This window comes from Mesorhizobium sp. WSM4821, from assembly GCF_055901555.1.
On the sequence record NZ_CM148371.1, the window covers coordinates 3920194 to 4032410 of the forward strand.

Below are 112217 nucleotides of genomic sequence, written 5' to 3' on the forward strand. Positions count from 1 at the left end.
GATCCTCTACAAAATCGACGTGCTGCGGCTGATCGCGACGCGGCTGGAACCGACTCTTGCGCTCGTGCTATCGAGCGTGGTGCTGTCGATCCTGATTGCCGTGCCGCTGGCGGCGCTCGCGGCGCGGCACCGGACACGCCTCCCCGATCACGCCGTCCGCATCGTCTCCACGCTCGGCATCGGCTTTCCGCCGTTCTGGCTGGCGTTGATGTTGATCATCCTGTTCAGCGTCAGGCTCGGCATCTTTCCCGTGTCTGGTTACAGCGGCAACCTCACCGACAAACTCTACCATCTCGCTTTGCCGAGCCTAACGGTCGCCTTGTCGCTCTCTGCAGTCCTGACCCGCAGCCTTCGCGCGGCGATGGTACAGGCGCTCGAATCCGACGTCGCCACCGCGGCGCGAGCGCGCGGCATGCCGGAGAGTATCGTGTTCTGGCGTCATGTCCTGCCCAACTCGCTGGTGCCGACGGTCAATCTTCTCGCCGTCAACATCGGCTGGCTGATCGGCGGAACGGTGGTGGTCGAGAGTGTCTTCGCGCTGCCAGGCTTGGGGCAATTGCTTGTGCGCGCGATATTCTCGCGCGATTACATGGTCGTGCAGGGCGTCGCCATGGTGTTCGCCTGCGCGACGGTGCTGGTGAACTTCCTGGCCGACATCATCACCGTCGCCGTCGATCCGCGGGTGAAGCTGTGATCCGGCAATCGGCGCTCTCGTTTCCGTTGTCATGGCGCCGGCTGTTCGGCGGACGAGGCACGCTCGCCGCCGGAATGGCCGTGCTCGGCCTGTTCCTCGTGCTGGCGGTGTTTGCACCTTTCATCGCGCCGTACGACCCGATCTTCCAGGATGCCGCAGCGCGGCTGCATGCTCCCTCGCCAGCACACCCGCTGGGCACCGACAATTTCGGCCGCGACATTCTTTCCCGCGTCATCTGGGGTGCGCGCATCGACCTGCAAATCGCGGTGATCGGCGTGGTGTTCCCTTTCATCATAGGCACCACTTTGGGAACCATCGCCGGCTTCTTCGGCGGCATTGTCGATGTCATCTTCATGAGAGTGGTCGACGTCGTACTTGCCTTCCCGTTCCTCGTCCTGATGTTGTCGATCATCGCCATTCTGGGACCGGGCCTCGGCAGTTTCTATATCGCCATGGCGCTGGTGGGCTGGGTATCCTATGCGCGGCTCGTCCGCGCGCAGATCCTTGTGCTGAAGAACAGCGACTACGCCGTCGCCGCTATCAGCCTCGGCTTCAGCCGCAGCCGCGTCATGTTCCGCCATTTGCTGCCCAATGCGGCGGCAGGCTCGCTCGTCTTTGTCATGTCTGACGCGGTGCTGGTGCTGCTCAACGGCGCTGCAATCAGCTATCTCGGGCTTGGTGTGCAGCCGCCCGTCGCCGAATGGGGCGTCATGGTCGCTGACGGGCAATCATTCATCTCCACGGCCTGGTGGATCACTTTGTTCCCGGGCCTTTCCATCGTGCTGTTGGCATTCGGCTTCAGCCTGCTGGGCGACGCGTTGGCTGACCTGATGGGCGTGCACGAATGAGTGCGCCGCTGCTCTGCGTCCGCGACCTCAGCGTCGCCGTGCAGGATGGCGCAGGGCCTCGCGTTCTGCTCGACCGGATTTCGCTCGAGCTCGGCGCTGGCGACGTGTTGGGCCTGGTTGGCGAGAGCGGTTCGGGCAAGAGCCTGTTGTGCCGTGCTTTGGTACGGCTGCTGCCGTCGCCGAAGCTCCAAATCACCGGCGGCGCCGTCTTTCTCGAAGGCCGCGATCTTGTCACTGCCGACGAGCGCGAAATGCTGAAAGTACGCGGCGGCGAGATCGGCATGATCTTCCAGAACCCGACCAGCCATCTCGATCCGGTTATGCGTGTCGGCGACCAGATCGCAGAAGGCATCCGCTACCACCAGGGCCTTAGCCAGCGCGCCGCCCGCGCTGCCGCCGTCGAGATCCTGGCGCAGGTCGGCTTTGCTGACCCAAATCGCCAGTACAATGGCTATCCGCACGAATTCTCCGGCGGCATGCGCCAGCGCGCGATGATCGGCGTCGCATTGTCCAGCAATCCGAAGATTCTGATCGCCGACGAACCGACCACCGCCCTCGACGTCACGATTCAGGCACAGATCCTGCGGCTGCTGCTCGACATTCGCGACCGGCGCGGCCTGACGGTCATCCTGATCAGCCACGACCTCGGCGTCGTGGCGCAAACCTGCGATCGCATCGCCGTGATGCGGAATGGCGAACTGGTGGAACAGGGCGACAAGCGCTCGCTGCTGGCTGCGCCGCAGCATCCCTACACCAAGGCGTTGATCGAAAGCCATCCATCCATGCCCGGCGAAGGTGTGGCGACCGCAGCGATCGCGCAGCCCGCACCGGCGCTCAGGCCATTGCTGGAGATCGACGACCTGCATGTCCGCTTCCCCAGCGGCGCCGGCCTGTTCGCTCCCGGCCCGAAGACGATTTCGGCCGTCAAGGGCGTCAGCCTGCGCATCATGCCCGGAGAGACAGTCGGCATTGTCGGCGAATCCGGCAGCGGCAAGAGCACGCTTGCCCGCGCGATTCTCGGCCTGGCGCCGCTATCGTCCGGCCACATCAGTTTCGATGGGGCCGATCTCGGCCAAAACCGTGCCAAGGCGCTGCAAAAACTGCGGAGCGAAGCCGCAATGGTGTTCCAGGATCCGTTCAACGCACTGAACCCGCGGCTGACCATAGGCGAAACGGTGGCCGAGGTGCTGCGCGTCCACGGCAAGGCAGTAGCGGACATACCGGCGCGCATAGGCGACTTGCTCGACCTGGTCGGGTTGGAACGAGAATTCGCCGACCGCAAGCCGCGCAGCATGAGCGGCGGCCAGTGCCAGCGTGCCGGCATTGCGCGGGCGCTCGCAGTCGAGCCGCGCATGATCATCGCCGACGAATGCGTGGCCGCTCTCGACGTTACCATCCAGGCTCAGATCATCGACCTGTTTCGTGCGCTGACGACCAGGATGTCGCTGACGCTGCTGTTCATCGCGCACGATCTCGCGATCGTTCGCAATCTGTGCGAGCGGGTCATGGTCATGTATCGCGGCGAGATCGTCGAGGAAGGGCGCTGCGCCGATGTCTTTGCGCGACCCCATCATGCCTACACCGCTTCCTTGATCCGAGCGATCCCCGATATCGATCCGGACAAGCCCCTGCGCGCGGATCTCCTTTCGCCAAGTGTCGCGGAGCCCGGATCGGGTCGCATGTCCGATCAACCATCAGCAGCATTCAACTGGCAGTAAAAAAGAAGGGAACACACATGTTGAAGAAATGGATGAAAATCGGCCTGGTCACCGTCATAACCAGCCTGTCCATCGGCGCCGGCCTCGCCGAAGCGGCGGGCGTGCTTACCATCGGCCGGCGTGAGGACTCGACCACCTTCGACCCGATCAAGACGGCGCAGAACATCGACTTCTGGGTCTTCTCGAACGTCTATGACGTGCTTGTCCGCGTCGATAAGAGCGGCTCCAAGCTGGAGCCCGGCCTCGCCGAAAGCTGGACCGTGTCGGAGGACGGGCTAACCTACACGCTGAAGCTGCGCGAGGCGAAGTTTTCCGACGGATCGCTGCTCACGGCAGGCGATGCCGCTTTCAGCCTGCTGCGCATCCGCGACGACGAGGGCTCGCTGTGGAGCGATTCCTACAAGGTCATCGACACTGCCGTGGCGAGCGACAATCGCACTCTGGTCATCAAGCTGAAGACACCGTCGGCGCCTTTCCTGTCGACGCTGGCAATGCCTGGTGCATCCATCATCTCGCAGAAGGGTATGGAGACGCTCGGACCTGATACCTATGCCGAAAGTCCCATCGCCTCCGGCGCGTTCACGGTCAAGGAATGGCGGCGCGGCGACCGCGTCATACTAGAAAAGAACCCGAACTTTTGGGAAGCCGACCGTGTCAAGCTCGATGGCGTCGAGTGGATCTCTGTGCCGGATGACAACACCCGCATGCTCAACGTGCAAGCCGGCCAGCTCGATGCCGCGATCTTCGTGCCGTTCTCGCGCGTCGCGGAGTTGAAGAAGGATTCGAACCTCGTCGTCCACATGGATCCGTCGACGCGCGAGGACCATCTGCTCATCAATCATGAAAAGGGCGCGCTGGCAAAGAAGGAAGTCCGCCAGGCGCTGGATATGGCAATCGACAAGCAGGCAATTGTCGACACCGTCACCTTCGGCTTGGGGGAGGTCGCCAATTCCTTCATCCCGAAGGGCGCACTGTATCACTACGCCGAAAACCTGCAGCGTCCATTTGATCCTGAAAAGGCCAAGCAGATGCTGGCCGACGCAGGCGCCTCCGACCTCGTGCTGAACTATGTGGTGCGTGCCGGCGACGAGATCGTCGAACAGACCGCCGTCCTTTTGCAGCAGCAGTTGGCCAAGGCAGGCATCACCGTCAACATCCAGAAAGTCGACCCCAGCCAGGAATGGGACATGCTGGTCGCTGGCGACTACGACGTTGGCGTTAATTACTGGACGAACGACATTCTCGATCCGGATCAGAAGACCACCTTCGTCGTGGGGCACGACACCAACATGAACTACATGACGCGCTACAAGAACGACAAGGTGAAGGACCTCGTCACGGCAGCCCGCATCGAGATGGATCCGGCGAAGCGCGAGGCGATGTATATCGACATCCAGAAGATGGCCAAGGACGACGTCCACTGGATCGACCTCTACTACAGCCCCTACATCAATGTTTCGCGCAGCAACATCGAGAACTTCGACCAGAACCCACTTGGCCGCTTCTTCCTCGAAGACACAGTCAAGAACTGACCCGAGCTGGCGTCGCTCACAACGGCGCCAGCAACGCATAGAATGTCGGGGGGCGGGCCATGGACGAAGCCGCTCGCGCGGCACTGGCGCCCGTGACGAGGTGCAGGAATGATCTGAACGCCATTTGTAGGTTTGCGGTCCTGACTGACGATTGGAGTCTTCTCAATCATCAGACAGGAGGTTCCCATGACGAAGGAGACGCGGCGCCGGTTTGCGCCCAATGGCCGACAGCCACCGGGTTGCGCATTTCGCGACGTTCACGGCGCCTCTCAAAAGCTGCCCTTCGCGCAACGGCTCGCATCGATCATGGCGGACCTTAGAGCGGAACTGCCGGGATCAGACTCTCCCCTTCGATCCCGCCCGTTGCGCGCGGGATTTCCTATTCCGAATCGCTATGTTCGTCCCAGCCGGGCGGCCGCACGCAGGCATCAAGCTCCTCGACCGAAGGCGTGTTGGCGAACGCGAGGTTAAGCACCGGTCTGCCGCCGTTCCAGATTTGCAGCGACTTCGCCCCGCCGATCAGCTTGCGCAGGTCCGCGTCCATATAGAAGCCGATCGATCCCGGCGCCTGGCCGCCGGCGTTGCCGGCCCAGGCGGTTGCGGGGACTCTGCGCGCCGGATCTCCGGCGGAAACTTCGATCGCGTGCTCTTCGCTGTCGCTCCACGAATCGAAGGCGGTGTCGACCAAGCTAATGACCGGGTCTTCATCGCCCCGACCGATCGAGCCGCGGATCCATCTTTCCCTGGGGTCGTGCATCATCCAGTCGCAATCGACATCGCCGTGCTTGACGAAAGGAACCGCCGGCCGAGCCGGCGGCGGCCCCGGCTCGGCGACCGCGCCTCCGGTCAGGAGCATTGCAAGGGCGGACAGATATGCCGGCAGGTCCATCAAGCGCCTCCGACCCAGTACGGCGATTCCGGTCGAGGCGGCGGCTACCATTTCTGTTCCCTCCGGCGGCGGCCGCCTGGCCGCAGCCTAGCCCGAATCCAAGCCGGATGGAATTCGCCCACACTCGTATGCGCCTGCAAACGGGTATCGCGTGCCGCAGGACTCTGACGAACTGACACACTCCGCTGGCCCGCCTCGTCGCTCCTCGGCGCGATACGGGGGGAAGCATTCAGCATCGTGCTCTGCTGGCTACTTTCACCGTCGTTGTCAACAAACCCCAGCGGCGCTAAGCTCCACGCTAGGATCAGGCAATGGAAGTACCGATGTCGGAGCAGATGCACGCCAGGTTTCCCTATCAGCTTGTCGCCCTGTTCTTCATCCTTCTTCTCGCCGCGCATCCCGCCAGCGCCCAGAACCGCCCCGCTCCGACCCCGCTGTTCGACACTCCGGGCCTTGCCGCCGAGGCGTTGAACGCCATCGCCGAGCGCATCGGGCACGAGCTGCGGGTCGCGCTGGTCGACATCCGGGGCTCCGAGATGACCGTGCATGTGCAGGGCGCGCGCCCCCACCATCTCGACCAGTGGACCTGGATACGCGGCCGCGGCTTGATCATGGGCATGACGACGCAGATCCGCGGCCCAGTGGTCGCCCAGCCTCTCGTCTCCACGCTCGACCCGACGACCGTCTTCTTTCCACTCGACGGCCTGCCGCTCGACGACCTGCCCGCACTGATCGAGCGGATCTCGCCCCACGCCATGCTCGAAGAGCCAGCACTTCCGCAGTCCATTCGGATCGAGCGGCAACTCCTGCTCGTGGGCGGCACCCGCGTGGGTGACGCGCGGATCATGGTCCACTGGAACACTGGGCGGGAAAGCTCCTACGTGTACCTGAACATGGACGGCAGCATCCACACGGCCGATGTCTCGGGCACCTTTCGCGCCCGCGGCCTCGACATGGCGCGGGACGACTGGCATCTGCCGATGGCGGCGCAGGATCTCGCCTTTCTTGGCTCCCTCCGCAGCATCGTTCGAGTCGAGATCGAGCCGCGAGACATCGACGTGAGCTACATGGACCCGCAGAGCCCCAGCCAGGCCACGGGCATGCGCTGGACGCTGAACGGCCTGAGCGTCAACGCGCCGCTCATGGAGATGCCCGCCACGATGCGGCCGCCGACGGAGGATGTGTTCGCCTTCACTGATATCGACTTCGCCATGCTGCCCGCGCTCAAGGCGGCGGTGCTGGAGAAGGTGAACGAGCCCGGCACGCAGGTGCTGAAGATCGTGGCAAACCGTCCGATCACCGGCATCGGCGCGCCGCGGCTTGTCTGGACCCTTACCGTCGGCGACCCGGCGAAGCAGGGAAACTGGATCACCCGGACCGAAGGCGAGGCATGGCAGGTCGTAGCAAGCCCTGCCGGCAAGATTCTGCGGGTAATCCTTCCTCCCGGCCGCCGCCCGGCAGTGGACTGGTGGACGCCCGCCAACCTGCGCAACGTGATCGACCGGCTTGTTTCCACCTTTCCGGTCCGCCATCCCTTCCGCGAGATCGTGCTCGATCCCCAAGGCGGTAGGGCCCATGCCGTCGACGGGGGCGACCCGACGCAGTCGCGGGAATTCAGTATCACCGCGCACGAAATCTCCGTATCGTCCATTGGAGGCGGGCGCCATGGCGGGGTGGACGGGACTTGGTTCGCCCTGGATGCGCTCGATGGCTACAGCGCGGAAGTGATTTTCGACCTCGTCTCGCGCACGTTTGAGGCGGTGGGCCTGCCCGATGGCTATATATCCAGGTTGACGTTTTCGCGCGGGAACCCCTGGGTTCGGCCGCCGGAGGGGCAGGTGATGCTGGAGATACGGGTGGAGCACGGAATGCGTGGCGGCCGGCTCACCTGGCTCGCCGACGGGACGGAATTGGACCGTGTGGTGCCATGAGCTGCGGTCAGTGACCGTTCGGCCCACATCAGCACGAGGCAGTATGCCCGGCTGGTCGATGAATGGGTCGGAGCGATCGATCTGCGTCCCGAGGAATACGGCACGCATTCTCGCTTCGTCGAACCAAGGCCTCAATCATCTACAAAGCGACGGGCAATCTCCGAGCGGTGCTGATACTCCTTGGTCACACCAAGATCGAAAACACCGTAAGATATCTCGGAGTGGATATGGAAGACGCGCTCGCTCTCGCAGAGGGAACGAGATCTGACCGCAGGGCGACGGCCTCCTAGCTCACCTACTGGGCCGCCTTGGCCAGCGCCCGCGCAACGCTGGCGCGCTAACGTGACGTCTTTCAACGGCTGGCATGCGGGCTGCCTTGCCGGTCGACAGAATTGGGCGTGAGCGGCAAGGCGACCTTGGGGTGGCAAGTTGCTGCCGAGACTGCCAGCGGCGCTGAAGTGCAGGGGCTTGGTATCGTTTCGGGGGAGAACCGACCTTATGGTGCTGCACTCGTGGAAGAGAACACTATGCAGTTGACTCGGCGCACCCTTGTCTTCCTCCTGCTGCCCGATTTTTCTTTGCGGACGCTATCGTCTGCACTGGAGGCGCTGAAGCTGGCGACGAGATCGCCGGATCTCAGATCTATAGCTGGCGCATGATCTCCGCCGATGGCCAAGCCGTATCCTCCAATTGTGGCATACCTTTTACCGTCGACGCGGCACTTCATGTCGAGCGAGTACGCCCATTCGAACGCGTGTCGCTGCTGCAGAGCAGAACAGGCGGCAGCGAGGAGCGGGTTCCCATGTGGTTGGTTGCGGACTCAATGCTAAAGGGCGAGGCGAGAAGACACTTGCGGCCACTTGCGGGCCGATACCTGTTGGCAACTGAAGGTCCGCTTTAGCGCGGAATGCAAACTCGGCGCCATTGAGAGTTAGCCCCTCCTCCTCGCAAGCATTGAGAGCGAGCGCTTCGCTCGTGGTGCTGTCTCCACCCTGCACCTAGCTTACGCCAAATTCACCCATCCCACACCCAATCGGCAGGCAGCCAGCGATAGGCTGTTCCATCTTTGACAACATGACCAAGTCCCGGGAACGGGTAGTGATATCCGATTACAAGGAGTTTCTCATTTGCCGCCCTGTCGAGCAGTGTAGCGCGAGTCTTGGCGCCGAGTTCGCGATCATGGTCCCAGATGATTTGCCATTCGGGATGATCAAAGGCCACATGCACGCTTGCGATTGCATCGCCCGTCACCAGCATTGCGTCACTTCCGGAATTGATAAGCAACGACATATGACCCGGAGTATGGCCGGGGGTTGCCAAGGCGCTCACTCCTGGCGCTATGTCAGCTCCGTCTTTGACCCGCCGTATCCGATCGCCAAGTGCCGCAAATGTTTTCTGTAACCCAGGCACTCCCGCAGCTGCCCATTCGGGGACTTTCGAGGCCGCGTCGGCTGAATTCCACAGATCAAACTCGGTCTCCGAAATAACGACCTCTGCCTTTGCAAACCCTTCCGCCGCCGCTGCCTGCAATCCCCCGACGTGATCGACATGGCAGTGGGTGAGCACAATTATGTCGATGTCGGACGGTTCGACGCCGGCATTGTGCAAAGACTTGACTAGACGGCCCGCCTTTGGAGCCCAATCCGAGCCGGGCGCAATTCCAGTATCGACCAGGATCAGCTTGTCGCCCGCGTTGATCAATAGCGGCGTAGCTTGCAACTGCAAGGCGTCGCCTGCCATGTGGCGCGACTGGAAATAGGTCTTTCGTTCATTAGCATCGGCGTTGACTGCTATACTGTCCATCGGCAAATGGAAAACGCCATCACATACAGGTGCGATCCGGAAATCGCCAAAAGTGAAGCTGTACAAGCCCGCGGCTTCAGAGGGCGGGTCCAAACCGCCAATTGCGGCAGCAAATCCCCCCGAGCAGACGGAGGCTACCGTTCCTAGTGCAGTGGACGTCAAGAAACTGCGTCTGTCGAATACCAGCATCGGGTCCTCCTTTGGTGGTGTTAACCCCCCCGGAATCCCACTCTAGATATTTGCCTTCATAGCATGAGTGAGCCTCGGCTACGATTACAATCGATTACGGGATCTTCGCCGATCTGCTGTTCGAATTGTCGGCAGAGTGTTTGGTCACAACGATCCGATGTTGACCTGAATGTCCGCAATTGCGAGCGGAAGCTGCGTTCCGTTTTCGGCCCCCAAGCCGGTCATCCGGCAAGGCGTATCGGCGCGCGACAGCGCAAACCGTATCGCCGCCTCGCAACTCTCAGCTACGATCCGTGCGTTCTCCTCTCGCGGCCATTCTCGTCGGCGCCCGGGGCCCGGTGAATACCTCGAACCGGCGCACCGGCTCCTCGTAAGAAGGGCGCCACTTGCCTAGCGGCTAAGGTCCGCCGCGTGCGATACAGGCTGAGATACAAACTGTGATACAAATCGCTGCGGCGCCTTGGAAAAAACGCTGTAAAATCAATGCCGCAAGCCGTGCGGCGTTGCTTCTCATGAGACTCGTGTTCGACTGTAATAGACTGATATTATTCAGTCATTATTTTGCGGGTGCGGAACATCTCTCAAGGCCCATGGATATACTGGTTCGAGTTCTGCGTGTTGCGGCTTCTCTTACCGCCACGCGGTTTTTCCGAGACCGTTTGCCGGATGGCGAATGAGATTGGTATCATCGGGGTAGGAGGGGCCGCACTACTCCTTGAATTCACCAGCGTTGCGGCGGTAGCCAGCGGCGCTGGGTTAATACCTCGTCCTCGCTCCAGAGCGGCAGGAGAGGGGCACTCCATGCTGCTTGTAGATGTCATGGGTTGACCCTACCTAGTCGGACGTTCGGATCTCCAGACTGAAAGCCGGAATGCGCCCGAGCCGGACTATCATCCTGGTTGCCGGTTCGGACAATCCCGTCGCCGCGGCCTCCCTTCCGGATACATGTTATGTGTCTCAGATCTTCAGGTGCTGAAGAACTCGGGCCGCTGTGCCCTCCGACACATCTCCGACATCGTCGATCCGGCCGAGCTTCAGCACCGCCCAGCTGTCCGCGATGCCGAGTGCGAAGGGCAGGTTTTGCTCAACGATCAGGATTGTCGTGCCGTTCGTCCTGCGCTCCTCCCTGAGTGCCGCGGCGATGCGTTCGACGACTGAGGGCTGCAGGCCCTCGGAAATCTCGTCGATCAGCAACAGCTTCGGCTGCAGCATCAGCGCGCGGCCGAGAATGAGCATCTTCTGCTCGCCGCCGGACAGCGTTCCGGCCCGTTGCGACAGACGTTCCCTGAGGAACGGAAAATGCCCGTAAACCCGTTCCACGGCTTGCGCAAAACCGCGATCCGAGCGCAAGGCGAGGCGCAGATTGTCGCGCACGCTGAGATCCTGGAACAGCGCCTGCTCCTGCGGCGCATAGCCGACGCCGGATGCAATCAGCGAGGCTTGGGAAACGCCTGATATTGAGGCGCCGTCGAGGCGGATGTCGCCAGAACGCAGCGCCACGAAGCCGAGGATGGTTTTCAGCACGGTGGTCTTACCCATGCCGTTCTTGCCCATCAGCGCAAAGATCTGTCCGGGCGCGATAGCCAGCGACAGCGCCTCGATGATGGCTACCTCCCCGTAGCCGCTCGACACGTTCGACAGCGACAGTTTCGGCATGGTGCTTCCGGCCTCTGCCTGTCTCGTCTCAAGCATGGGCGCCTCCCGAATAGATCGTCCTGACCACTTCGGAATTGACGACCTGGTCGACGCTGCCGTCGAGCACCAGCTTGCCCTGGTGGAGAACGACAATCCTGGTCGAGATGTCGCGCACAAAGTCGAGATCGTGCTCGACCAGTATGGCAGCAAAGCCAAGCTCGCCGGTCAGCTTCTGCAGCGTCGCGCCAATGGTGGTGCGCTCGACCTTGGTCAACCCGGCCGTTGGCTCGTCGAGCAGGATGAGCTTTGGCTCAAGCGCAACCACCATGGCGAGCTCGAGGCTCTGCTTCTGGCCATGCGACAGCAGCGACACCGGGCGGCCGAGCATGCGGTCGAGGCCGGTGGAGTGTAGGATGTCGGCCGCCGCCACCGGCAGTCCAAGCCTGGTGGAGCGGCGCAGCGGGCTTGGCGCCTTGCGCGAGGCGCGCGCCATGCGCAGGCAGTCGGCGACGGTCAGGCTGTCGAAGACGCTCGCCACCTGGAATTTTCGACCCACGCCGAGCGCGACGATCTCATCCGGCGTCATGCCGCTGATGTCCCTGCCGGCGATGCTAACGCGTCCGGTCGTGGCCTCGGTGCCGTCACTCAGGCAGCGCATCAGAGTCGTCTTGCCGGCGCCATTGGGGCCGACGAGGCTGACCAGTTCGCCAGGGCGAACGTCGAGGTCGATGCCTTGCAGCACTTGCAGGCTGCCGAAGGATTTGCCGAGGCCGCTGACGGCAAGCACGCGATTGCCGTTCTCCGCACCGTTGCCGGCCGCCTCGGCGGCGAGGACAGGGCTGCCGGCCTGGCTGGCCTGTTCTCCATGGCGGCGCGGCAGGACCATTCTGGCGAGTTGGGCCAGCCCGTTCGGCAACAGGATGATCATGACTACGAACAGCGCGCCGACCACCAAGTTCCACAGGAAGGGCAGGTCACCGGAAAGCTGAGCGCTGAGATAGTCGATGCCAATCGCGCCCATCACGGGCCCGATAATCGTGCCGCGGCCGCCAAGTGCCGTCCAGATGACGATCTCGGTGCCGAAGACGAAGCCGGCATTTTCCGGCGCCACCACGCCAGACGCGTTGGCATAGAGGAAGCCGGCAATGCCGGCGACGCCGGCGAGGATCGTCGTCAGCGCGATCTTCAGCCGTTGCGGGTCGAGGCCGAGATAGGCGCAGCGCAGTTCATTGTCGCGAATGGCGACGAGCAGCTTGCCGGCATCGGAACGGGTGAAGACCAGCGCGACGACAGTCGTGATGATGAGGCAGATGCCAGTCAGGCGGAAAAAACCCTGCAGGCCGAGCGGTAGGCCGGAGTATCCGACCAGTCCGCTGCTCGATCCGGTCCACACCCCGCCCGAAAACACCATCTGCGTCACCACGATCGGCACCACCAGCGAGATCACCGTCGCATAGAGCGGCGTCGAGCCATGGCCGAACGACAGCCAGCCGACCAGGGCTCCGAGCAGCACCGGCACGAGGATCGCCAGCGCGAGCGCCAGTGCCAACAGCGCCGGGGTTGCGCCGAGATGACTGAGCACCATGGCGCTGGCATAGGCGCCGGTGCCGAAGAAGGCCGCTTGGCCGAATGTCAGAATGCCGGTGTAGCCCCACAGAATGTCGACGGTCACCGCCAGCATGGCGTAGATCATTGAGCGGGTCAGCACGTTGAGCGTGAACCGGTCGAACAGCGCTGGACCGATGATGACGACGACCGTCACCGCAAGCGCGAGGGCCGCAAGCAGCCAGACCCTCGGCGGAATGGAACGGCTCTCAGGCACGGGCAAATCCCTTCGGGCTGATGCGCAGCACCAGGGCGCAGAGGACCGCCACCGTGATGCCGCCGAAAATGGGGCTGACGAAAGTGCTGACCAGAACCTGCGCGCCGCCGAAGACGAGGCAGGCGATGGCTAAAGTCGAGAAGGACGAGCCGGCGACCATGACCAGCATGAACGAGCCTATCAGCCAGGCCACACCCATGTTCGGGTCGACGCTGGTCAGCGGCGTGAGCAGTACGCCGGCAAGTGCCGCCAGCCCGGTGCCGACCATGAAGGTGGCTAGCCGCACGCGCGCGGTGTCGATGCCGAGCGCGCGCGCGAGCGTCTCGTTCATGATCACCGCCTGGGCCGACAGGCCGAGCCGCGTGCCTTCGAGAAGAAAGGTGAAGGCAATCCCGATGACCAGCGCGGCAGCGACCGCGAAAAGCCGGTAGAGCGAATAGCCGACTCCGAACACATCGACAGTGCCCGACAACAAATTGGGGGTGAACTGCACGTCACGCCCGAACCACAGCGTGATCAGCTGGCCGATGACGATGGCGAGCCCCCAGGTCGCCAGTATGGCGTCGAGCGGCCGGCGATAGAGCGGCCGTACGATGACCAGCTCGGTGATACCGCCAAGGATCGCTCCCACGGCAAAGGCGATCGGCAGCGCCGCCCATGGATTGAGCCCGAGGCCGGCGGTTGCCACCGCGCAATAGGCGCCGATCGTCAGCCAGGCGCCATGGGCGAAATTGATGATCTTCAGCACGCCGAAGATCGCCAGCAGGCCGGCGGCGGCGATGAACAGGATTGCCGCCGTCGTCACCATGTCCAGGAGAAGCGTCATGGCAGGTTCCCGATAGTGTGGAAAGGGGCGGCGCAGGGCGGCCGCCCCGTTGCGATGACAAGCGCGGTTACAGCTTCGGGCACTGTTCGCCGGGGTCGACGCCTTCGAATGTGTCGACCACGCTGACTGAACCGTCCGCCTTCACCTGGCCGAGATACATGGTCAGCGGAGCGTGGTGCTGCTTGCTCATCGAGACCGTGCCGCGTGGGCCGGTGAAGGATACCTCGGCGAGTGCCGCAAGCACAGCGGCGGTGTCGGTCGTCCCGGCTTTCTCGACCGCGGCCTTATAGAGATAGATGCCTTCATATTCCGGCACCGAGAGGTCGTTCGGGGTGCGCAGTTCGGGGCCGAACTTCTTCTCGATCGCGGCAAGGAAATTCTTGTTGGCGTCGCTGCCGATGCTGGTCACATAGGAAGCGGAAATGAAGATCCCCGCCGCGTCCGCGCCCATGCTCTTGGCGGTTCCCTCGTCAACGGCGAGGTTGCCATAGGGGATGGTGACACCGGCGCCGCGCAGCTGCTTGGTCAGCGTGACGTTTGGCGCGCCGCCGGCCGTCGAGGTGATCACCGCATCGGCGCCGGAGCTTTTCAGATTGGAGATGATCGCCGTCCAGTCGCTGCCTTCCATCGGCAAATACTCTTCGCCGACGACGCTGGCGCCCGACTTCTCGATATAGGCCTTGGCGAACTCCAGCATGCCGCGGCCAAAGGCGTAGTCGGAGCCGATCAGGAAGAACTTCTTGGCACCTTGCGTCTTGATGAAATTGTCGACGATCGGCGGCACCTGTTGCTCGGGCACCCAGGCGTTGACAAACAGATTGGCGTTGCAGGATTTGCCCTCGTAGAATGAGGTATAGATGTAGGGGATATCGCCCTTGGTGATGATCGGCAGGCCGGCATTGCGCGCAGCACTAGTCTCCATGGTGATGACGGCGTTGACCTCCTTCTGGAAAACCAGCGAATCAAAGGCCTTCTGCGCGCCTGCGGCACCAGAGGAATCGTCGGCGATCTCCAGCGCGAGCTGGCGTCCGAGCACGCCGCCGGCGGCGTTGATCTCGGCGACCGCGAGTTCCGCCGACTGTACGACCGAGGGCGCGACGACACTGTTTGCGCCGGAAAGGCCGACCGGGATGCCGATCTTGATCGGACCGTCCGCGGCGAAGGCGGAAGTGGCCAAGGCGGCGCTGGCGAATGCAAGGATCAGTGCTTTATTCTTCATGGTATTCCCCTTTCTTTGCGTTGATCGTACCGGGTGGCGCCGGCTTCTTCTTGGTTATCCGTAGACGTCGCTGCGGCGGTCGCCGATGGCGTCGTTGCGCTCGCTCAGCGCCCGGGCCTTGGCGACGTCGCTGAGTTCGATCGTGGCGATGAGGATCTCCTCGTCGGCTTCGCTGGCAGGGCCAGCGATCGGCCAGCCGGTCGGGCCGACGATCAGGCTCCTGCCGACAAAGGGCTGGCCACGCTCGGTGCCGACGCGGTCGGCGCAAGCGATGTAGATGCCGTTGCTGTGCGCGGCGGCCTTGTGCAGGATGTTGGCCATCGGCTCTGGGTGGTGGCCCTGGGCCGGCATCGGCACCCAGTTGGTTGGCACGCAGACCAGCTCCGCGCCCTTCAGCGCCAGCTGCCTATAGGTCTCGGGGAACCAGCCGTCATAGCAGATCGCCACGCCGATCCTGCCGATCGCGGTATCGAACACCGGCAGGCCGAGATTGCCCGGCTGGAAATAGAGCTTTTCGCGGTTCCATAGATGCAGCTTGCGGTAAGTGCCGATAGGACCGGATGGTCCGCACAGCATGGCGGCGTTGAAGAACTGGTCGCCGTCGCGCTCGGCAAGGCCGCTGACGATGTGCAGGTTGAGTTCGTTCGCCAGGCTGCACAGCAGCACGCCACTGCGGCCATCCGGGATGGGTGCGGCGAGCGCGGCAAGCTCGTCCTGGCTGTCGAAGACATAGCCGCTGTCGGCAAGTTCCGGCAGCACCACCACCGATGCGCCAAGGCCGGCGGCCTCGCGGACCAGCCGCTCCATCGCCTGGAGATTATCGTCCAGCCGGCCGATCGCCGGCTGGAACTGGATGCAGGCCAGACGCAGGTCCGCCGTCGCTTTCGCATGTGTCGTCAAAGCCTGTCTCCAAACGCAAAAAACCCCTGGGCGCGGAAGTCATCCGCGAACCAAGGGCTACATAGCCATCAATGTGAAACGGCATTCCTGCCGATGAGCAAACCTGCTCGTGCCTTTAGAAGTTGCACGGCTGGAAGATCGCGTCAAGGGCAAAGATTCTGACGGAATGCGACGATGAAAAAGCTAAAATTATGTAAATAAACCAGACTGTTACGAGATCTTCTTGCTAAAATCTGCTGCCAACGCCTTACCGGTCGTTCGGCCGCTTCTGGCTTGCTTGCGCGGAAATGCCGAAGCCAAAAGTCCGCATCGCTTCCTGCGCGGCGAGAATGCTGTCGGCCACCGAAACCAGCGCGACGCGCTTCGATGTCGCCTGGTCGCGGATGAGCTTGTAGGCGGTCTCTTCGTCGACACCATTCATCTCGACCAGCACCTTGACCGCCTTCTCGATCGTGCGGCGACCTTTCAGCGTATCCTCAAGCTTGCGCACCTTGTTGGCGAGTCGCCCTTCATAGCCGTAGCGGTAACGGGCCAGCGCGAACTGCGTCAGCACGCCGAGCTGCCTGAGCGGCTTGGTGATGACGCCGTGCGCATTGAGGTCGATGATCGCCTTGATCGAGGTCGGGCTTTCATAGGTGACAATGGCGACCACAGCAGCATTGGCGCCTTCGATCAGCGACACCATGGCGTCGGTCGGCGCTTCGCCCACCTGCACGAAGACCGTGTCGATGTCGCCGGGGATCGTCGCCGGCGGCGGCCACGCCGCGCGGACTTCGCAGCCTAGGCGCCGGAGGTGATCGACCAGCGCGGCGCCATCCTCATCCTTCGGATGGATGACGAGGATCTTCGCCTGCCGCAGATCGTTGAGGATGCGTTTGAGCGTCGCAGTCATCAGTCATCTTCTTGTTTGAGCATGATCTTGCCCAAAAAACCGGGGCCTACTTTTTGGGATCGTGCTCTACAGCCACGGCTCTTCGAAACGGGAGGAAGCGAGATAGGGATCCGGCCGGATCGGCGCCTGCGACTGCCAGGCGATGTCGAACTGCCCGGTGGCGTTGGCAATGCCGATGCGCGGCGTCGACCAGACGTGGCGGTTTTCTTGGTCGAACATCATGCGTCCCTCCGGCGACGCATAGTCGACTTCAAGCGCCGCCTGGCCGAGGCGGAAGGTGTCGAGGGTTCCGGCCTTTTCCAGCGCGCGGGCGAACAGGTGGACCTGCGTATAGGCCGTCTGCGACCACATGGTCGCGGTCGTGCGGTCGCCGAACCGGCGGGCGAGTTCGCCGACGAAGCGCTGGTTCTCGCCGCCGTCGACCGTCGCCAGGTAGGGGGCCGCCAGCACATGGCCGGTGCAGAGCTCGGCGCCGATCACGCGGATTTCACCTTCGGCAAGGGTCAGGCTGGCGATCGGCCGCCTTGTCCGGTCGATGCCTGCCTCGGCATAGAGCCTGTAGAGGATTTGCGCGCTGAGCCCGATGACCGTCGAGAACACCGCGTCCGGCGCAGCCTTCTCGATGTCGGCCATCAGCCGGCGCATTCGGCGTTCGTCGGCGTCGAGCGGCACATACTGTTCCTCGACGATCGTGCCGCCCTTGCATTCCAGGAGGTCGCGCATCACCCGGTTGGATTCGTGCGGATAGATGTAGTCGGACCCGGCCATGAACACACGAGGTCCGTAGCGCTGCAGGATGAAGTCGGCCAGTGCGAAGGTGTTCTGGTTGAGCGTGGCGCCGGTATAGAGGACGTTCTCCGAATATTCGAAGCCTTCGTAGATCGACGGATACCAGAGCAGGCCGTTGTAGCGCTCGACGATCGGAAGCACGGCCTTGCGGCTGCCCGACATCGAGCAGCCGAAGATGACGTTGACGTCGTCTTCGGTCAGAAGCTTGCGGGCCAGCGACCGAAACGCCTCGGGGTCGCTGCCCGGATCGTAGGCGATCGGCTCGATCTGCCGCCCGAGCACGCCGCCGCCAGCATTGATCTCCTCGATGGCTAGAGCTGTTCCGTAAAAATGCTCGCTTTCGGTTACCGAAGTGATGCCGCTGCGCGAAAAGAGGATACCGACGCGCCATGTCCCGGCTGTTCCTGTCACGGCAATCCTCCCTGCGCTTTTCCCGCAAAGGCCTATTGCACGCGGGGCGTCATGGCAATCGCCATTGAATAGCCTGCTGTACTTGCGTTCAGGTGACGTACCGTCTTGGTCAGAATTGATCCAAATCGCCGCGCGCTTCTCTTTGACTGACTGTCATGAATGCCCAAGCAGCCGACACTGTAGCGGCCGTTCTGAACGACCGAAGTTGGCACATCCTTCCTGTTCGCAAACCGTAAAGATGACCCTTACGGCCACATCGATCAGATCAAGCTCAAGACGCGGGGTTTCAGGTAGGGTGGAGAACCTTCCGCGGCACTCCCGCTTCCTCGTCGCAATAGCGCCTTGCCAGCTTCACACAACTTTACATTCGCCCGCAACGGCCGAAACATTGCGCTCCTAGTCTGGCCCAGTCGCGGCAGAGATGCCGCATTAGCGAAAGGACCAGCATCATGGAAACGAACCATCAGGAACCGGCCGGCCACTCCGGCACCCCGCAGAAGAAGAGCTGGGGCAAGCGCATCGCCATAGGCGGCATTGCGATCGCGGCGCTTGCCGGTGTCGGCGTCGCCGGCGCGCTCAGCCAGGACTACGGGCGCATGCAGCGCTTCGGCATGGGCGGGGACGACGGCGGACCCGGCATGCACATGCAGGCCAATTTCCGCCACGGCATGGGGTTCGGCGGTCCGGGTTTCGGCGGGCATCACCTTGAGCGCATGCTCGAGGAGGTCGACGCAACACCCGAGCAGGAAGACAAGCTGGAGGCGATCATGGACAAGCTCCACGACGATGTCCACCCGATCATGCGCGGCTTCCGTGACACACGAGACGATGTCGCTAAGCTGCTCGGCGCCGCAACGATCGACCGCGAGGCGGTGGAGAAGCTGCGCGCCGAGCGCGTCACAGCGGTCGACGAGGCCTCGCGCAAGCTGACGACAGCGCTGCTCGACGCCGCCGAGGTGCTGACGGCCGAGCAGCGGGCGGAGCTGGCCGAACATTTCGAGGATCGCGGCTGGCACCGCTGGTAAGCTCTGTACACGCACAGTTTCGAATCGGAGCAAATAAACGAGCATGGCGGACCAGGTTCTCATCGTCGACGACGACAGGCGCCTGTCCGCCATGCTCGCAGAATATCTGACGGGCAACGGCTTTCGTGTGCGAGCGGCGGAGACGGCGGGCGCAGGCATTGCCGAGATCGCGCGGCTGTCGCCCGATGCCGTGGTTCTCGACGTCATGCTGCCCGACATGGACGGCTTCGAGGCGCTCAAGCGCATCCGCGCGAACTCCGATGTGCCGGTTCTGATGCTGACGGCGCGAGGCGACGAGACCGACCGCATCGTTGGGCTGGAAATAGGCGCCGACGATTATCTGCCGAAGCCGTTCAATCCGCGCGAGTTGCTGGCGCGGCTGAAGGCAATCCTGCGCCGCCGCAACGCCGGCGCGAACGCCTCCCCGCGCATCCTGCGCTTCGGACGGCTGGAGATCGACCCTTCGTCGCGCTGGGCCCGCGTCGACGGGCGCGACTGCCCGATGACCAGCTACCAGTTCGACCTGCTGGTGGCGCTCGCCGAAAATGCCGGGCGCACGCTGTCGCGCGAGCAGCTCATGGACATGGTCAAGGGCGAAGAACTGGAAGCGTTCGACCGGTCGATCGACGTGCATGTCTCGCGCATACGCGCCGCGATCGAGACAGATCCGAAACATCCTCGCCGCATCATTACGGTACGCGGCGCGGGCTATGTCTTTGCCCGTTTTCAGGACGGTGACAGATAAGCCATGCGCAGCAGCCTTTTCGTCAAGATCTATCTCACCGTGCTCGTCAGCCTCGCAGTAGTAGCGATCGCCAGTGCGATCTTCGTACACATGGGCCAGGAACGCGAACATGCCGGCTGGAGTGGCCGGCGCGACGCTTTCATCGAGGCGATGCTGTCGGCGGACTCCGACCCCGCCTTGCTGCAGGCGACGGCCGAGCGGCTTTCGGCGACCTTCGATGCCGACATCTCCGTCTACGGTCCGCAGGGGCGGCTGCTTGCCGCGGCCGGCCGGCCGATCCCTCCGCAAGAGATCGGATCCCGGCGCAGGATGTATCCCGGCGGGCAACACCTGCTGATCAGTCGGCAGCCGGACGGAAGGGTGATCGCGGCGCGGCTGAGAATGCCGTTCGGCCCGGCCGGCCGCAGCCCGCTTGCCTTTCTCGCGCTGATCGCCGCGGCGATAGGGCTTGCCGCCTTTCCGGTCGTGCGTCATCTGACACGCCGCCTTGAAGCATTGCGCCAGGGCGTGGATCGCTGGGGCGCAGGCGCTCTCGACACGCGCGTCGCCGTGCGCGGCAGCGACGAGGTGGCGGCGGTGGCGGCGAGCTTCAACCGCGCCGCCGAGCAGATCGAGCGGCTGCTTGCCGCGCACCGCTCGCTGCTTGCCAACGCCAGCCACGAATTGCGCTCGCCGCTTGCGCGCCTGCGCATGGCGATCGACCTCGACGCCAACGGACAAAGCGGCCCGGTGCGCGACGAGATCGTACGCGACCTTGCCGAACTCGATGCGTTAGTGGAGGAAATCCTGCTTGCCAGCCGGCTCGACCATATCGAGAAGCTGGAACGGGTGGAGCAGGTGGATTTGTTGGCGCTCACTGCCGAGGAAGGTGCGCGCTCCGGCGTCGACGTCTCAGGCGAACCCGGCGTCGTGTCGGGCGACCCGACACTGCTCACGCGGCTGGTTCGCAATCTCATGCAGAACGCGCAAAGACATGGCAGTCCGCCGGTCAGCGCGCATGTGGGAACCGAAGGCGGCTCTGTGGTGCTCAAGGTGCGCGATCACGGACCGGGCCTGCCGGAAGGTACCGGCGAGCGCGTCTTCGAGCCGTTCTTCCGACCACAGGGCCGCAGCGAGACGGCCGGCGGCTGGGGCCTCGGCCTGTCGCTGGTGCGCCAGATCGCCTTGCATCACGGCGCAACCGTGCACCATAAATCGCCGTCCGGCGGCGGCGCCTGCTTCATCGTCACGTTTCCGGCAATATCTTGATACGGCGGGCGCATACCCTTGTGAACGCGCCCCCAAGCGGGGCGGAAAATATACGCATCCAGCACCTTTGCCGAATACCGCTCTGGTTTTGCGTGCCGAGAACTGATCGCTGCCAGGTCCGCTTCCTGCGATACAGGCTGAGATACAAACTGTGATACAAATCGCTGCGGCGCCTTGGAAAAAACGCGGTAAAATCAATGCCGAAAGCCGCGCTGGGTTGCTTCTCGACCGCACCATAAGTATCGAACAATTTCAGTTCCTTACCTCTATAGCTTAAGCCAGGCCGTGGAGGGCTGCGATGTATCTCGTGATACAAGCTGTGATACTGGACGGTCAGGTGCGGAACGCATCGTCCAACCGGCAATTCAGGTCCTCGCAGGTGGCCGATTAGAAAGCCGGTGATCTGTTACTGAAGCCGGCTGGAGTACTGAGCGGTCGCGCCATCCCGCAGCCGTCTAATATCCGACTTCCAATCAACCAGCGCTCATGACCGAGCTGCCCTTCATCAGCCGGTTTCGCTTCCGTTGGAGCAGAATTCCAAAACGTCTCTAACAAGAGAAGGGATGGGAATCATTTTCCGCTCCTATTTGGTCAGCACGACATGGGTGGCGTTTTGCGTGGGAACGTGCTCGGTGCAGCGATAGCCGAGGCTGGTGGTATCAATATCGGCGAAGAGGTGTTCGCCTGAGCCGAGGAGTATCGGCGATATCGCAAGGTGCATCTCGTCGATAAGCCCGGCGCGCAGATATTGCCGGACAGTCGCCACTCCTCCGCCGACCAGCACATCCTTGCCGTTGGCGGCCTGGACCGCACGCTCCAGCGCCGCTTCGATGCCGTCGGTTACGAAGCGGAAGACTGTGCCGCCCTCCATGGTCACCGGTGCGCGTTCATGGTGCGTCAGCACGAAGACGGGGCAGTGGAAGGGCGGATTGTCTCCCCACCAGCCCTTCCAATTTTCGTCGGGCCACGATCCGCGAATCGGCCCGAACATGTTTCGGCCCATGATCCACGCTCCGACATTCCTGTGGACACGCGCCGCGAACTCGTCGTCGACACCGGCCGTGCCATCGTCTTTTCCGTGCACACGCTGAAATGTGCGGGTCGGGATAAACCAATCGTGCAGGGCCTCGCCGCCGACGCCCAGCGGATTTTCAGGGCTCTGGTCGGGGCCGGCACCGTAGCCATCGAGTGACAGGCTGAAATTGCCGACGCGAAGTTTGGTCATGGTAGAACTCCTCCTTCGTGACTGATTGCGAAATGCAATCGGTTACGCTTTTTCGCATAACTGATCCTGTATTGCAACCGGTTTTTCGAAGTGCACATATTGGATGTCGGGCGACGGTCGGCAGCCCTCGCGGGCCGCCTTTCGCATCGTTCTCGACCGCTGCCGACTCCGGCTCACTTGAGGCGCCGCCTTCGTCACACGTTTGTGAAGGCGGATGTCGAAATCTGAACGGGCCGCGCGTTGAGAGGCCGCTTTCACCCCGCTAAGCATAGGCCATGACAACCATGACCCAGGACATCGTCCGGCCGCTCGCGCTGACGGCCCGCCTTCTCGCCCACTACTGGCCACAACTCCTTCTCGTCGGCGCCATCGGGTACATCGCGCGCGACCTTCTGCTGGAGGCGGCGGTGACGGTGGGGCTTCAACACCCGCTGGGCGGGATGCTCATGCTGTCGCTTGTGGTGCTGGCGAAACTGCTGGTCGTGGTGACGATGTTCGCTGTGTTGCGGTCGGGTCTGCCTGCGCTGGCCGCGTTGCGGCGGGCGCCGGCCGGCGCGGCGAAGGGCGCGGGCTGGCTACGGGGCGGGGACCATCTGCTGGCTGTCACGGCGGCGGTGATCCTGCCGTTCTTCGCCTATTACGCGGCGTGGGGCTTTCTCGGCGACACGGTGCGCGAGTATTCGCGGCTGGCGCTCGACCGCGTGGCATTCGGCGAGAAGCTCCAGATCTTCCAGCTCTTGCAGTCGCGCGGCCTGATCGCCTCGGTTGTCGCCTGCTGGGCGATCCGCTGGGCCGCCAAGCGTATGAACGACCGCTCGCAAGCGCCCTGGTGGCGTCTCGTGATCGTGGCGGCGGACGCAAGCTGGATATTCATCGGCCTCTACGCACTCGACATCTGGAAGGACGACTTCATCAGGTGGCTTGGGGCGGGCTCGCTGCTGGAGGAACTGAGCATGGGCCTGACGTCCTTGTCGATGGCGGCTCACGCGGCAGAAGGCTTCACCCCGGTCGAGTTCCGACAGCCGAGTGCCTTCGAGCAGGCGCAGAACCTCTTCTTCTACGCACTCCTGCCGATGATCTGGCTGGTCATGGCGGCGATCATCAACGGCTACGATCTGTCGCCCGCAACCGCCGCGCCCGCACGCGCTGCCACCTCACGTGCTGGGACTTGGCGGAAATGGCTGCACGATTTCGTCGCCCATTTCCTTGGCGGTTACCGCGCGCGCTACCGGCCGGTCTGGACCTGCCTGACGCTGACGCTCAGCGCCGGGCTTGCGACGCTCGTCACCTTCATCGTCGCCTATCGTGCGCTCAACTGGCTCGGCGCCTGGCTCTGGTACGGGGCGACGCGCGCCCTCGGCCCCTACGATCTCTCCACCTGGCAGGTTGTTGTCGGCGTTATGAGCGTGTTCATCGGCAGTCCGAGCGATCTCGACGGTGGCATCCTGCTCGACGCCGCGCGCATCGCCCTGCTGGCGGCGGTGCTCGAGCACGCGGTGGCGACGCGGACGCGGCCGGTTGCTACCTGAAGTGCAGATAGGCGGGCAGGGCCCCGGAGAGGGATACGGAAAGCGCGAGGCTCTCCGCGTCTTCCGGGACGACGAAGCTCTCGGCCATCATGACCGTATCGCCCGGGCTGAGCTCCGCGAACAGGCCGCAATGCGGTTTGTCCGCGGCTGCCGGCTTCGCCTTGCGCACCGCGCTCCCGGGCAGGAAGGCCGGCTCCCAGCGGCGGCCCCGATCGTCCGTCAGGGCCACTTGGCACCGATTTTCCACAAGCTGCTTCGGATCGTCGACGGTCGCCTCGAATTCGGCGAGGACGATGATCGTGTCGGGGAGGTTTCCGGGCAGGCGGGCAAGCCCGGTCAGCCGCCAGTCCGCCCCGGCATAGCGCTGCAAGGTCCCGCTTTCGACGGCGATGGGATTGCGCATGTCGCGCAGCCACTCCCGAATCGTATCCCCTGTGTGCACCAGGATCGCGGCCGGCAGGACGACCGCCAGCGCCGCGATGCTGAACCAGTAGCGGCGGCGTTCGCCGGTATTCGCGGCGGTCGCCGTCATTCGGCCTCCAGCGTCCAGGGCTGGCTCCGGTTGCCCCGGCCGAGCGTGACGGCTGGCCGGATGTCTTGCGCCCGCACGTCCGTCATCTCGATCCACGCTTCCTCGGCGAGTGGCGTCACGGCGGAGCGGGCGATCAGCAGGGTGGCGCCGGAGAGCTGGCTTTCCGGGACCTCGAACGCCATCAGCATCGGCCTCGGGATGCCCGGCTCCAGCCGCTCCGATCCGAGCATGCCCGGCATGGCCGAGAAGCGCTGGCTGAGCGCGTGGCGCACGCCGTTCGGGCCGAGCCATTTGGCGGATGTCAGGGAAAGGCTTTCCTGCTTGGCGGCGGCTGCGGCTTCGATGATCACCCAGACGCCGGAGGTGGTATAGGTGCGGGTGCGGCCGAAGCTCGACGCCTTGACCACCCGTGCCAGATGGACGTCGGCGACGCCGATGGCGAAGGCGCCGGTGTCCACCCTTTCGCCCTGTCTGCCGGCCACGGGAACGGGCGAGATGATGTCGCTGTAAAGGGGCGTCGTGCGCTGCATCCCGTAGAGCATTGCCGCGGCCAGCAGCACCCCCGCCAGCCCCTTGACGGCGCCGATCATTGCGCCGGCTCCGCTGCGGCCGGCGAAACGGACAGTTCGATGGCGGCGACCGGGTCGCGATCGAACCACCCGGAAGCGCCGTAGAGATTATCGCGGCGCTTGTAGATCTGACTGCCGATCAGAAGCCGCAGCGTGCGCGGTGGGGGCAGGGCGGGCGGCCATTCCCAGGCCGCGATCATCCGTTCCGGGATTCCGGGATTGACGCCGCCAGCGACCCAGTCGTCCCGCGCCAGATAGACGACCGGGTCGGGCAGGGCCGGGACCGGCGGATCGATGGCGAGCAATCTCGTGAGAACGTTGCTGGTTTCCGCCGAACGGTTGTCGGCGTCGAATTCGACCATCACGAAGGTCTTCGGCTCCAGCGGCTCGATGCCTGTTGGCGGCTTCGGACCGGCCCGCGCCTCGCGGACCGTGACGATCCAACGGCCGGTGTCCACCGGCTCGCCGGCGGCAACCAGGGCAACGCTCTCCGGGTTGGCCGCCTCGTAGACCGCCATCGCAAACGAGGCGGCCGCCGCCGCGGTGCCGCCAATGCCAGTGATGAGAATAGCCAACAGACGCTGCCGTACTGTCATCGCCTCTCGATCGCCATGATTCCTCCACATGCACGATATGTCAGAAGATACCGCGAATTAAATTCCAGGAATTGGCATCTCGGTCAAATTCCGTCACGTCGCCAAACACAGGCCCAAACACAGACTTTGCGCCATCGGCCCGCTCAACCGGAGCTCGTTCATGCAGTGGATGCAGGCCCTGGGGCGCGGAATCCGGGGAATGGCTTTGCTAAAGTGAGAATCCGGCTTTAACCTCCTGCAACGTATTTCCAGGTCGAAAACCCGGTTTGACCTGTCCAGGAGCGCCACACGGAACGGAGCCATTTTCATGAGTGACAGCCAGGTAAGGACTGCGGGACGGGACACCATTCGAAGCCTGCATGCCGACCTGCCAGTCAACGCCACGTTCCATATCTGGCTCAAGGCGACCAAGCCGGGCATCCAGGGCTCGCTGTCTTTTTCCAATGTCCGTGGCAAGTTCGGCGAGGTGAGCGTCGCGAACGCCGAAGAGTATGAATTCAGAATTTTTCATGTCTTCGGTGGTGGCAGTGTCGACCTGGATTACGACACTGATCAAACCTCGGTGTCGGTTGCCTACTGGTTCGCATTGGCCGACGTGCTGGAGACAGGCATTACGGTTCTTCACACCAATCCGGGAAATGCGCCGCCGAAAATCCCCGACAGCTATCATTTTCGTCCTCCGTTCGGCTGGATGAACGATCCAAACGGATTTGGCCGGTTTGGGGGGCGCCCGCATCTCTTTTATCAGCATTATTCGCATGGGCTTCGGTGGAACACGATGCATTGGGGGCACGCCGTATCTTCCGATTATCTGCGGTGGCGTCACATGCCTATCTTCCTTTTCCCGTCGGAAGATCTTACTGCAAGGCCCGACAAACGGGGCGGCGCGTATTCCGGCTCAGCCATCCCGCTTGCCGATGGCCCGGGCATTCGCGTGTTTTTTACCGAGCAGGTACAGGACCGTATCCCGGAACAGCAAATTCAACTCACGGCCACCTCCAGCGACCTCATCATGGCGGGGAATGCGGACGTCATCCTGCCATACCGCCCACTCGACCAGGGATTGACGGCTGATTTTCGCGACCCGTACGTCTTCAGGGGACCGGATGGCCTTTGGAAAATGCTGCTAGGCAGCCAGAGCGACGAAGGCGGCGTTGTCCTGCTTTACGAAACCCATGACCATACGGCCGCCACCGGCTGGACATATATCGGCAAGCTTCTGGTCGAGAAACACTATCGGACGACGGCGATCGAGTGTCCCTGTTTGCTGCCGCTCGACGGGCCAGCGACCGATCCCGCGACGCGCTGGGTTCTCATTCTCGGGCTGATGAACAGCGAGGACCGACCCACACGGCGCAAGAACCTGACAATGGCCATCGTCGGATGGTTCGACGGCCGGACCTTTGCCAAGGAATTCGAACAGGAACTGGACTTCGGCACGGACAACTACGCCTTCCAGGCCTTCGTCGACGGTGACACCATTGTCGGCATAGGGTGGCTTGCCAACTGGGCCGACACCGGACCGGCGATCGATTTCCCCACAGCCATGACTTTGCCTCGCAACATCCACCTGTCCGCGGGCGAGTTGCATACTCCGCCCATCGGCGCCGCGGAGAGCCTGCGGAGCCACATTCTGGACCGAACACGCCTTGCGGCCGGGGAGCAGGTGACTTTTGTCAACGGCGCCGTCGAAATCCTGTTCGAACTCGAAAGGCCGGGCCTCCATTTCGACCTGAAACTCCATCATCCAACCGTCAGCCTCGGCGTCATCGTCGACGACGAGGGACTTGCCATTTGTCATGGAGACGACGGCGCAGCGGAATCTCCTCACTACATCGCCAAGGGAGCCCGTCCAAAACGGCTGCGGATATTTCTGGATTACGGGTCGATCGAGGTCTTCGCGGATCGCGGCCGTTGGGCCGGCACGAAGCGGATCAGCGGTTTTGAGCCGGTACAATCGGCACGTCTCATTGCTGAAACAGGCGGCGTTCTACATGCGACGGTATGGGCGCTCAAACCTTGACAAAGAGATCAGTACTTCCAGGTCAGGATTGGGCATCCTCAAACACCGACCAATGGACGAGCCCTTCGACGACGCCAAGGGCAAACTGTTCCCTCGCGCTGTAAATCAACGGGTTGTGGCGAGCCATGTCACGCAGTTCGGGCAGGGCATTGGCCACGACAATCCCACGCGCGCCCGGCAGGTCGAACATGCTGCGATCGTTGTTGGTATCGCCGGCGACGACCACCTCGTCCAGGCCTATGCCGAGTTCATTGCAGAGCCAGGCGAGCGCCTGGCCCTTGTCTGCCGAACGAGGCAGGACGTCGAGATCGCGTCCGCTCGAATAGATCATCGTCACCGAGAGGCCGGCCTCGTCCAGCGCGCGCTCGATGCCGGCAAGGACGTCCGGACTTGCGTCGTGCAGGTACCAACTCGATTTGAAGGCGTGCTGATAGATGTCGGGCTGCCGGGCGGTATCCTTGAGCGATGCGAGTACCGCATCGACCTTTTCAAGAGACCAGCCTTCCGAGAGCCTTTCATTGAAGTGCCCGAGGCGCGAGCTGTGTCGCGGACCGGCCAGCATCGTGCCGACCCCGCCGATCACGTAGTCCGGCGCCGGCAGGCCGACTTCCTCGACGAAGTTCAAGATGTCATCGGCCAGACGACCGCTGTTGTAGACCAGAACCGGCCGATGCTCGGGGTCGAGCGCTTCCCATTTGGAACGGAATCGTAACGTCGCTGGCGGATGACCTGCCAAGGTCCCGTCGAGATCGCTCGATAGAAGCGCGATCGGTTTCAATCGCCGTCGTTCCACGGCTCGTCCCAATCATGGTCGTCGACCGCCTTCAACACGGGACGTCCTTCGACGAGGCTGACCAGTTGCTGCGCGATACCTGTCCAGGTAAACAGGCTGCGCGCCTTGTGTGCACCCATGCGGCCCAGTCGGCCATAGAGGCGAGGGTGCTTCATAGGCTTGACGATCGTGATGCCGAGGTCTTCCTTGTCGAAGGGATCGCCAAAAAGCGCGTGCCGGCCATAGCTGATCCCGCGATAGAGACCGCCATGGATAGTAACCACGGTGGGCGTTCCGCAGGCCATGGCCTCGATTGCGGTCATGCCGAACGGCTCGTAGCGGCTCGACAGGACGAACATGTCCGCGGCCCTGTAGGTGTCGGCCAGATCCTCGTCGGCAACATAGCCTGAGAAGACGACGCGATCCTGCAAGCCTAGCTGCTCAACCTGTTCCTTGAGTTGGTTCAGGATCTTCTGTTCCTGCTCGTCCATGTTCTCGCCGCCGACGGCGAGCCTCAGCACCGCATCCGGCACACGCGGCGCCACCACGGAAAACGCATCGATCAGCAGGTCGTAGCCCTTGTTGGTGGCGAGCCGGCCGAGCGCCAGGATCGTTCGCCCCTCGAAGCCGAGCCGATGGCGGATCATTCGGCGAGAAGCCTCGCTGACGGGGAAGAACCGGTTGTCGTCGTAACCGGGCGGGATCATGTGCACGCGGTCGCGCTCGAGGCTGTAGTCCTCGACCAGCATGTCCACCTGCGGCGGCGTTGTTGCAATCACCATGGCGCAGCTTCGATAGATGATCGTCTCGTGCTTTATGCGCTCGGTGAAGTTGAACTCGGCCTCGAATGTATCAGCCTTGTCCGGGTAGTCTGTCTTCATCTGGCGCTGCTTCCATATGCCGAGAGAATGCGGCGTATGGATATGCGGGACAGTGAGCGCTTCCGACAGCCGCTGCCCCGCCACGCCCGCATCCCAGTAGTGACTGTTGATGAAGTCGTAGGAGAGGTTCTCCCTGCGAATCAGGCGCAGCGCGTTTTCACACCATTCGAGAAGGTGGCGGTGGAGATATTCCTTCGGAATGAAATCGGGTCCGCCACAGGCGACTCGCAGGACACGAACTCCGTTCGCCACGTCATCGACAGCAGGCTGGTCTTCAAATCGCCGCGTCCAGATATCGACAGCGTAACCCAATTGGGCCAGCTTTTTGGCAAGCTCCAGGACATAGACCACTTGTCCGCCCGTATCGGCCGCACCCAGTGGCGGGTTTGCTGCAACGTAGCCATGGGTTGAAATGAGTGCAATTCTAGGTATCGCCGCATCCGAGTTGTCGTCCGGCATCTGTATCCTTCTCTACGATTTTGCACACTCGCAGTCGAAAGCGTGCGCCAATTTACAACTATAAGGATCCCGACCCCCATCCGCAAATACTGAGCGCGCGCTCGGGTCAACGCAATTGACATCATGGTGGGGAAAACTGGTTCTGCCGCATATTCCCGTTGCCGAGTTGCCTGCAATCAACCTTGGACGGTTCTTCGAGGATTTATGATGCCCAAAGGTTGCCATTCGATCAGTCTGTCACCTGCCTTGCGTTCGCTGATATCTGGCAGCGGGGCTGAGCCTGCGCGTGCCTGCGGAGATGGCCGAGTGCGGCATCAACGTTTGTCCCGCGATCCGGTTGCACCAGCATTTCCGTGCGGCGGGGAGGGCGCATTTCGTTTGATTTTTCCGCTCGTTGCGCCATGGAGCGCTGGATTCTCAAATCGAATCGGGGCCGCCGCGCGCAAAGGACGCTGTAGCAATTTGTCTTTGCGCATGGTCCTTTCTGAAAATCGATTCCGATTTTTCAGGGTCATGCGCTAGACCTGACAGGCACCTTTTCCGGAATTCTGATAGCGGGAGGCGCTGATGGAAGGCCAGGACAAACAGACGACCGGCGCCAGGGCCGCTGACGACAGCCATGCCGATATTTATGGCGAGGACGGCGCCATTCTGTCGTCGTTCCTTGCCCAGATCGGCGCGGCGATCGCTGATCGCGACACGCTGACGCTGAAGCGTGAAGTCGACGACCTGCACCAATCGGAACTTGGCGACCTGCTCGAGGCGCTTCATCCCGAGCAGCGCCGCGCGCTGGTCGAACTTTTGGGCGCCGACTTCGACTTTTCCGCGCTGACCGAGGTCGACGAGGCGATCCGCCGCGACATCGTCGACAATCTGCCCAACGAGCAGATCGCGCAGGGGGTGCAGGACCTCGATTCCGACGACGCGGTCTACATTCTCGAGGATCTCGAAAAGGAAGACCAGGACGAGATCCTGTCGCAACTGCCGTTCACCGAGCGGATCAGGCTGCGCCGCTCGCTCGACTATCCCGAAGAGACCGCCGGCCGCCGTATGCAGACGGAGTTCGTCGCGGTGCCGCCGTTCTGGACGATCGGCCAGACCATCGACTACATGCGCGAGGACCAGAACCTACCCGACCGCTTCAGCCAGATCTTCGTCATCGATCCGAGCTTCAAGCTGCTCGGCGCCATCGACCTCGACCAGATCCTGCGCACCAAGCGTTCGGTCAAGGTCGAAGAGGTCATGCATGAGACCAGGCACGCCATTCCAGCCACGATGGACCAGGAAGAGGCGGCGCGCGAATTCGAGCAATACGACCTTCTCTCCGCCGCCGTCGTTGACGAGAACGAGCGGCTGGTCGGCGTGCTGACCATCGACGACGTGGTTGACGTCATCCAGCAGGAGGCCGAGGAGGATCTGCTGCGCATGGGCGGCGTCGGCGACGAAGAACTGTCGGACAGCATTTTCTCGACCTCGCGCTCGCGCGTTCCGTGGCTGCTGGTCAATCTCGGGACGGCCTTCATCTCGGCCTCGGTGATCAGCATGTTCGGTGCGACGATCGAGGAAATGGTCGCGCTTGCCGCACTGATGCCGATCGTTGCCTCGCTGGGCGGCAATGCCGGCACGCAGACGATGACAGTGACCGTGCGCGCGCTCGCCACACGCGACCTCGATATCTACAATGCCGGTCGCGTCATTCGCCGCGAGGTTGTGGTCGGCCTGCTGAACGGCATGGTCGTTGCGACGATCCTCGGGTTGGTCGCCGGCTTGTGGTTTCACAATCCCGATCTCGGTTTCGTCATTGCCGCGGCGATGATCCTCAACATGCTGGCCGCGGCACTCGGCGGCATTCTGATTCCGCTGTTCCTCGACAAGCTGGGCGCCGATCCGGCGATTTCGTCATCAATCTTCACGACGATGATTACCGACGTTATCGGTTTTCTCGCCTTCCTCAGCCTTGCCACCTGGTGGCTGCATCTGGGCGCGGGAGCCTGACAAGGCGTTCAATTGACTTTTACGTAAGTTGCGTGCGAAGTTTCGACGGAGAGCTACCGGTCGATTCCGGCACGGGATGAGCCCCTTTGGGAATGAAGGGCATTGCCGCATGTTGGGCGATCGCGCCGTTTTCCGGGCATTTGGAGTGACGATGCGGGAATATTACTCGATCACCGAACTGACCCGCGAATTCGATGTTTCGACGCGGACGCTGCGCTTCTACGAGGACGAGGGGCTGGTGCAGCCGATACGGCGCGGCCGCACGCGGCTGTTTCGCCCGTCGGACCGCCATCTCATCCGCCAGATCATGCGCGGCAAGAGGCTTGGCTTTTCGATCAACGAAATCCGCGAAATCATCCAGATGTACAAGGAGCCGCCCGGGGAGGTCGGTCAACTCAATCTGATGATCAAGCGTATCGAGGAAAAGCGCGAGGATCTGCGCCAGAAGCGCCGGGACCTCGAGGAGACCCTGGCGGAGCTCGACCAGGCCGAGGAATCCTGCGTCGAGCGGCTGGTGGAGCTCGGCGTAAACACCTGACCGATCCCGATGTCTATTCGCCAGGCACTCTCTAACCGGCGATCAATCAAATCATGTTCATCATTCTCGCTTGGCTGTTCGCCGCCGTGGTCGCCATCCACAATCTGGAGGAGGCCGCTTTTCTACCTGCCTGGTCCGGGCAAGCAGGGCGTTGGCATCGTCGCGTTGGAGCCAGTGAATTCCGGTTCGCGGTGTTCGTACTCACGGTTCTCGCCGGCGTTGCCGCCTTGATCGCCACCGTGCAGGGACGGGAGAGTTTCGGCGCCTATGTCCTGACCGGTTATGCGCTGGCGATGCTGCTCAATGTGGCCTTTCCGCATCTCCTCGCCACATTGGCCATGGGCCGCTATATGCCGGGCACCGCGACCGCTCTCGTTCTGAATCTGCCGGTCAGCGCCGCCCTGCTGCACCGGGCGTTTCGCGAGGGCTATGTCTCGCCATCGCGTTTCGCCCTGGTGGGACCGGCCGTCGTCCTTGGTATCGTGCTGTTGATCTCGGCGCTGTTCTATGTCGGCCGGAAACTGTTGCCGGACACGGGACGCGCGTCGGGCAAGGCTTCGGGCTGATTTCGCCGCCATCAGATCCAGCGCCGCACCCTTTTCGCGTAATCGCGGTACTTCTTGCCGAATTTCGCCGCCAGCACCTTTTCCTCGCCCTCGATCGCCAACTTCTGCGTTGCGAAGGCCGCGATGATTGCCAGCGGCAGGAACCATGCGATCCCCGAGACAAGGGCCACGCCGATCAGCAGCAGCGTGTTGGCCAGATATATCGGGTTGCGGCTGACGGCGAAGGGGCCGGATGTGACCAGATGGTCCGGCACGGCGTTTGGGTGGAGCGTCGTCTTTGCCCGGAACATGGTGCGGATCGCCGTGAACCAGAGTGAGACCACGCCGAGTAAGGCCACCCAGCCGGCCGCGAACAGGATGTCGCCGAGAAGGCCGCCGATCCATGGCAGCGGGTAAAGCAGGCCAAGCGCGATGCTGATGGCGATGGCCGCAAGATAGATCAGCGGCGGCCATGGTATGAGCCCCGGTTTCGGCTGCCCGGATTTCGGCTGCCCCAGTTTCGGCCGCTCGTCGGTCATTGTGCTCCTCCCTCCATCAAAGTGCTGTCGGCTTTGGCGGTGCAGGCGCCGGCGAGTTCGCCGAGATGTGCCTGCCATTCCGCAGCCTGGTCGTTGCGGTAGAGCCGATCAAGCGTGGCCTCGCGTTCGAGCGTATCGAGCATGCACACACAATAGCTGGAGCAGAACTCCGTGTCGCGCGATTGCTCGCATGATGCCTGGCACTCTTTCAGGAAGGTGACCTGCCTGGTTTCGACCTGTGCCGGCATGATCTGCGAAAACAGCCAGATCGAGCCGATCAGCACCGGCTGGTGGATCAGATAGAAGGCGAGGCTGTGACGGCCGATAAAGACCAGCGGATTTGTCCAGCGACCGGACGTCAGCCCCGCCAGCCGCGTCAGCACGCCGGAGGCGGAGGCGAGTTTTGCCGCCGAGATGCCCGCAAGCACGGCGCCGAACCACGGCAACAGCGGGACATAGTCGTTGGAGCGCGGATTGGTTGCCGACAGGCCGACCCACCACAGGGCCGGATGGTCGAAGATCTCGGACCTGAGGTAGAGCGGTGCGGCGATGACGAAAGCCGCGACAACAAGCGTCAGCAGCGCCGGCAGCCGCAGGAACGCCAGGCCGAGCAGGCTGGCCAGTGCGATCTCGTGCAGGATGCCGAAGAAGATGAAGCTGTCCGGCGTGGCAAGCCTTGTGGCGGCCGATATCGCGAACGCCGCCCCGGCGACCATGGCGAAACGTTTCCAGAAGCCGTTCCAGCGGATTTTTTTGCCGTGAGCGAGGAACAGGCTGACGCCGACCAGGAACAGGAAGGTCGAGGCGATGCAGCGCGCGTAGAATTTCCACCAGCCGAAGGCGGTCAGGCCAGGGTCGGCGTAGCCGAAGAATTCGAGATCCCAGGTGAAGTGGTAGCTCGCCATGGCAAGTAAAGCGATGCCGCGGGCCACGTCGATGGCGACGATTCGCTTCAGCTTCGGCGGATCCTGAACGGAGGCGGTCAGCGTAGGAATGCTCATGGTCTCGCAATCTGATTCAGCACTGCAAGACGACTATCATGGTTGCCCCGGACAAAAGAAGGCGGGCCAAATCCCCTTGATCTTCACGGCTTGGATGAAAGCGTCGCACGCTGCTCGCGCACCCAGTTATGGAAGCGGTGCAGGTCATATTCCTCGGGCATCAGCACGCCGGCCTCGTGGCGCCTCGAGCGCAGGCCGTTCTGGTTGACCTCGCAGATATCAGCGTCTTCCTCGAGCACCTGCCTGCCGAAGGCGACGATGTTGTCGAGATCCGCCGTTGGATCGGCGAGCGCTTCGGGCGAAAAAAGCCATTCGGCGGTGAGTTCGGTCTGCTCGGGTCCAAGCGGCACCAGCCGTACGGTCCTGACATAGTCGACATGGCCGACGATGAACATCGACGGCAGGTTGGTCGCGTAGGTCTGCCCGGCGGCGCGCTCGGCGGGCGTCAGGTCGGAAAAGACCGGACCGTGTACGTGACCGTCGCGCGACCAGGTCTCGGCCCCGGCCCGCAGGCCACCGGAAAATTCCGGCGCGTCATTGTCGGCGTGACGGGCCCATTCCGGGTCGTCATGCCGTCCCATCAGGCCGCGGCCAAAGATCGGCACCAACCGCGACAGGTCCTTGTGAACGCCCGGGCAATGCAGGCACTCGTTGAAGTTCTCCCAGAAGATTTTCCAGTTGCAGTTCATCACCTTGCGCAGCACGTGACCGGTCACCAGCGTTTCCAGCGGCCAGTTGGCGAGATTGCCGGATGTGGGATCGAAGGATGCTTCAGCCGAGCCGGCGGCGTCTTCCTCCAGATTGACGAAGACAAAACCGCGCCACACCGACAGCGCCACGCGGTAGAGCGGGTGATCGGCCTTGTCGAAGCCTTCGGGCAGCGATTTCGACGGCACCCGCACGAGATCGCCGCGCAGCGAATAAGACCACGCATGATAGGGGCAGGTGATGAGCCGCGCCTTCAGCCGTCCTTGGCTTTCCCGGCAAAGCTGCGAGCCGCGATGCCGGCAAGTGTTGTGGAAGGCCCGAAGGGTGCCGGTCTCGTCGCGCAGCACGACAATCTCCTGCGTGCCGACACGGAATGTCTTGAACGCCAGCGGCTGGGCAAGGTCGGCCTCGCGGCAGACGAGCAGCCAGTTTCGATACCAGATGGCGTCGAGATCGCGCTGATAGGCGTTCAGCTCCCAGTAGTCCGACGCCGGCAGCGTCGGCTCGGCCCGGGTCAGACCGTTATAGGGGTCATGCTCGCTGTGGCTGGGCTGCATGGCAGGTTTCCAGTGATGTGCCAGCCGACACCCAGCCGCGAAAATTGTCAATCGCGGTGACGGCATTGCGAGTCTCGAGCAGGACGCATAATCATGCGGCAAGAAAAGGGATCTGGAACGTGGCCACACGACAGATGGCGCTTACGCCGGAGCTGGTTGCGCGTTGTTGGCGCGAGGTCCAGGATGCTGGACCTGACCCGGATGCCATGCATCTGGATGATGGCGACTATGACGCGATGCTGGACGCGTTGCAGGCAGAACTCCCTGCCGCCGAACCGTTGTGGCTGTTCGGCTACGGTTCGCTGATCTGGAAACCCGAAATCGACCATGTCGAGGAACGTGTCGCCGTGGTGCGTGGCTGGCACCGGTCTTTTTGCATGAACATGACGCGCTGGCGCGGCACCAAGGATCGCCCCGGCCTGATGATGGCTCTGGACCGTGGAGGGCAGTGCAAGGGCATCGCTTTTCGGCTGACCGATGGCGATCGGCGGCAGCAATTGGGCAGGCTTTTCCGACGCGAAATGACGCTGAAGCCGACAAGCTATATGCCTCGTATTCTCAGACTCGCGAGCGATGGCGGTCCGTTGAGGGCGCTGGCTTTCGTCATCAATCGCAGCGGCATCACCTATGCTGGTTCGCTCGATGAGCACGAGGTGGTCGAAAGACTGACCACGTCCTGCGGACACTGGGGATCAGGCGTCGACTACCTCTACAACACGGTGAAAAACCTGGAAGAGCGCGGCATTCACGACCGCCATCTTTGGCAGCTGCAGCAACTGGTCGCCAATCGGATCGTCTCATTGGGAGGCTGAAGCCAAGTGACGCATTCCAGCTGACCGCTGACGGAATTTGGTTTGCCGGGCGCGGAGATTCTGCCTATAGTCGCACCCGTCGTCGGTTCCTTTGGAACCAAGAGGGAATGCGGTGAGGGCGAAATTTGCCCAATGCCGTGGCTGCCCCCGCAACTGTGTGCGGTAGTCCTCTCCATATGCCACTGAAGGTTTTCTTCGGGAAGGTGGGGAAGGGCGCTGATCCGCGAGCCAGGAGACCTGCCGGCGACAGGAAAACTGACTTCTATGCCCTCGGGTGGAGGGCGAAAGGACAAGACATGAATACCCCTTCCGTGTCCCTCGGCGCTTCCGTCTCCTCGCAGTCGCGCTTCATGCAACTGGCGCTTGCTGCGTTTCTCGGCATTTTCGTCATGGGCTTCGTCGGCTTCTCGCAAATCGATGCGGTGCATAACGCCGCCCACGACTATCGCCACTCGATGGCATTTCCCTGCCACTGACGAGGGGCTGACATCATGACACTGTTTCGCAACGTCGTGTTCATCGCGGCGATCGCAGGGATTGTGGCCGGCGCCGTCCTCGCCTGCATGCAGGCCTACGCCACCGTGCCGCTCATTCTCAAGGCTGAAGCCTACGAACAGGCCGGCGGCGGCCACACGCATGACCATGCCGCGGCGCCCGTCGCGAACGCCACCGATACCGATGCCATGACCAGAGCGGCGACGGCCGAAGCTGCCGCTCCGGAAGACGAAGGCTGGGCGCCGGCCGACGGTTCCGAGCGATTCGCCTTCAACGTCGTTGCCAACGTCGTCACCGGCATCGGCTTCGCGCTGATCCTGGTCGCCGCTTCGGAGTTCGCCGGCGGCATCGGCAATTGGCGCCATGGCCTGTTCTGGGGCCTTGCCGGCTTTGCCGTGTTCACGCTGGCTCCGAACCTTGGCCTGCCGCCCGAACTGCCGGCGATGCCGGCGGCCGATCTCGCCCAGCGCCAGATCTGGTGGTGGGCAACCGTGGCGGCGACGGCGGCCGGTCTCGGCCTGCTTGCCTTCCGCAAGTCGCTGCCGCTGGCGCTCCTTGCCGTGGCGCTGATCGTGGCGCCGCATATCGTCGGTGCTCCGCAGCCCGACAGTTTCGAGTCGCCGATCCCGGAAGGCCTGCACCACCAGTTCGTGGTGGCGGTAACGCTGACCAATCTGGTGTTCTGGCTGGTGCTCGGCGTCGTCGTCGGCGTGGTGCGTGGCCGTTTCACCGGCACGGCGACCAGCCTGCGCGACAGCTTTGCCTGATCGCGTTACTCCCGGCGGGAACTTGATCCTGGTCATCGGCGGTGCGCGTTCCGGCAAAAGCGCGCACGCCGAAGGACTGGTAACGGCCTGTCCGGCGCCGTGGACCTATATCGCCACCGCCGAGGCTTACGACGGCGAAATGCGCGAGCGCATCGCGCTGCACCGGTCGCGGCGCGGCGAGGGCTGGACGACTGTCGATGCACCGCTCGATCTCGTCGGCGCGATCGAGGCTTTGCCCGACGGCCGGCCTGTCCTGATCGACTGCCTTACGCTGTGGCTGTCCAACCATATGCTGGCCGAACGCGACATCGAGGCCGAATGCCAGGGGTTGGCGGATGTGCTGTCGCGGCCGCGCGGGCCATGGTTCGTGGTCTCCAACGAGGTCGGCCAGGGCATCGTGCCCGACAATACGCTCGCCCGCCGGTTTCGCGATACCGCCGGCCGGCTCAACCAGCAGGTCGCGGCAGTGTCCGATACGGTGCTGCTGATGGTGGCGGGGCTGCCGCTCAAGGTGAAATGACATGGCTGATACCAAGCACATCGAAGACAAATCACATATCGAAGACGGGCCGATTAACGACAGGGATGAGGAACGCCACCGCGCCAAGATGGCCAAGCGCAAGGCGGTGCAGGACGCCGAGGTCGCGGCGAAGACGGTCGAGAAGGGGCTGCTGATCGTCAACACCGGGCCCGGCAAGGGCAAGACAACTGCCGCCTTCGGGTTGGCGCTGAGGATGCTCGGCTACGGCAGGCGCGTTGGCGTCGTCCAGTTCATCAAGGGCAAATGGCACACCGGCGAGAAGGACGCTTTTGCCGCTTTCGGCGACCGGGTCGTCTGGCACACGATGGGCGAGGGTTTTACCTGGGAGACGCAGGACCTGAAGCGCGACATCGCCGCCGCCGAAGCCGCCTGGGCCAAGGCGCTCGAGTTGATGGCCGATTCGTCAATCAGCCTTCTGGTGCTCGACGAGTTGAACATCGCGCTGCGCTACGACTATCTCGATCTCGGCAAGGTGGTGGCGGCGCTGAAGGGGCGGCGCGAGGGCCTGCATGTCGTCGTCACCGGCCGCAACGCCAAGGCAGCACTGGTCGAGGCGGCGGACCTGGTCACCGAGATGGGCGTGATCAAGCATCATTTTTCGGCGGGCGTGAAGGCGCAGCAGGGGATTGAGTTTTGAGAGGTTTTGCCCGCGCGCTTTGGGGCAGGGCAATTGCTGGTAGGCGGATGAGGGGCGGCGCCGACATGGCATGTTTGTTCTTGCTTTGTGCCGGCAGTTATGCTAGTAATTTCGATATGGCGCCGATTCGCGCCAACACCCGCCGCCGAGGCGGGTTTTTTATTTCAGCCGATCTCGACCGGCAGCGTTGCGGGTCCGGATTTAACGCCGTCAGAGGACGATAACGATCGCCGACAGCAACCCAAACAGGCCAATCAGCAGAAAGTCGGCGACCCGGTAGAGCTTCAGCGCCCGCCTGATATCGGCGCTTTCCGCTTCGCGGCGGCCGCCTTCGCCCATGAAAGCATCATCGACGATGACGCCGTCATAGGAGCGCGGGCCGGCGAGCGTCAGGCCGAGCGCGCCGGCCATCGCAGCCTCGGGCCAGCCGGCGTTGGGCGAGCGGTGCTTCTTCGCGTCGCGCCGCATGATGTGCCAGGCGTTCCCGGCATCGGCGTCGTTGACGAGGAAGGCGGCCATCACGATGAGCAGCGCGGTCAGCCGCGACGCCGGCAGGTTGATCAGATCGTCGAAGCGCGCTGCCGCCTGGCCGAAGGCCTCGTGGCGCGGGGTGCGGTGGCCGATCATCGAATCGGCCGTGTTGGCGGCCTTGTAGGCGACGCCGCCGGCCAGTCCGCCGACACCGATCCAGAAGACCGGCGCGACGACGCCGTCGGAAAAATTCTCGGCCAGGCTTTCGATCGCCGCACGGCAGACGCCGGCTCTGTCGAGCTTCTTTGAATCGCGGCCGACGATCCGTGAGACGGCAACACGACCGATGCTGAGTCCACCATTGTCGAGTCCGTCGGCCACCGCCTCGACATGCTCGGCCAGGCTCTTCTGCGACAGCAGCGATGTCGCCAGAATTGCTGTGAGGACCAATCCGGCGGGAATGCCCGAAAGCATGGTGTCCACCGCGAAAGCGATGGCGGCCGGCACCAGCACGATGATCAGCAGGGCATCAACGCCGCGCCGGCGACGGACAGCGTCGGAATCAGTGGCGCGGTTGAGCCTGCGGTCGAGAAAGGATATCAGCCTGCCGATCCAGGTGACGGGATGGCCGATAGCGCCAAACAGCCAGGCTGGGTAGCCGACAGCGAATTCAACAACCAGTGACAGGAAAGCGATCAGGATCGACATGAAGCTTCTTGATGGCGCGGCGGCAGTGGTGGATCATGGAGGAAGCCTTGGCCGGGCGAGGGGGCTTTTCCCCCATGCGCCACAACCCTTTGTCGACCTCTCGACCGGTATCAATCCGCACTCCTACCCTTTTTTCGAGCTGCCCGCCACCGCTCTGTCAAGACTGCCGGAGGCCGCGCGGGTCCGCGATCTGGCTGAAGTCGCGGCGAGCGCCTATGGCGCGCCTTCGGCGGCGAATGTGGCGGCGGCGCCCGGCACGCAGATCCTGTTGCCGCGCGTCGCCTCGCAGTCGAGCCCTGGCAAGGCGTTGGTGCTCGGGCCGACCTATGCCGAACACAGCCGAGCCGCGGCGATCGCCGGCCATGCCGTGACGGAGGTCGACGATTTCGAGGTCTTGGCAGGAGCCGACCTCGCCGTCGTCGTCAACCCCAACAATCCGGACGGGCGCATCGTCGAGCGTCAGAGGCTGCTTGAGCTTGCCGGAAAATTGCACGCCAGAGGCGGGTTGCTGGTCATCGACGAGGCTTTCATGGATGTCGGCCCGCCTGGCGAAAGCCTGGCGGGCGATGTCGACCAGGGCGGCATCGTCGTGCTGCGTTCCTTCGGCAAGTTCTTCGGGCTGGCCGGCCTGCGGCTTGGCTTTGCAATAGCCGACGTGCTGACGGTCGAACGGCTTCAGGCGCAATTCGGGCCGTGGGCGGTCGCCGGACCGGCGCTCGAATACGGTATCCGCGCGCTTGCCGACAGCGGTTGGCAGGTCGAGATGCGACGCCGTCTGGCCGGGGATGCGGCGCGGCTCGATGCGCTGTTCGGTCGCTTCGGTGTGCCTGTCGCCGGCGGCACCACGCTGTTCCGCTATATCAGGCTGGCGGACGCCGCCGGTCTGTTTTCGGCGCTTGGCGAGCGCGGCATCCTGCTTCGTCATTTTTCCGGCCGGCCGGATGTGCTGCGCGCCGGGTTGCCGGGCGAGGGCGAGGAATGGCAACGGCTCGAAACGGCTCTTGCCGACTGGGCGCAGCGGCGCGACGATTAGATCGAGGAGATCAAGCAATGATCCATGTCTGTTCGCTGTCGAAGGTCGAGGAAACGGTCGCGAAGACCGGCGCCGAGCGGCTGCTTTCCCTGCTGGCCGCCGGAACCGAGATGACGCGCCCAGCCTCGATAGTGCGGGAAAACCATCTGCATCTGGTCATGCACGACATTGCCGTGGCGCAGGAGGGCATGACCATGCCGGGCGAGACGCATGTCCGCAACCTGCTCGATTTCGCGCGCCGATGGGATCGTGCGAGGCCGCTGGTCGTGCATTGCTATGCCGGCATTAGCCGTTCGACGGCCTCGGCCTACATCATCGCGGCCGCTCTGGCGCCGAAGCGTGACGAGGTCGAGTTGGCCGAGACGCTGCGCGCGCTGTCGCCGACGGCTACTCCCAATCCGCGACTGATTGCGGTCGCCGATACGCTGCTTGACCGCAACGGCCGCATGACCCGCGCGATCCAGGCGATCGGGCGCGGAGCGGACGCCTTCGAGGGCACGCCCTTCGCGCTGAAGATCGACGACCGATAAGAGTCTAAGCCAGCCAGTCGGCCAGCTTCGCCTTGCGCACATCCTTCAATAGGCTGATGAAACCGTCGGCTTGATGGCTGGCGGTCAGCCTGCCCTTTTCGGCCGTTGCATTGCTGGCGTCGCCGACCACGCCGTTCGGGTTGAGGTCGGTGGCGATCCAGGCGAAGGCGTGCGTCCCGGTGTGGCGCAGCAGCGAAAACTCGTTTTCGGCGCGGGCGACATTGGACACGAAATTGTCGGCCTTTGCCATATCGACCAGATCCGGCCGGAAATGCAGCATCAGCGAGGTCTCGACATCGCCGCCATGGATGCCCTGGCGGTCTTCAAGCTCGGTATACATGCCGGCCGGCCGGCCAAAGCGCTGCCAGCTCGTCTTCACCGCCAGCATCCTTGCGCGCCCCCGCAATTCGCGTGTGACAATGCCCATGATCTCCTCATTGCCGCCATGCGAGTTGACGACGATCAGTTTCCTCAACCCGGCCCGCGCGATCGACAGGCCAAGCTCGGTCCAGGCCTCGATCAGGGTCGCCGCCGGCAGAGTGAGGGTTCCCGGCGCATGCAGGTGCTCGTTCGACTTGCCCACCGCCTGTACCGGCAGGATGCGGATGTCGAGATCGTGGGGCAGGCGGGCGATCACCGTCTCAAGCATGCCGTTCATGATTGAGGTGTCGGTCGAAACCGGCAGATGCGGGCCGTGCTGTTCGATCGCCGCCACCGGCAGCACGGCGATCGTCGCTTCCGGATCGATGGTAGCGTATTCGGTGGTCCGGTAGTCGCCCCACCATACGCGTTTGGTTGTTCCGGCCATTTTGGACCTCGAAGAGACTGGATGCGCGTTCGCGCTGCCCCTCACCCCCGGCCCTCTCCCCGTAAAGGACGGGGAGAGGGTAGATCGCCAGCGTTGCGGCAGTGTCCCTTCTCCCCGTCTCTTTACGGGGAGAAGGTGCCGGCGGTCGGATGAGGGGCAGCGCTAACCCTTGGTTTCGTTTAACTGGAGATCAACGGCCTGTCGATTCCAAGCCGCCGGCCAGCGCTCCTCATCCTGCCGCGATGACCTCGATCTCGACCTTGAATTCCGGCCGCGCGAAACCGGACACGATCATCAGTGTCGAGGCTGGCGCGGGGCTGGTGAACAGGCGGTCGCGAACGTTCATGTAAGGCCGCAGGAAGGCGCGGTCGGTGACATAGGCGTTGATGCGGACGATGTCGGAGAACCCAAGTCCGGCCTCGCCGAGAATCGCGGCGATATTCGTGAAGCAGAGTTCGGCCTGCGCGCCGGCATCCTCCGGGATCTGATCGTCCGCTGTGATGGCAACCTGGCCCGAACACAGCACCAGCCTCTTGCCGGGCGGGATCTCGACGCCATGGCTATAGCGGGCGAAAGGCGGCTTGATCAACTTCGGCGTGAGGAATTTGAACATGAAAATCTCCAGTCTGCCGTCAGCGTAAGGCTGGATTAGGCAAGCCTTCAAGATGCAGTGCATGTTATCAGGGCGATTATGGACAGGCGTTCAAAAAATAGGCACGATGCCGCCGGCACGGCAACATGACCCGCCCGGCCTTGCGCACGTCTGTTGCGTTAGCGGGCGGCCGCGGCGGTGGCATGCGTCTTGCTTCTTGATTCGATGGCGTTGAATCGATGGTCTCGGGCCCGGCGCGCGGCGCCGCAGCAAACCAAAGGGTGGTGTGGATGGACGGAAAACTTAAGATCTCGGCTGGCGCGATCGTGCTGCTTGCCGCAACTACGCTGAGCGCGACAGCGAACGAGAAAGTCACCTTCGGCACCAACTGGCTCGCCCAGGCCGAGCATGGCGGCTACTATCAGGCCGTGGCGGACGGCACCTATGCGGCGTGCGGTATCGACGTGACGATCATGCAGGGCGGCCCGCAGGTCAGCGGCCGGCCACTGCTGCTCGCCGGCAAGATCGACTTCTACATGGGCGGCAACATGCTGCAGGCCTTCGACGCCGTCCAGCAGGGCATTCCGCTGCGCGTGGTCGCCGCCTCGTTCCAGAAAGAGCCTCAGGTGATCATGGCCCATCCAGGTCAAGGGCTCGACAAATGGGAGGATTTGAAGAACGCGGACCAGTACATCATCGCTGACGAAGGGGCACAGAGCTACTTCCAGTGGATGATCACCGAGTTCGGCTTCGATGCGGCCAAGCGCGTGCCCTACACGTTCAACCCCGCACCTTTCATCGCCAATCCGAAGTCGATCCAGCAAGGCTACGTGACGTCGGAGCCCTATGCCGTCGCCAAGGAGGGCGGCTTCCAGCCTAATTTGTTCCTGCTCGCCGACTATGGCTTCGATACCTATGCGACGACGATCGAGACCATGCAGACGACGATCGACAAGCGGCCGGAGGTGGTCCAGTGCTTCGTCGATGGTTCGGCCAAGGGTTGGTACAATTATCTCTACGGAGACAACGCCGCCGCCAATGCGGCGATCAAGAAGGACAACCCCGACATCAGCGACGAGCAGATCGCGTTTTCGATCGAGCAGATGAAGAAATTCGGCATCGTCGACTCCGGCGACACGGAAAAACTCGGCATCGGCGCGATGACCGACGCGCGCATTCAGAGCTTCTACGACAAGATGGTCAAGGCCAAGGTCGTGCCGGCTGACGTCGACATCAAGAAGTCCTACACGCTGGCCTTCGTCAACAAGGGCGTCGGGATCGACCTGAAGAAATAGCACCCGGGCATGATTCAGGAGAACGTGTCGCAAGCGCCGGCAAGCGCATCGGGCAAAGGTCCGATGCTGTTGGCGCTGCGCGGGGTTGGCAAGCTCTTTTCCAATGGCGTGACAGCGCTCAGCGATGTCGACCTGACGATCAGGGAAGGCGATTTTCTCAGCCTTCTCGGCCCGTCCGGCTGCGGCAAGTCGACGGCCTTGCGCCTCATCGCCGGTCTTGCGACGCCGACCTCCGGCCTGCTCGACTGGCGCGGCAGCAACGCCTTCGATCGGCCTGACATCGGCTTCGTCTTCCAGGAGCCGACGCTGCTGCCCTGGGCCGATGTCTTCGATAATGTCTGGCTGCCGCTGCGCCTGAAGGGCGTGTCGCGGGCCAAGGCTGAGCCGGCGGTGATGGACATGCTGGCGCGGGTTCACCTGACCGGCTTCGAGAATGCCGTGCCGCGCGAGCTGTCCGGCGGCATGAAGATGCGCGTCTCGATCGCCCGCGCCATGGTGACCAAGCCGCGCGTTCTGCTGATGGACGAGCCGTTCGCGGCGCTCGACGAGATCACCCGCTTCAAGCTCAACAACGATCTTCTGGAACTATGGCAGGACGAGCGCTTTACCGTCGTCTTCGTTACCCACAGCGTCTTCGAAAGCGTTTTCCTCTCCAACCGCGTCGTTGTCATGGCAGCGCGACCGGGCCGGGTGTTCAGGGAACTTACCGTCGATGCGCCCTATCCGCGCAACGAGACCTTCCGCACCTCGCCCGATTATGCCGCGCTCTGCCGCCAGGCGTCCGATGTGCTGATCGGCGCCATCAACTCAACCGCCGGACCCCATCATGACGGCCATTGAAGAACACGCACTGACGCTCGACCCCGAAGAGGCGCGTCGTGTACGTCAGGAGCGGCTCGAACGGCTCGGCCGGTGGGTACTGCCGCTGGCGATCATGATCCTGGCCATCTGGCTGTGGGATCGCATCTGCGTCTGGAACGACATCCCGAAATATATCCTGCCGCGCCCCGGCGTGGTGCTGCAGACGCTCTTCGACGATGCCGGGCTGCTGTTCTCCTCGCTGCTGGTGACGCTCAAGATCACCTTCCTCAGCCTGCTTCTCGCGGTCATCGGCGGGGTCGGGCTGGCGGTGCTGTTCGCGCAATCGAAATGGGTGGAGATGTCGTTCTTCCCGTTTGCCATCGTCCTGCAGGTGACGCCGATCGTGGCGATCTTCCCGCTGATCAACATCTATGTCGACAACCAGACGACGAAGCTTCTGCTGTGCGCCTGGATCGTCGCCTTCTTCCCGATCCTCTCCAACACCACACTCGGTCTCAATTCCGTCGACCGCAATCTGCGCGACATGTTCAAGCTCAACGGCGCGACCCGCTGGCAGCAATTGCGTTATCTCAGGCTGCCGGCGGCGATGCCCTATTTCCTCGGCGGGCTGAAGATCGCCGGCGGCCTGTCGCTGATCGGTGCGGTGGTGGCGGAGTTCGTCGCCGGCGCCACCGGCCAGTCGTCCGGCCTTGCCTCGCGCATCATCGAGGCCGGCTACCGCCTCAACGCACCGCGGCTCTTCGCGGCGCTGATCCTGATCTCGTTCACCGGCATCCTGATCTTCCTGGTGCTGTCGCTGATCTCGCATCTGATCCTGCGGCGCTGGCACGAGAGTGCTTTGAAACAGGAGCGGTGATGATGTTGGAGGACTCGATACCGGCCTCCGGTTCTTATCATCTTGCCAACGTCCGTGTTCATCGGTCGCTGACGCCCGGCCTGGTCGCGGCCTTCGATGCCGATGGCTTTGCACTCGCCGACATTGCTGTCGCCGACGGCAGGATTTCCACTATTACCGCGCATCGCCAGTCCAATTTGCCGACGGGCGCCCCCGACCTTGCCGGCCGCATCGTCATGCCGTGCTTCGTCGACTGCCACACGCATATCGACAAGGGCCATATCTGGCCTCGAAAACCCAATCCGGACGGCACGTTCATGGGCGCGTTGAACGCAACCGGCGCCGACCGGGCTGCGCGCTGGAGCGCCGACGACGTCGCCCGCCGCATGGATTTTTCGCTGCGCTGCGCCTACGCGCACGGTACCAGGGCTTTGCGCACCCATCTCGACAGCGTCGCGCCGCAGGAAGAGATCTCCTGGCCGGTGTTCGAGACCATGCGGGAGAAATGGCGTGGCCGCGTCGAACTGCAGGCCGCCTGCCTGCTCGGCGTCGAAGGCGTGCGTGACAGGAAATGGTTCGAGAGGCTGGCCAAACGCGTGGCCGCGGCCAGGGGCGTGCTCGGCGTCGTCACCTACATGGTGCCGGACCTGGAAGAGCTTCTAGACGAGGTTTTCGCGCAGGCGATCAGGCACGGCCTCGACCTCGATTTCCATGCCGACGAAACCGATGCCGTTTCGGCGATATCGCTGAAGAAGATAGCCGAGGCGGCCCTTTGGAACGGTTTTGAGGGAAACATCCTCGTCGGCCATTGCTGCTCGCTGGCGCGCCAGCCCGATCTCGAGGTGCTCGACACGCTGGACAAGGTGGCGAAGGCGGGGCTTGCCGTGGTGTCGCTGCCGATGTGCAATCTCTATCTGCAGGACCGTCGCGGCGACGGCACAACGCCGCGCTGGCGCGGCGTGACGCTGCTGCATGAGATGAAGGCGCGCGGCATCCCGGTGGCCGTCGCCTCCGACAACACCCGCGATCCGTTCTACGCCTATGGCGACCTCGACATGCTGGAGGTGTACCGCTTGGCGACGCGCATCCTGCATTTCGATCACCCGGTCGGCGACTGGCCGCAAGCGGTGACCGCGACGCCGGCCAGGGTGATGCGGCTCGACGATTTTGGCATGCTTGCCGCCGGCGGTGCTGCCGATTTCGTCGTCTTCAGGGGACGGAGTTGGACGGAATTGCTGTCACGGCCCGAATCGGATCGCATCGTCGTGCGCGAGGGTCGCGCCATCGAGCGCCTATTGCCCGACTATGCCGAACTCGACGAGCTGATGGTGAAGTAATGGATATTGCGGCGCTCAAGCGCGACCTCGACGGTTTGAAGATCGACGACCATCCGGCGATCGTCCAGCAGAAGAGCCGCGACTTCTACTGGTACAGCCCGGTGCTGAAGCAACAGCTCGACCATGTGACCGGCGACCTGATCGTCACGCCGAAGACGGAAGACGAGGTGATCCGCGTGCTTGCCGCCTGCCACCGGCATAGCATTCCGCTGACGCCGCGCGGCAGTGGCACCGGCAATTACGGGCAGGCGATGCCTTTGTCCGGCGGCGTCGTGCTCAACCTTGCCGAGATGAACGCGGTCAAGTCGATCGCGCCCGGCCGCGTCGTGACTGGACCGGGTGCCGTTCTCGCCGACATCGACGGAGCGACGCGCGCGCATTCCGGCCAGGAGTTGCGGATGTCGCCATCGACCTACAACACCGCGTCGATCGCCGGCTTTGTCGCCGGCGGTTCGGGCGGCGTCGGCTCGATCCGCTGGGGCGGGCTGCGCGATCTCGGCAACGTCATCCGGCTCAGGACCGTGACGATGGAGGCGGAACCCCGCATCATGGAGCTCACCGGCGAGGAGGTGCTGAAGGTGATGCATGCCTACGGCACCAACGGCATCGTCACCGAAGTCGAGATGCCGCTGACCGCTGCTTACGACTGGATCGATGTCATCGTCGGCTTCGACGATTTCATGGATGCAGCCGGCTTCGGTAACGATCTCGCCATCCAAGACGGGATCCTGGCGAAACTGATCACGCCGATCGCAGCACCGATTCCCTACGACTATTTCAAGCGCCACCAGAGATTCTTCAGGCGCGAGCAGAGCATTGTCGTCTGCATGATCGCGCCGCATGCGATGGACGCCTTTGTCGCCCTTACGGCGCGCAGCAAGGGCGAGATCGTCTTTCGCGCCGACAAGGAGGCCGATCTCAAGGGCCTGCCGCCGGCCTATGAGCTGACCTGGAACCACACCACGCTGCGCGCCATCAGGGTCGATCCCACGATCACTTATCTGCAGACCCGCTATCCCCCGCCCGATCATCTCGCTCACGTCAAGGCGATGATCGACCGTTTTGGCGACGAGGTGCCGGTGCATCTCGAATTCATCCGCTTCGACGGAGCCATAGGCGTCGCCGGACTGCCGCTGGTCCGCTTCACCACGGCGGAGCGGCTCGACGAGATCATCCGCATCCACGAGGACAATGGCTGCTGGGTCTTCAATCCGCACCGCTACACGCTGGAAGAGGGTGGCATGAAGCAGACGGACGAGGTGCAACTCGCCTTCAAGCGCGAGACCGATCCGCAAGGGCTGCTCAACCCCGGCAAGATGATCGCCTGGGAAAACCCGGATTACGACTATCGCTCGGGCAAGTCGTTCCTGTTCAAGGGTTTGCAGAAGGCGGGGTGATGAACGTCCTCGTCCTCTACGCCCATCCGGTGGAGACCAGCTTCAATGCCGGTCTGCACCGGATGATCGTCGAGCGGCTGACAGCCGCCGGCCATGCCGTCGACGACTGCGATCTTTATGCCGAGGATTTCGATCCGCGGCTGACGCGGGCCGAGCGGCTCGGCTATCACGATGAGCGCGGCGCGGGTGATGCGGCAGCACCTTATGTCGCAAGATTGAAAAAGGCCGAGGCGCTGGTGCTGTCGTTTCCAGTGTGGAACTTCGGCTATCCTGCTATCCTGAAAGGCTTTTTCGACCGCGTCTTCCTGCCCGGCGTGTCCTTCAAGCTGGTCGACGGCAAGGTGCGGCCGTCGCTGTACAACATCAGGAAAGTGGCGGCGGTCGCCACCTATGGCGGCAGCCGGTTCCGTGCCATGCTGATGGGCGACCCGCCGCGCAAGCTGGTCAAGCGTGTGTTGCGCGCCACCATCAAGCCTGGCGCCTCCGTGTCCTACCTCGCGCATTATTCGATGAACCTGTCGACCGATAAAACGCGGGAGAGATTCATGGCGAAGGTCGCCGCCAGCATGGATACATTCTGATGCGGGTCCTGGTGGTTTACTGCCATCCGGTCCCCGAAAGCTTTTGCGCCTCGATCCGGGATAGTGCCATCGAGGTGCTGAAGACGAGGGGTTGGGAGGTGCGGCTGCTCGACCTCTATGCGGAAAATTTCGATCCCGTCATGCGCTGCGAAGAGCGGCGCAGCTACAATGAACGTGCCCCGCTGGACCCGGCGCTCAAGCCTCACATCGACCACCTCAACTGGGCCCAGGCAATCCTCTTCATCTATCCGACCTGGTGGTATGGACTACCGGCGATGCTCAAGGGCTGGCTCGACCGGGTCTGGGCGACCGATGTCGCCTTCCGGCTGCCGGCGGGCAAGGGACGGATCGAGTCGCTGATGAGGCATGTGACGAAGATCGGGGTGATCACGACCTGCGGTGCGCCGACCTGGTGGAGTGTCGTCGTCGGCCAGCCGGGACGCAAGACAATCCTGCGCGGCATGCGGGCGCTCTGCGCACCCCGCTGCAGGACGTTGTTCCTGGCGCACTACCTGATGGACGCATCGACGCCGAAGACCAGGGCAGCGTTTCTGGAGAAGGTGCGGAGGAAGCTGGAGCGGTTTTGAACCGGCGGAAATTACCTTCTCCCACAAAAAGGGGAGAGGGAAGATGCGTTACATCTTCACCCGTTGCGCCTTCGGATCATACATCGGCTTCAGCGATGCCTCGGCGGTGAAGCGCTCGCCGGCGATCTCGATCTCGTAGGACGACGCCAGCACGTCCGCCTCGCTTTCACCCTGGCACGGCACGTAGCCAAGGCCGACGGCGCTGCCCAGATGATGGCCATAGTTGCCCGATGTGACCGGACCGACGATCTTACTGTCGCGCAGGATCGCCTCATTGTGGAAGAGCAGCGGCTCCGGGTCTTTCAGGCGGAACTGGACCAGCCGACGGCTCAATCCGGCTTCCTTCTTCCTCAGCACGGCATCGCGGCCGAGAAAATCGCCCTTGGCGGTCTTCACCGCGAAGCCGAGGCCGGCTTCCAGCACATTGTCCTCGTCGGTGATGTCGTGGCCGAAATGCCGGAAAGCCTTTTCGATGCGGCAGGAATCCAGCGTGTGCAGGCCGCAAAGTTTTAGGCCGACATCGGCGCCGGCCTCCTCGACCGCCTCGAAGACATGCGCCGCCTGCTCAGTCGAGACATAAAGTTCCCAGCCGAGTTCGCCGACATAGGTGACGCGGTGGGCGCGGGCCAGCCCCATGCCGATCTCTATCTCCTGAAACGTTCCGAACGGATTGGTTTCGTTGGAGAAATCGTTCGGACTCAGCTTTTGAATCAGCTTCCTCGCATCCGGGCCCATCAGGCAAAGCACGGCTTCGGCAGCGGTGACATCGGTGATGACGACGAACTCGTCGGCGAGGTGCTTGCGCAGCCAGGCCAGATCGCGCTGCAGCGTCGGGCCGGGCACGACGAGGAAGTAGGCCGTTTCAGACAGCCGCGAGACGGTGAGATCGCTCTCGATGCCGCCGCGCTGGTTGAGCATCTGGGTGTAGACGATCTTGCCCGGCGCCACGTCCACGTCGTTGGCGCAAAGCTTCTGCAGGAAGGCACAGGCATCGCGGCCTTCGACGCGGATCTTGCCGAATGAGGTCATGTCGAACAGGCCGACGCCGTTGCGGACCGCCAGATGTTCGTCGCGCTGGTTGTCGAACCAGTTCTGACGTTTCCACGAATAGCGGTACTCACGCTCCTGGCCTTCGCGGGCGAACCAGTTGGCGCGCTCCCAGCCGGCGACCTCGCCGAAGACCGCGCCGCGAGCCTTCAGATGTTCGTGGAGAGGGGAACGCCTTAGGTTCCGCGAGGTCGCCATCTGGCGATAGGGGAAATGGTCGGCATAGAGCAGGCCGAGCGTCTCGGAGACGCGCTCCTTCAGATAGCGGCGGTTCTTCTGGAACGGCTGGGCGCGGCGGATGTCGACCTCCCAGAGGTCGAAGGGTGCCTCGCCATCGTTGATCCATTGCGCCAGCGCCATGCCGGCGCCGCCGGACGAGACGATGCCGATCGAATTGTAGCCGGTCGCCATCCAGTAACCGGAAAGCTCCGGCGCTTCACCGAGATAGTAGCGATCGTCCGGCGTGAAGCTTTCGGGACCGTTGAAGAAGGTGTGGATGCCGGCAGTCGCCAGCATCGGCATGCGGTTGACGCCCATTTCGAGGATCGGCTCGAAATGGTCCATGTCCTCGGGCAATTGGTCGAAGCAGAAATCCTCGCGGATACCGTCCATGCCCCAGGGTTTTGCTACGGGCTCGAAGGCGCCGAGCATCATCTTGCCGGCATCTTCCTTGTAGTAGGCGCATTCGTCCGGAACGCGCAGCACCGGCAGGCGGGAGAGCCCCGGGATCGGCTCGGTGACGAGATAGAAATGCTCGCAGGCATGCAGCGGGATGGTGACGCCGTTCTGGGCTCCGAGTTCACGCGCCCACATGCCGGCGCAGTTGACCACGATGTCGGCATCGATCGTGCCTTGCTCGTCGCCTTGTGCCCAGGAGACGCCGGTGACGCGGCCGGCTTTGGTGTGGACCTTGGTGACCTTCACGTTCTCGACGATGGTGGCGCCGCGCTGGCGTGCACCCTTGGCCAACGCCATGGCGATGTTGGCCGGGTCGCACTGGCCGTCGAGCGGCAAATGCACCGCGCCGACCACATCGGAAACGTTGAGATGCGGGTACATCTCACTGACTTCATTGGGTGAAATCTCGCGCACGTCGACGTCGAAGGCGCGGGCGAGAGACGCCTGCCGGTAGATTTCGTGCTTGCGTTCCTCGGTCAGGGCGACGGTGATCGAGCCGACCTGCCGCATGCCGGTGCCGACATCGGTCTCGGCTTCCAGCTTGACGTAGAGGTCGGCCGAGTATTTCGCCAACCGCGTCATGTTCTGCGAGCCGCGCAACTGGCCGATCAGGCCGGCGGCATGCCATGTCGTGCCCGATGTCAGCTGCTTGCGTTCGAGCAACACGATATCTGTCCAGCCGAGCTTGGCCAGGTGATAGGCGACCGAGCAGCCGGAGACGCCGCCACCGACGATAATGGCCCTTGCCTTGTCGGGAATGGCCTTGGCAGGAATTGTCTTGGCGCTCATGCGGCCTCACGGCGATAGCCGGACGCGAAACGGCGCAAGCGAAGGGCTGCTTCCAAAAGTACCGCCTCAGGCTGGCAGAGGCTGACGCGGATGTGGCCGGCGGCGGCCTCGCCGAAGCTCGAGCCCGGCATCACCCCGACCTTTTCCTTGTCGAGGAGAGTCCAGGCGAATTTCTCGTCGTCCGGCTCGATGGCCGATATGTCGAGCATGACGTACATGCCGCCTTCGGAGCCGCGCACAGTCACGTTGTTCATGCCGCGCATGGCATCGAGGACGACGGTGCGCCTTGCGGCATAGCGTTCGGCAATCTCCTTGACGCCGTAACCGTTTTCGAGCGCCTCGGCGCAAGCGAGGCTGATAAAGGCCGGCAGGCCGTAGGTCGTCACCAGATTGAGATTGGTCAGCAGCGAGATCATCTCTTCGGGCCCGGTCAGCCAGCCCATGCGCCAGCCGGTCATGCCGTGGCTCTTGGACATCGAATTGATGACTAGCGTGCGTTGCGCCATGCCGGGCAGCGCGCGCGGCGAGATGTGCTCGCCGCCACCCAGCGTCCAATAGACCTCGTCCGACAGCAGCCAGAGGTCATGCTCCCGGCAGATCTGCGCCAGCTCTTCGAGGCGCTGGCGCGAATAGACAGCACCCGTCGGGTTGTTGGGCGTGTTGATGAGGATGGCGCGCGTGTTCGGTCGAAGCGCTGCGCGAATGTCGGCGGCCCGCGGCTGAAAGCCGTCCTCGGCAGGTGTCTCGACCACGGTGAAATCGGCGCCGGCCGCACTGAACGTGTTGGGATAGGTCGCGTAATAGGGCGCGACCACGATGGCGTGGTCACCCTGGTCGAGGACGGCTTGCACCGCCGCGTACAGCGCTGCCTGTCCGCCTGGCGTGGCAATGACCTGGTCGGGACTGGTCGCAACACCGGAGCACGCGGTCGAGGCCGCCGCCATTGCCTTGCGCAGGCGCGGAAGACCGGGAAGAGGTGTGTAGTGGTGGTTGCTGGCGCGAACCGCCATCACGCAGGCTTCGATCGTTTGCGACGGCGTATCGAAATCATGATCGCCAACCGACAACACGATGATGTCCTCGCCGGCTTGCTTGCGTGTCCAGGCTGCGAAATGGACCTCCCATCCATCCTTGCCGGAAGGCACGATGCCGGAAATGCGCGATGATGGTCTGGGCATTATGCTACTCCCGAAATTTCGTAGCCGGCCTGTTCGAGCCGGTCGCGCAGGGTGGCGATATGAGGCGGTCCGACTTCGCAGCAGCCGCCGACGATGTCGGCGCCGGCCTCGACCCAGCCGACCGCATGGCCAGCATAGGCATCCGGATCGAGGTCGTGGCGGGCGTGCAGCACGTCCACGGTGCCGCCATGCTTGAGCGCCTCGATCGAGGTGAAGCCGTTGGCATAGGCGCCGACCGGGCCGCCGAAACCGATCAGTTCGGGCAGCGCTGCAGCGATCGCTTCAGGCCGGCAGCAATTGACCAGCCTGGCCGCGACCGGCAGGCCGTCGAGCACGCCCGCCGCCGCCGCTATTGCTTCGCCGCTGCGCAGGCGCGGCGTACCGTGATCGGCAAGCGTCCACGACACCCACACCGGCTTGCCGCTTTCCGATGCCGCGGTAACGGCCGCGCGCGCTTCCTCGGCCGACGCCATGGTCTCGCACAGGAAAAGGTCGACGCCGTCAGCCTGCTCGGCAACGATGCGGCGGTAGGTGTCTAGCGTATCCTGGAAGGATATGGTCAGCGCCGGTGCGTAACTGCCGAACAGGGGCGACAGGCAGCCGGCGATCGCCGCGTCGCCGGCCTGGTCGCGGGCTTGCCTTGCCAGTTCTATGCCGCGCTTCTGCAACGGCTTGAACAGCTCCTCCGCGCCCTCGCGCGCCAGGCGCTCGGGCGTGGCGGAATAGGTGTTGATGGTGATGACGCGGGCGCCGGCGCGGATGAATTCCGCATGCAGGTCACGCACCAGGTCTGGCTCGTCGATCAGCACCCTGGCCGACCACAGCGGCGTCGGTTCGGAGCTGCTGCGGCGCACCAGTTCCTGGCCCATACCGCCGTCTGTGAGGATAACGGACTTCACGCTTTCAGCCTCTCGTTCTTCGGATCCCACAGCGGTTCATCCTTCTGCACGATCGCCTTGAAGCGTTCGCCGAAGATCTCGACCTCAACCGCGGTCCCCGGCTCAGCGAGATCGGCGCGCAGCATACCGAGCGCGATCGACCTGTCGATGCGATGGCCCCAGCCGCCGGACGTCGTCTCGCCGACGATCCGGCCGTCATGCCACAGCGTCGACATGTAAGGGGTGTCGCAGTCACCAGGGTTTTCGACGACCAACGTGATGAAACGCTTCTTCACGCCCTGCTGCCTTTCGCTCAGCAGCGCCGCCTTGCCGCGGAAGTCGGGCTTTTCCCATTTGACGAACCGTTCCAGCCCGCCTTGGAGGATCGAGTAATCGGTCGAGAGATCACCCTTCCAGGCGCGGTAGCCTTTTTCGAGCCTGAGCGAATCCAGCGCATACATGCCGAATGGTTTCAGTCCGTGCTTTTGACCGCCGGCCCAGACGGCGTCGAAGACAGTAGGGGTGTCGTCGACCTTGGTGTGGATTTCCCAACCAAGCTCGCCGGCGAAGGAGACGCGCACCAGCTTCGCCCAGCGACCAGCGATGGTAGTCTCCTGATGGGTCAACCAGGGAAGCGTAAGGTCGGCTGCACAGACCTCGGCGAGGATCTTGCGCGAATTGGGTCCGGCGAGGATCTGCGTGGAGTATTCCTCCGTCCGGTCGATCAGCTTGAACGTCGCATCCCTGGGCATGTGCGATTTCAGCCACTCGAAATCGTGCCACTGCGCTATCGCCGCGGTGATCAGCGTCATCAAATTCTCCTCGTGGCGCACGACCGACATTTCGGTGACGATGCGGCCCTTGTCGTCGGCGAAATAGACGAGGCCGATGCGGCCGGGTTTTGGCACCAGCCCGGTGACCTGTCGGCTCAACCATTCGGCAGCACCCGGACCGTCGAGATTGAAGCGGGAAAATCCAGGCAGGTCCAAAATGCCGGCGGCGTCGCGCACGGCGAGGCACTCTTCGCGGACGCGATGCTGCCACGGCCCGTCGCGGCGGAAGGTCAGCGTCGCGGATTCCGAAACATCGTCGCCGGCCTGCGCATACCAGGTGGCGCGCTCCCAGCCATTATAGGCGTCGAAGCAGGCGCCGAGCGCCTTGACGCGATCGTGGATCGGCGACAGCTTGCGGTCGCGTCCAGCCGGCCAGGCATGGCGTGGAAACTGGATGGCGTATTCGTTGCCGTATATCTCCATGCCCTTGGCGACGCAGTAGTCCGGAGCCGAGGCAAAGGCGGTGAAGCGGCGCGGATCGCAGGACCACATGTCCCATTCGGTCTGGCCCTCAGTCACCCATTCGGCCAGCACCTTGCCGGCGCCGCCACCCTGGGCGATGCCGAAGGTGAAGACGCAGACCTCGAAGGCGTTCGGCACGCCGGGCATCGGCCCGATCAGCGGGTTGCCGTCCGGCGCGTAGGGGATCGGTCCGTTGATGACCTTGGACAAACCGGCGGTGCCGAGGATCGGCACGCGGGCGACGGCGTCGGCCAGATAGTCCTCCAGCCGGTCGAGATCGTCAGGGAATAGCTGGAACGAAAAGTCATCGGGCATCGGATCGTTGTGACCGACCCAATGGGCGCGGCAATTGCGCTCATAGGGGCCGAGATTCATGCCGTTCTTTTCCTGGCGCAGATAGTAGGAGGTGTCGACGTCGCGCAGCAGCGGCAGCTTCTTGCCTTGCTCCTTCGACCATGCGGCCAGTTCGGGGATTTCCTGGAACAGGATATATTGATGGCTCATCACCATCATCGGCACGTCGCGGCCGAACATCCTGCCGACTTCGGCCGCACGGTAGCCGGCGGCGTTGACGACGACCTCGCAGCGGATCTCGCCTTGCGCGGTTTCGACCGCCCACTCGTCCTTCTCGCGGCGCACGCCGGTGACGGGGCAGAAGCGGATGATCTTCGCACCCATGTCGCGGGCGCCCTTGGCCAGCGCCTGGGTCAACTGCGCCGGGTCGATGTCGCCGTCGCTCGGATCGTAGAGCGCGCCCTTCAGCTCGTGCGTTTCGATGAACGGGTAGCGGCGCTTGATCTCGTCGAGGCCGACCACATCGATGTCCATGCCCTGGTAGCGGCCCATGCCCTTGGCGCGCTGGAATTCCTGCATTCGCTCGGTTGTGTGGGCGAGCCTGAGCGAGCCGGTGACGTGGTAGTTCATGGGATAGTCGACTTCGTCGGCCAGTCCACGATAGAGCTCGGTCGAATAGCGCTGCATGTTCATCAGCGACCATGACGAGGAGAAGGTCGGCACGTTGCCTGCCGCATGCCAGGTCGAGCCGGACGTGAGCTCGTTCATTTCCAGAAGCGCGCAATCGGTCCAGCCCGCCTTGGCGAGATGATAGAGCGAGGAGGCGCCGACGACACCGCCTCCTATAATCACCACGCGTGCCGTGGTCGGCAAACCGGCCATGTTCTTCTCCAAAGCTTCAATAAACAGGCGGCGAAACCACCCAGATCACCACCGCCGGCTCCGACCCAGGATTGCGCCAGCGGAACGGCTTGCCGTCGAAGCGAAAGGAGTCGCCTTCGCCAAGTTGGTGCCAGACCCCTGATATCTCGATGTCGAAGCTGCCGGAGGCGACATATCCGGCTTCCTCCGTCGGCCGGCGCGCTTCGGTCTTCAGCTCCGCACCCGGTGCGAAGACCGAACGCAGCATCTCGAAACTACCGCCGAGGTCGGGCGACAGAAGCTCCTCCACGAGGCCGGAATCGCTTGTGCCAAGCGTGCGGCGGCTGCCGGCGCGCACGATCACGCCGCGCTCTTTCTCGACGGGCACGTCGTGGCTGAAGAACAGGCTGACGGGCACGCCGAACAATTCCGCGAAGGCCCTGAGATCACCGAGCGATGGTATCGACAGGCCGCGCTCGACCTGACTGACCCAGCCGACGGAGCGGCCGAGCTTCAAACCGATCTCGGCAAGCGTCAGCCCGCGCGCCCTGCGCAGCGCCCTGATATCGCCGGCCAGCAGCCGTTCGCGATTTTCCTGTTCGGATCTGACGGCGATTGAGGGCAAAGCCAGTTCCCTTGATGAAAAATTCCCCTTGATGAAAAACTCCCCTTGGTGAAAAACTCCCCTTGGTGAAAAACTCGGGGCAAATTTCATGAGAGGCCAAGCTCATGAAAAAATCAAGATCATTTTCACGGAACCACAAGATTTGCTTGCGCCATTCTCACGGTTCGGGCAAAGGCTCGGCCACGCAGGGCGACTGAGGGACGTCCGGTCGAGACCCACGCTAGAGCGCCCCGCGCCCAATTGGACGCGCAAGGACGCTCTATCATTTTCTGGACTGCGCATGATCCTTTCCGGAAACCGGTTCCGGTTTCCGGGGTCACGCGCTAAGGACGGCCCATGCTGGAAAACAACACCCGGATCGCCAAGGATGCGGCGATCGTCGACGAGGCGATCACATCGCGCCGTTCGGTGCGCGCCTTCCTGCCCGACATGGTTGATGACGAGACGATCCGCGCCATTCTCGCCGTGGCGGCTCGGGCGCCTTCGGGCACCAACATGCAGCCCTGGCGGGTCTACGTCACCAAAGGCGAGGTCAAGCAGCGGATCACCGACGCTATCCTGAATTCCGGTATCCGCGCCGAAAAAGCCGATTGGGACGAGTATCGCTACTATCCAGACCAGTTCTTCGAACCCTATCTCACCCGGCGGCGGGCCAACGGCTTCGGACTCTACAGTGCGCTCGGTATCGGCCGGCGTGAGGTGGATAGGATGCGCGCGCAGCACGACCGCAACTTCGTCTTCTTCGACGCCCCGGTCGGCATGATCTTCACCGTCGACCGGCGGCTCAACAAGGGCTCGTGGATCGACTACGGCATGTTCCTGCAGAACATCATGGTGGCGGCGCGGGGCAGGGGCCTGCACACCTGTCCGCAAGCGGCGTTCGCGCCTTATCACCGGCAAATCAGGCCAGTGCTCAACATTCCCGACGAGGAGATCGTCGTCTGCGGCATGGCGCTCGGTTACGAGGATACGTCCAAGCCGGAAAACGAGTTCCGCACCGACCGCGCGCCGCTGGAAGAGTGGGTGACGTTCGCCAAGTGAGGAAGTGAGGTGACGACCGGCCGCCTCGGTCTACTGCACTTCGTAACCGACCTCCTCGCTGGCGTGACAGAGCGCCTTCCAGAACGACCGCGCAAACGAGCGGAACACGTAAATGTCGAACTGGTCGGCGCCGGTTCGCTGGATCTGCGCGAAGACGTCATGGTGCATGGTCGAGCGGCCGGCACCGATTGGGAAGGCCGGCAGCGCGAAGTCGATGGCGAAAGATTTTGCCAGCACCCATTCGGCCTTCGGTCCATGGATGCGAATCGCGGTGCGGCCGTGCGACAGGTCGGTCAGCGTGCCGATGGCTGGGGTGACGACACCGGCAAACGCCGCTGCCAAGCCCTCGGCCTCGTCGACCACGGTGAATTTTCCAGGCGCGAAGCCGAACACGGACCGCACGCCATCGGTGCTGCCGGCGCCGGCTCCATCGGGTAGAGCCAGGCCGGTAACGGTGCGGATACCGGCGATCAACTTCTTCTCCTGGCCAGGCCAGGCAGCGAGCTGCAGGATCGATCCCGGCCTGGTTTCGGAGAGGATGACATCGATGCCGTGTTCGAAGTCGCCGTGCGAGCCGGTGCGCAATTCCAGCTCAAGCGGTGATTGGCGCTCAACCATGCATGCGGCTCCCGTCCGGATCGAAGAAGTGATTGGAGACGATCTCGACCGGACCGAACCGGTTGCGCAGGGGATCGGAGATATGGGCGCGCCTGCCACGCCGTGCCTTGCCGTCCTTGACCAAAGCGAGCGCGATGTATTTGCCGAGCGCCGGCGAATAGCAGCAAGCGGTGATGTGGCCGATGGAATCGTGCGGGTCGGCTTCGTCAAGCGTCTCGACGATGTGAGCGCCGCCGTTGAGCGGCCGGTTGTCCAGCGAAATCAAGCCGACGAGTTCCAGGCGGTCGGGCGCGATCAGGCCCTCGCGATCCATCATCGCCGAACCGATGAAGGGCTTTTTCTTGGACAGCATCCAGTCGAGATGAAGGTCGCGTGCCGTGGTGCGGCCGTCGATCTCGGCGCCGGTGACATGGCCTTTCTCGATGCGCATCGTGCCTAGCGCCTCAAGCCCGTAAGTCACCAGCCCGAACGGCTTGCCGGCTTCGATCAACGCCTCCCAGACATGGGTGCCGTATCCGGCGCCGGAGTAAACTTCGAAGGCCATTTCGCCGGAAAAGGAAAGCCGGCAGATCATCACCGGTACGCCTGATATCTTGCCGTGCACGATGCCCATGAAGGGCAGTGCGGCATTGTCGACGGCGGTGCCGGTGACGCATGCGGCAAGAATTGCCCTGGCCTTCGGCCCGCCGATCGCCGCGCCCGCCCATTCGTCGGTCACCGAGGTGACATGGACCCTCAGCTCCGGCCAGACGACGTCGAGGAAATACTCCAGATGCTGCATCACCTTGCCGGCATTGGCCGTGGTGGTGGTCATCAAGAAGTCCTGCTCGCCGAGCCGCCAGGTCGTGCCGTCGTCGAAGGCGAGGCCGTCCTCGCGCAGCATCAGCCCGTAGCGGGCCTTGCCGACGGCCAGCGTCGAGAACATGTTGGTGTAGACCCGGTCGAGGAATTCCGCCGCGTCCGGACCCTGTACGGCGATCTTACCCAGCGTCGACACATCGACGATGCCTGCGCTCTCTCGGGTTGCCTTGGCTTCGCGTACATAGGCCTGCTCGATCGTCTCGCCTGAAAGCCCGTAGATCATCGGGCGATACCAGAGGCCGGCCGAGTACATGGTCGCGCCGTTGGCGACGTGCCAGTCATGCATCGGCGTCAACCTTTCCGGTTTCAGATCGCCGAAACGCTCCGCGGCCAGCGAGCCGATCGACACCGCCGAAAAAGGTGGGCGAAAGCGCGTCGTGCCGACCTCGGGTATCGGCTTGCCCGATGCTTCGGCCATGATGGCGAGACCGGGTATGTTGGAACTCTTGCCCTGGTCGGTCGCCATGCCGAGAGTAGTGTAGCGCTTCAGGTGCTCTACCGAGACGAAGCCTTCGCGATGCGCCAGCCGAACATCCTCCGCTGTCACATCGTGCTGGAAATCGACGAAGCTCTTTCCATTGGCCCTGATCTCGAACACCGGCGCCGGATCGGGATCGCCGGGTGCGGCTTCGACAACCGGCAAGGCCGCCGGCGTGCCGGTGCCGCCTGCTGCGGCAAGGCCGGCCGCAAGGCCTTCGGCGATTGCCTCGGCGGTGGAAAAACTGCCGGTGAAAGCGCCGGCGCCGATCCATTGCTGTGTCGGCTTCGGCGGCAGGAAGGCCTGTCGGGCAACATTCCACTCCGCCTTGGCGCCGGCCTGGCTGGCCAGATGGATGGTCGGCGACCAGCCTCCCGACATCAGCAGGCAGTCGGCTTGAATGCTGCGCGCATCGCCTGTCAGCGCGCCGTTGGCCATGTCGAAGCGCTGTACCTTGATGCCGGACAGCGCCTTACCGCCTTCGGTGGCGACCACGGCGTGACCGGAAAGGCTCTTGGCCTCTGCTTCTTCGGTAAGCTTGCGCATCTCGCTCGAAAGCTCCGGCCGCACGTCGACGATGGCGACGATCGCGGCACCGGCCTTCTTCAGCGCAAGCGCTGTCCGATAGGCGCTGTCATTGTTGGTGAAGAGCGCGATCCTGTTGCCTGGCAGCACGCCGTACTCATTGGCATAGCGCTCGGCCGCATACGCCAGCATCACCCCCGGCCGGTCGTTGCCGGGAAACACCAGCGGCCGCTCGAAGGAGCCGGTGGCCAGCACCACCGATTTGGCACGGATTGCCCAGTAGCGATGGCGCGGTTCGCCCTTGCCGGGCCTCTCTTTGTGATCGGTAACCCTCTCGATCGCGGCGAGCGTGTTGCCGTCGTAATAGCCCCAGACCGTGGTGCGCGGCAGCAGACGGACATTGTCATAGCCTTCGAGCTGGCCGACGGTTCGCGCTGCCCAGTCGGCCCCGGGCATGCCGTCGATCGTCTCGCCCGACCAGTTGGCCGAGCCGCCGAAATGCGGTTCGAGCTCGCTGAGGATGACGCGGGCACCCTGATCGGCGGCGACTTTGGCGGCCATCAGCCCGGCCGGACCGGAGCCGACCACCAGCACATCGCAGAAAGCGTTCATGCGCTCATAGCGCGCCGCGTCGGAGGCGATTCCGGCACGACCCAGACCGGCGGCGCGGCGGATGAAATGCTCGCAAAACATCCAGAAACGCGTGCCCTTCAGCGGGCCGATCGCGGGTCCCATGAAGGTCTTGTAGTAGAAGCCGGCGGACAGAAGCTTGCCGCCGAGCTGGTTGGCGGCGCTGACATCCCAGGACAGCGATGGAAAACGGTTCTGGCTGACGGCGGTCAGCCCGTCATAGATCTCGACCATGGTGGCAGCAATGTTGGGCTCGCGAACCTCGCCACGCAGCACCGTCACCAAGGCGTTCGGCTCCTCGACGCCTGACGTCATCACGCCGCGCGGGCGGTGATATTTGAACGAACGCCCGAACAGGGTGACGCCGTTGGCCAGCAGCGCCGAAGCGAGCGTGTCGCCGGCATGGCCGGTGTAGGGCGCGCCGTCGAAGGTGAACCGGATGGTTCGCAGCCGGTCGATCCGGCCGCCGGTGTCGATGCGGCGCGGGCTCACGACTTGCCCTCCGCCTTGTGACGTACAGCGGCTTTGTGGTCGCCGCGCGCGAAGGCGACGCTGGAGATCTCGTGTGTCACCGTGTTGCGGACGACCCTGAGATGGGCGCGACAACCGCCGGAATGCTGCCAGATCTCGTTGTGGTCACCAGCCGGGTTCAGCCTGTCGTAAACATAGGCGTTCCAGGCGTCGAGGTCTTGCGAGGCAGGCTGAGGACGTTGGCGGTTGCCATCGCCCTGATAGGTGAACTCGATGACGTCGCGCGGGCCGCAATAGGGGCAGGTGATCAGCATTGAGTTGTGTCTTTTTGTTTGACCATGATCTTGTCCGAAAACCGGTTTCCACTTTCAGGGATCATGGTCTAATGCAGCCGCGGCGTGGCGCCCTGGCCCTTGTCGTCGATCACCAGGCCGCGATGGAAGCGGTCGAGCGTGAAAGGCGCGTTGAAGTCATGCGGTTCGTCCTTGGCGATGGTCCAGGCAAAGCACCAGCCCGAGGCCGGCGTCGCCTTGAAGCCGCCATAGCACCAGCCGCAATTGAGATACATGCCCGGCAGCGGACCGGTGGTGATGATCGGCGAGCCGTCCATCGACATGTCGCAGACGCCGCCCCACGAGCGCAGCATGCGGACGCGGGCGAGACCGGGAAACAGCGCCAGCATCTCGCTCATCACCTCGTCGACGATAGGTAGGCTGCCGCGCTGGGCGTAGCTGTTATAGCCGTCGAGGTCGCCGCCATAGACGAGGCCGCCCTTGTCCGACTGCGACATGTAGAAATGGCCCATGCCGAAGGTGAGGACGGTATCGATGAACGGTTTCAGCGATTCCGTGACGAACGCCTGCAGCACATGGCTCTCGATCGGCATCGTCTCGATGCCGGCAAGCTGCATCACCCGCCCAGTGCTGCCGGCGACGGCGACCGCCACCTTCCTGGCGCGGATATCACCGCGCGTCGTCGAAACGCCGGTGACGCGGTCGCCGTCGCGCAGGAAGCCGGTGACCTCGCAGTTTTCGATGATATCGACGCCGCGGCGATCGGCTCCGCGCGCATAACCCCAGGCGACGGCGTCGTGGCGGGCAGTTCCCGCGCGCCGTTGCATCAAGCCACCAACAATCGGGAAGCGCGCATTGCCCGAGACGTCCAGCGTCGGTACCAGGCGTGCGATGTCAGTGGTGGTCATCAGTTCGGCGTCGACGCCAAGATGGCGCATGGCATTGCCGCGCCGGGCATAATCGTCGAACTGGGCGGGCGTGTGCGCCAGGTTCAGGCAGCCGCGCTGCGAGAACATCACGTTGTAGTTGAGGTCGTGCGACAGGTTCTCCCACAGCTTCATCGAATGTTCGTAGAAGCGCGTGTTGGCAGGCAGCAGGTAGTTGGAGCGTACAGCCGTCGTGTTGCGGCCGACATTGCCGGATCCGAGCCAGCCTTTTTCCAGCACCGCGACATTGGTGATGCCGTGCTCCTTGGCGAGATAATAGGCGGTTGACAGGCCATGGCCGCCACCGCCGATGACGATCACGTCATAGGACGCCTTCGGGTCCGGCTTGCGCCAGGCCGGCTTCCAGTCCTTGTTGCCGGTCAATGCGTTTTTGAGAAGCGAAAAGGCCGAATATTCCGCCATTCTTTTTGTCATCCGTTTTGGGCGATGCGGCACACTATAGAGCAGGCCTCCGCCGCAAAGCCAATATTGCGCCATCGCTTTTCGACTGGCCGACTCCGAAATGGACGGGCGGAACGGGACGGCTTGCCCCGTGGTATGAGCCTCTTTATCAAGGACGAGCTTTAGAACACCTTGCCGTCCGTGAGTCGCCAGACAATCATGCTTTTCCGACTGCTCCGCTTCGTTCTGGTCCTGGCGATCGTTGCCTCGGCGCAACTGTCGCTTGGTGCGGTGGCGCAGGGGCTTGACCAAGCTCCCTCCGGGCTGATTGCCGACCAACAGAAAATCCTGCAGGACCTGACGACAAGGGCCGACAATTTCGAAAAGAAAATCCAAGAGGACGGCGAAAACGACGCCAGCCTCGTCGACATCCGCCTGCAACTCGAGGAAATGTCGCGAGGCGCGCTGAAAAGCGCGCTTGCCTTTCGCCCGCGCCTTACGGAGATCAATGCAAGGCTCGAGCAACTCGGAGCGCCGCCGGCCGAGGGCCAGCCCCCCGAGCCCGACATCGTGACCAGTGAACGCCAGGCCCTGGCGTCCGATAAGGCCGAGATCAATGCGGTCATCGCCGCGGCGCAAAACCTGTCGATCCGTATCAGCGGCCTCATCGACAAGATCGCCAATATGCGCAGCGAGCTGTTTCGCAACCTGCTCACCAAGCGCTACGTGCTGTCCGATGCACTGAGCCCCGAGGTCATTTCCGATGCCAACGATGAATTTGTCGGCTTCTATAATGCGGTGTCGTCGTGGCTGACCTTCGCCTTCAAGTTCAAATTCCAGGCCGTGCTGGCCGCGACCTTGACGGCACTCTCATTGGCGGCCGTGCTTTTTATCGGTGGGCGGCGCCTGTTCGGGCGTGTGTTCGAAGCGGACCCTTCCGTAGAAGATCCTTCCTATCTCAGCCGGCTGTCGGTGGCGTTCTGGTCGACATTGCTGCCGACGCTGGCGGTGGGCGCTTTCCTGGTCTCGACCGTTTTCTTTTTCAACTATTACAATGTGTTGCGCGGCGATATTGGCGTTTTCCTGAATGCGCTGGTCGGGGTTCTCGCGGTGGTATTCTGCGTCAACCGGCTGACCAATGCGGCGCTGGAGCCGCGGCTGCCGAACTGGCGGCTGATACAAGTTGAAACCGGCCCGGCACGCTGGCTGGTGCGGCTGACGACCGCGATGGCGGTGGTGATCGGCATCAACAATTTCCTGTCGGTCGTCAATGACACGATGGGCTCGCCGCTATCGCTGACCATCGCCAGGAGTTTTGTCGCCACCATCATCGTCGGCGTCATCCTGATCCTGATGGGGCTGCTGAAACCGTTCAAGGCCGCCGACGGGACCTGGCGTCCCTGGCCGGCGTGGCTGCGCTACACCGCCATCGCGCTCGGCATTTCCACCATCGCAGCGGCACTGCTCGGCTATATCGGCCTTGCCATCTTTGTCTCTCTGCAGGTCGTGGTCACCGGCACCATTCTGGTCACCGCCTATATCGGCTTCCTGTCGGCGCGGGCGATCGGTGAGGAAGGCGGTTTCGCCAACACGTCGATCGGGCGCTGGCTATCGGCCCATTCCAGTTACGAGGAGTCCGCGTTCGACCAACTCGGCCTGGTCGTCAGCACCGCCATCAACCTGATGATCGTGCTGGTGTTCCTGCCGCTGATCCTGTTGACGTGGGGCTTTCAGCCCGGCGACATCCAGGCCTGGGGCTACAAGCTGGCGACGGGCCTCACCATCGGCTCGATGACGATCTCGGTGACCGGCCTCCTGACCGGCATCGTTGTCTTCACCCTCGGCTATTTCCTGACGCGCTGGTTCCAGGGCTGGCTCGACGGCTCGGTGATGGCGCGTGGCAAGGTCGATACCGGCGTGCGCAACTCGATTCGGCTGGCAGTCGGCTATGCCGGCGTCGCGCTCGCAGCACTCGTCGGCATATCGGCGGCGGGCATCGATCTCTCCAACCTGGCGCTTGTCGCCGGCGCCCTGTCCCTCGGTATCGGCTTTGGCCTGCAGAATGTCGTCTCCAACTTCGTCTCCGGTCTGATCCTCTTGGCAGAGCGGCCGTTCAAGGTCGGCGACTGGATCGTCGCTGGTGACATCAGCGGCACGGTCAAGAAGATCAGTGTGCGCGCCACCGAGATCGAGACGTTCCAGCGGCAGTCGGTGATCCTGCCCAATTCAAACCTGATCAACAATGCGGTCGGCAACTGGACGCACCGCAACAAGCTCGGTCGCATTGATATCAAGGTCGGCGTCGCCTATGGCAGCGACGTCAAGCAGGCCCATGCTGTCCTTCTGGAGATCGCGCGCGGCCATCCGCTGGTGCTGAAAAATCCTGAGCCCTTCGTGCTGTTCACCAATTTCGGGCCAGCCGCTCTGGAATTCGAAATCCGTGTGTTCCTGGCCGACGTGATGAACGGCAACATCGTGCAGAACGACATCCGGTTTGCCGTCCTCGATGCGTTCGCCGATCAGCATATCGAAATTCCATCGGCGCCGCGCGCCGTCGTCGAGACCAAGAAGCATGAGGCGTGGCCGATCGATGACGACAAGATCGAGGCTGAATTCGCCGAGCAGGAGCGCGCGGCCGCTGAAGCCGCGGCCGAGGCGAAACGCCTGGCCAAATCCGGGCGAAAGACCCGCAAGCCGGATCCCGATTAAGCCCGATCGAGCCTTTAGGCCATGCCGGCCCGGGCCCGGCTCTCGACACAGCGAAAGCAATTGCGGCATGAATGCGGCATTCAGTTGCCGTTCAGCTTGCATCTCATATAAGCTCACATGCAAAGGGCGAGAATGCCTTGCGAAATGCAACAGAGGCGGTGGAAACACCGATATTGCAATGTGGAAGTCTCTCGTCGCCGCCATCGCTCTTCTTGCCGTGGACGGTTCGGCCTTCGCCGCCAGCGCGGTCAACAAGGACGCCGAGACCCGCACGCTGGTCGTGACCGAAGGTGGTGGCAAGACGGAGTTGGCGCTGGCCGCCGGCGAAACCGCGGAATTCTGCCCGAACGGGTGTTTCGTTACCTTGCCGAATGGCGACCTCGAGGCGCTGACCGGTTCGGAGACGATCGAAATCTCGGGTGGCGTCGCCCGTATCAAGTAACTCGTATCAAGTAACGTCGACGCTTGTTTTTCGAGGCCGGGCAAATGCCCGGCCTTTTATCGTTTCGGGTCATCGAACCTTAATGATGAAGGTGGAAATACCGTCACGCTGACCAGGTCAGGCCGGGCGTTTTAACGTTCGCTGTGCTGTTCCCCGCTATATCGGGCCGAAGACGCCGAAGCACGGCGCGGCGGGTTTAAGCAGGGCAAGGAAAATGGACGCGCGGTCGGACAGGAACGCAATCCCGCTTGCGGTCGATCTCGACGGCACGCTGATTGCGACGGACCTGTTGTGGGAAGGGCTGTTCATCCTTCTCAAGAAGAATCCGCTCTATATTTTCCTCGTGCCGTTCTGGCTTGTGGGCGGGCCGGCGCGGTTGAAGCAGGCCGTCGCGCAACGCATCGACATCGATCCCGCATCGCTGCCTTACCGCGAGGTGCTGCTTCAGCGCCTTCGCACCGAACATGGCGAGGGCCGCCAGATCGTGTTGGCGGCCGGCACGCCGCGCAAATTCGCCGAGGCGATCGCCGCGCATCTCGGCATATTCGATCGCGTCCTGGCGACCGACGGCCCCCACAACATGACCTCAGGCAGAAAGCGCGCTTCGCTTGTCGCCGCCTATGGCGATGGCGGCTTCGACTATGCCGGAAACAGCCGGCACGACCTCAGGGTGTTCGATGCCGCGCGCACGGCAATCGTCGTCGCGCCCGACCGCGCTGCCGCGCGCTGGCAGGCCGCGCACAGTGCCGAAATGATGCCGGCGCCGAAGCCGACATTCAGAACCATCGTCAAGATGCTGCGCGTTCATCAATGGCTGAAGAACTCGCTCATCGCGGTGCCGATGGTGCTGTCGCACGAATACTTCAACCCCGACATGATCTGGAAATGCCTGCTGGCATTCGTCTCGTTCAGCGCGGTGGCTTCGGCCATCTATATCCTCAACGATTTCTTCGATCTCGCGCTCGACCGCAAACACCTGACCAAGCGCAACCGGCCATTCGCAAGCGGCGCCCTGTCGATCCCGTTCGGCCTGGGTTCGATGGTGGTGCTGCTTGCAACAGGTGTTGGCGCAGGGCTTCTGCTGCCGATCGAATTTCTCGGCGTGCTCCTCGGCTACATGGTCATCACCACCGCCTATTCGCTGTCGTTCAAGCGCATGCTCCTGATCGACGTGCTGACGCTGGCCGGTCTCTACACGATCCGCGTTCTGGCGGGCGCCGCGGCCACCGGCGTCGACGTTTCGTTCTGGCTGCTGGCCTTCTCGATCTTCTTTTTCCTGTCGCTGGCGCTGGTGAAGCGTTTTGTCGAGTTGCGCACGACCGCCATTCCGGCGGGCGAGCGTATCGCAGGCCGCGGCTACCGCACCGAAGACCAGGAGATCGTCGCCCAGGCGGGCATGGCCTCGGCCTTTTCCTCGGCATTGGTGCTGGCGCTCTATATGGACAGCGTTGCGGTGCGCGAACTCTATCCGCACCCCTGGCTGGTCTGGCCGCTGGCCCCGATCGTGCTTTACCTGACCATGCGCGTCTGGATACTCGCCCGCCGCGACGAGATGCATGATGATCCGGTCGTCTTTATCATCCGCGACTGGCGCAGCCAGATCGTCGTGCTGATCGGCGCGGTGTTTCTGGTCGCCGGAGGCTGGTAGGATGGCGGAAGAGCGGTTCCAGAGCTTCGGTCTTGCCACGCCGCCGGCACACGATGTTATCCCGGCGGATGACGCTGTCGCATTGCTGAAGAGCGGCAAGGCGACAAAAAACGCCTTGCTTGCCTACGGCAACGGCCGCTCCTACGGCGATTCCTGCCAGAACGAGGCCGGCATGGTCGTCGACATGCGGCCACTGAACCGCATCCGCTCCTTCAATGCCGAGACCGGCGTGATCGAGGCCGAGGCCGGCGTGCTTCTGTCAGACATCATCGCCCATGCAGCGCCATACGGCTTCTTTCCGGCGGTCGTTCCGGGCACGCAGTTCGTCACGCTCGGCGGCGCCATCGCCAATGACGTTCACGGCAAGAACCATCACCGGCGCGGCAGCTTCGGCTGTCATGTCGAAGCCTTCACGCTGCTCAGATCAGATGGGCGGACCCATCACTGCTCGGCCGCCGACAATGCGCACCTGTTTGCGGCGACGATCGGCGGCATGGGGTTGACCGGACTGATCCTGTCCGCATCGATCCGGCTGCTGCGGGTGCCATCGCTCGACATCGTCGAGAAGGTGACGCCCTTCCGCGACCTCGGCGAATTCTTCGAGCTTGCCGAAGCGGCCGACCAGGCCAACGAATATGCCGTCGCCTGGATCGACCAGCTTTCCGGCGGCCACGGTCGTGGGCGCGGGCTGCTGTTCACCGGCAATCACGCCGAGCATGGTTCGCATGCGGCCTTGCGTGCCGGCGGAACTCTTTCGGTGCCGTTCCAGCCGCCATTCAACGTGCTCAACCGGCCGTTCCTGACTGCCTTCAATGCCGCCTACAGGTGGAAGAAAGGCTGGTCTGCGACACCGCGCCAGGTCGGCCATCAAGGGTTTTTCTTCCCGCTCGACAGCGTCGGCAACTGGAACCGGCTCTACGGACCGAATGGGCTTTTCCAGCACCAGGCCGTGGTGCCGGAAGACGTGGCGCGCCGGGCGGTGCCGGCCTTGCTTGCTGCGGCCAAGCGGGCCGGGCAGGGGTCGTTCCTGACGGTCCTGAAGCGCTTCGGCCCGATCAATTCGCCGGCACTGCTGTCGTTCCCGCGGCCGGGTTTCACGCTGACGCTGGATTTCCCCAACCGCGGCCGGGCGACGCTGACGCTGTTGGAAGAACTCGACCACATCACGGTCGAGGTCGGCGGCGCGGTCAATCCCTACAAGGACGCTCGCATGGGCGCCGATGTTTTCGCGGCGTCCTTTCCGGAATGGCAGCGCCTCGAAGCCATCCGTGACCCAGCCTTCATGTCGAGCTTCTGGGCGCGAACGGCGAAAAAGCTCGAGATGCGGCGCGGAACCGTCGAAGCCGCGGAATAGATAACATTCGAATGATTTATGGTTAACGAATCGATAAGGTAAAGCTTTACTCAAAACACTCTTGCTGCTTCACGAAATGTTTGCAGGTTTGCAATAGGACGCCTGAAGGGTTTGATGGGAAATATGAAGTACATCGTCTTCATTCTGTTCACGGTCATGACCAATGCCGCCGCGCAGCTCATGCTGAAGCAGGGCATGATGTCGCTTGGTCAGATTTCCTTCGAGGGCACCAATCCGTTGCTGAAGCTTTTGCAGATCGTCTTCAGTCCGTGGATTTTCCTCGGCCTGTCCACCTTCGTCATCTCAATGGCGTCGCACCTCTATGTGCTGTCCAAGGTCGAGCTCAGCTTCGCCTATCCGTTCCTCAGCCTCGCCTATGTCGCGGTTGCGATCTTCGCCTATTTCATCTTCCGCGAGGACCTCAATGCCTGGCGCGTCGCCGGCATCGCGTTCATCTGCGTCGGTACGGTGCTGATCGCGCAAAGCGGCCGGGACTTGGGCGGCAGGGACTTGGGCGGCTCGGGACATGAGGACCAGACGGCAGGCCTTTCCCCCGACAAGATTCACACCAGTGGGATCGTTCGATGAGACATGTGATTTTCGGCGGTGACGGTTTCGTCGGCCGCCACCTTGCCCCGAAACTTCTGGCCGACGGCGAGGAGGTGGTTGTCGCCGACATCGCCAGGAGCGACCTGCCGCATTATCGCTCGGTCCGCCATGTCAGCTGCGACGTCACCGATCCGGCCTCGGTCGCTTTGGTTGGACTGAAGGCCGACGACATGGTCTACAATCTGTCGGCGAAAATGCTGTCGCCGATCCAGGTGCGCGCCAAGCGGCACGATTTCTTCTTCCCCGTGAATTTCCACGGCACCGAGCACATCATACAGGCGATGGACAAAGCCGGCGCGCCAAGGCTCGTCCACTATACGACCGACATGATCTACGGCCATACGATCACACAACCGATGACCGAGGAGCATCCGGTCTCGCCGCTTGGCGAATATGGCTGGTCGAAGCAGAAGACCGAGGAACTGGCCGCCGAATGGCGCAAGCGCGGCATGTCGATCTCGCTGTTTCGGCCACGCCTCATCATCGGCCCCGGCCGCCTCGGCATCCTCGAAAAACTGTTCAAGCTGATCGACTGGAACCTCCCGGTGCCGATGATCGGCTCGGGCAGGAACCCCTACCAGTTCATCTCGGTGTTCGACTGCGCCGAGGCCGCGCGCGCCGCCTGGAAGGCTGGTGTGCCTGATGAGGCCTACAATCTCGGTTCGCTCAACCCGCCGCCGGTTCGGAAATTGCTGGGCGACCTGATCAGGCATGCCGGTTCGAAATCGATCCTGATCCCGACACCGGGCTGGGCGGTCAAGCGTACGCTCGACCTGCTCGACCTCTTGAACATGGCGATCATGGATCCGGAGCAGTATCTGATCGCCGATGAGGACTGTGTGCTCGACGTGTCGAAGGCCGAACGCCAGCTCGGCTGGGTGCCGCAATATCGCGACGAGGACATGCTGATCGCCGCCTACAGCGAATACCGCACAACGAAAGACGGCCATGCCGTCGCCGCCAAACATGTGCCGGCAGAATGACAAGCCCGCCGCGTAAAGGGTCAATAGGAGATTTCTTGAGATGACCGTCATGACCAAGCCAGACCACACGACTGCGCGTGCCACGGTCAGCGCGCCGGCGCTTTCGCCCGCCACCACCGCCAAGCCCGATCTGATCAGCGTCGAGCAGGCCAAGGCGATGGACGTGGCGCGCATGACCGACCTGTTCAAGGCGCATCTCAATCCCGGCCAGCTGCATTTCATGAAGCTGCTCGGCTTCCACAAGATCAAGATCGAACGCGCCGAAGGCATGTCCTACATCGACCAGAACGGCCGCAAGATCCTGGATTTCTTCGGTGGCTTCGGATCGCTGGCCTTCGGGCACAATCACCCGCGCCTTCTCGAAGCGCGCAAAAAGTTCCAGGAGGAGAAGCGGCAGGAGATCGCCATCGCCTTCATGTCGCAATATGCGGCGGCCCTGGCGCACAATCTCGCCAAATGCTCGCCCGGCGACCTCGACATGGTGTTTCTGGGCTCATCCGGCTCGGAAGCGATGGAGGCGGCGGTGAAGCTTGCCGAGCGCGCCGCCGGCCCGAAGCGGCCGAAGGTCGTCTATGCCGAGAATTCCTTCCACGGCAAGACCAAGGGTGTGCTGGCCATCACCGACGGCTCGCTCTACCGCGCCGACTTCAAGGTGGCCGACAATGTCGTGCGCATCCCGTTCGCCGACATCGAAGCGGTCGAGCACGCCTTCCGCTCCGACCCGGAGATCGGCGTCATAGTGCTCGAAACCATCCAGGGTGGCGGCGGCATCATCCAGGCAGAGGCGCAATACTGGCAGAAGCTGCGCGTGCTCTGCGACCAGTATGGCGTGCTGTGGGTCGCCGACGAAGTTCAATGCGGCTATGGCCGCTCCGGCCGCTTCTATGCCTTCGAGCATTACGGCGTCATTCCTGATGTGACGGCGCTGGCAAAGTCGCTCGGCGGCGGCAAGGCGGCCGTCGGCGCGATGATTGCCAGGCATGAGGTTTACATGAAGGCATATGGCACGCCGAAGACGGCGATGATCCACGCCATGGCCACCTTCGGCGGCATGGGCGAGGCCTGCGTCACCTCGATCGAGGCGCTCAACGTGCTTTACGACGAGGGGCTGATCGACAACGCCGCTGTCACCGGCGACTACCTGCTGCAGCGCCTGCAGGCGCTGAAGGAGAAATATCCCAAGATCATCAAGGACGTGCGCGGCAAGGGTCTTATGGTCGGGCTGGAATTCCACGACTTCTCGCAGACGCTGCCGATGGTGCTGCGGTCTGTGGTCAGCGTGCTGGACGAGAAGCTGAAGGGGTCGCTGTCGGGCTTTGTTGGTGCCTTGTTGCTGCGCGACTATGACGTGCTCGTCGCCTTCACCGAATACAACCGCAATGTCATCCGTCTCGAACCGCCGCTGATCTGCCAGCGCGAACATATCGACCGCTTTATCGAGGCGCTCGACAGCCTGCTGTCGCGCGGCATCGTGTCGATCGTGAAGGATTTCGTCAAAAGCCAGGTCCGCTGATCAAAGTTCGCCGAGCGACACCATGCTCACCAAATCTCCTGCTCCGACAAATACGCTCGACCGGCTGACCGGGGCCGGCCTGGCATGGGGCGAGGGCACTTATGCGCGTTTTGCCGCCCCGGTCGGGGCGGCGGCCTTTGCGCTCTACATTCTTTTGACCGCCGTGATGGCATGGTTCATGCCCGACGCCAATTGGGACATGCTGCCCTATCTGGCGGTCGCCGAGGAGGGCACCTATCACGACGTGCAGGGGCTGCACGACTATGCCTATGGCACAGTCAAGGCCGGTGTGTCGGCTGGCGAGTACAAGACACTGACGGACGATAGCGGCGGCTTCCGCAGCCATATGGCGGGGAATGCCGCCGACTTCCACTCGCTGCTCGGTATGTACCGGATCAAGTTTCTCTACGCCGAGATCCTTTCGACGATGAGTTCCGTGATGTCGCCGGTCGAGGCGATGCGCGCGGTCTCGGTTTTGTCTGTGCTGCTTTTCGGTGCGATCGCGTTGCTCTGGCTGCGGTCCGAAGGCGCGCTGGCGCTGTCGCCGGTCGTCGGCGCGGTGCTGATCATGGCCGATTTCGGCGACGCGGCGCGGACTGCGACGCCGGACCTGCTATGCTCGGCCCTGTTCCTCGGCGGGCTTTTTGCCTATGTGCGCGGTCGCGAAGTGGCGACGGCGATCCTGCTCTTCCTCGCCTTCATGGCGCGGCCCGACAACATTGTCTTCCTTGCCGTCTTTGCCGTGCTGCTGGTCGCCTCCCGACAGAAGGCGTGGGGCGCGCTGGCCGGGTTTGCCGCCTCCCTGGCCGCCTATTTCGCCATCTCGCATTGGGCGCAGCATCCCGGCTGGTGGCCGCATCTGTGGTTCTCCTCAATCGAGCAGCACTACAATATGGACGGCTTCGATCCGCCGTTCTCGGCTGCCGCCTATCTCCGGGCCTTTGCTGTTTCCATGGCCCGCGCCGTCAGCCTGAACAGCTGGGTCGGCGTCTCGGTTCTGGCGCTGGCTGGGTGGTATGCCTCAAGCCGCGCCGGCTTCAAGCTCGGCCGCCGCGCCGGCATCCTGTTTGCGGCATTGGTGCTCGGCGCGCTGGCGAAGTTCTCCGTCTTCCCGATCCACGACACCCGCATCTACTTTCCCAATCTGATCCCGCCGTTCCTGCTGCTTGCTGGCCCATTCATGGCGCTGTGGGCGTCAGCGAGCATTAATGGGCATCGTGCCGCGGTGTTGCACGTCGTTCCAGGCGATAAACCATAAGCTCCGTCGCCAGCGTGGCGCGCGTCATTTGCGTGCGAAGGACGCAGTAAAACATTTCTCGGCACATGATCCCCACCGAATTCGACTCTGATTTTTCAGGGTCGTGCGCCGGGGTCGCGGCACACCTGCAGCGTGTCGCAAACAGGCGGTAGCACGATGGCCGTCGCCTGCATATTGTGCGCCGGTCAAACGGGCGCCGTCGCCCGGTAACAGCACTTTGGAGTCGCGGGCATGGCAGGGTTTCCGGAAAAGGCGAAGGTCGTCATCGTCGGACTGGGCGGCATTGTCGGCGCATCGGTCGCCCATCACCTGATCGAGCGCGGATGGGACGATATCGTCGGCATCGACAAGTCGGGCATCCCGACCGATATTGGCTCGACCGCGCACGCCTCCGACTTCTGCTACACGACCAGCCATGATTTCCTGTCCTGCTGGACGACGCTCTACTCCATCGATTTCTATGAGAAGATGGGCCATTATGCGCGCATCGGCGGCCTCGAAGTCGCCCGCGTCGGCGACGACGATCGCATGGAGGAGATCAAGCGCAAGATCGCCTCGGCAAAGGCCTTCGGCACGCGTGCCCGCCTGATCGATCCTGCCGAGATCAAGCAGAAGTTCCCGCTGATCGAAGAGCAGATGGTGCAGGGTGGGTTGTGGGATCCCGATGCCGGTCTCGTCATCCCGCGCTCGCAGACGGTCGCCGGCAAGCTGGTCGACCAGGCAGAAGCCTCTGGCAAGCTCAGGGCCTTCGCGAATACGCCGGCCAAGTCACTTATCGTCGAGAACGGACGCATCAAGGGCGTGGTGACTGACCGCGGCACAATCGAGGCCGACTACGTGGTGGTCTGCGCCGGCATCTGGGGCCGGTTGATCGCGGAAATGGTGGGCGAGGACCTGCCGGTCCTGCCGATCGACCATCCGCTGACCTTCTTCGGGCCGTATACGGAGTTCGCCGGCACCGGCAAGGAGATCGGCTGGCCGCTGCTGCGCGACCAGGGCAATTCGGCTTACATGCGCGACACCGGCGATCCCAAGACCGCCGAAGGCGGCCAGATCGAGTGGGGCTATTACGAAGAAACCAATCCGCGCCTTTGCCATCCGCGCGACCTTCTGGAAAAAAACCAGGCACGTCTTTCGCCGTCGCAGCGCGACCTCGACATGGAGCAGATCCTCGCGCCGCTCGAGCGCGCCATGGAACTGACGCCGATCCTGGGCGAACTCGGCTACAATGAGAGCCATTCCTTCAACGGGCTTCTGCAGGTGACGGCGGATGGCGGCCCGTCCATGGGCGAGAGCCAGAAGGTGCGGGGCCTCTGGTATGCCGTCGCGATCTGGGTAAAGGACGGCCCCGGCATGGGCAAGCTCATCGCCGACTGGATGACGGACGGCCGGACGTCGATCGACCACCATGCCATCGACTACGCGCGCTTCTATCCGCACCAGACGCAGGAACAGTTCATCTGGGACCGCTGCACCGAAACGGCGATGAAGGTCTACAATCCGGCGGTCCATCCGCGCGAGCCCTTCTCAAAAGGCCGCAATTTGCGCCGCTCGCCCTTCTGGGAGCGCGAGAAGGAACTCGGCGGCTATTTCATGGAACTGGGCGGCTGGGAGCGCGCGCATGGCTATGCAGCCAACGAGCACCTGCTCGAGAAATATGGCAATCGGGTGCCGGTGCGCGAAAACGAATGGGACAACCGCCATTTCTGGCGCGTCTCCAACGCCGAACATCTCGCCATGAGCGAGGATTGCGGCATCGTGAACCTGTCGCATTTCGCGATGTATGAGGTGGAAGGCCCGGATCACGTCGCGCTGATGGAATGGCTGTGCGCGGCCAAGGTCGGCGGCGATACCAATATCGGCAAAGGCATCTATACCCACTTCCTCGACGACGAGGGCATGGTGCGCGCCGACCTGACCGTCATCCGCATGGCCGACCGCTGCCGCGTCATCGACGGCGCCGACGCCGGGCCGCGAGACTTCCAGTACATGCGGCGGACGGCACAAGACAAAGGGTTCGACGTCACCGTTACGGACGTCACCGAAAAGTACGTGACCATCGGCATCTGGGGTCCGAACGCGCGGTCCACGTTGCAGAAGGTCGTTGAAGACCCCGGTGGGCTGACGCCAGAGAACTTTCCGTTCGCCGCGATCAAGCCTGTCAGGATCGCGGGAAAGGACGTGACCGCTTTCCGCATCTCCTATGTCGGCGAACAAGGCTGGGAACTGCATATGCGATACGAAGACGGCCTGGCCGTCTGGGACGCGTTGCGTTCGACCGGCGTGATGGCTTTTGGCGTCGAGACCTATGCCAACAGCCGCCGCATGGAGAAGAGCCTGCGTCTGCAGAATGCCGACCTTCTGACAGAGTACAATCTGCTGGAGGCCGATCTTGCCCGCCCGAAGGTCAAGGAGGCCGATTTCAGCGGCAAGGCGAAGCATCTGGAGTATCGCGCCCGCTCGCATCAGCCGGCCATGCTCTGCACGCTCGTGATGACCGACAATGTCGATTGCACGGGAATTGCCCGCTATCCGGTCGGCACGATGCCGGTGATGGACCCGGAGACGGGCGAGACGCTGGTCGACGAACTTGGCCGCCGGTCCTTCACCACCTCGGTCGCCTACGGCCCGACCATCGGCAAGAACATCGCGCTGGCCTATCTGCCTTGGGCGTATTGCCGGGAGGGCCGAAGGCTTACTGTCGAGTATTTCGGCGAGACGTACCCGGTCGAGGTGGCCGCTGTCGGTTACAGGCCGCTCTACGACCCGGAGAACCTCAATCCGCGCAGCTGAGCGTGATCGCTTGCCGATCCTCCGAAGCGGGGTAAGGGGCGGACTCGCAAAAATGTGACGCAACGGCCCGGCCCGGCGCCGGGCTTTTTGCTTTGTGGAACAACAATTCTCGCTTACCTTGCGGCATGTCTGCTTTTGCCTGCGCGAGATATCTCCTCTCAGGCGCCGCCGCGCTGGTGCTGCTGCTCGGGCTGGCGCCAAAATCCCTCGCTGCCGAGCCGGTCGATATCGAACTGGTGCTGGCGGTCGACGTTTCGCTCTCGATGTCGCCGGCCGAACTCGAAATCCAACGTCAAGGCTATGTGGCGGCGCTGACGCACGACACGGTGCTGCAGGCCATCGCCGACGGCGCCCATGGCAAAATCGCCGTCACTTACGTCGAATGGGCCGGCACGACGTGGCAGCATGTCATCGTGCCGTGGACGGTGATCGCCAGTCGTGCCGACGCCGAGCGGGTGGTCGGACAGCTCTCCGCCCATGCGCCCAACAGCGCCCGGCGCACCTCGATTTCCGGTGCCCTGGATTTCGGCAGCGATCTCTTCGCCGAAAGCGGCTTTCAGGGCGTGAAGCGCGTCATCGACATTTCAGGCGATGGCCCCAACAATCAAGGTGCTCCCGTCGACATCACCCGTGACAGGCTGGTCAAGCAAGGCATCACCATCAACGGCCTGCCGCTGATGACCCGAAGCGGCTTCACCAGCGTTTACGATGTCAATTATCTCGACCGCTACTATACCGACTGCGTCATCGGTGGACCCGGCGCGTTCATGATCCCGGTCAATGAGTGGACGCAGTTTCCCGAAGCGATCCGCCGCAAGCTGGTGCTCGAGCTTGCCGGGCCGGCCTCACCGCAATGGGCGGCGGACGAAGCGGCGCATCCGCCGGTAGTGCTGGCGCAAGACAAGCCGGCCACTGACTGCCAGGTGGGCGAGAAAATGTGGCGCGACCGGAGTTGGATGTACGACAGCCGCTAGAGGCTACGCATGCAGATGTCGCCTTGTTTACGCGACCAGCAACTGCTTGCGGTCGACGCGCTCCTGCTGCGGTGAGCGCGCATAGAGTTCGCGGTAGCATTTGGAGAAGTGCGAGGCGGAGACGAAGCCGCAGGCTACCGCCACCTCGACGACCGGCAGCGACGACTGGATCAGCAGGTGCCGGGCCCGGTCGAGCCGGATTTCCAGGTAGTAGCGGGCAGGGGATCGTCCCATCTCGGTGCGGAACAGGCGCTCGATCTGGCGGCGCGACAGGTCGACGTGATCGGCGATCTCGATCAGCGACAGCGGCTCGGAAAGGTTTGCTTCCATCAATTCGATGATGGTCAGCACCTTCGAGTTCTGCACGCCAAGGCGCGCGCGCAGCGGCAGGCGCTGGCGATCGGTCGGGCTGCGCACGCGGTCGGTCAGCACCTGCTCGCACACCCGGTTGACGAGGCTCTCGTCGAAATCGTCGCCGATCAGCTTCAGCATCATGTCGAGCGCCGCGGTGCCGCCGGCGCAGGTGTAGATGTTCTGATCGATCTCGAAGAGGTCGGCGAAGACATTGGCCTTCGGGAACGCCTCGGAAAACCCCGGCAGGTTCTCCCAATGGATGGCGCAGCGCTTGTTGGACAACAGGCCGGCGGCAGCCAGTATATGGGCGCCAGTGCACAGGCCGCCGACGGCGACGCCGCGGTTGTATTCCTCGCGCAGCCAGGCGAAGGCGGATCTGTTCTGATAGCGCTCGACGTTGATGCCGCTGCAGACGACCGCCATGTTCGGCCGCTCGGGGCCGGACATCTTCTTGCGTTCGTCCTCCAGCGAGGTGTTGACGGCGCATTCGACGCCGTTCGAGGCACGCACCGGCTTGCCGTCGATGCTGGCGAGCCGCCAGCGGTAGGCCTCGTAGCCGAGCATCCGGTTGGCCGAGCGCAACGGATCGAGCGCCGTCGCAAAAGCGATCATGGTGAAATCGGGGACCAGGAAGAATACAAACGATCGCCTGATCGGATGATTTACGACGTTCACAGGGGACCCTCACGCTGCCATGGCGCGAACAGGATGTCGCGATCAGCATAGCGACATCAGGAAAAACCTTTCCTGTCAATCGGCTAGGCGGCAACGAAAGGACTTTATTTGCGACACGGGTCGCAAATGGGCAATCGATATGCAAAAACATGCCGCATGTGGTTGGCGCACGACAAAAAACGCCGCCTCGGCAAGACCGAAGTGGCGCTTTGATCAACTACGAAGCGGCCACAGGGGGCGCCGCTTGCGGGCTTGTCAGATCAGGCGACGAAGCCAAGACGCGCGGCGGCAACGGCGCCTGTCTGGCCCGGCATCGTGTTGGCAAGGCGCTGGCGCTCGAGCGCGGTCGTCAGGTTCATTTCACGGCGGGCGAAAAGGCGGGCAAAAAGCTTCATGATCATCTCCATTCGGTTGCTCAGACGGGTCGCCTTCGCTTGATGGAGTGGGGCAGCTCGTTTGCTGACGCTGATATAGGCTTACGTGAGGGGAAACTAAATCGCAAAAGCGAAGCACTTGATATGAAAAGCGACACGGAATGCGACATATTTGGGCATTCTGCCCAAGGTTTACGATTATTTACAAGGCGTTAGTTCGAAATGTCGGCTGCTATGCAGCCCGTTCATATGCGTCATGCAGCCGCGACATGGCTCGGAAAGTCATTTGACTGCAAATAAAAAGGCCTGCCGGGCAGCGTCTGCGCGGCAGGCCTTCAGCTTTGGATACACACGATCTATTTTACTCCACCAGCCCAGGATCCGACGCCGTAACGAGTGCCGGTCTTGGTGTCGGCGGCTTCAGGCCAACCGATATCCTTCTGCAGCTCGATCGGCAGAGAGTGGATGGCGCGTTCGGTCTGGTAGCGGGCGCGGGCCGCGCTGATCTCGGTCGCAATGCGGCCGATGGACGACAGGATGGACATTTCATTCTCCTTTGCGTTGGACCGGGAGTTTTCCGGTTGCGCTACGTCGGTTTTGTTTCAGCTTCATTTCGTACCGATTGCAGATCCATGTCATGGTCGTTTCAAGACCGCTTTCCATGCGTCCGCCTTCGATGGAGTTGACTATCCTCCCAAAGTGATGTTCAATCAAACGAAATGGAATGATGGTTTGTATCAGAAAAATTGAAGGTCAATCCCGATGAACGCCCCACTCAATCATCCATTGCCGCTGCTCGATCTCGACGTCTTGCGTACGTTCGTGGCGATCGCCGAGACCGGCAGTTTCACCACCGCAGCCAATGCCGTCTTCCGCACGCCGTCGGCCGTCTCCATGCAGATCAAGAAGCTGGAGGACATTCTCGGCCGCTCCGTGTTCGCGCGCGATGCGCGTTCGGTGACGCTGACGACGGATGGCGAGATGCTGCTCGGCTACGCCCGCCGCCTGTTGTCGATCAACCGCGAGGTGGTGTCCAAGTTCATCATCCCCGACATTGTTGGGGTGGTGCGGCTCGGCTCGCCTGATGACTATGGCGAGCGCGTGTTGCCGCATGTGCTGAAGCGTTTTGCGCAGTCGCATCCTTCGATCGCGGTCGACGTCACCATCGACCAGAGCAGCAATCTGCGCCGGCGCATGGACGACCGGGCGCTCGACATCACGCTGCTTACCAACTCCTACAAGACCAGCGCGCTCGGCGCTGAAGTCCTGCTCACCGAACCGATCGTCTGGGCCGGCGCCAAGGGTGGCTGCGCGCATCTGCGCGAACCGCTGCCGGTTTCCTTGTGGGAAGAGGGCTGCGCCTGGCGGGCAGGCGCCCTCGAAGCGCTCGGCCGTGAGGGCCGCAATTATCGCGTCGCCTATATGAGTGCGCATACGGCCGGCCAGCGCGCCGCGATCCTGTCAGACCTCGCGGTGGCGCCGCTGCCGAAATCATTCCTCGGCAACGACATGGTCGAGCTCTGTCCGAAGGACGGCATGCCGGATATCGGCACCTACAGCCTCGCCATGATCGTGGCGCCGGATGCCAGCGCACCGGTGAAGGCGGTCGCCGACCATATCCGCGCGACCTTCGAAGTGTTCAGGGAAACAGGCAAGTTCTGAATCAAGACCTCAACGGCGCAGCCAGGCCGTGAGCGGTGACGCCGCGATCCGGCCTCTGCAGCGACAGTTCGCCGGCCTTGGCTTGATACATCTCGGTTTCGCTGCCCAAAAACGCCACGATGCTGTCCCGCGCGCGCCGCGCCTCCGGCATGTCGATCAACGGCCAGACGTGGAACATGCCTTGTTCGTAGACGACATCGATTTCGACGCCGGCGGCGCGCGCCTTTTGCGCGAAAATCAGGTTATCGGGGCTGAGCATATCGTGCGAGCCGGTCAGCAACAGCGTTTTCGGCAATACGGACAAATCGCCGTAAAGCGGGCTGATACGCCAGTCGCTGGGATCTATGCCGGCGCTGTATAGCCGGACAGCCTCCAGCCCGCCCGGGATGCCCAGCCAGGGGTCGTTGCGTTCCGCCTCGAACACTTCGGGATTGGCGAGCGATACGTCGAGGCCGGGCGAAATCAGCACGTGGCGCGACGGCAAGGGCAGCGCATCTTCCGCGGCCATCATGGTCAGCACCACGGCCATGTTGCCGCCGGCGGAATCGCCCATGAAGACGATGTCCTGTGCTTTCGCCTCGTCGAGCATCTGCCGGTAGACCTTGCCGACCATGCCGAACATGGCGTGGAAATCGTGTTCGGGAGCAATGGGATAGATCGGCACGGTAACGCCGAAGCCCAGCCTGTCGGCCATGTCGGCGATCAGTCCCCAGTGATAGGACGTGATTTGAAAGACATAGGCGCCGCCATGCAGGTAAAGGATCCGCTTCCGCTCGCCGGCCCTGGGCGCGATGTCATAGACGGGAAATTCGTTAACGCTACGCGTCGTAACGTTAAAGCGCGATCGCAGCGAGGCGGGAGGCCGGTGATCCTCCGTCTTGCGCGCATATGCGATCCAGCGCTGCAGATTTTCCGGGCTCGAGAAGGCTTTCTTGCGGCTGTGCCTGAGCACGAAGGACACGACGTGGCTTTTGAGACTGGGCATGCGGACACACGGACTTCGGCTGAGCCGACTAAGACAATCCCCACTCTTCGAAGATCGTGCCTTCGCCAAGAATGTCAAGTTTTGCGCGACTTCAACACGGTTGTGTGATCTGGCTGACAATCAAGCCCAGCCCCCAGTCATGACTCGCTGCAATGCTCAGCACCGGGCAGCACGCGGCGCGGAGCCGACGGTCGCTTGCCGCCGGAGCCGCATGACGGCTTCGACGCTTGGACAGCAGCTTGCACTTGTCGGCGAAGGTCATCAGCGCGCCGAGCCCAAAAGCAGGGCCGACAGGGTGGCCTGCGGGTCGCTGCGTGGCGACGACGGCCAGCCGATGTCCTTCTGGATTTCGGGCGGCAGGCTGTTCAGGGCCCGGACGGAGCTGTTCCTGTCGTGTGCATGCTTGATGGCCGCACCAAAGCGACCGAGGCTTTCGAACATTGACATCTTCATCTCCCTTGGAGCGGCTGCGGCGGCTGAAAGATATTTCCTGCCTGCCGTTCGATGCCGGTTAAATGCTCCCTGCATGTATCTGGTGGATTTCACGAAAACAGCGCCTTCGTTTCCAGATCGATCGATCTGGAAACATTTGCATGCAAATGAAATTGGGGGCGAAGGGCTGCTTCCGCCGCTGGGATGTTACCCCCGGCCGCGCCTGGCGGCGTGGCCTTCGCGCGAACGTCGCCGCGGGGCGGCATCGCCGGCAATGCCGTCCTCGCTGACCGTCTTGCGCGGTGGCAGTTTCACCGCCGCCGACAGTTTTGGGAACGGGTCGATCTTGTTCGGCAGCGCCATGGCGTAGACGAAGTGCTCCTGGAATTTCGGCTCCAGCGCGGTCTCGATCTTCTCGATCCGGCTCACCGTTTCTTCGATCTCGCGGCGATAGCCGCGATTGAGCAGCGCCATGCGTGCGCCAGCGCCAGCGGCGTTGCCGACGGCCGAAACCTTGTCGAGATCGCAGTCGGGGATCAGTCCCAGCACCATGGCGTATTTCGGATCGATGAAGGAGCCGAAGGCGCCGGCGAAGTGGATGCGGTCGACATGCTCGGTATGCTGCTTTTCCATCAAGAGCTTGGTGCCAGCATAAAGTGCCGCCTTGGCAAGCTGGATGGCACGGATATCGGTCTGGGTGATGGTGATCTTTGGCTCGCCTTCCTTCAGCACGTAGGAGAAGGTGCGGCCATTGGCGACCACGCGTGGTGAGCGGGCGCCGAGTGATCCATCGATGACGCCATCCTCGGAGATGATGCCGGCTAGATACATTTCGGCGACCACCTCGATGATGCCGGAGCCGCAGATGCCGGTGACGCCGGTCGCCTGCACGCTGTCGAGGAAGCCCGACTCGTCGGACCATAGTTCCGAGCCGATGACGCGGTACTTTGGCTCGAGCGTGTCGGGATCGATGCGCACGCGCTCGATGGCGCCGGGCGCGGCACGTTGGCCGCCTGAGATTTCAGCGCCCTCGAAGGCCGGACCGGTGGGCGAGGAGGCCGCCACGACCCGCTGGCGATTGCCGAGCACGATCTCGGCATTGGTGCCGACATCGACGATCAGCATCATCTCGTCCTGGCGGTGCGGGCCTTCCGAGAGCGTCACCGCGGCCGCATCGGCGCCGACATGGCCGGCGATGCACGGCAGCATGTAGAGCCTGGCGCCCTGGTTGAGCTTCAGCCCGATATCCGACGCCTTGATGTGTACGGCACCCGAGACGGCCAGCGCGAACGGAGCGCCGCCGAGTTCGGTCGGGTCGATGCCGAGGAACAGATGGTGCATGATCGGATTGCCGACGAAGACGGAATCCAGGATGTCGTTGCGCTGGACGTTGCCTTCCGCGCAGACCTTGTCTACGAGGCCCGAGATCGCCTCGCGCACCGCCACCGTCATGCCCTCGCGACCGTCCGGGTTCATCATCACATAGGAAACGCGGCTCATCAGATCCTCGCCGAAACGGATCTGCGGGTTCGACGTGCCCGACGAGGCCGCGACGCGGCCCGACAGCAGCGACACCAGATGCATGGCGATGGTGGTCGAGCCGATATCGCAGGCAAGCCCGTAGGCCTCGTTCTTGAGACCAGACCACAAAGAGATGACCCGCGCGGTCTCGCTGTCGGCATCCTTGTGTATGGCGGCGGTCGCGGTCCAGTTGCCCTTGCGCAAGATGCCTTGCACCTGCGGCAACAGATGGAAATCGAAATCGAGGCTCTTGAGCGCCCAATCCTTCATCAGCGCGATCTTCAGGCGATCGAGATCGCCTGATGGATTGTGCATGTCGGGCTCTTCGATCTCGACGTAGCACATGTGGATTGCCGAATCGCGGGCGATGACCCTGGTGTCGGCATCCTTGCGGATGGTCTGGGCGTTGATGACCGTATCCTGCGGCACGTCGATGACGAGGTCGCCGAGGATCTGCGCCGAGCAGGACAGGCGGCGGCGTTCGGGAAGACCCCGCACGCGTTCGTAGCGCTCCTCCTTGGCGCCCTTGGGCGAGATGTGGTCGTTGGAAGAGACGATCTTGTGCTTGGCGAAATTGCCTTCCTGCACCTCGATTTGGCAGCGCCCGCAAGTAGCGCGTCCGCCGCACACGCTCTCGACATAGACACCGAGCTGGCGCGCGGCATCGAGTACGGGCGTGCCGACCGGAAACCGCCCGCGCTTGCCGGACGGCATGAACAGCACGAGCGGATCGGTGATGTTGGCCGGTGAGTTCACGATTGCGCGCTTATCCTCGGGCCATCCGGGCTTCACGACCGCCGCGCCGGCGGCCGCCATTGCCGCCGCCTTCGCCCGGCGCGTTGACCGCCGTCGGGGTCGCGATCGCATGGCCGCCTTCGGCCGGCTTGTAGTCCTTGTAGGTTCTGATCCAGTTGGTGCAGTTCTCGTCGGTACCGTTCAGCACGTTGGCGCCGCGCACGGCTTCCATCTCTTGCGGGCGCACCGGGTTCATGATCGCCGAGGTCATGCCGGCGCCGATCACCATCGGGATGAAGGCTGCGTTGATGCCGTGGCGATGCGGCAGGCCGAACGAGATGTTGGACAGGCCGCAGGTGGTGTTGACCTTCAGCTCCTCGCGCAGGCGACGCAGCAGCGCGAACACCTGGCGGCCGGCATCGCCCAGCGCGCCGATCGGCATGACCAGCGGGTCGACGACCACGTCATGCGCCGGAATGCCGAAATCGGCGCAGCGCTCGACGATCTTCTTGGCTACGGCGAAGCGCACGTCCGGGTCCATCGAAATGCCGGTCTCGTCGTTGGAGATGGCAACGACTGGAACGTTGTATTTCTTGATCAGCGGCAGGATGGCCTCGAGCTTCTCTTCCTCGCCGGTGACGGAGTTTACCAGCGGCCGGCCCTTGGCGACCTTCAGCGCCGCCTCGATCGCCGCGGTCACCGAGCTGTCGATCGACAGCGGCAGGTCGACCAATCCCTGCACGATCTCCAGCGTCTGCACCAGCAGCGCCGGTTCGGTCGCGTTGGGGTCGACGGCGGTGACACCGGCATTGACGTCAAGCATGGTCGCGCCGCAGGCGGCCTGCTCCAGCGCGTCCTTGATGACGGTCTCGAAATTGCCCGCCACCATCTCCGCGGCCAGCTTCTTGCGGCCGGTCGGGTTGATGCGCTCGCCGATCACGCAGAAGGGCTGATCGAAGCCGATGATGATTTCTCGTGTCGCCGAGGCGACGATGGTGCGGGTCATGAAATCCCTCCGTCGTGATATAAAGACTTCTTTATATCGTTTCTGATTTCGTTCAAGCGAATGGTGACAATCCACGCCGTCAATGCGCGGTCTTGACCATGTCCACCTGGGTTTCGGTAATCTCGTCGTGCAGTATGTGGTCGAGCCGGTCGGCGACGAGCTGGTCGTCGCGGCGGATTTCGCGCTTCCATGGCTGGCGGCCCTTCAGAACGCCCGATTCATCGACGATCTCGGCGACATATTCCTCCTGGCGATAGGCCATCACATGGACGCCGGATACGCCGGGGATTTCCTTCACCTCGTTGATGATGTCGATGCAGAGCTGCTTGCCTTCCTTCTTCTGGTCCTGGGCCCCCTCCAGTCGCTTGACGATCTGATCGGGGATATGAATGCCTGGCACGTTGGAGCGGATCCATTTGGCGGTCTTGGCCGAGGCGAGCGGTCCGACACCACACAGGATGAAGCATTTTTCCGTGAAACCAAGATCCCTGACCTGCTGCATGTAGGCGCGGAACATCGGCACGTCGAAGCAGTACTGGCTCTGCACGAATTGCGCGCCGGCGGCGATCTTCTTGCCCAGCCGATGCGGGCGAAAATCGATCGGCGGCGCGAAAGGGTTGATCGCCGCGCCGAGGAAAAGCTGCGGCGGCGTCGTCAGCTTGCGGCCGGACAGGAACTTGCCCTTGTCGCGCATGATGCGGCAGGTTTCCAGGAGCGACATGCAGTCGAGGTCGAACACCGGCTTGGCGCCGGGCTGGTCGCCGGCCTGTACGCCGTCGCCGGTGAGGCAAAGCATGTTGGCGACGCCCATAGCCGCTCCGCCCAGCACGTCGCCCTGGATGGCGATGCGGTTCCTGTCGCGGCAGGCGATCTGCATGATCGGGGCATAGCCCATGCGGGTCAGCAGCGCACAGATGCCGACCGACGACATGTGGCAGTTGGCGCCCGATGCATCGACGGCGTTGATGGCGTCGACCCAGCCATCGAAAATCCGGGCGCGGTTGTAGACGTCTTCGGGATCAGCGCTGTCCGGGGGGTTGAGTTCGGTGGTCACCGCGAATTCGCCGCGCCGGAGCACGCGCTCCAAGCGTCCGCGCGAGGTGTGGCCGGGCAGGGGATCGAGCGGCAGGTGGATGCCGGCCGGGTTCTCGTCGCGCTGGCGGCCGATCATGCCGATGCTCCGGTCTTGGTATTTTGGGCGGCTCCGCGCGCGGCTGCAGCCTGCGCGGTCACCCGCAGCCAGGCCGATGTCTCGCGCAGCGACTGATCGACCGGCTTCTGCACGTCTAGGATCTTGTCACCGTGCACCATGTTCCGCGAGCCTTCCCAGGCCTTGACCCAGACGCAGGGCATGTCAGGCTCGACTTCGCAATTGCCGTTGGCGCGCACGCCGCCGCAAGGGCCATTGCGCAGCTGCTTGGGGCAGTTCATCGGGCACGACATGCCGGTGGAGGACAGCACGCACTGGCCGCACATGCGGCAGTCGAACATGAAGCCCTTGACGCGTTTTTCGACGAATTTGATCGGCCCTTCGACTCTGTTGTAGCCGATGCCCTTCCATAGCGGATGCAGCAGCAGGAACATGTCGGCGAACCTGCCATAGAACCATTCGAGCAATCGCGAATGGCGGATCGACCACAGCCGCACCGCAAAAGAGCGCTGGACGCGCCGCTGCGGCGACACATCGGCCGGCTTGTAGTCGGATTTCGGCGCTGCCTTCTTGACCAGTGTGGCCTGGGTAACCGCCGGCTGGGTTTCAGACATTTTCTTTGCCACCCGCCTTGACCAGGGCGACCAGCCGCTCGCGGTCGTATTTCGCGTCGAGGTCCTGGAGGGCTTTTTCGGCCTCGCCTTCAAGATCGTCGCTGACCGGCACGGGCTCGGCCTTGCGCCATTCGGCCAAATAGTCGTCGGTACCGCCGGCGCCGGTGCGCATGGCGCACATGTCGATCGCCTCGGTGAAGCGCAGCGGCAGTTCGCGCTTGGCGTTCTGCCGGCCCTTCCTGACGATGACCTGGGCGGGAATGTCGCGCCAGTAGACGACGATCAGATCGGCCATGAATTCCTGCTCCTGCAGAGCGCCGTGCGTCCAATCGGATGCACGAAGGACGCTCTATCACCTTAACTCGGCTGCATCGTACTTCCGGAGATCGATTCCGATTTTCGGGCCGATGCAGTGTTTCGAGCATTGCCGCAAGCGCCATTAGGCTGCTTGTTATGGGACGACGCCCGCGCATTCAAAAGCGACGCAATCGTCGGGCCGCAAAAGGAAAGCCAAACCAGGCCCCTCATTCCTAAGCGCGTCGCGTTTGATCGGCCTCATGCGACGCGCTTCAGGTTGTTGCTTTTATGCGTGTCGTTATCGCAAAATCGCTGCATACTTTTGCGAGACATGCATTAGCCAAAGCCATTGTGTCTCAAATCAGCGATCCGGACGATCATGCTCCGTTTCGGATCGAATGGGAGATCCTGGAAATCAAAGCTACGATAGAAGGCTCTCACGGTCTCGTCGAGCGGGTGTGTGAGAACGCCGAAGCAGCCGATCTCGCTGGAGAAGCGGACCGCTGTCCTAAGCGCGAACAGAAGCAGGGAGCGCCCACAGCCGCGACCCTGATATCTGCGATCGACGGCAAGTTGGCCAAGCAATATGACAGGAATGGGATCGGGCCGGTTGCTTTGTGCCGGTTTTGGCAAGTATGCGCGTTCGATTTGACCAACGCTCAAGGCAACATAGGCGGCGATGCCGCCGTTCGCAGCATCGCAGACGACGGTTGTGCGCGATAACCCATCTTGCTGATTGCGCCAGGCATGGCGGCGAAGCCAGTTGTCGAGCGACTCGCGACCGCAATCGAAAGCGTCCCTGTCGTCCTCGGCTGCAAGCGGCCGGGGCGGCTTCAATCCTGCCACACCGGCCGTGACGCCGCGAGGGTACGCAGCCCGGGAAGGGTCTTCGGCGACGACTTCGCCCACTGCTCGAATTTTTCCCAATCAACTGCGGGTATCGTCACGACGCGCCCGTCCAGCACCTCCATTTCGGCGGCTTCGACCGCCTTGCGCCGGATGAAGTCGCTGAGGTTGGTATGGACCTGCCTAGCGGCGGCTTCGAGAATGTCACGTTCGTCCGCGGTGACGCGAACGCTGACGGGGGCCATGTTGGACATCAGATAAAATTTCCCTTCTGTATGACAATAGCATACAAAGTGGGCGGTTGCCAGCACCTACCACACACCGCGACGCAATCCGGTCCAGAGATAGAACCAGATCGTCGGATGATACCATTGTTTCGAGGGCAGGCCGGGATCTGAAATGGCAAGCTTGCCGGCCAGTGCGTCCCTGACCGCCTCGACGCAGATGTCGCGCGAGAACGCCGCCTGCCGCAGCGCGTAGCTTGAAATCGTATCGCCTGCGTCAGGCTTGCCGCGCGCCTGCCGCAGCACGCCGCCAGTGTCGACGCCGGCGTCGACCAGATGCACCGTGGTGCCGAAATTCTGCGCATCGCCCGAGGCCAGCGCCCAGTAGCCGCCGTTCATTCCGCGATATTTAGGAGCGATGCCGGCATGGTAGTTAAGGACCGGGCAAGGGATTTTCGCCAGCGTCTGTCTCGACAGCAGGCGGCAGCCGGCGAGCAGCACGACGCCGGGCTGGATCTCCCTAATCGCCTGCAGGCACTCCGGCGCGTTGGCCGAGGGAACGTGGATGATCGCTTGTCCGGGCTTCGGTTCCGTCTGCAGCTTCTGTTCGGCGATCATGCGTGCTGCGTGCCCGGCGAAGAACCGCTTGCCAAGCCGCGTCAGCACCATCGTGCCAAGCTGCCCGGCGGCCTGTAACCAGCCTTGGCGGCGAGCACGCCCGATCAGCAATTGCTTTTTGGATTCAGGGGTTTCGAGGATAACGCTGACAGGTCCCAGCCGGTCAGCGATGGCGTTGACAATGGCCCAGATATGCGGTCCGCCTTCGGTGATGACGACTATCGGCCGCAGGTTTGATTTCTGGGGTTTCATGGTTCGCGACGTGCCGCCCGTAAAGACATGATCTCAGCGCGCGGGATGCTAGACCGCCCGGGTTAATCCTTGGTGATCGGCTTGGGTGTAAGGGCTGCAGGCTCAGCGCTTGAGCTCAAGGATGTCGAGTTTCGATTCGTAATAGGGCGCGGGGAATTCGATGCGCCATTCGTCGGCGCTGTTGCGAAAGGCGTAGCCGACCTGGTCGCTCTGTGGGCCGCTGCCATAGGGTTTTGCCGGATCGTTGTTGACGGAGAAGGATCCGAGATAGATCGAGCGCTTTTCGCCGTCGTCGAAGAAGCGGCCCTTGGTACGCTGCGATCCGGTGATCTTTTCCAGCGTCCAGCCCGAACCATCGTCGCTCACCTTGCACTTGAACCAGCCATAGATGACGAGCGGGCTTAGTCCGCCGGCCTTGATGGTACGGCACTGCCAGCTCCCGGTCAGGTCCGTGTCGGAAAAGGCGACCAGTGGCTTTGCCAGCAAGGCGTCGAGCTGCTCGACCTCGGCGGCGTCGCCAGCCTTGGCTTCATCAAGGGCTGTCTTGCGCGTCTCGTCATATTTGTCGAGCCGTGCCTTGTCGGCGGGCGTGATGAGCTTCTGCACCGCGCCGTCGGCAAGCGCAGGCAGGGTGAAGCAGACAATGCCTGCGGCAATCATGAGGCGAGCGATCATCGGTGCGTTTCCTGATCGATGGCTGGAACAGCCTGTTTTCGCGTTTGGCACATAAGTTATCTGTTCGCGGTGGCGTGTCATCCATGCTTAACAGCGGCCAGGTTAAAAATCCTGGCTTCACCGATGCGGATATTGCTTACGGGATCATCAGGTTGGTTGGGCAGCGCGCTCGCGCCGCGCTTGCGGGCAATTGGCCATGACGTTGTCGGCCTCGATCCCGCCCCGTCGGCGGAAACGCAGATGATCGGCTCGGTCGCTGACCGTGATCTGGTCATGCAGACGGTCAGGGAAAACCGCATCGAGGCGATCGTCCACAGCGGCGCTCTGCACAAGCCTGATATCGAACACAACCGCAATGAGGATTTTGTCGAGACGAACGTGCGGGGCACGCTCAACCTGCTCGACGCGGCGGTGGCATCGGGCGTTCAGCGCTTCGTCTTCACGTCGACGACCTCGCTAATGATCTCGAAAGCCATACGCGCCGGACTGACTGGCTGTGCGCGCAAGGCTGCCTGGCTGACGGAAGGCATGTCGCCCGAGCCGCGCAACATCTACGGCGTCACCAAGTTTCGGCCGAGCACCTTTGCCGCCTTTATCACATCCAGTCCGGCCTGCCGGTTATCGTGCTGCGCACCGCCCGGTTCTTTCCCGAGGCAGACGACATGGCGCACGCCATCGAGCAGTCGGATGCCAACACCAAGGCCAATGAGCTGCTGTTCCGCCGGCTGATCGTGGAAGATGCCGCCGAGGCTCATATCGCAGCGTTGGACAAGGCGCCGCAACTGGGTTTCGACCTCTTCATCATCTCGGCGCCGACGCCATTCAGGCCCGATGACTGCGAAACCTTGATCGCCGACGCGCCATCCGTCGTCGCGCGCTATTTTCCGGAATTTCCGGCGCTCTACGCGCGGAAGGGCTGGACGATGTTTTCGTCGATCGACCGCGTCTACGACGCCTCGCGGGCGAGGGACAGGCTTGGTTTCGTCTGCAAGACGAGCTTTGCCGATGTGCTCGCGGCGATCGCGGCGGAAGAGGCGCCTCCCTGATGGTCAGGGGATGGTTGCGGCTTGCGCCAGCTCCGTCGTCAGATCGCCATAGCCGGTCGAGCGGCGCTCATAGGCGAGGCCAAGCATTTTCGCGGCATTCTCGGCGACCTTGTCGAGTTCCGGGTCGTCGGTCTGGGCAATGTAGACCAGCTTCTCGTAATTGCCGAAATAGTCCTTGATCAGCTCCGGATGCCTGTCGAGGCCAAGCGGCTTCATGAAGAAAGCGTCGAACTGCCGGCACAGGAAATCGGTCATGTAGAACGACATCATGTCGTCGTCGGCGATTTTCGCATAGGCGTCCATGCCCTGGTAGAAGGCAAAGCAGTGCGGCCCGGCCATGCGCTCGACGCCGTGCTTCTCGCAGACGCGGTCAAGCAGGCCGCCGGTGCCGCAATCGGCATAGCCAACGAAGATGTTTCTGTAACCGTCCGCCTTCGCCTTCTCGATCGCCTTGTCCATGGCCGGCGCGATGCGGTCCGGGTAGAAATGGAACTCCGCCGGCAGGCAGGTCAGGTCGAGATGGTCGAGCGCGAGCTGCTCCTTGACGGCCAGAACTTCGCGCGCAATCATCCCGCAGGCGATGACGAGCAGCCTGTCGCCTTGATCGGGTTGTGGTTTTCGCACAGCGCTCATAGAACGTTTTCGTTGTTATTGATTTTCGAATCTATCGAACGAGGGAGACACCGTCCATGAAACTGTTGCGCCTTGGCCCCATCGCCATTCTCGCTTGCGCCTTGGCTCTTTCGGCCTGCGCCAACACGATCCGCGGTGTCGGCAGGGATGTCAAATCGACAGCCAACGCCGTTGAGGATACGGTCAACAACCCCTGATCCGCAATATCACCAAAGCGCATCCCGGCCAGCCGGCTTCAAGCGATGCGCTTTAGGGGCATGCTTTAACATCTGGAAACGAAAAGCCGCGCTGCAAGGCGCGGCTTGGTTTATTGTCCAGGCCGAATCCGCCGAGCTCAGGCCGAAGCGCGGACGTTGTGCTTGCGCTTCATGAAGTCCTTGGCGGTCTCGACCGCCACCGCCGCGTCGCGGCAGTAGGCATCGGCACCGACTGCCTTGCCGAATTCCTCGTTGAGCGGGGCGCCGCCGACCAGAACGACATAGTCGTCGCGGATGCCCTTTTCCTTCATCGTGTCGATGACGACCTTCATGTAGGGCATGGTCGTGGTCAGAAGCGCCGACATGCCGATGATGTCGGGCTGGTGCTGTTCGATGGCGTCGAGGTATTTTTCGACCGCATTGTTGATGCCGAGGTCAATGACGTCGAAGCCTGCCCCCTCCATCATCATGCCGACAAGGTTCTTGCCGATGTCGTGGATGTCGCCCTTGACGGTGCCGATCACCATCTTGCCCTGCTTGGGCGCGCCGGTGGCGGCGAGCAGCGGACGCAGGATGAACATGCCGGCCTTCATCGCATTGGCGGACAAAAGCACTTCGGGAACGAACAGGATGCCGTCGCGAAAATCCTCGCCGACGATGCGCATGCCCTCGACCAGTGCCTCGGTCAGCACCTTGTAGGGCGCCCAGCCGCGCTCGAGCAGGATCTGGGTTCCTTCCTCGATCTCTTCCTTCAGCCCGTCATAAAGGTCGTCGTGCATCTGCTGCACGAGTTCGTCGTCGGAAAGCTCGGAAAGGATGATCTCGTCGTCGGCCATTTTTTCTCGGGCTCCTTGCCGCGTGGGACAATCACGGCAGCTCAAAAATATTGCGTCAATACCTAACCCGCGAGGGCCGCTTGTCCATAGCTGATTTGCGACTTCCCGCAAAAGGAAAGCGACCGCAAATCTATTGGAATTCTTGTCGATTTTGCGACAGGCGTTGGCGCTGGCGGGCCGTTTCGAATAGGGTGCATGGCTACGATCCGGCCAGAAGCTGCGGTATGCGGCCGCAACAATTTTCGGGTTTCAGGGAAGAAACATCATGAGTGAGAACGCGCCAGTCGATCAGGAAGCGTCAAATGCCAGACGTGGCCGCGCTGCCAGCGGTGGTGCCGCAGCCCGGCGGGCGGCGCGCTCGGGTGGCGGCCCCGGCACCCAGCTCACCTACATCAAGCGCAAGATCAACGTCTATGAGGTGCTGGACGAGGAAGGGCTGGCGTTGATCGAAAAGAACACCGACACGGTGCTCGAGGAAATCGGCATCATCTTCCGCGACGACGCCGAGGCGCTGCAGCTTTGGAAAGAGGCCGGCGCCGACGTCAAGGGCGAGCGCGTGCATTTCCCGAAAGGCCTCTGCCGCTCGCTGCTGAAGACCGCGCCGTCCCTCTATACCCAGCACGCCCGCAACGCCGAACGCTCGGTGCAGATCGGCGGCAACGCTACGGTCTTCGCGCCGGTCTATGGCCCGCCCTTCGTGCGCGACCTCGACGGCGTCAGGCGCTATGCGACGATCGAGGATTTCCGCAATTTCGTGAAGCTCGCCTATATGGCGCCGTCGATCCACCATTCGGGCGGCACGGTGTGCGAGCCGGTCGACGTGCCGGTCAACAAGCGCCATCTCGACATGATCTACTGCCACATCAAATATTCGGACAAGCCGTTCATGGGCTCCGTCACCGCGCCGGAGCGTGCCGAGGACACGGTGGCGATGGCCAAGATCGTGTTCGGCGACGATTTCGTCGAGAACAACACGGTGCTGACCAGCCTGATCAACGCCAACTCGCCGATGGTGTTCGATGAAACCATGCTGGGGGCGCTGAAGGTCTATTCGCGTCACAACCAGGCCTGCATCGTCACGCCGTTCATCCTTGCCGGCGCGATGAGCCCGGTGACGGTCGCCGGCACGCTGACCCAGGTTCTGGCCGAAGTGCTGGCCGGCGCGTCGTTCACGCAACTGATCCGGCCGGGCGCACCGGTGCTGTTCGGCACCTTCGCCTCGTCGATCTCGATGCAGTCGGGCGCGCCGACCTTCGGCACGCCGGAGCCGTCGCTGGTTTCCTATGGTGCGGCGCAGCTCGCGCGTCGGCTTGGCCTGCCGTTCCGCACCGGCGGCTCGCTCTGCGCCTCGAAAATCCCGGACGCGCAGGCCGCCTATGAGAGCGCCAACACACTGAACTCGACGATCCTCGCCGGCACCAATTTCGTGTTGCATTCGGCCGGCTGGCTCGAGGGCGGACTCGCCTCCTGCTACGAAAAATTCATGATGGACATCGACCAGCTCGGTATGACGCAGAAATTCTCCGAAGGCGTCGACCTGTCGGAAAACGGCCAGGCGATGGACGCCATCCGCCAGGTCGGCCCGGGCAGCCACTATCTCGGCTGTGACCACACCCAGGCCAATTTCCAGACCGCCTTCTATCGCTCCAACATCGCCGACAACAATTCCTACGAGCAGTGGCTGGCCGAGGGCGAAAAGACCGCACCGCAGCGCGCCAACGAACTCGCCCGCCGCTGGCTAGAAAGCTATGAGGCGCCGCATCTCGATCAGGGTATCAACGATGGGCTCAAGGACTTCATCGCCAGGAAGAAGGCGTCGATGGCCGACGCCTTCACCTGAAAGGAGCCCGAGTCAGGCGGGGCTAAAGTCGCCAACATCATCCACAAGGAAGTCTGGCGGAGCGCATTTTCCGACCCGGACGGGAAAGGGTGATCCCTGCGCGCAGCATGATCGAAGATATGGCGGCAGCACTTTCCGCCTGCGGTCTCATGCTTCGCGGCGGCTTCAATTTTGCCGATGGCGAGGATACGCCGTTCGGTCTCTCCGGCGCTTCCGCAAAGTCCATAGTGCTCGTAGGGCAGGCGGGTGCAGCACCTTGGCCGCATTTCCTGCGCTGGCGGGAGAGCCAATCGCAAGCCATCGTCAATCCGCTCGATACATGGTCCCGCGAAGTGATCGGCGCGCTGGCGGAGAAATTCGGCGCACGTGCCGTTTCGCCCTCCGACAGACCGTATCTGCCGTTCCAGCAATGGGCGATGCGGGCGGAGGGCTTAAGACCGTCACCGCTGGGCATCCTCATGCATCCGCAATATGGGCTCTGGCATGCTTATCGCGGCGCGCTGCTGTTCGAGGACGAGATTGCGCTTCGGGAAGCTCGCGATGTAGTTCATCTTTGCGATGCATGTGTCGACAAACCCTGCCTGAAATCCTGTCCGGTCGACGCGTATTCTGCGGACGGTTTCGCGCACGGAGCCTGTCTGGCGCATGTGTGCGGAGCAGATGGTGCGCCTTGCCGAACCGGCGGCTGTCTCGACCGCAACGCCTGTCCCTATGGCAAGGCCTATCGCTATCCGGCGACGGTTCAAGCGTTTCATATGGCGGCGTTCGCGGGTCTGTAGCATCGCCGAATGCCGCACGGAATCTTGAATAGGATCGTCGCATGCCGGCATGGCGCATGGCTGGTGCGTTCCGGACCACAGCGTCTTCAATGCGATCGGCGCCGAGCGTCATTGGAAGCGGCCGGCGACGCGGTTCGCGGAGACGCTGGAGTAGGGCGCCGGTGGTCCCTCTCTGACCGCCTCCCAAAAATTTCTTCCCATCACCCCAAGGAAACGCCATTAGCCTTCGTCCAACAGGCAAATGATGGCGCTGATGCTGGATGAAAGCGAAGCCTCCGACGCCGAGTTGATCGGACGAGCGAAGGGCGGAGACAGGGGGGCTTTCGGCAAGTTGCTCGAAAGGCACTATGACTTCGTCTATCGCGCCGCCTATCGCTGGTGCGGGAAAAAGGCCGACGCCGAGGATATCGCCCAGGAAGTCTGCGTCCGGCTTGGCCGGGCGATCCGCGACTATCGTGGCGGCGGCGCCTTCACCACCTGGCTCTACACCATGACGCTGAACGCGGCGCGCGACATGATGCGAAAGACCGCCCGTGAGACGGTCAAGACCGAAGCCTATGGCGCTTACGCATTGATCTCGGGGGAGGCTTCGGCCGAGCCCGAGGATCCGGTCGAGGCGCTTTGGGGTGCGGTGCGGATGCTGCCGGACAAGCAGCGCGACGCGGTGCTGCTTGTCTATGGCGAAGGGCTGAGCCACGCGGCCGCCGCCGAGGCGATGGCGATCTCGGAGACGACTGTTTCCTGGCACATCCATGAAGCGAAGAAACGGCTGAAGACGCTCATGCGTTCAGCCGGGGAAGTGTGATCATGGTCGACGACAACGAACTCAGCAGGCTGCGCGACATCGCAGCGCCGGCGCCGGGCACCGACGCGAAGGCGCGTGCCTTCGAGGTTGCCATGCGCGCCTACGACATGGACGAAAAGACTTCACCTGCCGCCCAAGGATCGGCGAACGGGCTTCGTCTCACAGAGCGAGCACAAAAGCTCTGGAGCGAAATCATGCAAAAGAAACTCTTCGCCGCGCCGGCCATTGCCGGGCTCATCGCCCTGCCGATCGCCGGATACGCCACCATCTATATGCTGCGGGAGCAGCCATTCCATTTCGGTGGAGACGAGAAGATAACCGAAACGCTGGCCGACAAACTGGTCGCTGAAGGGCCGGCAACGTTGAAATCGCTGGCCGAGGCCGACAAGCAGAAGAAGGCCGACAGCGAAAGCCGCGACGCAGCCGAGGCGCTTGCCGCGCCGGCATCGCCGCCGAAATCCGAATCGGCGGCCGTCGGCGGCCTTGCAAACCAGGATGCGCTGGCCCGCAATGCGCCGGCGCCGAGCGCCGAGTTCGCACAGGATGGCGGCGCAAGCGCCTGGCCCGGCATAACAGCCGAATCCAAGCTGATGGCGCAGCCCTCGACCCCTCCGGCCGACCAGTTGCTGCCGCACGAGCAAAACCGCGACCGCGTGGAGGGTTTCAAGACCAATCTGGTGCATGCCGCGCTTGAAGACCCGGTCTCGACCTTCTCGATCGATGTCGACACGGCTTCCTATTCCTTCGTGCGGCGTTCGCTGAAGGAGGGTTTCGTGCCGCAGGCCGATACGGTCCGCGTCGAGGAGATGATCAACTATTTCCCCTATGACTGGAAGGGGCCGGATTCCGCCTCGACGCCGTTCAACTCGACCGTCAGCGTCATGCCGACGCCGTGGAACGAGCACACCAAGCTGATGCATGTCGCCATCAAGGGGTTTGACGTCAAGCCGGCCGAGCAGCCCAAAGCCAACCTGGTGTTCCTGATCGACGTGTCGGGCTCGATGAACGAGCAGGACAAGCTGCCGCTCTTGCGGTCGGCCTTCCGGCTGCTGGTCAACAGACTGAAGCCGGACGACACCGTCTCGATCGTCACCTATGCGGGCGACGCCGGCACTGTGCTGGAGCCAACCAGGGTTTCGGAGAAGGACAAGATCCTCAATGCCATCGACACTTTGACGCCGGGCGGCTCGACGGCCGGCGAGGCGGGTATCACGCAAGCCTACAAGCTGGCGCAAAAATCCTTCGTCAAGGACGGGATCAACCGGGTGATGCTGGCCACAGACGGCGACTTCAATGTCGGCCAGACCGACGATGACGACTTGAAGCGGCTGATCGAGAAGGAGCGCAAGAGCGGGGTGTTCCTGTCGGTGTTCGGTTTCGGCCGCGGCAATCTGAACGACCAGATGATGCAGACCATCGCCCAGAACGGCAACGGCACCGCCGCCTATATCGACACTTTGGCCGAGGCGGAGAAGGTTCTGGTCGAGGATGCGTCCTCGACGCTGTTCACCATCGCCAAGGACGTGAAGATCCAGGTCGAGTTCAACCCGAACAAGGTCTCGGAATACCGGCTGATCGGTTACGAGACTCGTGCCTTGAACCGCGAGGATTTCAACAACGACCGCGTCGATGCCGGCGAGATCGGCTCCGGCCATTCGGTCACCGCGATCTACGAGATCACGCCGAAGGGCAGCGGCGGCGAGCAGATCGACCCGCTGCGCTACGGCCAGGCGTCGGTGAACAATGGCGGCGTTGCTAACGCCGACGAATATGCCTTCGTGAAGATCCGCTACAAGCTGCCGCACGAGGATGTTTCCAAGCTGATCACGGCGCCGGTGACATCAGCCAACGATGTGACGAGCTTCGATCAGGCCAGCACCGACCAGCGTTTCTCCGTCGCCGTCGCGGCCTTCGGCCAGAAACTGCGCGACGAGGATGCGACCGCGAAGTTCGGTTACGACAGGATCATGGAGATTGCCACCGCCGCCCGCGGAGCCGACCCGTTTGGGTACCGGTCCGAGTTCCTCTCGCTTGTGCGCCTTGCCTCGGCGCTTGACGGTAAGCGGTAGTGGCGATACGGCCGGTTTCTTTCAGATGCGCGGATGAGGCAGGCCGGCAAAGGAAACTTTGCCGGCCTTTTTCAGCATTTTTGTCAGGCGCGGCTGCGCCGGCGCTCGCGGCGCGCTTCGCTGGTCTCGGCGGTGTTGACTGTCGCCTGCTTGTTGCGCATCGGGCCGATGCGCTCGACGATTTTCTCGACGGTCGGGCGATCCGACTTGGTATGCGCGTCGAGCGCCTTGCGCATGGCGGCGAGGTGGGCGAACGAGGTGCCGCAGCAGCCGCCGACGATCTTTGCGCCGGCATCGACGGCCAGCCTGACATAATCGGCCATCAGTTCGGGCGTGCCGGAATAATGGATCTCGGCGCCGCGGAATTCCGGAATGCCGCAATTGCCCTTGACGATCACCGTCGTCTCCGGCTTCGCCTCGGTCATGTCGAGCAGGGAGGCGAGGATGTCGGAGGCGCCGACGCCGCAATTGGCGCCGACACCGAGCGGCGCCTGCGACAGTCCATCGGCGACGCCGTGGATGTCCTTCGGCAAAAGCCCCATCATGGTGCGCCCGGCGGTGTCGAAGGAACCGGTATAGGTATAGGGCAGGCCGACGCGGATTGCGGCTTGCGCCGCGGCGCGGATTTCGTCCGGCGCCGACATGGTCTCGATCCAGGCGACTTCGGCGCCGCCGGCCTTCAGGCCCTCGATCTGTTCGGCAAAGGCATCGACCGCCTCGTCATAGGTCATGGCGCCGAGCGGCACCAGCAACTCGCCGGTCGGGCCGACCGAACCCGCCACGATGACCTTGCGGCCGGCTTTGTCGGCAACGGCGCGGGCGATCTCGGCGGCGCGCTTGTTCAGCGCGTGCACGCGGTCCTGCGCATGGTGCAGCTTCAGCCGGTGGCGGGTGCCGCCGAAGGAATTGGTCAGGATGATGTCGGCGCCTGCATCGACGAAGTTCTGGTGCAGGCTGGTGATGGTGTCGGGTGCCGTCTCGTTCAGGAGTTCGGGCGCCTCGCCGGCCTCCAGCCCCATGGCGAACAAATTGGTGCCGGTGGCGCCGTCGGCGAGCAGAACGCCCTTTTCGGCAAGCAGCGCGTCGATCGGATTGGTCATTGAAAATACGCCTTCCGGAAATTTTTATCGGGATAAACATATAAAGAACTCTTTATATGCCGTCAATGTCATCGCAGGAAACAGGCCGTCAAAATCGCATTTCCGCCAGCCTTTGCGTGAAGCTGGCGGCCTCATGCGCGTTGACGTCGGCGGCGCGGATCAGATTGTCGAAATGGCTGGTCAGCGTGCGGACCGGCTGGGTTGCGTTCAGCACCAGATACATGTCGCCGACATAGATGGCGGCGCGATAAGGGCCGAAGATGGTGTAGGGGATCGAATAGCGCATCCGCCCGTCATAGAGAAACAGGCGGAAGGTGGGATAAAGGTCGTCGAGCAGCGCCGCCATGTGGAGAAGCTGCTGGTGGCGGTCGGCCTCCGGGAAACGATCCCACACGCCTAAGCCGCGCGCGAAGATCTCCAGCGTGTGGCGCGGCATGCAGACTTCCATGTCGGTTTCCGGCCGCCGGTTGTAGTCGATGCGGTACTGCGTCTCGCCGGCCTGGGCTTCGCGGCTCTTGTTGGCGATGCCCGCCTCGTAGTCGACAAGCGCCTCGGTGCGCAGAAGATCGGGAATGCCGGCCGGCACGTAACGGATCTTCGTGCCCGCAGCCTCGGCATGCCATCTGGCCAGCAGCGTGCGGTCGAAACCGTCGGGCGCCTCCTCGATCTCCAGGCTTTCGCGGATTTCACCGGTGACGCCTTCGTCCTGGCTGAGGCCGAGCAACCAGTCGAGCGACACCTTGAATTCGGCAGCGATGTTGAGCAGCGTTTCGGCGCGGGGAAGGCGCGTCGACGCGCCGGACAGAAGCTGCGAAAGTGCGGAACGGTCGATGCCCACCGCAGCCGCGAAGGCCGACTGGTTCAAGTCGGACCGTGTCAAGAGCATTTTCAGGCGCTCCCGAAAGACCGTAGACAGGTCGCGTTTATCCATATCGCCATTCCGGTCATCAGGAGGAAAATATTTCGTCAATGCGGCCAAGGCGGCATTTCAGGCGTAAATGAATCCTCGATGTTGTTTACAATAGATAACACATGCGGCTGAAAATGCGCAATCGCAACATCTAGTGCGCTTTGTCGCGTTGCAGCAACTCGACGCTCCTGACACAATGCTGTCAGGAATCAAGATGGTTCCGACGACTGGAAGGGCAGTGGTCGATCGCATGACAAGCATAGGCAACGGACGACGCAATGCACCGGCCATCGAATGGCCGACCGTGTTTCTCGCATTTTTCTGTTACGGCATCTGGCTCGCCGCCGGCTTGTTCCTCTGGCCGTCCTACCCGTTGCTGGCGCTCGTCGTTCTGGCCTTGATGGTCGCGCTGCAATCCTCGCTGGCCCATGAAATCCTGCATGGCCATCCGACCCGCAATGCACAGGTCAACGAAGCGTTCGTCTTCTTGCCGATCGGCGTCGTCTGGCCGTTCCGCCGTTTCAAGAACATTCATCTGCGCCATCATACCGACGAACGGTTGACCGATCCGCTTGACGACCCCGAAAGCTACTACAAGGCGCTGTGGCACCATGACGAATTGCCGCCGGCGATGAAGTTCCTGCTGAAAATAAACAACACCATGATCGGCCGCCTCGTGCTTGGCCCGTGGCTGTCGTGCATCGGCTTCTTCATCGACGATGCCAAGCAGATGCTTGCCGGCGACAGGGTGATCCGCAAGGCATGGCTGCTGCACGCGATCGGCCTCGCCGTCGTGTTGCCTGTCGTGCAGCTCGGCTTCGGCATGCCGCTGTGGCTCTATGTCCTGGTGCCGGTGTGGCTCGGCCAGTCGCTGATCTCGATCCGTACCTTCGCCGAGCACCAGTGGTCGGAGCATCCGGAAGGCCGCACGGTGATAGTCGAGCGTTCTCCGCTGTCCCTGCTGTTTCTCAACAACAACCTCCACCTCGTCCATCACAAGAGCCCGACCGTGGCCTGGTACCGGCTGCCGAAGCTGTTTGCCGACCGCCGTGACGAATGGCTGCGGATGAACAATGGCTACGCCTTTCCGAATTATTTTGCGCTGCTTAGAGCATATGCCTTCAAGGCGAAGGAGCCGGTCGTCCACCCGGTTCTGCGGCGCACGCCGGAACCGGGCCGGGCGTTCAAGCCGCGCGTCAGGGCGCGCAGCCTTAATGGACTTGGCAGCGCGCCGGTGCCGGCCGAGCCGCCGAAGGAATGATTTTGCGGCATCGCCGGCGGCGATGCCCAGGTGCGCGTGTCAATGGTCTCGTCAGTTTTTCAGTGTAACGATCAACATCCCGGCAGGAGCGATTTCGTTGCCGCCTTGCCGATGTATGACTGGCCCGAAATGCGCGACGAGGTCGATGCCCAATGGGCACGGCTGCGTGATGTCTTGCGGCAAAAAGGCATCGACGCGCCGCAGGCCATCGCTCGCGTCAATGCCGATTTGCGGCCTGTAGAAGGCGGCATCCGCGACGCCGCCGGAAAGGTCATCGCGCCCGATCCAGCGACGCTGCCGCCGGACGAACTGGATTTTCACGGGCTCTGGCTGCATCCGGCGCTGCTGTTCGCACAGACCTGCTGGGGGCCGATGGAAATCGGCCTGTCGGAGCATGTCCAGGTGATCGGCCAGCCGAATTACGATGCCTCCGAAGGCGGGCAGGGCGAACTCTATTCGAGCGCCATCGTGATGCGCGCAGACGGTGCGCCGTCTGCTCGATCGCCCGATGACGGCAGCCCTCTCATCCCACTCGATATCCTGCGTGGCAAGCGCTTCACCTTCAACAGCCTCGATTCCATGTCGGGCATCATTGGGCTGACGCGAGACCTGGAGGCGCTGGGCGAAAGCCTGGACATGCTCTCAATGCGCAGCGAAAGCGGCGGCCACCGCGCGTCGATCGTTGCGATTGCCGAGGGCAGGGCCGATGTCGCCGCAATCGATTGCCTGAGCTGGGCGCTGGCGCGGCGCTTCGAGCCTGCGGCGCGGCAGGTGAAGGTCGTCGGCTGGACAAGGCGGCGCAAGGGCCTGCCGTTCATCACCGCCAGAACGACGCCGGAAGAGATTGTCGCCGCGCTAAGAGAGGCCGTCGCGGCGGCGGCTGAGAAAGCTCAGCCCCTGAGCAGCCGCTCGTCGAACGGATAGGTCGAAAGCTGCTCGTTGCCGGTTTCGGTGATCAGGATCTGCTCTTCGATCTTGACGCCCTCGTGGCCGCCAAGCCGGCCGATATAGCTCTCGACGCAAAGCACCATGCCGGCTTCGAGAACACCGTCCGGCGTGTCCTCGGTCCAGTCGTCCGCATGCGGCAGCGTCGGGTATTCGTCGGCTAGGCCGACCCCGTGATAAAGCACGCCGTAGCGCGTCGGGAAACAGTCCCCGGGAGGCACTGCCGACCGTTCGACGAGGTCGCGGAACGATATGCCGGGCTGCATCAGGCCAGTGTTGTGGGCGATCTGGTCGGCGGCGATGCGAAACAGATCGCGTTGCGCGTTGGACGGCTTGGCGTCGCCGCAGAGCCAGGTGCGCGACAGGTCAGCACAGAAGCCATAGGGGCCGATCAGATCGGTGTCGAAGGCGACGAGATCGCCTGCTTCGATCGTCCGTGACGAGCATTCCTGGAACCACGGATTGGTGCGCGGGCCCGACGACAAGAGCCGGGTTTCGATCCATTCGCCGCCGCGCGCAATGTTGCCGCGGTGGAGTTCGGCCCACAATTCGTTTTCGGAAATGCCCGGGACGAGCGCGCCTTCCATCTCGCGCATCGACGACTCGCAAGCGACGATCGAGCGGCGCATGGCCAGGATCTCGTCCGGCGATTTGATCAGCCGTGCGTTCTCCATCACCGCTTCGCCATTGCCGATCGAAATACCGAGGCGGGCGAGTTCCTCGACGCCCTCGGGATTGATGTGGTCGACGGCGATGCGGCTGCTGCCGCCGCCATGTTCCTTCACCAGATCGGCGATGCCTGCGGCCCAGCGGCGGACCTTCAGTTCAGTCAGCTCGCCGCTGTAGAGATACATCCACGACACCGCCGGCCGCACCTCGTCGACGACGCCGGAATGATCGGAAAGGTGCTCGCAGGAAAAATAGTCGAACAGCACGACCGGCCCGTCAGCGGCGACGAAACAATGCCGTGTCGGATTGCGCGCCACCCACAGCTGCATGTTGGTCGAATCCGTCGCGTAACGGATGTTAATCGGATCGTAGAGCAGGGCTCCCGCATAGTCTCGACGCCTCAGCTCGGCGCGGATGCGACCGAGCCGGTATTGGCGCATGCCGGGCAGGTCGGGCGCGGCGATGCCCGCGGCTTGCCACTCGGCCTCCGCCAGTGCGCCGTAGCCAAGCACATGCTGGTTGAGTTCAGCGGCCTTCTGCCGCGACTTCAGGCGCAACGCATCGATGGAGCCCGCTTCGTCCGGGTCGAACGGCATGATCTTGCGGTGGCGGCCGAACCGTCGCTCAACGCTTTGTTCGCTCACGTGCCGGTCCTTGTGCCAGATCCGGTCATCGCAGATGGCCCGGTCGATCGCCGGACGGTCATTTCGCCTCCTGCCTTTTCAACTTGGCGACGGTCACAAGCCGGCCGTCGCTCGATCCGAAAAATTCGGGGACCCTGAGGGTGCGGGTTTCACCATCCAGGACGAAACCTGCCTGATGGATGCGGTCCAGGATGTCCGGTCGCGGGGCCGGCTTATCGAGCCAGATCAGAATAGCCGGTTCCTGCAGCAATGCAGCGAAACCCGGCACCTCCTTTCCGAGCACGACAAGGTTGGGATCGACGAGCCTGAGGTTGCCCACCCAGTGCCAGTCCGACGTAACCGTCTTGATCGCGCCATCCGCGGTCAGATCATGATACAGCGTCTGGTAGTCCAGACGGACGACGCGTCCCATACCCTTTCCGCCATAGACCTGGTAAGCCCACGACGCCGGCAAGACCAGCAGGGCCAGTGCGGCTGCAACGGTGATGGTGAGGTATTGCGCGGTCCTGCCTTTGTCGCCAAGGGCATCCATGCGGACAGCGAACGCGACTGGCAGAAGAAACAGGACCGGTAACAACCAGCGTGCTCTGAACATGGTGGCGCCGCTGGCGATCACCAGGATAGTCGTGATGCAGAGCCCGAAGCCGAGAACGCGCCACAGGAGTTTTTCCGAATCTGAAAGCTGTTGGCGAAGCGTCGATGGAAGAATCCGTCCCGCCAGCATCGCTACTGCAAACGTCACGACCGGCAGGATGGCAAAATTCCGTACGGCTCCGGCGAAGTCGACGATCCCTTCCAACGCGACGAGGAAAGCACCGCCTCCTTCATTGATGCCGAACTTGTAGCTGCGCGCCAGCAATTCGCTCGGATGGGTGGCGGTCCAATACAGTGTCGGCAGGCACACCAGCAACGCCACGGCCATACTGATCATGATTTGCGGGCGCAGGATGACCCGACGGGTTTCGCGCATCGACAGGGTCGCCAGCGCCAGGGCGGTAAGCAGGATGACATTGTTGTATTTCGCCAGGACGGCCGCACCGATCGCCAGGCCGAACAGGGCGTAGGCCAGCAGCGATTTGCGCTGCAGAAGCTCGATAAGCGCAAGCAGCAGCAGCGCCGAAAAGCAGAATGCGGCAACCGTATGCGACAAGGTGTGCTGCATTTCCCAGGTCAGCTGAGGAAACAGCAACAGACCTAGAGTAGCGGCAACCGCTGTGCGCTGGGAATAGCCAAGTTTGCGCATCGCGACGAAGACCGACGCTAAGGCCACGAAAATCAGCAAATATTTCAGTACTTTAAGCGCGAGGATGTTGGTTCCGAAAATCGATGACGTCAGCCAGCCGAGCCAGGAGTAAAGCGGCGGTTGCGCGCCGCCATAGCCCGCCCATAAAAACCGCATGTAAAGCAGTTGTTCGGAGTCATCGACGCCGACCCCGGTTCCCGCCCAGAGGCTCGCAAGGGGCATCACGACAATCTGTGTGCAGCAATAAAGCGCGATCATGACGATCGCCGCGGGGAAGGGGCCGATCCTGCCCTCGGCAAGCCATTCGGCCCATTTCATCGAATACTTCAAGGAGTTCTCGTCGCGCGCACCGGTTACCGCCGGCTCCGCTAGCATGAAGACCGTGCCCCGCACAATGCGGTTAGCGGCCCGCACCTTTCGGGCGACATGCATCAGGTCCGCATCTTCTCGCCGCTCGGGTCGAAAGGCGGCTCGACATTGATGCAGGCCGGCCGCCGGCTCCCAAGGATTTCGATCTCGAACAGTCCTGCGCTCTGGTTCTCGGCCAACGCTGCCGGCACATAGCCCTGCGCCATCGACTTTTGCACGTAATGCGCATAGCCGCCGGATGTGACCCAGCCCACCACGCGCCAGTCACCGTCGACGATGCCGCGCACGCCCGAAGCGCCTTCCGCTGCCTTGGAGCCACGTACTTCCTCGCCGCCGGTGTCGAAGCGCGGCGCGCCATAGCCGTGCGGCTTTTCCACCGTGCCGTAGTCCTTGCCGCCGACCTTGGCCCAGATCGGCTCGTCGCCCATCACATCGGCATCCGCGGCGTCGACGACGAAGGAGACGCGGCGCAGCTTTGGCCCTTCCGCCTGTTCCCTGGCTGCCGCCTCGCGTCCGATGAAGTCGTTCTTCTCCAGCTTGACGAAGCGGTCCATCGCCCCTTCGAACGGCCCGTAGATCGGCCGCAGTTCGCGGTACCAGGTGGGAAAATTCTTTTCCAGGCGCATCGAGAGCAGGGCGCGCATGCCGAAATTGACAAGGCCGAACTCTTCGCCGGCATCCTTGATCGCGTGATAGACCAGGCGCTGGTAGGCAGGCGCCATCCAGATCTCGTAACCGAGATCGCCGGTATAGGTGATGCGATTGACCATGCAGGGCGCGCCGCCGACCGCCATCTCGCGGAAATCCATGAAGCGGAATGCCTTGGTCGAGATGTCGACATCGACCAGTTTCTGCAGCAGGTCTCGCGATTTCGGCCCAGCGATGGAGAGGCCGACAAGCGTCTGGTCGAAGCGGTGGATGCGCACGCCACCGTCCTTCGGCAGATTTTTTTCGAACCAGCGCATGTGGTATTTCTGAGCGGCGGACGAGCTCCAGATCATGAAACGCTCTTCACCCGCCTTGGCGATGGTGAAGTCGCCGATCAATTTGCCGAACTCGTTCAGCATCGGGGTCAGCACGATGCGGCCGGTCTTCGGCATGCGGTTGGTCATCAGCCGGTTGAGGAAATCCTCGGCCGCCGGTCCGGACACTTCGTATTTGGCGAAATTGGCGATCTCGGTGACGCCGACCTTTTCGCGGGTCGTGCGAACTTCCTCGCCGATCGGCCCGAAATCGTTGGAGCGGTGGAACGAAACGATGTCCTTCGGCTCCAAGCCTTTCGGCGCGAACCAGAGCGGGGTTTCGAGACCCCATGAGTCGCCCATGACGGCGTTGTTGGCCAGCATGGTGTCGTAGAGCGGCGTCGTCTGCGCCGGTCTGGCGGCCGGCAGTTCCTCGTTGGGGAAACGGATGGAAAAACGGCGCGAATAGTTTTCGCGCACCTTGGCGTTGGTGTAGCGCAGGGTTGCCCATTCGCCGAAGCGCGCCACGTCCATGCCCCAGACGTCAAAGCCGGGATCGCCATTGACCATCCAGTTCGACAGCGCCAACCCGACGCCGCCGCCCTGGCTGAAACCGGCCATGACGGCGCAGGCGCACCAGAAATTGGTCAGGCCCTGCACCGGGCCGACGAGCGGATTGCCGTCCAGCGCGAAAGTGAAGGGACCATTGATGATCTGCTTGATGCCGGCCTTCTCGATGCCGGGGAAATGCTTGAAGCCGATTTCGAGCGACGGCGCGATGCGGTCGATATCGGGCTGCAGCAATTCGTGGCCGAAATCCCATGGTGTGTTGACCGGCGACCATGGCTTGCAGGCCTTTTCGTAGGTGCCGAGCAGGATGCCGTTGCGTTCCTGGCGGGTGTAGATCTCGCCCTTGAAGTCGAGCACGCCGATCATCTCGCGGCCGGTCGACTTGTTGAATTCCTCGACCTCCGGCATCGGCTCGGTCAGAAGGTACATATGCTCCATGGCCAGCACCGGCAGCTCGACACCGACCATGCGGCCGATCTCGCGCGCCCACAGGCCGCCGCAGTTGACGACATGCTCGGCCTTGACCGTGCCTTGCTCCGTAACGACGTTCCAGGTGCCGTCGACCTCCTGCGTCAGCTCGACGACGCGGTTGCGCAGCACGATCTCGGCGCCGAGCTTCCTGGCGGCCTTGGCATAGGCGTGGGTGGTGCCGGAAGGATCGAGATGGCCTTCGACCGGATCCCACATGGCGCCGACGAAATTCGACTCGTCCATCAGCGGGAACATCGCCTTGGCCTCGGACGGCGTGATCAGTTCAGTGTCCATGCCGAGATAGCGGCCCTTGGCGTGGGCAAGGCGCAGAAAGTCCATGCGCTCGGGCGTGTCGGCCATCATCACGCCGCCGGTCAGGTGCAGCGAGCAGGACTGGCCGGAAAGCTCTTCGATCTCCTTGTAGAGCTGCACCGTGTAGGCCTGCAGCTTGGCGACGTTGGGATCGCCGTTGAGCGTGTGGAAGCCGCCCGCCGCATGCCAGGACGAGCCGGAGGTGAGTTCCGAGCGCTCGATCAGCATGATATCGGTCCAGCCGGCCTTGGCGAGATGGTAAAGCACGGAGCAACCGACGACACCACCGCCGATGATAACCGCTTTTGCATGAGATTTCATGAAGATAGTTCCGTTTTTGAAGAGATTGAATCAGATGTTTTGGTCAGCGGGGAACCGCGCCTCGACGCCGAAGTTAAACTCGTCGCTGCGTGACGATCAAAAATCGGTCGGTGCGCCGCCTTCGGACCGGCGCTTTTCGACGAAGGCGTCGAGCTCCTCGCGGATGGCCGGGTCCATGTAAGGCTCTTCATAGGACGCCAGCCGTTCCTTCCATACCCGGTTGGCCTTTTCGAGCGCCGTCGGCGACCCGGCTTCCACCCAGGTCTCGAAATTGCGCCAGTCGGAGATAATAGGAGAATAGAAGGCGGTCTTGTAGCGGTCCTGGGTGTGCTGGGTGCCGAAGAAATGGCCGCCCGGACCGACGGACTGGATGGCATCGAAGCCGAGAGCCTCCTCGGAAAGGTCGAGCGGGGTCAGGAATTCAGCCACCATCTGCAGCAGATCGATGTCCAGGATGGTCTTCTCGTAGGAGCAGCGCAGGCCGCCTTCCAGCCAGCCGGCCGCATGCATCATCATATTGCCGCCGCCCTGGATGGCGCCCCACAGCGAGAACACGCTTTCATAGGCGGCCTGTGCGTCGACAGTGTTGGCGGCGCAGGTGTTGGAGGTGCGGTAGGGAATCTGGTAGCGGCGGGCGAGCTGGCCGCCGACCAGTTGCGCCTTCATGTATTCCGGCGTGCCGAAGGCCGGCGCGCCGGACTTCATGTCGACATTCGAGGTGAAGCCACCATAGCCGACAGGGGCGCCCTTCTTCACCATCTGTGCGAAGGCGATGCCGGACAGCGCTTCGGCATTCTGCTGCACCAGCGCGCCGGCAATCGTCACCGGCGCCATGGCGCCCGACAGGGTGAACGGCGTCACGATGACGACCTGGCCCTTGCTCGACATCTGGATGATGCCTTCCATCATCGGAACGTCGAGCTTGAGCGGCGAATTGGTGTTGATGATGGTGAACACCGACGGCTCTTCGAGAAGCTGCTCGTCGCTGATGCCGCGCGCGATCCTGGTGATCTCGATGCCGTCGACATTGCGCTCCTTGCCGAGCGAATAGATGTGGAACACCTTGTCGGTGAGCACGCTCAAATCGCGTATGCATTCCAGGTGCCGGACGGACGGATGGATGTCGATCGGCTCGACTGGATAACCACCCGTGCAGTTCAAGATGTTGTGCATCTGCGCGAGCTTGAGGAAATTGCGATAGTCCTGCTGGTTGCCTGGCCGGCGACCACGGTCGATGTCGGAACAGTTGGGCGCCGATGCCATCATCGAGATGATCAGATTGTCGCCGCCAAAGCGCACGTCGTGCGCCGGATTGCGGGCATGGATGGTGAATTCCGGCGGGCAGTGCGAAATGAGTTCGAGGATCATGTCGCTGTCGAAGCGCACCCGCTCGCTGCCTTCGCGGACATCGGCGCCATGTGCCTTCATGATGCGCCTTGCCTCATCATGCAGCACGTCGACGCCAATTTCCCGCAGCACGCGCAGCGAGGCGAGATGAATCGATTCCAGCTCGTCGTCGGAGACCAGCTTCGTCGGCGTCAGCGGGATTTTCAGCTGGCGGAAAGGTGGCTGCGCGAACGCCGACGCTGCGCCGACGCGTTTGCCCGCGCGCCCGCCGCGGCGGGCGCGGTCGGTTGCCAATGCCGGTTCGGCGGGATGAAAGGCGGCGGTCATGACAGGCCTCGTAAGTGCGACAATGCGGCGACATAATGGACCGCCGGGTGTCCCGCCATTGCGGAGGCGGCGACCACTAGGACGAGGGAAGCGACATGGACGTCCGTCAGCCGGACGCGCCAGGGCAAAACCAGGTCTGTGCCCGAACTGTGAAACATGTCACGTTGCGATCATGTCACATGAAGTAAGTACATTGAACAAAAACCTCCTGACGGAGACTATTTCCATGTCGGATGTTGTCAGCGTGCGTGCAGCGACCAACAACGAAGTCGCATTCATTGCCTGGGATATTGACGGAATGATCGACGGCTGTCTCGGCTTCGAGATCGTCCGCATCTATCCCAGTACCGGCGAGGAACGTTGTCTGGCGTCTTGGGTGCCTTTCAAGGGGCAACGGAACAAAGACTGGATTCCGCAGGATACCGGCGTCTGGCCGGTGCAGAAGACATTCTGGCGCGATCTTACGGTGCGGCGGCGCCGCGACAGCCTCGAAATCAGGCCGGATGGCGAAATGGTCGCCTACCGGGTGCGTCCGGTCGGCGACATGCGGCCCGACCTCGATCCGGTGCCGGTGCGCCCCGAGAAAGCCTATACCGGAGCGGCGCGGCCGCTCGGCTATCTCGGACAAGGTGCGGTCAGCCCGACCATCTTCCTGGGATCGATGTTCGGCAAGGCGCGTGTCGCCTTCACCAACGGCGTGCTATCGACGCAATGGCTGTCGCGCGCCCTGGAAGATGCCGGCATCAAGGTCGGGCAGCGCGATAAGATCAGGGCCGAGCTTCAGCGTCCCGGCAGCAAGATACGCTCCTATCTTCACGGCGAGGTTCCGGATGTGCTCACCAGCCTGATGAAACGGGCCAAGGCCGAGGATGGCACCGTCAGGCTTGCCCTCTATGAACTTGGCGATGACGAGTTGTGCGACGCGATCATCGACGCCAAGGATGTCGTCGACGTCATTCTTTCGAATTCGGGCAGGGATGAGCAAACGAAGGCCTGGGACGTGGGCAACGCGCCCTTCAGAAAGCGGCTGCGCGACGCGGGCGTCGTGCTGACGAACCGTCTGTTCAACAACAACCATATCGGCCACAACAAGTTTGCCGTCTACCGCGACGCCCAGGGCAATCCGCAAGCGGTCATGACCGGCAGCACCAACTGGACTTCGACGGGCATTTGCGGACAGTCCAACAACGCCTTCATCTGCGACGACCCTGCCATGGCCGGAGTGTTCGATGCCTATTGGGAGCGGATGAAGGCCGACGTGTTCCCGCCGCCGGCGAGCGAAAGCGCCGCCGGACGAGTGGCGCAGACGCAAGGCAAGCCGTTTCGCCTGAAGAATCGCTCACCGAACCATGTTGATGGGACCACCATCTGGTTCTCGCCAAACGATCCCGACCGCAGCAAAAAGGACATCTCGGTGCGGCCTGTCGATCTCGAAGACGTTTTCGCACGGATCAAGGCGGCGAAGGAGGCCGTGCTCTTTCTCGTGTTCAATCCTTCGCGGCTTGGCAACAATTCGGTCATCGATCAGGCGGTCGCGGCGGCGATGGCGAATCCAAAGCTGATCGTGCAAGGCGCAATCAGCGATCACACCGCCATGCCCAACTACATCGCCCCGACAAGGGATCCCGTCACCGGCAAATCGAACAAGGACGGCAAATCGCCGTTCGTCTTTCCGGAGAAGGTGTGGGAGGCGCCGAACGTCTCCATCGTCAGGGCGGCCAACCTGACGGGGGCCTCCGTTGCGCGGGATTTCCAGGCGGAGGTGCTGACCGTCGGCCATGCGATCGTGCACGACAAGATCGTCATCATCGATCCGATGGCCGACAACGCGTCCGTTATCGCCGGCAGCCACAACCTCGGCTACAAGGCGTCCTATGAAAACGACGAGAACATGGTGATTGTGGAAGGCGACAAAACGTTCGCTGCGGCTTTTGCGGTGCATATGCTCGACGTGTTCGACCACTACAAGTTCCGCGCCTGGCGCAGGACGATTGGAGAAGGACCATCGGACAATGACGGGCTCTCCATCGACGACAAGTGGCTGAAGCCTTACGCGGATGGCAGGAAGGGGGCGATTGCACGCTATTTTCCGTAGCGTTGAACGCCGCCAAACGCGCGCCATGAATCGTGCCGCG

The 112217-nt window shown here is 62.9% G+C and carries 105 protein-coding genes, 2 pseudogenes and 1 riboswitch (1 of these 108 running past the window's edge); of the genes and pseudogenes, 54 read left to right on the forward strand and 53 right to left on the reverse strand.

Annotation, left to right across the window (positions count from 1 at the left end):
* The 4 genes in view from AC0NID_RS19005 to AC0NID_RS19020 are tightly spaced (at most 17 nt apart) and all read left to right on the forward strand, a layout consistent with a single transcriptional unit that may run on beyond the window.
* Nucleotides 1-694 carry the 3' portion of an ABC transporter permease gene (locus tag AC0NID_RS19005; RefSeq protein ID WP_473455667.1) on the forward strand. It extends 245 nt beyond the left edge of the window, so 694 of the gene's 939 nt are visible here — the last part of the coding sequence; the start codon falls outside the window, past its left edge; it ends in the stop codon at nucleotides 692-694.
* Nucleotides 691-1542 (forward strand): ABC transporter permease, encoded by an 852-nt coding sequence (locus tag AC0NID_RS19010; RefSeq protein WP_473455666.1) that lies wholly within the window; start codon nucleotides 691-693, stop codon nucleotides 1540-1542. The genes AC0NID_RS19005 and AC0NID_RS19010 overlap by 4 nt, the downstream gene beginning before the upstream one ends.
* Nucleotides 1539-3260, forward strand: coding sequence for a dipeptide ABC transporter ATP-binding protein (locus tag AC0NID_RS19015; RefSeq protein WP_473455665.1), 1722 nt, complete (start codon nucleotides 1539-1541; stop codon nucleotides 3258-3260). The genes AC0NID_RS19010 and AC0NID_RS19015 overlap by 4 nt, the downstream gene beginning before the upstream one ends.
* A 17-nt stretch (nucleotides 3261-3277) precedes the next feature.
* Nucleotides 3278-4792: an ABC transporter substrate-binding protein gene (locus AC0NID_RS19020; RefSeq protein ID WP_473455664.1), complete on the forward strand. Its 1515-nt coding sequence runs from the start codon at nucleotides 3278-3280 to the stop codon at nucleotides 4790-4792.
* A gap of 379 nt (nucleotides 4793-5171) precedes the next feature.
* Here AC0NID_RS19020 and AC0NID_RS19025 read toward each other — a convergent pair whose 3' ends face one another.
* A complete protein-coding gene (locus AC0NID_RS19025) occupies nucleotides 5172-5681 on the reverse strand; it encodes a hypothetical protein (RefSeq protein ID WP_473455663.1) in 510 nt (169 codons plus the stop codon).
* Between the two features lie 323 nt (nucleotides 5682-6004).
* On the opposite strand from AC0NID_RS19025, the gene AC0NID_RS19030 reads away from it, so the two are divergent.
* The 3 genes and pseudogenes from AC0NID_RS19030 (at nucleotide 6005) to AC0NID_RS19040 (ending at nucleotide 8271) form a co-directional block, all read left to right on the forward strand.
* Nucleotides 6005-7612: a hypothetical protein gene (locus AC0NID_RS19030; RefSeq protein WP_473455662.1), complete on the forward strand. Its 1608-nt coding sequence runs from the start codon at nucleotides 6005-6007 to the stop codon at nucleotides 7610-7612.
* A 12-nt stretch (nucleotides 7613-7624) separates the two neighbouring features.
* A pseudogene (locus AC0NID_RS19035) lies at nucleotides 7625-7902 on the forward strand (tyrosine-type recombinase/integrase); the annotation flags it as partial.
* 108 nt (nucleotides 7903-8010) lie between these two features.
* On the forward strand, nucleotides 8011-8271 hold the full coding sequence (locus AC0NID_RS19040; protein ID WP_473455661.1) for a hypothetical protein: 261 nt from the start codon (nucleotides 8011-8013) through the stop codon (nucleotides 8269-8271).
* A gap of 355 nt (nucleotides 8272-8626) precedes the next feature.
* Here AC0NID_RS19040 and AC0NID_RS19045 read toward each other — a convergent pair whose 3' ends face one another.
* The 8 genes from AC0NID_RS19045 to AC0NID_RS19080 form a co-directional block, all read right to left on the reverse strand.
* Nucleotides 8627-9604 (reverse strand): MBL fold metallo-hydrolase, encoded by a 978-nt coding sequence (locus AC0NID_RS19045; protein ID WP_473455660.1) that lies wholly within the window; start codon nucleotides 9602-9604, stop codon nucleotides 8627-8629.
* 957 nt (nucleotides 9605-10561) lie between these two features.
* Nucleotides 10562-11296 carry an ABC transporter ATP-binding protein gene (locus AC0NID_RS19050; protein WP_473455658.1) on the reverse strand — a complete coding sequence of 245 codons (735 nt, stop codon included), beginning with the start codon at nucleotides 11294-11296 and terminating at the stop codon, nucleotides 10562-10564.
* Nucleotides 11289-13061 (reverse strand): branched-chain amino acid ABC transporter ATP-binding protein/permease, encoded by a 1773-nt coding sequence (locus AC0NID_RS19055; RefSeq protein ID WP_473455657.1) that lies wholly within the window; start codon nucleotides 13059-13061, stop codon nucleotides 11289-11291. The genes AC0NID_RS19050 and AC0NID_RS19055 overlap by 8 nt, the downstream gene beginning before the upstream one ends.
* The gene (locus AC0NID_RS19060) at nucleotides 13054-13887 is read right to left on the reverse strand and encodes a branched-chain amino acid ABC transporter permease (RefSeq protein WP_473455656.1); all 834 of its coding nucleotides are present in this window, start codon (nucleotides 13885-13887) and stop codon (nucleotides 13054-13056) included. The genes AC0NID_RS19055 and AC0NID_RS19060 overlap by 8 nt, the downstream gene beginning before the upstream one ends.
* A 67-nt stretch (nucleotides 13888-13954) precedes the next feature.
* Complete coding sequence (locus AC0NID_RS19065) at nucleotides 13955-15106, reverse strand: substrate-binding protein (RefSeq protein ID WP_473455654.1); 1152 nt, start codon at nucleotides 15104-15106, stop codon at nucleotides 13955-13957.
* 54 nt (nucleotides 15107-15160) lie between these two features.
* Nucleotides 15161-16006 carry a nitrilase family protein gene (locus tag AC0NID_RS19070; RefSeq protein WP_473455653.1) on the reverse strand — a complete coding sequence of 282 codons (846 nt, stop codon included), beginning with the start codon at nucleotides 16004-16006 and terminating at the stop codon, nucleotides 15161-15163.
* 247 nt (nucleotides 16007-16253) lie between these two features.
* A complete protein-coding gene (locus tag AC0NID_RS19075; protein WP_473455652.1) occupies nucleotides 16254-16898 on the reverse strand; it encodes an ANTAR domain-containing response regulator in 645 nt (214 codons plus the stop codon).
* A 66-nt stretch (nucleotides 16899-16964) separates the two neighbouring features.
* Complete coding sequence (locus AC0NID_RS19080; protein WP_473455650.1) at nucleotides 16965-18098, reverse strand: transporter substrate-binding domain-containing protein; 1134 nt, start codon at nucleotides 18096-18098, stop codon at nucleotides 16965-16967.
* A 449-nt stretch (nucleotides 18099-18547) separates the two neighbouring features.
* On the opposite strand from AC0NID_RS19080, the gene AC0NID_RS19085 reads away from it, so the two are divergent.
* Genes AC0NID_RS19085 through AC0NID_RS19095 form a run of 3 tightly spaced genes read left to right on the forward strand, consistent with a single transcriptional unit; the run spans nucleotide 18548 to nucleotide 21116 of the window.
* Nucleotides 18548-19123: a Spy/CpxP family protein refolding chaperone gene (locus AC0NID_RS19085; protein ID WP_473455648.1), complete on the forward strand. Its 576-nt coding sequence runs from the start codon at nucleotides 18548-18550 to the stop codon at nucleotides 19121-19123.
* 43 nt (nucleotides 19124-19166) lie between these two features.
* Complete coding sequence (locus AC0NID_RS19090; protein ID WP_292159456.1) at nucleotides 19167-19868, forward strand: response regulator; 702 nt, start codon at nucleotides 19167-19169, stop codon at nucleotides 19866-19868.
* A 3-nt stretch (nucleotides 19869-19871) separates the two neighbouring features.
* A complete protein-coding gene (locus AC0NID_RS19095) occupies nucleotides 19872-21116 on the forward strand; it encodes a sensor histidine kinase (protein WP_473455647.1) in 1245 nt (414 codons plus the stop codon).
* Here the strand turns inward: AC0NID_RS19095 and AC0NID_RS19100 are convergent.
* Nucleotides 21094-21366, reverse strand: a complete 273-nt coding sequence (locus AC0NID_RS19100) for a hypothetical protein (protein ID WP_473455646.1) — start codon at nucleotides 21364-21366, stop codon at nucleotides 21094-21096. The two genes, AC0NID_RS19095 and AC0NID_RS19100, sit on opposite strands and share 23 nt — an antisense overlap.
* 333 nt (nucleotides 21367-21699) lie before the next feature.
* Nucleotides 21700-22341, reverse strand: a complete 642-nt coding sequence (locus AC0NID_RS19105; RefSeq protein WP_473455645.1) for a dihydrofolate reductase family protein — start codon at nucleotides 22339-22341, stop codon at nucleotides 21700-21702.
* A gap of 284 nt (nucleotides 22342-22625) precedes the next feature.
* Here AC0NID_RS19105 and AC0NID_RS19110 point away from each other — a divergent pair, with 284 nt between their 5' ends.
* Entirely contained in the window at nucleotides 22626-23870 is a 1245-nt protein-coding gene (locus AC0NID_RS19110; protein WP_473455717.1) for a hypothetical protein, read from the forward strand.
* Here the strand turns inward: AC0NID_RS19110 and AC0NID_RS19115 are convergent.
* From AC0NID_RS19115 to AC0NID_RS19125, 3 genes are read right to left on the reverse strand one after another with little or no spacing between them, the layout of a single operon-like run.
* Complete coding sequence (locus AC0NID_RS19115) at nucleotides 23863-24402, reverse strand: hypothetical protein (protein WP_473455644.1); 540 nt, start codon at nucleotides 24400-24402, stop codon at nucleotides 23863-23865. The genes AC0NID_RS19110 and AC0NID_RS19115 overlap by 8 nt on opposite strands.
* Nucleotides 24399-24989 (reverse strand): hypothetical protein, encoded by a 591-nt coding sequence (locus AC0NID_RS19120; RefSeq protein WP_473455716.1) that lies wholly within the window; start codon nucleotides 24987-24989, stop codon nucleotides 24399-24401. Before AC0NID_RS19120 ends, AC0NID_RS19115 begins: the two co-directional genes overlap by 4 nt.
* Nucleotides 24989-25567 carry a hypothetical protein gene (locus tag AC0NID_RS19125; RefSeq protein ID WP_473455643.1) on the reverse strand — a complete coding sequence of 193 codons (579 nt, stop codon included), beginning with the start codon at nucleotides 25565-25567 and terminating at the stop codon, nucleotides 24989-24991. Before AC0NID_RS19125 ends, AC0NID_RS19120 begins: the two co-directional genes overlap by 1 nt.
* A 307-nt stretch (nucleotides 25568-25874) precedes the next feature.
* On the opposite strand from AC0NID_RS19125, the gene AC0NID_RS19130 reads away from it, so the two are divergent.
* Nucleotides 25875-27590, forward strand: coding sequence for a GH32 C-terminal domain-containing protein (locus AC0NID_RS19130; protein WP_473455642.1), 1716 nt, complete (start codon nucleotides 25875-25877; stop codon nucleotides 27588-27590).
* A 22-nt stretch (nucleotides 27591-27612) separates the two neighbouring features.
* On the opposite strand, the gene AC0NID_RS19135 is transcribed toward AC0NID_RS19130, so the two are convergent.
* Nucleotides 27613-28368, reverse strand: coding sequence for an HAD-IIB family hydrolase (locus AC0NID_RS19135; protein WP_473455641.1), 756 nt, complete (start codon nucleotides 28366-28368; stop codon nucleotides 27613-27615).
* Nucleotides 28365-29702: a glycosyltransferase gene (locus tag AC0NID_RS19140; protein ID WP_473455640.1), complete on the reverse strand. Its 1338-nt coding sequence runs from the start codon at nucleotides 29700-29702 to the stop codon at nucleotides 28365-28367. The genes AC0NID_RS19135 and AC0NID_RS19140 overlap by 4 nt, the downstream gene beginning before the upstream one ends.
* Nucleotides 29703-30269: 567 nt before the next feature.
* Between AC0NID_RS19140 and mgtE the strand changes: the two genes are divergently transcribed.
* The 3 genes from mgtE to AC0NID_RS19155 all read left to right on the forward strand — a co-directional run bounded on the left by mgtE (nucleotide 30270) and on the right by AC0NID_RS19155 (nucleotide 32801).
* Nucleotides 30270-31697: a magnesium transporter gene (mgtE, locus tag AC0NID_RS19145; RefSeq protein WP_473455639.1), complete on the forward strand. Its 1428-nt coding sequence runs from the start codon at nucleotides 30270-30272 to the stop codon at nucleotides 31695-31697.
* Between the two features lie 151 nt (nucleotides 31698-31848).
* A complete protein-coding gene (locus AC0NID_RS19150; protein WP_126044048.1) occupies nucleotides 31849-32235 on the forward strand; it encodes a MerR family transcriptional regulator in 387 nt (128 codons plus the stop codon).
* 53 nt (nucleotides 32236-32288) lie between these two features.
* Nucleotides 32289-32801 carry an HXXEE domain-containing protein gene (locus AC0NID_RS19155; protein ID WP_473455638.1) on the forward strand — a complete coding sequence of 171 codons (513 nt, stop codon included), beginning with the start codon at nucleotides 32289-32291 and terminating at the stop codon, nucleotides 32799-32801.
* An 11-nt stretch (nucleotides 32802-32812) separates the two neighbouring features.
* Here the strand turns inward: AC0NID_RS19155 and AC0NID_RS19160 are convergent, their stop codons facing one another.
* From AC0NID_RS19160 to AC0NID_RS19170, 3 genes are all read right to left on the reverse strand, one after another.
* Nucleotides 32813-33319 (reverse strand): methyltransferase family protein, encoded by a 507-nt coding sequence (locus AC0NID_RS19160; protein ID WP_473455637.1) that lies wholly within the window; start codon nucleotides 33317-33319, stop codon nucleotides 32813-32815.
* Nucleotides 33316-34320: an acetyltransferase domain-containing protein gene (locus tag AC0NID_RS19165; RefSeq protein WP_473455636.1), complete on the reverse strand. Its 1005-nt coding sequence runs from the start codon at nucleotides 34318-34320 to the stop codon at nucleotides 33316-33318. The genes AC0NID_RS19160 and AC0NID_RS19165 overlap by 4 nt, the downstream gene beginning before the upstream one ends.
* Nucleotides 34321-34403: 83 nt before the next feature.
* Nucleotides 34404-35585, reverse strand: coding sequence for an aromatic ring-hydroxylating oxygenase subunit alpha (locus AC0NID_RS19170; RefSeq protein ID WP_473455635.1), 1182 nt, complete (start codon nucleotides 35583-35585; stop codon nucleotides 34404-34406).
* 119 nt (nucleotides 35586-35704) lie between these two features.
* Here AC0NID_RS19170 and AC0NID_RS19175 point away from each other — a divergent pair, with 119 nt between their 5' ends.
* From AC0NID_RS19175 to cobO, 5 genes are all read left to right on the forward strand, one after another.
* On the forward strand, nucleotides 35705-36397 hold the full coding sequence (locus AC0NID_RS19175) for a gamma-glutamylcyclotransferase (RefSeq protein WP_473455633.1): 693 nt from the start codon (nucleotides 35705-35707) through the stop codon (nucleotides 36395-36397).
* A 66-nt stretch (nucleotides 36398-36463) separates the two neighbouring features.
* A riboswitch (cobalamin riboswitch) is annotated at nucleotides 36464-36656 on the forward strand.
* A gap of 37 nt (nucleotides 36657-36693) precedes the next feature.
* Complete coding sequence (locus AC0NID_RS19180) at nucleotides 36694-36873, forward strand: CbtB domain-containing protein (RefSeq protein WP_473455632.1); 180 nt, start codon at nucleotides 36694-36696, stop codon at nucleotides 36871-36873.
* A gap of 15 nt (nucleotides 36874-36888) precedes the next feature.
* On the forward strand, nucleotides 36889-37659 hold the full coding sequence (locus tag AC0NID_RS19185; protein ID WP_473455630.1) for a CbtA family protein: 771 nt from the start codon (nucleotides 36889-36891) through the stop codon (nucleotides 37657-37659).
* Nucleotides 37660-37681: 22 nt separating this feature from the next.
* A complete protein-coding gene (gene cobU / locus AC0NID_RS19190; RefSeq protein ID WP_473455628.1) occupies nucleotides 37682-38179 on the forward strand; it encodes a bifunctional adenosylcobinamide kinase/adenosylcobinamide-phosphate guanylyltransferase in 498 nt (165 codons plus the stop codon).
* An 88-nt stretch (nucleotides 38180-38267) separates the two neighbouring features.
* Nucleotides 38268-38837: a cob(I)yrinic acid a,c-diamide adenosyltransferase gene (gene cobO / locus AC0NID_RS19195; protein WP_474033477.1), complete on the forward strand. Its 570-nt coding sequence runs from the start codon at nucleotides 38268-38270 to the stop codon at nucleotides 38835-38837.
* 210 nt (nucleotides 38838-39047) lie between these two features.
* Here the strand turns inward: cobO and cbiB are convergent, their stop codons facing one another.
* Nucleotides 39048-40016 carry an adenosylcobinamide-phosphate synthase CbiB gene (gene cbiB / locus AC0NID_RS19200; RefSeq protein WP_473455626.1) on the reverse strand — a complete coding sequence of 323 codons (969 nt, stop codon included), beginning with the start codon at nucleotides 40014-40016 and terminating at the stop codon, nucleotides 39048-39050.
* Here cbiB and cobD point away from each other — a divergent pair.
* Both cobD and AC0NID_RS19210 read left to right on the forward strand, forming a co-directional pair.
* Nucleotides 40015-41049, forward strand: coding sequence for a threonine-phosphate decarboxylase CobD (gene cobD / locus AC0NID_RS19205; protein ID WP_473455625.1), 1035 nt, complete (start codon nucleotides 40015-40017; stop codon nucleotides 41047-41049). The genes cbiB and cobD overlap by 2 nt on opposite strands.
* A gap of 17 nt (nucleotides 41050-41066) precedes the next feature.
* Entirely contained in the window at nucleotides 41067-41579 is a 513-nt protein-coding gene (locus AC0NID_RS19210) for a tyrosine phosphatase family protein (protein ID WP_473455623.1), read from the forward strand.
* 4 nt (nucleotides 41580-41583) lie between these two features.
* Here the strand turns inward: AC0NID_RS19210 and AC0NID_RS19215 are convergent, their stop codons facing one another.
* Together AC0NID_RS19215 and AC0NID_RS19220 are read right to left on the reverse strand one after the other, a co-directional pair.
* Complete coding sequence (locus tag AC0NID_RS19215; RefSeq protein WP_473455622.1) at nucleotides 41584-42387, reverse strand: creatininase family protein; 804 nt, start codon at nucleotides 42385-42387, stop codon at nucleotides 41584-41586.
* Between the two features lie 229 nt (nucleotides 42388-42616).
* Nucleotides 42617-43000 carry a RidA family protein gene (locus AC0NID_RS19220; protein WP_473455621.1) on the reverse strand — a complete coding sequence of 128 codons (384 nt, stop codon included), beginning with the start codon at nucleotides 42998-43000 and terminating at the stop codon, nucleotides 42617-42619.
* Nucleotides 43001-43269: 269 nt separating this feature from the next.
* On the opposite strand from AC0NID_RS19220, the gene AC0NID_RS19225 reads away from it, so the two are divergent.
* Genes AC0NID_RS19225 through AC0NID_RS19255 form a run of 7 tightly spaced genes read left to right on the forward strand, consistent with a single transcriptional unit; the run spans nucleotide 43270 to nucleotide 49833 of the window.
* Complete coding sequence (locus tag AC0NID_RS19225; protein WP_473455620.1) at nucleotides 43270-44274, forward strand: ABC transporter substrate-binding protein; 1005 nt, start codon at nucleotides 43270-43272, stop codon at nucleotides 44272-44274.
* A 9-nt stretch (nucleotides 44275-44283) separates the two neighbouring features.
* On the forward strand, nucleotides 44284-45114 hold the full coding sequence (locus tag AC0NID_RS19230; RefSeq protein ID WP_473455619.1) for an ABC transporter ATP-binding protein: 831 nt from the start codon (nucleotides 44284-44286) through the stop codon (nucleotides 45112-45114).
* Nucleotides 45101-45952 carry an ABC transporter permease gene (locus AC0NID_RS19235; RefSeq protein ID WP_473455618.1) on the forward strand — a complete coding sequence of 284 codons (852 nt, stop codon included), beginning with the start codon at nucleotides 45101-45103 and terminating at the stop codon, nucleotides 45950-45952. The genes AC0NID_RS19230 and AC0NID_RS19235 overlap by 14 nt, the downstream gene beginning before the upstream one ends.
* Nucleotides 45952-47268, forward strand: a complete 1317-nt coding sequence (locus AC0NID_RS19240) for a cytosine deaminase (protein ID WP_473455617.1) — start codon at nucleotides 45952-45954, stop codon at nucleotides 47266-47268. Before AC0NID_RS19235 ends, AC0NID_RS19240 begins: the two co-directional genes overlap by 1 nt.
* A complete protein-coding gene (locus AC0NID_RS19245; protein ID WP_473455616.1) occupies nucleotides 47268-48665 on the forward strand; it encodes an FAD-binding oxidoreductase in 1398 nt (465 codons plus the stop codon). The genes AC0NID_RS19240 and AC0NID_RS19245 overlap by 1 nt, the downstream gene beginning before the upstream one ends.
* Complete coding sequence (locus tag AC0NID_RS19250) at nucleotides 48665-49246, forward strand: NAD(P)H-dependent oxidoreductase (protein ID WP_473455615.1); 582 nt, start codon at nucleotides 48665-48667, stop codon at nucleotides 49244-49246. The genes AC0NID_RS19245 and AC0NID_RS19250 overlap by 1 nt, the downstream gene beginning before the upstream one ends.
* Nucleotides 49246-49833 carry an NAD(P)H-dependent oxidoreductase gene (locus tag AC0NID_RS19255; RefSeq protein ID WP_473455613.1) on the forward strand — a complete coding sequence of 196 codons (588 nt, stop codon included), beginning with the start codon at nucleotides 49246-49248 and terminating at the stop codon, nucleotides 49831-49833. Before AC0NID_RS19250 ends, AC0NID_RS19255 begins: the two co-directional genes overlap by 1 nt.
* Before the next feature lie 48 nt (nucleotides 49834-49881).
* Here AC0NID_RS19255 and AC0NID_RS19260 read toward each other — a convergent pair whose 3' ends face one another.
* The 5 genes from AC0NID_RS19260 to AC0NID_RS19280 are packed head-to-tail and all read right to left on the reverse strand — an operon-like array spanning nucleotide 49882 to nucleotide 57478.
* A complete protein-coding gene (locus AC0NID_RS19260; protein ID WP_473455612.1) occupies nucleotides 49882-52347 on the reverse strand; it encodes a GcvT family protein in 2466 nt (821 codons plus the stop codon).
* Nucleotides 52344-53525 (reverse strand): pyridoxal phosphate-dependent aminotransferase, encoded by a 1182-nt coding sequence (locus AC0NID_RS19265; protein ID WP_473455611.1) that lies wholly within the window; start codon nucleotides 53523-53525, stop codon nucleotides 52344-52346. The genes AC0NID_RS19260 and AC0NID_RS19265 overlap by 4 nt, the downstream gene beginning before the upstream one ends.
* A complete protein-coding gene (locus tag AC0NID_RS19270; protein ID WP_473455609.1) occupies nucleotides 53525-54424 on the reverse strand; it encodes a homocysteine S-methyltransferase family protein in 900 nt (299 codons plus the stop codon). The genes AC0NID_RS19265 and AC0NID_RS19270 overlap by 1 nt, the downstream gene beginning before the upstream one ends.
* The gene (locus AC0NID_RS19275; RefSeq protein ID WP_473455607.1) at nucleotides 54421-56874 is read right to left on the reverse strand and encodes a GcvT family protein; all 2454 of its coding nucleotides are present in this window, start codon (nucleotides 56872-56874) and stop codon (nucleotides 54421-54423) included. The genes AC0NID_RS19270 and AC0NID_RS19275 overlap by 4 nt, the downstream gene beginning before the upstream one ends.
* 16 nt (nucleotides 56875-56890) lie before the next feature.
* Nucleotides 56891-57478, reverse strand: coding sequence for a helix-turn-helix domain-containing protein (locus AC0NID_RS19280; RefSeq protein WP_473455606.1), 588 nt, complete (start codon nucleotides 57476-57478; stop codon nucleotides 56891-56893).
* 336 nt (nucleotides 57479-57814) lie between these two features.
* Between AC0NID_RS19280 and AC0NID_RS19285 the strand changes: the two genes are divergently transcribed.
* Nucleotides 57815-58519, forward strand: a complete 705-nt coding sequence (locus AC0NID_RS19285) for a nitroreductase (RefSeq protein WP_473455605.1) — start codon at nucleotides 57815-57817, stop codon at nucleotides 58517-58519.
* A gap of 30 nt (nucleotides 58520-58549) precedes the next feature.
* Here AC0NID_RS19285 and AC0NID_RS19290 read toward each other — a convergent pair whose 3' ends face one another.
* The 4 genes from AC0NID_RS19290 to AC0NID_RS19305 all read right to left on the reverse strand — a co-directional run bounded on the left by AC0NID_RS19290 (nucleotide 58550) and on the right by AC0NID_RS19305 (nucleotide 63744).
* Entirely contained in the window at nucleotides 58550-59137 is a 588-nt protein-coding gene (locus tag AC0NID_RS19290; protein WP_473455603.1) for a sarcosine oxidase subunit gamma, read from the reverse strand.
* Nucleotides 59130-62123, reverse strand: coding sequence for a sarcosine oxidase subunit alpha (locus tag AC0NID_RS19295; protein WP_473455601.1), 2994 nt, complete (start codon nucleotides 62121-62123; stop codon nucleotides 59130-59132). The genes AC0NID_RS19290 and AC0NID_RS19295 overlap by 8 nt, the downstream gene beginning before the upstream one ends.
* Nucleotides 62120-62416 carry a sarcosine oxidase subunit delta gene (locus AC0NID_RS19300; RefSeq protein ID WP_473455600.1) on the reverse strand — a complete coding sequence of 99 codons (297 nt, stop codon included), beginning with the start codon at nucleotides 62414-62416 and terminating at the stop codon, nucleotides 62120-62122. Before AC0NID_RS19300 ends, AC0NID_RS19295 begins: the two co-directional genes overlap by 4 nt.
* Before the next feature lie 68 nt (nucleotides 62417-62484).
* A complete protein-coding gene (locus AC0NID_RS19305; protein ID WP_473455599.1) occupies nucleotides 62485-63744 on the reverse strand; it encodes a sarcosine oxidase subunit beta in 1260 nt (419 codons plus the stop codon).
* Nucleotides 63745-63942: 198 nt separating this feature from the next.
* On the opposite strand from AC0NID_RS19305, the gene AC0NID_RS19310 reads away from it, so the two are divergent.
* From AC0NID_RS19310 to AC0NID_RS19355, 10 genes are all read left to right on the forward strand, one after another.
* The gene (locus AC0NID_RS19310; RefSeq protein WP_473455597.1) at nucleotides 63943-66432 is read left to right on the forward strand and encodes a mechanosensitive ion channel family protein; all 2490 of its coding nucleotides are present in this window, start codon (nucleotides 63943-63945) and stop codon (nucleotides 66430-66432) included.
* A 178-nt stretch (nucleotides 66433-66610) separates the two neighbouring features.
* Entirely contained in the window at nucleotides 66611-66874 is a 264-nt protein-coding gene (locus AC0NID_RS19315) for a hypothetical protein (protein WP_473455596.1), read from the forward strand.
* 214 nt (nucleotides 66875-67088) lie between these two features.
* Complete coding sequence (locus AC0NID_RS19320) at nucleotides 67089-68522, forward strand: UbiA family prenyltransferase (protein WP_473455595.1); 1434 nt, start codon at nucleotides 67089-67091, stop codon at nucleotides 68520-68522.
* Between the two features lies 1 nt (nucleotide 68523).
* Nucleotides 68524-69876 carry an FAD-binding oxidoreductase gene (locus tag AC0NID_RS19325; protein WP_473455594.1) on the forward strand — a complete coding sequence of 451 codons (1353 nt, stop codon included), beginning with the start codon at nucleotides 68524-68526 and terminating at the stop codon, nucleotides 69874-69876.
* A 123-nt stretch (nucleotides 69877-69999) separates the two neighbouring features.
* Complete coding sequence (locus AC0NID_RS19330; protein ID WP_473455715.1) at nucleotides 70000-70464, forward strand: EamA family transporter; 465 nt, start codon at nucleotides 70000-70002, stop codon at nucleotides 70462-70464.
* Nucleotides 70461-71468: an NAD-dependent epimerase/dehydratase family protein gene (locus AC0NID_RS19335; protein ID WP_473455593.1), complete on the forward strand. Its 1008-nt coding sequence runs from the start codon at nucleotides 70461-70463 to the stop codon at nucleotides 71466-71468. Before AC0NID_RS19330 ends, AC0NID_RS19335 begins: the two co-directional genes overlap by 4 nt.
* Before the next feature lie 40 nt (nucleotides 71469-71508).
* Nucleotides 71509-72981, forward strand: a complete 1473-nt coding sequence (locus AC0NID_RS19340) for an aspartate aminotransferase family protein (RefSeq protein WP_473455592.1) — start codon at nucleotides 71509-71511, stop codon at nucleotides 72979-72981.
* A 22-nt stretch (nucleotides 72982-73003) separates the two neighbouring features.
* Entirely contained in the window at nucleotides 73004-74239 is a 1236-nt protein-coding gene (locus AC0NID_RS19345) for a hypothetical protein (protein WP_473455591.1), read from the forward strand.
* 231 nt (nucleotides 74240-74470) lie between these two features.
* Nucleotides 74471-77032, forward strand: coding sequence for a GcvT family protein (locus AC0NID_RS19350; protein WP_473455589.1), 2562 nt, complete (start codon nucleotides 74471-74473; stop codon nucleotides 77030-77032).
* 125 nt (nucleotides 77033-77157) lie between these two features.
* Nucleotides 77158-78006, forward strand: coding sequence for a DUF1194 domain-containing protein (locus AC0NID_RS19355; RefSeq protein ID WP_473455588.1), 849 nt, complete (start codon nucleotides 77158-77160; stop codon nucleotides 78004-78006).
* Between the two features lie 27 nt (nucleotides 78007-78033).
* On the opposite strand, the gene AC0NID_RS19360 is transcribed toward AC0NID_RS19355, so the two are convergent.
* From AC0NID_RS19360 to AC0NID_RS19370, 3 genes are all read right to left on the reverse strand, one after another.
* Nucleotides 78034-79035, reverse strand: a complete 1002-nt coding sequence (locus AC0NID_RS19360; RefSeq protein WP_473455587.1) for a GlxA family transcriptional regulator — start codon at nucleotides 79033-79035, stop codon at nucleotides 78034-78036.
* A gap of 260 nt (nucleotides 79036-79295) precedes the next feature.
* Entirely contained in the window at nucleotides 79296-79430 is a 135-nt protein-coding gene (locus AC0NID_RS19365) for a hypothetical protein (protein WP_123152082.1), read from the reverse strand.
* Nucleotides 79431-79765: 335 nt separating this feature from the next.
* Nucleotides 79766-79954 carry a hypothetical protein gene (locus tag AC0NID_RS19370; RefSeq protein WP_145721632.1) on the reverse strand — a complete coding sequence of 63 codons (189 nt, stop codon included), beginning with the start codon at nucleotides 79952-79954 and terminating at the stop codon, nucleotides 79766-79768.
* Here AC0NID_RS19370 and AC0NID_RS19375 point away from each other — a divergent pair.
* The gene (locus AC0NID_RS19375; protein WP_473455586.1) at nucleotides 79947-80159 is read left to right on the forward strand and encodes a hypothetical protein; all 213 of its coding nucleotides are present in this window, start codon (nucleotides 79947-79949) and stop codon (nucleotides 80157-80159) included. The two genes, AC0NID_RS19370 and AC0NID_RS19375, sit on opposite strands and share 8 nt — an antisense overlap.
* Nucleotides 80160-80171: 12 nt before the next feature.
* Nucleotides 80172-81071 carry a LysR substrate-binding domain-containing protein gene (locus AC0NID_RS19380; RefSeq protein WP_126042754.1) on the forward strand — a complete coding sequence of 300 codons (900 nt, stop codon included), beginning with the start codon at nucleotides 80172-80174 and terminating at the stop codon, nucleotides 81069-81071.
* A 1-nt stretch (nucleotide 81072) separates the two neighbouring features.
* Here the strand turns inward: AC0NID_RS19380 and AC0NID_RS19385 are convergent, their stop codons facing one another.
* From AC0NID_RS19385 to AC0NID_RS19435, 11 genes are all read right to left on the reverse strand, one after another.
* The gene (locus AC0NID_RS19385) at nucleotides 81073-82056 is read right to left on the reverse strand and encodes an alpha/beta hydrolase (RefSeq protein WP_473455584.1); all 984 of its coding nucleotides are present in this window, start codon (nucleotides 82054-82056) and stop codon (nucleotides 81073-81075) included.
* Nucleotides 82057-82317: 261 nt separating this feature from the next.
* Nucleotides 82318-82503, reverse strand: coding sequence for a hypothetical protein (locus AC0NID_RS19390; RefSeq protein WP_473455583.1), 186 nt, complete (start codon nucleotides 82501-82503; stop codon nucleotides 82318-82320).
* 192 nt (nucleotides 82504-82695) lie between these two features.
* Nucleotides 82696-84825, reverse strand: coding sequence for an ASKHA domain-containing protein (locus AC0NID_RS19395; RefSeq protein WP_473455582.1), 2130 nt, complete (start codon nucleotides 84823-84825; stop codon nucleotides 82696-82698).
* The gene (locus AC0NID_RS19400) at nucleotides 84776-85750 is read right to left on the reverse strand and encodes a methyltetrahydrofolate cobalamin methyltransferase (RefSeq protein ID WP_473455580.1); all 975 of its coding nucleotides are present in this window, start codon (nucleotides 85748-85750) and stop codon (nucleotides 84776-84778) included. The genes AC0NID_RS19395 and AC0NID_RS19400 overlap by 50 nt, the downstream gene beginning before the upstream one ends.
* 79 nt (nucleotides 85751-85829) lie before the next feature.
* Nucleotides 85830-86921 (reverse strand): methylenetetrahydrofolate reductase, encoded by a 1092-nt coding sequence (locus AC0NID_RS19405; protein WP_473455579.1) that lies wholly within the window; start codon nucleotides 86919-86921, stop codon nucleotides 85830-85832.
* A complete protein-coding gene (locus tag AC0NID_RS19410) occupies nucleotides 86918-87514 on the reverse strand; it encodes a methylenetetrahydrofolate reductase C-terminal domain-containing protein (protein ID WP_473455577.1) in 597 nt (198 codons plus the stop codon). Before AC0NID_RS19410 ends, AC0NID_RS19405 begins: the two co-directional genes overlap by 4 nt.
* Complete coding sequence (locus AC0NID_RS19415) at nucleotides 87507-87809, reverse strand: virulence factor (RefSeq protein WP_473455576.1); 303 nt, start codon at nucleotides 87807-87809, stop codon at nucleotides 87507-87509. The genes AC0NID_RS19410 and AC0NID_RS19415 overlap by 8 nt, the downstream gene beginning before the upstream one ends.
* 338 nt (nucleotides 87810-88147) lie before the next feature.
* The gene (locus AC0NID_RS19420) at nucleotides 88148-88720 is read right to left on the reverse strand and encodes a GNAT family N-acetyltransferase (protein WP_473522286.1); all 573 of its coding nucleotides are present in this window, start codon (nucleotides 88718-88720) and stop codon (nucleotides 88148-88150) included.
* Complete coding sequence (locus tag AC0NID_RS19425; RefSeq protein ID WP_473455574.1) at nucleotides 88645-88911, reverse strand: type II toxin-antitoxin system TacA family antitoxin; 267 nt, start codon at nucleotides 88909-88911, stop codon at nucleotides 88645-88647. The genes AC0NID_RS19420 and AC0NID_RS19425 overlap by 76 nt, the downstream gene beginning before the upstream one ends.
* Nucleotides 88912-88968: 57 nt before the next feature.
* Nucleotides 88969-89751, reverse strand: a complete 783-nt coding sequence (locus AC0NID_RS19430) for a formyl transferase (RefSeq protein ID WP_473455573.1) — start codon at nucleotides 89749-89751, stop codon at nucleotides 88969-88971.
* A 102-nt stretch (nucleotides 89752-89853) separates the two neighbouring features.
* Nucleotides 89854-90426, reverse strand: coding sequence for a DUF4893 domain-containing protein (locus tag AC0NID_RS19435; protein ID WP_473455572.1), 573 nt, complete (start codon nucleotides 90424-90426; stop codon nucleotides 89854-89856).
* A gap of 2 nt (nucleotides 90427-90428) precedes the next feature.
* On the opposite strand from AC0NID_RS19435, the gene AC0NID_RS19440 reads away from it, so the two are divergent.
* Genes AC0NID_RS19440 through AC0NID_RS19450 form a run of 3 tightly spaced genes read left to right on the forward strand, consistent with a single transcriptional unit; the run spans nucleotide 90429 to nucleotide 91472 of the window.
* Nucleotides 90429-90626, forward strand: a complete 198-nt coding sequence (locus AC0NID_RS19440) for a hypothetical protein (RefSeq protein WP_473455719.1) — start codon at nucleotides 90429-90431, stop codon at nucleotides 90624-90626.
* Entirely contained in the window at nucleotides 90550-91155 is a 606-nt protein-coding gene (locus AC0NID_RS19445; protein ID WP_473455571.1) for an NAD-dependent epimerase/dehydratase family protein, read from the forward strand. Before AC0NID_RS19440 ends, AC0NID_RS19445 begins: the two co-directional genes overlap by 77 nt.
* Complete coding sequence (locus AC0NID_RS19450; RefSeq protein ID WP_473455569.1) at nucleotides 91089-91472, forward strand: hypothetical protein; 384 nt, start codon at nucleotides 91089-91091, stop codon at nucleotides 91470-91472. Before AC0NID_RS19445 ends, AC0NID_RS19450 begins: the two co-directional genes overlap by 67 nt.
* Nucleotides 91473-91475: 3 nt before the next feature.
* Here AC0NID_RS19450 and AC0NID_RS19455 read toward each other — a convergent pair whose 3' ends face one another.
* Nucleotides 91476-92105, reverse strand: a complete 630-nt coding sequence (locus AC0NID_RS19455; protein ID WP_473455568.1) for a DUF1638 domain-containing protein — start codon at nucleotides 92103-92105, stop codon at nucleotides 91476-91478.
* 56 nt (nucleotides 92106-92161) lie between these two features.
* Here AC0NID_RS19455 and AC0NID_RS19460 point away from each other — a divergent pair, with 56 nt between their 5' ends.
* A complete protein-coding gene (locus AC0NID_RS19460) occupies nucleotides 92162-92302 on the forward strand; it encodes an entericidin A/B family lipoprotein (protein ID WP_145721621.1) in 141 nt (46 codons plus the stop codon).
* 137 nt (nucleotides 92303-92439) lie between these two features.
* Here the strand turns inward: AC0NID_RS19460 and AC0NID_RS19465 are convergent, their stop codons facing one another.
* Nucleotides 92440-93138, reverse strand: a complete 699-nt coding sequence (locus AC0NID_RS19465) for a corrinoid protein (RefSeq protein ID WP_008876431.1) — start codon at nucleotides 93136-93138, stop codon at nucleotides 92440-92442.
* 265 nt (nucleotides 93139-93403) lie between these two features.
* Between AC0NID_RS19465 and AC0NID_RS19470 the strand changes: the two genes are divergently transcribed.
* From AC0NID_RS19470 to AC0NID_RS19490, 5 genes and pseudogenes are all read left to right on the forward strand, one after another.
* Nucleotides 93404-94978: a trimethylamine methyltransferase family protein gene (locus AC0NID_RS19470; RefSeq protein ID WP_473455567.1), complete on the forward strand. Its 1575-nt coding sequence runs from the start codon at nucleotides 93404-93406 to the stop codon at nucleotides 94976-94978.
* Nucleotides 94979-95085: 107 nt separating this feature from the next.
* Nucleotides 95086-95757 carry a hypothetical protein gene (locus tag AC0NID_RS19475; protein WP_473455565.1) on the forward strand — a complete coding sequence of 224 codons (672 nt, stop codon included), beginning with the start codon at nucleotides 95086-95088 and terminating at the stop codon, nucleotides 95755-95757.
* 37 nt (nucleotides 95758-95794) lie between these two features.
* Nucleotides 95795-95911: pseudogene (locus AC0NID_RS19480) on the forward strand (dienelactone hydrolase family protein); the annotation flags it as partial.
* A gap of 90 nt (nucleotides 95912-96001) precedes the next feature.
* Nucleotides 96002-96562 (forward strand): RNA polymerase sigma factor, encoded by a 561-nt coding sequence (locus AC0NID_RS19485; RefSeq protein ID WP_473455564.1) that lies wholly within the window; start codon nucleotides 96002-96004, stop codon nucleotides 96560-96562.
* Nucleotides 96563-96564: 2 nt separating this feature from the next.
* Nucleotides 96565-98631: a vWA domain-containing protein gene (locus AC0NID_RS19490; RefSeq protein ID WP_473455563.1), complete on the forward strand. Its 2067-nt coding sequence runs from the start codon at nucleotides 96565-96567 to the stop codon at nucleotides 98629-98631.
* Between the two features lie 83 nt (nucleotides 98632-98714).
* On the opposite strand, the gene bmt is transcribed toward AC0NID_RS19490, so the two are convergent.
* Nucleotides 98715-99731 carry a betaine--homocysteine S-methyltransferase gene (gene bmt, locus AC0NID_RS19495; protein WP_473455562.1) on the reverse strand — a complete coding sequence of 339 codons (1017 nt, stop codon included), beginning with the start codon at nucleotides 99729-99731 and terminating at the stop codon, nucleotides 98715-98717.
* A gap of 88 nt (nucleotides 99732-99819) precedes the next feature.
* Complete coding sequence (locus AC0NID_RS19500; protein WP_473455561.1) at nucleotides 99820-100662, reverse strand: helix-turn-helix domain-containing protein; 843 nt, start codon at nucleotides 100660-100662, stop codon at nucleotides 99820-99822.
* Between the two features lie 229 nt (nucleotides 100663-100891).
* Between AC0NID_RS19500 and AC0NID_RS19505 the strand changes: the two genes are divergently transcribed.
* Nucleotides 100892-101902, forward strand: a complete 1011-nt coding sequence (locus AC0NID_RS19505; protein ID WP_473455560.1) for a fatty acid desaturase — start codon at nucleotides 100892-100894, stop codon at nucleotides 101900-101902.
* 42 nt (nucleotides 101903-101944) lie between these two features.
* Nucleotides 101945-102826: a phosphate/phosphite/phosphonate ABC transporter substrate-binding protein gene (locus AC0NID_RS19510; protein ID WP_473455559.1), complete on the forward strand. Its 882-nt coding sequence runs from the start codon at nucleotides 101945-101947 to the stop codon at nucleotides 102824-102826.
* On the opposite strand, the gene AC0NID_RS19515 is transcribed toward AC0NID_RS19510, so the two are convergent.
* From AC0NID_RS19515 to AC0NID_RS19530, 4 genes are all read right to left on the reverse strand, one after another.
* Nucleotides 102793-104112 (reverse strand): M24 family metallopeptidase, encoded by a 1320-nt coding sequence (locus tag AC0NID_RS19515; protein ID WP_473455714.1) that lies wholly within the window; start codon nucleotides 104110-104112, stop codon nucleotides 102793-102795. The two genes, AC0NID_RS19510 and AC0NID_RS19515, sit on opposite strands and share 34 nt — an antisense overlap.
* 106 nt (nucleotides 104113-104218) lie before the next feature.
* Nucleotides 104219-105835, reverse strand: coding sequence for an ArnT family glycosyltransferase (locus tag AC0NID_RS19520; RefSeq protein WP_473455558.1), 1617 nt, complete (start codon nucleotides 105833-105835; stop codon nucleotides 104219-104221).
* Complete coding sequence (locus AC0NID_RS19525; protein WP_473455557.1) at nucleotides 105835-108408, reverse strand: GcvT family protein; 2574 nt, start codon at nucleotides 108406-108408, stop codon at nucleotides 105835-105837. The genes AC0NID_RS19520 and AC0NID_RS19525 overlap by 1 nt, the downstream gene beginning before the upstream one ends.
* A 96-nt stretch (nucleotides 108409-108504) precedes the next feature.
* Complete coding sequence (locus tag AC0NID_RS19530; protein ID WP_473455556.1) at nucleotides 108505-110082, reverse strand: trimethylamine methyltransferase family protein; 1578 nt, start codon at nucleotides 110080-110082, stop codon at nucleotides 108505-108507.
* Between the two features lie 226 nt (nucleotides 110083-110308).
* Between AC0NID_RS19530 and AC0NID_RS19535 the strand changes: the two genes are divergently transcribed.
* Nucleotides 110309-112177 carry a phospholipase D-like domain-containing protein gene (locus AC0NID_RS19535; RefSeq protein WP_473455555.1) on the forward strand — a complete coding sequence of 623 codons (1869 nt, stop codon included), beginning with the start codon at nucleotides 110309-110311 and terminating at the stop codon, nucleotides 112175-112177.
* Nucleotides 112178-112217 lie beyond the last annotated feature (40 nt).

Excerpts from the sequence above, each read along its gene's own strand:
- AC0NID_RS19075 (WP_473455652.1), bottom strand. The coding sequence starts at position 16,898 with ATGACTGCGACGCTCAAACGCATCCTCAACGATCTGCGGCAGGCGAAG.
- AC0NID_RS19390 (WP_473455583.1), bottom strand. The coding sequence starts at position 82,503 with ATGTCAATGTTCGAAAGCCTCGGTCGCTTTGGTGCGGCCATCAAGCAT.
- AC0NID_RS19300 (WP_473455600.1), bottom strand. The coding sequence starts at position 62,416 with ATGCTGATCACCTGCCCCTATTGCGGCCCGCGCGACGTCATCGAGTTC.
- AC0NID_RS19465 (WP_008876431.1), bottom strand. The coding sequence starts at position 93,138 with ATGGCCGACGACGAGATCATCCTTTCCGAGCTTTCCGACGACGAACTC.
- AC0NID_RS19155 (WP_473455638.1), top strand. The coding sequence starts at position 32,289 with ATGTTCATCATTCTCGCTTGGCTGTTCGCCGCCGTGGTCGCCATCCAC.
- AC0NID_RS19105 (WP_473455645.1), bottom strand. The coding sequence starts at position 22,341 with ATGACCAAACTTCGCGTCGGCAATTTCAGCCTGTCACTCGATGGCTAC.
- AC0NID_RS19450 (WP_473455569.1), top strand. The coding sequence starts at position 91,089 with ATGGCGCACGCCATCGAGCAGTCGGATGCCAACACCAAGGCCAATGAG.
- cobO (WP_474033477.1), top strand. The coding sequence starts at position 38,268 with ATGGCCAAGCGCAAGGCGGTGCAGGACGCCGAGGTCGCGGCGAAGACG.
- AC0NID_RS19150 (WP_126044048.1), top strand. The coding sequence starts at position 31,849 with ATGCGGGAATATTACTCGATCACCGAACTGACCCGCGAATTCGATGTT.
- AC0NID_RS19240 (WP_473455617.1), top strand. The coding sequence starts at position 45,952 with ATGATGTTGGAGGACTCGATACCGGCCTCCGGTTCTTATCATCTTGCC.
- AC0NID_RS19020 (WP_473455664.1), top strand. The coding sequence starts at position 3,278 with ATGTTGAAGAAATGGATGAAAATCGGCCTGGTCACCGTCATAACCAGC.
- AC0NID_RS19350 (WP_473455589.1), top strand. The coding sequence starts at position 74,471 with ATGGCAGGGTTTCCGGAAAAGGCGAAGGTCGTCATCGTCGGACTGGGC.
- AC0NID_RS19285 (WP_473455605.1), top strand. The coding sequence starts at position 57,815 with ATGCTGGAAAACAACACCCGGATCGCCAAGGATGCGGCGATCGTCGAC.
- AC0NID_RS19490 (WP_473455563.1), top strand. The coding sequence starts at position 96,565 with ATGGTCGACGACAACGAACTCAGCAGGCTGCGCGACATCGCAGCGCCG.
- AC0NID_RS19335 (WP_473455593.1), top strand. The coding sequence starts at position 70,461 with ATGAGACATGTGATTTTCGGCGGTGACGGTTTCGTCGGCCGCCACCTT.
- AC0NID_RS19255 (WP_473455613.1), top strand. The coding sequence starts at position 49,246 with ATGCGGGTCCTGGTGGTTTACTGCCATCCGGTCCCCGAAAGCTTTTGC.
- AC0NID_RS19225 (WP_473455620.1), top strand. The coding sequence starts at position 43,270 with ATGGACGGAAAACTTAAGATCTCGGCTGGCGCGATCGTGCTGCTTGCC.
- AC0NID_RS19025 (WP_473455663.1), bottom strand. The coding sequence starts at position 5,681 with ATGGACCTGCCGGCATATCTGTCCGCCCTTGCAATGCTCCTGACCGGA.
- AC0NID_RS19405 (WP_473455579.1), bottom strand. The coding sequence starts at position 86,921 with ATGATCGGCCGCCAGCGCGACGAGAACCCGGCCGGCATCCACCTGCCG.
- AC0NID_RS19385 (WP_473455584.1), bottom strand. The coding sequence starts at position 82,056 with ATGCCCAGTCTCAAAAGCCACGTCGTGTCCTTCGTGCTCAGGCACAGC.
- AC0NID_RS19170 (WP_473455635.1), bottom strand. The coding sequence starts at position 35,585 with ATGCAGCCCAGCCACAGCGAGCATGACCCCTATAACGGTCTGACCCGG.
- AC0NID_RS19370 (WP_145721632.1), bottom strand. The coding sequence starts at position 79,954 with ATGTCCATCCTGTCGTCCATCGGCCGCATTGCGACCGAGATCAGCGCG.
- AC0NID_RS19165 (WP_473455636.1), bottom strand. The coding sequence starts at position 34,320 with ATGAGCATTCCTACGCTGACCGCCTCCGTTCAGGATCCGCCGAAGCTG.
- AC0NID_RS19345 (WP_473455591.1), top strand. The coding sequence starts at position 73,004 with ATGCTCACCAAATCTCCTGCTCCGACAAATACGCTCGACCGGCTGACC.
- AC0NID_RS19060 (WP_473455656.1), bottom strand. The coding sequence starts at position 13,887 with ATGACGCTTCTCCTGGACATGGTGACGACGGCGGCAATCCTGTTCATC.
- AC0NID_RS19230 (WP_473455619.1), top strand. The coding sequence starts at position 44,284 with ATGATTCAGGAGAACGTGTCGCAAGCGCCGGCAAGCGCATCGGGCAAA.
- AC0NID_RS19460 (WP_145721621.1), top strand. The coding sequence starts at position 92,162 with ATGAAACTGTTGCGCCTTGGCCCCATCGCCATTCTCGCTTGCGCCTTG.
- AC0NID_RS19030 (WP_473455662.1), top strand. The coding sequence starts at position 6,005 with ATGTCGGAGCAGATGCACGCCAGGTTTCCCTATCAGCTTGTCGCCCTG.
- AC0NID_RS19455 (WP_473455568.1), bottom strand. The coding sequence starts at position 92,105 with ATGAGCGCTGTGCGAAAACCACAACCCGATCAAGGCGACAGGCTGCTC.
- AC0NID_RS19340 (WP_473455592.1), top strand. The coding sequence starts at position 71,509 with ATGACCGTCATGACCAAGCCAGACCACACGACTGCGCGTGCCACGGTC.
- AC0NID_RS19220 (WP_473455621.1), bottom strand. The coding sequence starts at position 43,000 with ATGTTCAAATTCCTCACGCCGAAGTTGATCAAGCCGCCTTTCGCCCGC.
- AC0NID_RS19435 (WP_473455572.1), bottom strand. The coding sequence starts at position 90,426 with ATGATCGCTCGCCTCATGATTGCCGCAGGCATTGTCTGCTTCACCCTG.
- AC0NID_RS19475 (WP_473455565.1), top strand. The coding sequence starts at position 95,086 with ATGATCGAAGATATGGCGGCAGCACTTTCCGCCTGCGGTCTCATGCTT.
- AC0NID_RS19425 (WP_473455574.1), bottom strand. The coding sequence starts at position 88,911 with ATGTCCAACATGGCCCCCGTCAGCGTTCGCGTCACCGCGGACGAACGT.
- AC0NID_RS19125 (WP_473455643.1), bottom strand. The coding sequence starts at position 25,567 with ATGACAGTACGGCAGCGTCTGTTGGCTATTCTCATCACTGGCATTGGC.
- AC0NID_RS19110 (WP_473455717.1), top strand. The coding sequence starts at position 22,626 with ATGACCCAGGACATCGTCCGGCCGCTCGCGCTGACGGCCCGCCTTCTC.
- AC0NID_RS19180 (WP_473455632.1), top strand. The coding sequence starts at position 36,694 with ATGAATACCCCTTCCGTGTCCCTCGGCGCTTCCGTCTCCTCGCAGTCG.
- AC0NID_RS19535 (WP_473455555.1), top strand. The coding sequence starts at position 110,309 with ATGTCGGATGTTGTCAGCGTGCGTGCAGCGACCAACAACGAAGTCGCA.
- AC0NID_RS19085 (WP_473455648.1), top strand. The coding sequence starts at position 18,548 with ATGGAAACGAACCATCAGGAACCGGCCGGCCACTCCGGCACCCCGCAG.
- AC0NID_RS19140 (WP_473455640.1), bottom strand. The coding sequence starts at position 29,702 with ATGCCGGACGACAACTCGGATGCGGCGATACCTAGAATTGCACTCATT.
- AC0NID_RS19430 (WP_473455573.1), bottom strand. The coding sequence starts at position 89,751 with ATGAAACCCCAGAAATCAAACCTGCGGCCGATAGTCGTCATCACCGAA.
- AC0NID_RS19265 (WP_473455611.1), bottom strand. The coding sequence starts at position 53,525 with ATGCCCAGACCATCATCGCGCATTTCCGGCATCGTGCCTTCCGGCAAG.
- AC0NID_RS19290 (WP_473455603.1), bottom strand. The coding sequence starts at position 59,137 with ATGGTTGAGCGCCAATCACCGCTTGAGCTGGAATTGCGCACCGGCTCG.
- AC0NID_RS19235 (WP_473455618.1), top strand. The coding sequence starts at position 45,101 with ATGACGGCCATTGAAGAACACGCACTGACGCTCGACCCCGAAGAGGCG.
- AC0NID_RS19505 (WP_473455560.1), top strand. The coding sequence starts at position 100,892 with ATGACAAGCATAGGCAACGGACGACGCAATGCACCGGCCATCGAATGG.
- AC0NID_RS19185 (WP_473455630.1), top strand. The coding sequence starts at position 36,889 with ATGACACTGTTTCGCAACGTCGTGTTCATCGCGGCGATCGCAGGGATT.
- AC0NID_RS19245 (WP_473455616.1), top strand. The coding sequence starts at position 47,268 with ATGGATATTGCGGCGCTCAAGCGCGACCTCGACGGTTTGAAGATCGAC.
- AC0NID_RS19525 (WP_473455557.1), bottom strand. The coding sequence starts at position 108,408 with ATGAAATCTCATGCAAAAGCGGTTATCATCGGCGGTGGTGTCGTCGGT.
- AC0NID_RS19215 (WP_473455622.1), bottom strand. The coding sequence starts at position 42,387 with ATGGCCGGAACAACCAAACGCGTATGGTGGGGCGACTACCGGACCACC.
- AC0NID_RS19305 (WP_473455599.1), bottom strand. The coding sequence starts at position 63,744 with ATGGCGGAATATTCGGCCTTTTCGCTTCTCAAAAACGCATTGACCGGC.
- AC0NID_RS19260 (WP_473455612.1), bottom strand. The coding sequence starts at position 52,347 with ATGAGCGCCAAGACAATTCCTGCCAAGGCCATTCCCGACAAGGCAAGG.
- AC0NID_RS19310 (WP_473455597.1), top strand. The coding sequence starts at position 63,943 with ATGCTTTTCCGACTGCTCCGCTTCGTTCTGGTCCTGGCGATCGTTGCC.
- AC0NID_RS19095 (WP_473455647.1), top strand. The coding sequence starts at position 19,872 with ATGCGCAGCAGCCTTTTCGTCAAGATCTATCTCACCGTGCTCGTCAGC.
- AC0NID_RS19355 (WP_473455588.1), top strand. The coding sequence starts at position 77,158 with ATGTCTGCTTTTGCCTGCGCGAGATATCTCCTCTCAGGCGCCGCCGCG.
- AC0NID_RS19485 (WP_473455564.1), top strand. The coding sequence starts at position 96,002 with ATGGCGCTGATGCTGGATGAAAGCGAAGCCTCCGACGCCGAGTTGATC.
- bmt (WP_473455562.1), bottom strand. The coding sequence starts at position 99,731 with ATGACCAATCCGATCGACGCGCTGCTTGCCGAAAAGGGCGTTCTGCTC.
- mgtE (WP_473455639.1), top strand. The coding sequence starts at position 30,270 with ATGGAAGGCCAGGACAAACAGACGACCGGCGCCAGGGCCGCTGACGAC.
- AC0NID_RS19115 (WP_473455644.1), bottom strand. The coding sequence starts at position 24,402 with ATGACGGCGACCGCCGCGAATACCGGCGAACGCCGCCGCTACTGGTTC.
- AC0NID_RS19375 (WP_473455586.1), top strand. The coding sequence starts at position 79,947 with ATGGACATTTCATTCTCCTTTGCGTTGGACCGGGAGTTTTCCGGTTGC.
- AC0NID_RS19275 (WP_473455607.1), bottom strand. The coding sequence starts at position 56,874 with ATGGCCGGTTTGCCGACCACGGCACGCGTGGTGATTATAGGAGGCGGT.
- AC0NID_RS19045 (WP_473455660.1), bottom strand. The coding sequence starts at position 9,604 with ATGCTGGTATTCGACAGACGCAGTTTCTTGACGTCCACTGCACTAGGA.
- AC0NID_RS19330 (WP_473455715.1), top strand. The coding sequence starts at position 70,000 with ATGAAGTACATCGTCTTCATTCTGTTCACGGTCATGACCAATGCCGCC.
- AC0NID_RS19130 (WP_473455642.1), top strand. The coding sequence starts at position 25,875 with ATGAGTGACAGCCAGGTAAGGACTGCGGGACGGGACACCATTCGAAGC.
- AC0NID_RS19315 (WP_473455596.1), top strand. The coding sequence starts at position 66,611 with ATGTGGAAGTCTCTCGTCGCCGCCATCGCTCTTCTTGCCGTGGACGGT.
- AC0NID_RS19400 (WP_473455580.1), bottom strand. The coding sequence starts at position 85,750 with ATGACCCGCACCATCGTCGCCTCGGCGACACGAGAAATCATCATCGGC.
- AC0NID_RS19050 (WP_473455658.1), bottom strand. The coding sequence starts at position 11,296 with ATGCTTGAGACGAGACAGGCAGAGGCCGGAAGCACCATGCCGAAACTG.
- AC0NID_RS19325 (WP_473455594.1), top strand. The coding sequence starts at position 68,524 with ATGGCGGAAGAGCGGTTCCAGAGCTTCGGTCTTGCCACGCCGCCGGCA.
- AC0NID_RS19380 (WP_126042754.1), top strand. The coding sequence starts at position 80,172 with ATGAACGCCCCACTCAATCATCCATTGCCGCTGCTCGATCTCGACGTC.
- AC0NID_RS19320 (WP_473455595.1), top strand. The coding sequence starts at position 67,089 with ATGGACGCGCGGTCGGACAGGAACGCAATCCCGCTTGCGGTCGATCTC.
- AC0NID_RS19500 (WP_473455561.1), bottom strand. The coding sequence starts at position 100,662 with ATGGATAAACGCGACCTGTCTACGGTCTTTCGGGAGCGCCTGAAAATG.
- AC0NID_RS19065 (WP_473455654.1), bottom strand. The coding sequence starts at position 15,106 with ATGAAGAATAAAGCACTGATCCTTGCATTCGCCAGCGCCGCCTTGGCC.
- AC0NID_RS19510 (WP_473455559.1), top strand. The coding sequence starts at position 101,945 with ATGGTCTCGTCAGTTTTTCAGTGTAACGATCAACATCCCGGCAGGAGC.
- AC0NID_RS19015 (WP_473455665.1), top strand. The coding sequence starts at position 1,539 with ATGAGTGCGCCGCTGCTCTGCGTCCGCGACCTCAGCGTCGCCGTGCAG.
- AC0NID_RS19445 (WP_473455571.1), top strand. The coding sequence starts at position 90,550 with ATGCGGATATTGCTTACGGGATCATCAGGTTGGTTGGGCAGCGCGCTC.
- AC0NID_RS19530 (WP_473455556.1), bottom strand. The coding sequence starts at position 110,082 with ATGACCGCCGCCTTTCATCCCGCCGAACCGGCATTGGCAACCGACCGC.
- AC0NID_RS19520 (WP_473455558.1), bottom strand. The coding sequence starts at position 105,835 with ATGCATGTCGCCCGAAAGGTGCGGGCCGCTAACCGCATTGTGCGGGGC.
- AC0NID_RS19410 (WP_473455577.1), bottom strand. The coding sequence starts at position 87,514 with ATGTCTGAAACCCAGCCGGCGGTTACCCAGGCCACACTGGTCAAGAAG.
- AC0NID_RS19470 (WP_473455567.1), top strand. The coding sequence starts at position 93,404 with ATGAGTGAGAACGCGCCAGTCGATCAGGAAGCGTCAAATGCCAGACGT.
- AC0NID_RS19395 (WP_473455582.1), bottom strand. The coding sequence starts at position 84,825 with ATGGCGGCCGCCGGCGCGGCGGTCGTGAAGCCCGGATGGCCCGAGGAT.
- AC0NID_RS19415 (WP_473455576.1), bottom strand. The coding sequence starts at position 87,809 with ATGGCCGATCTGATCGTCGTCTACTGGCGCGACATTCCCGCCCAGGTC.
- cobD (WP_473455625.1), top strand. The coding sequence starts at position 40,015 with ATGAAGCTTCTTGATGGCGCGGCGGCAGTGGTGGATCATGGAGGAAGC.
- AC0NID_RS19090 (WP_292159456.1), top strand. The coding sequence starts at position 19,167 with ATGGCGGACCAGGTTCTCATCGTCGACGACGACAGGCGCCTGTCCGCC.
- AC0NID_RS19515 (WP_473455714.1), bottom strand. The coding sequence starts at position 104,112 with ATGCCGTTCGACCCGGACGAAGCGGGCTCCATCGATGCGTTGCGCCTG.
- AC0NID_RS19160 (WP_473455637.1), bottom strand. The coding sequence starts at position 33,319 with ATGACCGACGAGCGGCCGAAACTGGGGCAGCCGAAATCCGGGCAGCCG.
- AC0NID_RS19365 (WP_123152082.1), bottom strand. The coding sequence starts at position 79,430 with ATGAAGCTTTTTGCCCGCCTTTTCGCCCGCCGTGAAATGAACCTGACG.
- AC0NID_RS19250 (WP_473455615.1), top strand. The coding sequence starts at position 48,665 with ATGAACGTCCTCGTCCTCTACGCCCATCCGGTGGAGACCAGCTTCAAT.
- cbiB (WP_473455626.1), bottom strand. The coding sequence starts at position 40,016 with ATGTCGATCCTGATCGCTTTCCTGTCACTGGTTGTTGAATTCGCTGTC.
- AC0NID_RS19210 (WP_473455623.1), top strand. The coding sequence starts at position 41,067 with ATGATCCATGTCTGTTCGCTGTCGAAGGTCGAGGAAACGGTCGCGAAG.